Origin of the sequence: Bradyrhizobium sp. SEMIA (assembly GCF_014844175.1) — a bacterium.
Lineage (GTDB): Bacteria > Pseudomonadota > Alphaproteobacteria > Rhizobiales > Xanthobacteraceae > Bradyrhizobium > Bradyrhizobium arachidis.
The window spans coordinates 2719366-2829743 of the sequence record NZ_CP046601.1 but is presented as its reverse complement, the minus strand read 5'-3'; the positions used below and the strand labels follow the sequence as shown (position 1 = coordinate 2829743).

Annotated in this window: 118 protein-coding genes, 2 tRNA genes, 6 pseudogenes and 1 riboswitch (1 of these 127 running past the window's edge); of the genes and pseudogenes, 65 read left to right on the top strand and 61 right to left on the bottom strand. The window is 63.2% G+C overall.

The window, feature by feature from the left end; all coding sequences use genetic code 11:
- Positions 1-151: 151 nt before the first annotated feature.
- Both FOM02_RS13790 and FOM02_RS13785 read right to left on the bottom strand, forming a co-directional pair.
- Entirely contained in the window at positions 152-715 is a 564-nt protein-coding gene (locus FOM02_RS13790) for an MOSC domain-containing protein (RefSeq protein ID WP_027564645.1), read from the bottom strand.
- Entirely contained in the window at positions 715-879 is a 165-nt protein-coding gene (locus FOM02_RS13785) for a hypothetical protein (protein ID WP_167336475.1), read from the bottom strand. Before FOM02_RS13785 ends, FOM02_RS13790 begins: the two co-directional genes overlap by 1 nt.
- A 144-nt stretch (positions 880-1023) precedes the next feature.
- Between FOM02_RS13785 and FOM02_RS13780 the strand changes: the two genes are divergently transcribed.
- The 8 genes and pseudogenes from FOM02_RS13780 to FOM02_RS13745 form a co-directional block, all read left to right on the top strand.
- The gene (locus FOM02_RS13780) at positions 1024-1464 is read left to right on the top strand and encodes an organic hydroperoxide resistance protein (RefSeq protein WP_027564644.1); all 441 of its coding nucleotides are present in this window, start codon (positions 1024-1026) and stop codon (positions 1462-1464) included.
- Positions 1465-1786: 322 nt separating this feature from the next.
- Positions 1787-1898, top strand: a riboswitch (guanidine-I (ykkC/yxkD leader).
- 76 nt (positions 1899-1974) lie between these two features.
- Positions 1975-3048, top strand: a complete 1074-nt coding sequence (locus FOM02_RS13775) for a putative urea ABC transporter substrate-binding protein (protein ID WP_027564643.1) — start codon at positions 1975-1977, stop codon at positions 3046-3048.
- Positions 3049-3088: 40 nt separating this feature from the next.
- Positions 3089-3901 (top strand): ABC transporter permease, encoded by an 813-nt coding sequence (locus tag FOM02_RS13770; RefSeq protein WP_027564642.1) that lies wholly within the window; start codon positions 3089-3091, stop codon positions 3899-3901.
- Positions 3898-4731, top strand: a complete 834-nt coding sequence (locus tag FOM02_RS13765) for an ATP-binding cassette domain-containing protein (protein ID WP_027564641.1) — start codon at positions 3898-3900, stop codon at positions 4729-4731. Before FOM02_RS13770 ends, FOM02_RS13765 begins: the two co-directional genes overlap by 4 nt.
- Positions 4728-5573, top strand: coding sequence for an urea amidolyase associated protein UAAP1 (locus FOM02_RS13760; protein WP_027564640.1), 846 nt, complete (start codon positions 4728-4730; stop codon positions 5571-5573). Before FOM02_RS13765 ends, FOM02_RS13760 begins: the two co-directional genes overlap by 4 nt.
- The gene (locus FOM02_RS13755) at positions 5570-6208 is read left to right on the top strand and encodes an urea amidolyase associated protein UAAP2 (protein WP_027564639.1); all 639 of its coding nucleotides are present in this window, start codon (positions 5570-5572) and stop codon (positions 6206-6208) included. Before FOM02_RS13760 ends, FOM02_RS13755 begins: the two co-directional genes overlap by 4 nt.
- Positions 6209-6211: 3 nt before the next feature.
- The gene (gene uca, locus FOM02_RS13750; RefSeq protein ID WP_265441835.1) at positions 6212-9751 is read left to right on the top strand and encodes an urea carboxylase; all 3540 of its coding nucleotides are present in this window, start codon (positions 6212-6214) and stop codon (positions 9749-9751) included.
- 352 nt (positions 9752-10103) lie between these two features.
- A pseudogene (locus FOM02_RS13745) lies at positions 10104-10290 on the top strand (IS3 family transposase); the annotation flags it as partial.
- A gap of 96 nt (positions 10291-10386) precedes the next feature.
- On the opposite strand, the gene FOM02_RS13740 reads toward FOM02_RS13745, so the two are convergent.
- Positions 10387-11679, bottom strand: a complete 1293-nt coding sequence (locus tag FOM02_RS13740; protein ID WP_084335040.1) for a tyrosine-type recombinase/integrase — start codon at positions 11677-11679, stop codon at positions 10387-10389.
- Between the two features lie 928 nt (positions 11680-12607).
- Between FOM02_RS13740 and FOM02_RS13735 the strand changes: the two genes are divergently transcribed.
- Positions 12608-12886 carry a ribbon-helix-helix domain-containing protein gene (locus tag FOM02_RS13735; protein ID WP_051378361.1) on the top strand — a complete coding sequence of 93 codons (279 nt, stop codon included), beginning with the start codon at positions 12608-12610 and terminating at the stop codon, positions 12884-12886.
- Positions 12887-13425: 539 nt separating this feature from the next.
- Here the strand turns inward: FOM02_RS13735 and FOM02_RS13730 are convergent.
- The 4 genes from FOM02_RS13730 to FOM02_RS13715 form a co-directional block, all read right to left on the bottom strand.
- The gene (locus tag FOM02_RS13730; RefSeq protein ID WP_265441834.1) at positions 13426-14841 is read right to left on the bottom strand and encodes a heparin lyase I family protein; all 1416 of its coding nucleotides are present in this window, start codon (positions 14839-14841) and stop codon (positions 13426-13428) included.
- The gene (locus tag FOM02_RS13725; protein ID WP_265441833.1) at positions 14828-15217 is read right to left on the bottom strand and encodes a hypothetical protein; all 390 of its coding nucleotides are present in this window, start codon (positions 15215-15217) and stop codon (positions 14828-14830) included. Before FOM02_RS13725 ends, FOM02_RS13730 begins: the two co-directional genes overlap by 14 nt.
- 1582 nt (positions 15218-16799) lie before the next feature.
- Complete coding sequence (locus FOM02_RS13720; protein ID WP_265441832.1) at positions 16800-17168, bottom strand: hypothetical protein; 369 nt, start codon at positions 17166-17168, stop codon at positions 16800-16802.
- Positions 17169-17600: 432 nt separating this feature from the next.
- Positions 17601-17894, bottom strand: coding sequence for an AEC family transporter (locus FOM02_RS13715; protein ID WP_231164131.1), 294 nt, complete (start codon positions 17892-17894; stop codon positions 17601-17603).
- Between the two features lie 150 nt (positions 17895-18044).
- Between FOM02_RS13715 and tenA the strand changes: the two genes are divergently transcribed.
- Entirely contained in the window at positions 18045-18719 is a 675-nt protein-coding gene (tenA, locus tag FOM02_RS13710; protein ID WP_027563732.1) for a thiaminase II, read from the top strand.
- A gap of 114 nt (positions 18720-18833) precedes the next feature.
- On the opposite strand, the gene FOM02_RS13705 is transcribed toward tenA, so the two are convergent.
- Positions 18834-19688 carry an AEC family transporter gene (locus FOM02_RS13705; RefSeq protein WP_265441831.1) on the bottom strand — a complete coding sequence of 285 codons (855 nt, stop codon included), beginning with the start codon at positions 19686-19688 and terminating at the stop codon, positions 18834-18836.
- 457 nt (positions 19689-20145) lie between these two features.
- On the opposite strand from FOM02_RS13705, the gene FOM02_RS13700 reads away from it, so the two are divergent.
- Both FOM02_RS13700 and FOM02_RS13695 read left to right on the top strand, forming a co-directional pair.
- Positions 20146-20514 (top strand): hypothetical protein, encoded by a 369-nt coding sequence (locus FOM02_RS13700; RefSeq protein ID WP_027563734.1) that lies wholly within the window; start codon positions 20146-20148, stop codon positions 20512-20514.
- A gap of 480 nt (positions 20515-20994) precedes the next feature.
- Entirely contained in the window at positions 20995-21672 is a 678-nt protein-coding gene (locus FOM02_RS13695; protein ID WP_027563735.1) for a ParA family protein, read from the top strand.
- 120 nt (positions 21673-21792) lie between these two features.
- Here the strand turns inward: FOM02_RS13695 and FOM02_RS13690 are convergent, their stop codons facing one another.
- The 5 genes from FOM02_RS13690 to trxB all read right to left on the bottom strand — a co-directional run bounded on the left by FOM02_RS13690 (position 21793) and on the right by trxB (position 25665).
- Positions 21793-21939, bottom strand: a complete 147-nt coding sequence (locus FOM02_RS13690; protein ID WP_167336554.1) for a hypothetical protein — start codon at positions 21937-21939, stop codon at positions 21793-21795.
- Between the two features lie 135 nt (positions 21940-22074).
- Positions 22075-22221, bottom strand: coding sequence for a hypothetical protein (locus tag FOM02_RS13685; RefSeq protein WP_167336555.1), 147 nt, complete (start codon positions 22219-22221; stop codon positions 22075-22077).
- A gap of 195 nt (positions 22222-22416) precedes the next feature.
- Positions 22417-23325 (bottom strand): 4-hydroxy-tetrahydrodipicolinate synthase family protein, encoded by a 909-nt coding sequence (locus FOM02_RS13680; RefSeq protein WP_027563736.1) that lies wholly within the window; start codon positions 23323-23325, stop codon positions 22417-22419.
- Positions 23326-23770: 445 nt separating this feature from the next.
- Positions 23771-24694, bottom strand: coding sequence for a LysR family transcriptional regulator (locus FOM02_RS13675; protein WP_027563737.1), 924 nt, complete (start codon positions 24692-24694; stop codon positions 23771-23773).
- 5 nt (positions 24695-24699) lie between these two features.
- On the bottom strand, positions 24700-25665 hold the full coding sequence (trxB, locus tag FOM02_RS13670) for a thioredoxin-disulfide reductase (RefSeq protein WP_027563738.1): 966 nt from the start codon (positions 25663-25665) through the stop codon (positions 24700-24702).
- A gap of 265 nt (positions 25666-25930) precedes the next feature.
- Here trxB and FOM02_RS13665 point away from each other — a divergent pair, with 265 nt between their 5' ends.
- A complete protein-coding gene (locus FOM02_RS13665; RefSeq protein WP_027563739.1) occupies positions 25931-26410 on the top strand; it encodes an Lrp/AsnC family transcriptional regulator in 480 nt (159 codons plus the stop codon).
- 378 nt (positions 26411-26788) lie between these two features.
- On the opposite strand, the gene greA is transcribed toward FOM02_RS13665, so the two are convergent.
- The 3 genes from greA to FOM02_RS13650 all read right to left on the bottom strand — a co-directional run bounded on the left by greA (position 26789) and on the right by FOM02_RS13650 (position 32253).
- Positions 26789-27262 carry a transcription elongation factor GreA gene (greA, locus tag FOM02_RS13660; protein ID WP_027563740.1) on the bottom strand — a complete coding sequence of 158 codons (474 nt, stop codon included), beginning with the start codon at positions 27260-27262 and terminating at the stop codon, positions 26789-26791.
- 213 nt (positions 27263-27475) lie between these two features.
- A complete protein-coding gene (gene carB, locus FOM02_RS13655) occupies positions 27476-30940 on the bottom strand; it encodes a carbamoyl-phosphate synthase large subunit (protein WP_027563741.1) in 3465 nt (1154 codons plus the stop codon).
- A 143-nt stretch (positions 30941-31083) separates the two neighbouring features.
- Positions 31084-32253, bottom strand: a complete 1170-nt coding sequence (locus tag FOM02_RS13650) for an MFS transporter (protein WP_265441830.1) — start codon at positions 32251-32253, stop codon at positions 31084-31086.
- Between the two features lie 113 nt (positions 32254-32366).
- On the opposite strand from FOM02_RS13650, the gene FOM02_RS13645 reads away from it, so the two are divergent.
- A complete protein-coding gene (locus FOM02_RS13645; RefSeq protein WP_027563743.1) occupies positions 32367-32738 on the top strand; it encodes an ArsR/SmtB family transcription factor in 372 nt (123 codons plus the stop codon).
- 132 nt (positions 32739-32870) lie between these two features.
- Here FOM02_RS13645 and FOM02_RS13640 read toward each other — a convergent pair.
- Both FOM02_RS13640 and FOM02_RS13635 read right to left on the bottom strand, forming a co-directional pair.
- Positions 32871-32946 (bottom strand) — tRNA-OTHER (locus FOM02_RS13640).
- Positions 32947-33000: 54 nt separating this feature from the next.
- Positions 33001-33702 carry a class I SAM-dependent methyltransferase gene (locus tag FOM02_RS13635; protein ID WP_027563744.1) on the bottom strand — a complete coding sequence of 234 codons (702 nt, stop codon included), beginning with the start codon at positions 33700-33702 and terminating at the stop codon, positions 33001-33003.
- 114 nt (positions 33703-33816) lie between these two features.
- On the opposite strand from FOM02_RS13635, the gene FOM02_RS13630 reads away from it, so the two are divergent.
- Positions 33817-34341: a Dps family protein gene (locus FOM02_RS13630; protein ID WP_027563745.1), complete on the top strand. Its 525-nt coding sequence runs from the start codon at positions 33817-33819 to the stop codon at positions 34339-34341.
- 130 nt (positions 34342-34471) lie between these two features.
- Here FOM02_RS13630 and FOM02_RS13625 read toward each other — a convergent pair whose 3' ends face one another.
- Positions 34472-34993, bottom strand: a complete 522-nt coding sequence (locus tag FOM02_RS13625) for a cupin domain-containing protein (protein WP_027563746.1) — start codon at positions 34991-34993, stop codon at positions 34472-34474.
- 120 nt (positions 34994-35113) lie between these two features.
- On the bottom strand, positions 35114-36304 hold the full coding sequence (carA, locus tag FOM02_RS13620) for a glutamine-hydrolyzing carbamoyl-phosphate synthase small subunit (RefSeq protein ID WP_027563747.1): 1191 nt from the start codon (positions 36302-36304) through the stop codon (positions 35114-35116).
- Positions 36305-36531: 227 nt separating this feature from the next.
- Here carA and FOM02_RS13615 point away from each other — a divergent pair, with 227 nt between their 5' ends.
- The 6 genes from FOM02_RS13615 (at position 36532) to FOM02_RS13590 (ending at position 41476) form a co-directional block, all read left to right on the top strand.
- Positions 36532-36987, top strand: coding sequence for a GatB/YqeY domain-containing protein (locus tag FOM02_RS13615; protein WP_027563748.1), 456 nt, complete (start codon positions 36532-36534; stop codon positions 36985-36987).
- Positions 36988-37111: 124 nt separating this feature from the next.
- Positions 37112-38251 carry an epoxide hydrolase family protein gene (locus FOM02_RS13610; RefSeq protein ID WP_027563749.1) on the top strand — a complete coding sequence of 380 codons (1140 nt, stop codon included), beginning with the start codon at positions 37112-37114 and terminating at the stop codon, positions 38249-38251.
- A 246-nt stretch (positions 38252-38497) separates the two neighbouring features.
- Positions 38498-40108: an acyl-CoA synthetase gene (locus FOM02_RS13605; RefSeq protein WP_027563750.1), complete on the top strand. Its 1611-nt coding sequence runs from the start codon at positions 38498-38500 to the stop codon at positions 40106-40108.
- Between the two features lie 9 nt (positions 40109-40117).
- The gene (locus tag FOM02_RS13600) at positions 40118-40585 is read left to right on the top strand and encodes a MarR family transcriptional regulator (protein WP_027563751.1); all 468 of its coding nucleotides are present in this window, start codon (positions 40118-40120) and stop codon (positions 40583-40585) included.
- Positions 40586-40664: 79 nt separating this feature from the next.
- Positions 40665-41033, top strand: coding sequence for a YybH family protein (locus FOM02_RS13595; protein WP_027563752.1), 369 nt, complete (start codon positions 40665-40667; stop codon positions 41031-41033).
- A gap of 2 nt (positions 41034-41035) precedes the next feature.
- The gene (locus tag FOM02_RS13590) at positions 41036-41476 is read left to right on the top strand and encodes a hypothetical protein (RefSeq protein ID WP_027563753.1); all 441 of its coding nucleotides are present in this window, start codon (positions 41036-41038) and stop codon (positions 41474-41476) included.
- Between the two features lie 71 nt (positions 41477-41547).
- On the opposite strand, the gene FOM02_RS13585 is transcribed toward FOM02_RS13590, so the two are convergent.
- Positions 41548-43767 (bottom strand): ATP-binding protein, encoded by a 2220-nt coding sequence (locus FOM02_RS13585; RefSeq protein ID WP_265441829.1) that lies wholly within the window; start codon positions 43765-43767, stop codon positions 41548-41550.
- A 245-nt stretch (positions 43768-44012) separates the two neighbouring features.
- Here FOM02_RS13585 and FOM02_RS13580 point away from each other — a divergent pair, with 245 nt between their 5' ends.
- Positions 44013-44789 (top strand): DUF2189 domain-containing protein, encoded by a 777-nt coding sequence (locus FOM02_RS13580; RefSeq protein ID WP_027563755.1) that lies wholly within the window; start codon positions 44013-44015, stop codon positions 44787-44789.
- 134 nt (positions 44790-44923) lie between these two features.
- Here FOM02_RS13580 and FOM02_RS13575 read toward each other — a convergent pair whose 3' ends face one another.
- The 4 genes from FOM02_RS13575 to FOM02_RS13560 are packed head-to-tail and all read right to left on the bottom strand — an operon-like array spanning position 44924 to position 46673.
- On the bottom strand, positions 44924-45436 hold the full coding sequence (locus tag FOM02_RS13575; protein ID WP_027563756.1) for an SRPBCC family protein: 513 nt from the start codon (positions 45434-45436) through the stop codon (positions 44924-44926).
- Positions 45436-45849 carry an SRPBCC family protein gene (locus FOM02_RS13570; protein WP_322596986.1) on the bottom strand — a complete coding sequence of 138 codons (414 nt, stop codon included), beginning with the start codon at positions 45847-45849 and terminating at the stop codon, positions 45436-45438. The genes FOM02_RS13575 and FOM02_RS13570 overlap by 1 nt, the downstream gene beginning before the upstream one ends.
- A complete protein-coding gene (locus FOM02_RS13565) occupies positions 45782-46366 on the bottom strand; it encodes an SRPBCC family protein (RefSeq protein ID WP_322596964.1) in 585 nt (194 codons plus the stop codon). Before FOM02_RS13565 ends, FOM02_RS13570 begins: the two co-directional genes overlap by 68 nt.
- A complete protein-coding gene (locus FOM02_RS13560) occupies positions 46359-46673 on the bottom strand; it encodes an ArsR/SmtB family transcription factor (protein ID WP_027563759.1) in 315 nt (104 codons plus the stop codon). Before FOM02_RS13560 ends, FOM02_RS13565 begins: the two co-directional genes overlap by 8 nt.
- A gap of 227 nt (positions 46674-46900) precedes the next feature.
- Here FOM02_RS13560 and FOM02_RS13555 point away from each other — a divergent pair, with 227 nt between their 5' ends.
- From FOM02_RS13555 to FOM02_RS13540, 4 genes are all read left to right on the top strand, one after another.
- Entirely contained in the window at positions 46901-48346 is a 1446-nt protein-coding gene (locus FOM02_RS13555; RefSeq protein ID WP_027563760.1) for an LVIVD repeat-containing protein, read from the top strand.
- Between the two features lie 20 nt (positions 48347-48366).
- A complete protein-coding gene (locus FOM02_RS13550) occupies positions 48367-48882 on the top strand; it encodes a hypothetical protein (protein WP_231164130.1) in 516 nt (171 codons plus the stop codon).
- A 218-nt stretch (positions 48883-49100) separates the two neighbouring features.
- Positions 49101-49721, top strand: coding sequence for a LysE family translocator (locus FOM02_RS13545; RefSeq protein WP_084334917.1), 621 nt, complete (start codon positions 49101-49103; stop codon positions 49719-49721).
- Positions 49722-49789: 68 nt separating this feature from the next.
- Complete coding sequence (locus FOM02_RS13540) at positions 49790-50773, top strand: DUF3592 domain-containing protein (RefSeq protein ID WP_027563763.1); 984 nt, start codon at positions 49790-49792, stop codon at positions 50771-50773.
- 92 nt (positions 50774-50865) lie between these two features.
- On the opposite strand, the gene FOM02_RS13535 is transcribed toward FOM02_RS13540, so the two are convergent.
- Positions 50866-51669, bottom strand: coding sequence for an N-formylglutamate amidohydrolase (locus tag FOM02_RS13535; RefSeq protein WP_027563764.1), 804 nt, complete (start codon positions 51667-51669; stop codon positions 50866-50868).
- A 201-nt stretch (positions 51670-51870) separates the two neighbouring features.
- Here FOM02_RS13535 and FOM02_RS13530 point away from each other — a divergent pair, with 201 nt between their 5' ends.
- Complete coding sequence (locus FOM02_RS13530) at positions 51871-52269, top strand: gamma-glutamylcyclotransferase family protein (RefSeq protein ID WP_027563765.1); 399 nt, start codon at positions 51871-51873, stop codon at positions 52267-52269.
- A 177-nt stretch (positions 52270-52446) separates the two neighbouring features.
- On the opposite strand, the gene FOM02_RS13525 is transcribed toward FOM02_RS13530, so the two are convergent.
- On the bottom strand, positions 52447-53010 hold the full coding sequence (locus FOM02_RS13525; protein ID WP_027563766.1) for a chlorite dismutase family protein: 564 nt from the start codon (positions 53008-53010) through the stop codon (positions 52447-52449).
- Between the two features lie 248 nt (positions 53011-53258).
- Between FOM02_RS13525 and dnaG the strand changes: the two genes are divergently transcribed.
- On the top strand, positions 53259-55253 hold the full coding sequence (gene dnaG / locus FOM02_RS13520) for a DNA primase (protein WP_265441828.1): 1995 nt from the start codon (positions 53259-53261) through the stop codon (positions 55251-55253).
- A 376-nt stretch (positions 55254-55629) separates the two neighbouring features.
- Positions 55630-57769 (top strand): annotated as a pseudogene (gene rpoD / locus FOM02_RS13515) (RNA polymerase sigma factor RpoD).
- Positions 57770-57875: 106 nt separating this feature from the next.
- Here rpoD and FOM02_RS13510 read toward each other — a convergent pair.
- The 3 genes and pseudogenes from FOM02_RS13510 to FOM02_RS13500 form a co-directional block, all read right to left on the bottom strand.
- On the bottom strand, positions 57876-58112 hold the full coding sequence (locus FOM02_RS13510; RefSeq protein ID WP_027563769.1) for a hypothetical protein: 237 nt from the start codon (positions 58110-58112) through the stop codon (positions 57876-57878).
- Positions 58113-58625: 513 nt separating this feature from the next.
- Positions 58626-58951 (bottom strand): annotated as a pseudogene (locus FOM02_RS13505) (hypothetical protein).
- Positions 58952-59122: 171 nt separating this feature from the next.
- A complete protein-coding gene (locus tag FOM02_RS13500; RefSeq protein ID WP_027563770.1) occupies positions 59123-60052 on the bottom strand; it encodes an OmpA family protein in 930 nt (309 codons plus the stop codon).
- 151 nt (positions 60053-60203) lie between these two features.
- On the opposite strand from FOM02_RS13500, the gene FOM02_RS13495 reads away from it, so the two are divergent.
- Positions 60204-61010 carry a lytic murein transglycosylase gene (locus tag FOM02_RS13495; RefSeq protein ID WP_027563771.1) on the top strand — a complete coding sequence of 269 codons (807 nt, stop codon included), beginning with the start codon at positions 60204-60206 and terminating at the stop codon, positions 61008-61010.
- Between the two features lie 102 nt (positions 61011-61112).
- On the opposite strand, the gene FOM02_RS13490 is transcribed toward FOM02_RS13495, so the two are convergent.
- The gene (locus FOM02_RS13490) at positions 61113-61943 is read right to left on the bottom strand and encodes an SDR family NAD(P)-dependent oxidoreductase (protein WP_027563772.1); all 831 of its coding nucleotides are present in this window, start codon (positions 61941-61943) and stop codon (positions 61113-61115) included.
- A 121-nt stretch (positions 61944-62064) separates the two neighbouring features.
- Here FOM02_RS13490 and FOM02_RS13485 point away from each other — a divergent pair, with 121 nt between their 5' ends.
- From FOM02_RS13485 to FOM02_RS13470, 4 genes are all read left to right on the top strand, one after another.
- Positions 62065-62439 carry a response regulator gene (locus FOM02_RS13485; protein ID WP_027563773.1) on the top strand — a complete coding sequence of 125 codons (375 nt, stop codon included), beginning with the start codon at positions 62065-62067 and terminating at the stop codon, positions 62437-62439.
- 66 nt (positions 62440-62505) lie between these two features.
- The gene (locus FOM02_RS13480; protein ID WP_027563774.1) at positions 62506-63117 is read left to right on the top strand and encodes a LysE family translocator; all 612 of its coding nucleotides are present in this window, start codon (positions 62506-62508) and stop codon (positions 63115-63117) included.
- Between the two features lie 750 nt (positions 63118-63867).
- Entirely contained in the window at positions 63868-65070 is a 1203-nt protein-coding gene (locus FOM02_RS13475) for a GGDEF domain-containing protein (RefSeq protein ID WP_027563775.1), read from the top strand.
- A gap of 34 nt (positions 65071-65104) precedes the next feature.
- Positions 65105-65731, top strand: coding sequence for an N-acetylmuramoyl-L-alanine amidase (locus FOM02_RS13470; protein ID WP_027563776.1), 627 nt, complete (start codon positions 65105-65107; stop codon positions 65729-65731).
- Between the two features lie 117 nt (positions 65732-65848).
- On the opposite strand, the gene FOM02_RS13465 is transcribed toward FOM02_RS13470, so the two are convergent.
- On the bottom strand, positions 65849-66190 hold the full coding sequence (locus FOM02_RS13465; protein ID WP_027563777.1) for a hypothetical protein: 342 nt from the start codon (positions 66188-66190) through the stop codon (positions 65849-65851).
- A 103-nt stretch (positions 66191-66293) separates the two neighbouring features.
- Here FOM02_RS13465 and FOM02_RS13460 point away from each other — a divergent pair, with 103 nt between their 5' ends.
- Positions 66294-66803: a hypothetical protein gene (locus FOM02_RS13460; RefSeq protein WP_051378363.1), complete on the top strand. Its 510-nt coding sequence runs from the start codon at positions 66294-66296 to the stop codon at positions 66801-66803.
- 139 nt (positions 66804-66942) lie between these two features.
- Here FOM02_RS13460 and rpoH read toward each other — a convergent pair whose 3' ends face one another.
- Both rpoH and FOM02_RS13450 read right to left on the bottom strand, forming a co-directional pair.
- Positions 66943-67842 (bottom strand): RNA polymerase sigma factor RpoH, encoded by a 900-nt coding sequence (gene rpoH / locus FOM02_RS13455; protein ID WP_265441827.1) that lies wholly within the window; start codon positions 67840-67842, stop codon positions 66943-66945.
- 217 nt (positions 67843-68059) lie between these two features.
- Complete coding sequence (locus tag FOM02_RS13450) at positions 68060-69067, bottom strand: RluA family pseudouridine synthase (RefSeq protein WP_027563780.1); 1008 nt, start codon at positions 69065-69067, stop codon at positions 68060-68062.
- On the opposite strand from FOM02_RS13450, the gene FOM02_RS13445 reads away from it, so the two are divergent.
- Positions 69066-69410, top strand: a complete 345-nt coding sequence (locus FOM02_RS13445; RefSeq protein ID WP_027563781.1) for a hypothetical protein — start codon at positions 69066-69068, stop codon at positions 69408-69410. The two genes, FOM02_RS13450 and FOM02_RS13445, sit on opposite strands and share 2 nt — an antisense overlap.
- Positions 69411-69467: 57 nt before the next feature.
- Positions 69468-69542, top strand: a tRNA-Glu gene (locus tag FOM02_RS13440).
- Between the two features lie 281 nt (positions 69543-69823).
- Here FOM02_RS13440 and FOM02_RS13435 read toward each other — a convergent pair.
- From FOM02_RS13435 to FOM02_RS13425, 3 genes are all read right to left on the bottom strand, one after another.
- Complete coding sequence (locus tag FOM02_RS13435) at positions 69824-70243, bottom strand: CBS domain-containing protein (protein ID WP_027563782.1); 420 nt, start codon at positions 70241-70243, stop codon at positions 69824-69826.
- Positions 70244-70425: 182 nt separating this feature from the next.
- A complete protein-coding gene (locus tag FOM02_RS13430; RefSeq protein ID WP_027563783.1) occupies positions 70426-70896 on the bottom strand; it encodes an aminoacyl-tRNA deacylase in 471 nt (156 codons plus the stop codon).
- 196 nt (positions 70897-71092) lie between these two features.
- Positions 71093-72118, bottom strand: coding sequence for an alpha/beta hydrolase (locus FOM02_RS13425; RefSeq protein ID WP_027563784.1), 1026 nt, complete (start codon positions 72116-72118; stop codon positions 71093-71095).
- Between the two features lie 237 nt (positions 72119-72355).
- Between FOM02_RS13425 and FOM02_RS13420 the strand changes: the two genes are divergently transcribed.
- The 4 genes from FOM02_RS13420 to FOM02_RS13405 all read left to right on the top strand — a co-directional run bounded on the left by FOM02_RS13420 (position 72356) and on the right by FOM02_RS13405 (position 76530).
- Complete coding sequence (locus tag FOM02_RS13420; protein ID WP_416207767.1) at positions 72356-72571, top strand: hypothetical protein; 216 nt, start codon at positions 72356-72358, stop codon at positions 72569-72571.
- A 1015-nt stretch (positions 72572-73586) separates the two neighbouring features.
- Complete coding sequence (locus tag FOM02_RS13415) at positions 73587-73871, top strand: hypothetical protein (RefSeq protein WP_027563786.1); 285 nt, start codon at positions 73587-73589, stop codon at positions 73869-73871.
- Between the two features lie 238 nt (positions 73872-74109).
- Positions 74110-75600 (top strand): amidohydrolase family protein, encoded by a 1491-nt coding sequence (locus tag FOM02_RS13410; RefSeq protein WP_027563787.1) that lies wholly within the window; start codon positions 74110-74112, stop codon positions 75598-75600.
- A 3-nt stretch (positions 75601-75603) separates the two neighbouring features.
- On the top strand, positions 75604-76530 hold the full coding sequence (locus tag FOM02_RS13405) for a CobW family GTP-binding protein (protein WP_027563788.1): 927 nt from the start codon (positions 75604-75606) through the stop codon (positions 76528-76530).
- 13 nt (positions 76531-76543) lie between these two features.
- Here the strand turns inward: FOM02_RS13405 and FOM02_RS13400 are convergent, their stop codons facing one another.
- Positions 76544-76921, bottom strand: coding sequence for a tautomerase family protein (locus FOM02_RS13400; RefSeq protein WP_027563789.1), 378 nt, complete (start codon positions 76919-76921; stop codon positions 76544-76546).
- A 169-nt stretch (positions 76922-77090) separates the two neighbouring features.
- On the opposite strand from FOM02_RS13400, the gene FOM02_RS13395 reads away from it, so the two are divergent.
- Positions 77091-77690 (top strand): TetR/AcrR family transcriptional regulator, encoded by a 600-nt coding sequence (locus tag FOM02_RS13395; RefSeq protein ID WP_027563790.1) that lies wholly within the window; start codon positions 77091-77093, stop codon positions 77688-77690.
- Positions 77691-77928: 238 nt separating this feature from the next.
- Here the strand turns inward: FOM02_RS13395 and FOM02_RS13390 are convergent, their stop codons facing one another.
- Together FOM02_RS13390 and FOM02_RS13385 are read right to left on the bottom strand one after the other, a co-directional pair.
- The gene (locus FOM02_RS13390) at positions 77929-78399 is read right to left on the bottom strand and encodes a hypothetical protein (protein WP_027563791.1); all 471 of its coding nucleotides are present in this window, start codon (positions 78397-78399) and stop codon (positions 77929-77931) included.
- 10 nt (positions 78400-78409) lie between these two features.
- A complete protein-coding gene (locus tag FOM02_RS13385) occupies positions 78410-78937 on the bottom strand; it encodes a hypothetical protein (RefSeq protein WP_231164129.1) in 528 nt (175 codons plus the stop codon).
- Positions 78938-79143: 206 nt separating this feature from the next.
- Here FOM02_RS13385 and FOM02_RS13380 point away from each other — a divergent pair.
- Positions 79144-79605: pseudogene (locus tag FOM02_RS13380) on the top strand (cache domain-containing protein); the annotation flags it as partial.
- Positions 79606-80284: 679 nt separating this feature from the next.
- Here FOM02_RS13380 and FOM02_RS13375 read toward each other — a convergent pair.
- The 3 genes from FOM02_RS13375 to FOM02_RS13365 all read right to left on the bottom strand — a co-directional run bounded on the left by FOM02_RS13375 (position 80285) and on the right by FOM02_RS13365 (position 81457).
- Positions 80285-80593, bottom strand: a complete 309-nt coding sequence (locus FOM02_RS13375) for a hypothetical protein (RefSeq protein WP_027564675.1) — start codon at positions 80591-80593, stop codon at positions 80285-80287.
- Between the two features lie 103 nt (positions 80594-80696).
- Positions 80697-81155 (bottom strand): hypothetical protein, encoded by a 459-nt coding sequence (locus FOM02_RS13370; RefSeq protein WP_027564676.1) that lies wholly within the window; start codon positions 81153-81155, stop codon positions 80697-80699.
- Positions 81152-81457, bottom strand: coding sequence for a hypothetical protein (locus FOM02_RS13365; RefSeq protein ID WP_141263400.1), 306 nt, complete (start codon positions 81455-81457; stop codon positions 81152-81154). The genes FOM02_RS13370 and FOM02_RS13365 overlap by 4 nt, the downstream gene beginning before the upstream one ends.
- 376 nt (positions 81458-81833) lie before the next feature.
- Here FOM02_RS13365 and FOM02_RS13360 point away from each other — a divergent pair, with 376 nt between their 5' ends.
- From FOM02_RS13360 to FOM02_RS13335, 6 genes are all read left to right on the top strand, one after another.
- Positions 81834-82175, top strand: coding sequence for a hypothetical protein (locus FOM02_RS13360; RefSeq protein ID WP_141263398.1), 342 nt, complete (start codon positions 81834-81836; stop codon positions 82173-82175).
- On the top strand, positions 82147-82377 hold the full coding sequence (locus FOM02_RS13355; RefSeq protein ID WP_141263396.1) for a hypothetical protein: 231 nt from the start codon (positions 82147-82149) through the stop codon (positions 82375-82377). The genes FOM02_RS13360 and FOM02_RS13355 overlap by 29 nt, the downstream gene beginning before the upstream one ends.
- A 154-nt stretch (positions 82378-82531) precedes the next feature.
- Positions 82532-82741 (top strand): hypothetical protein, encoded by a 210-nt coding sequence (locus FOM02_RS13350; RefSeq protein ID WP_035730746.1) that lies wholly within the window; start codon positions 82532-82534, stop codon positions 82739-82741.
- A gap of 2 nt (positions 82742-82743) precedes the next feature.
- On the top strand, positions 82744-83073 hold the full coding sequence (locus tag FOM02_RS13345; RefSeq protein WP_027564679.1) for a hypothetical protein: 330 nt from the start codon (positions 82744-82746) through the stop codon (positions 83071-83073).
- A gap of 1 nt (position 83074) precedes the next feature.
- Positions 83075-83263, top strand: a complete 189-nt coding sequence (locus FOM02_RS13340) for a hypothetical protein (protein WP_027564680.1) — start codon at positions 83075-83077, stop codon at positions 83261-83263.
- A gap of 274 nt (positions 83264-83537) precedes the next feature.
- Entirely contained in the window at positions 83538-83972 is a 435-nt protein-coding gene (locus FOM02_RS13335) for a hypothetical protein (protein ID WP_035732111.1), read from the top strand.
- Between the two features lie 11 nt (positions 83973-83983).
- On the opposite strand, the gene FOM02_RS47115 is transcribed toward FOM02_RS13335, so the two are convergent.
- Positions 83984-84271, bottom strand: coding sequence for a LuxR C-terminal-related transcriptional regulator (locus tag FOM02_RS47115; RefSeq protein WP_084335058.1), 288 nt, complete (start codon positions 84269-84271; stop codon positions 83984-83986).
- 142 nt (positions 84272-84413) lie between these two features.
- On the opposite strand from FOM02_RS47115, the gene FOM02_RS13330 reads away from it, so the two are divergent.
- Positions 84414-84605, top strand: coding sequence for a CsbD family protein (locus FOM02_RS13330; protein WP_027564681.1), 192 nt, complete (start codon positions 84414-84416; stop codon positions 84603-84605).
- Between the two features lie 126 nt (positions 84606-84731).
- Here FOM02_RS13330 and FOM02_RS13325 read toward each other — a convergent pair whose 3' ends face one another.
- From FOM02_RS13325 to FOM02_RS13310, 4 genes are all read right to left on the bottom strand, one after another.
- Positions 84732-85220, bottom strand: a complete 489-nt coding sequence (locus FOM02_RS13325) for a hypothetical protein (RefSeq protein ID WP_027564682.1) — start codon at positions 85218-85220, stop codon at positions 84732-84734.
- 286 nt (positions 85221-85506) lie between these two features.
- The gene (locus tag FOM02_RS13320; RefSeq protein WP_231164139.1) at positions 85507-85839 is read right to left on the bottom strand and encodes a hypothetical protein; all 333 of its coding nucleotides are present in this window, start codon (positions 85837-85839) and stop codon (positions 85507-85509) included.
- A gap of 274 nt (positions 85840-86113) precedes the next feature.
- Positions 86114-86320, bottom strand: a complete 207-nt coding sequence (locus FOM02_RS13315) for a hypothetical protein (RefSeq protein WP_027564683.1) — start codon at positions 86318-86320, stop codon at positions 86114-86116.
- 33 nt (positions 86321-86353) lie between these two features.
- On the bottom strand, positions 86354-86563 hold the full coding sequence (locus tag FOM02_RS13310; RefSeq protein ID WP_141263394.1) for a hypothetical protein: 210 nt from the start codon (positions 86561-86563) through the stop codon (positions 86354-86356).
- A gap of 38 nt (positions 86564-86601) precedes the next feature.
- Here FOM02_RS13310 and FOM02_RS13305 point away from each other — a divergent pair, with 38 nt between their 5' ends.
- The 3 genes from FOM02_RS13305 (at position 86602) to FOM02_RS46815 (ending at position 88204) form a co-directional block, all read left to right on the top strand.
- Positions 86602-86802 carry a hypothetical protein gene (locus FOM02_RS13305; protein WP_051378349.1) on the top strand — a complete coding sequence of 67 codons (201 nt, stop codon included), beginning with the start codon at positions 86602-86604 and terminating at the stop codon, positions 86800-86802.
- Positions 86803-87373: 571 nt separating this feature from the next.
- The gene (locus FOM02_RS13300; RefSeq protein WP_141263392.1) at positions 87374-87586 is read left to right on the top strand and encodes a hypothetical protein; all 213 of its coding nucleotides are present in this window, start codon (positions 87374-87376) and stop codon (positions 87584-87586) included.
- 474 nt (positions 87587-88060) lie between these two features.
- Complete coding sequence (locus FOM02_RS46815) at positions 88061-88204, top strand: ABC transporter substrate binding protein (RefSeq protein WP_084335068.1); 144 nt, start codon at positions 88061-88063, stop codon at positions 88202-88204.
- 260 nt (positions 88205-88464) lie between these two features.
- On the opposite strand, the gene FOM02_RS13290 is transcribed toward FOM02_RS46815, so the two are convergent.
- Entirely contained in the window at positions 88465-89634 is a 1170-nt protein-coding gene (locus FOM02_RS13290; RefSeq protein WP_035730744.1) for a lactonase family protein, read from the bottom strand.
- 240 nt (positions 89635-89874) lie between these two features.
- Between FOM02_RS13290 and FOM02_RS13285 the strand changes: the two genes are divergently transcribed.
- Both FOM02_RS13285 and FOM02_RS13280 read left to right on the top strand, forming a co-directional pair.
- Entirely contained in the window at positions 89875-90219 is a 345-nt protein-coding gene (locus FOM02_RS13285; RefSeq protein WP_027564685.1) for an autoinducer binding domain-containing protein, read from the top strand.
- On the top strand, positions 90204-90572 hold the full coding sequence (locus tag FOM02_RS13280; protein WP_027564686.1) for a helix-turn-helix domain-containing protein: 369 nt from the start codon (positions 90204-90206) through the stop codon (positions 90570-90572). The genes FOM02_RS13285 and FOM02_RS13280 overlap by 16 nt, the downstream gene beginning before the upstream one ends.
- A gap of 430 nt (positions 90573-91002) precedes the next feature.
- Here the strand turns inward: FOM02_RS13280 and FOM02_RS13275 are convergent, their stop codons facing one another.
- The gene (locus tag FOM02_RS13275) at positions 91003-91440 is read right to left on the bottom strand and encodes a YybH family protein (protein WP_027564687.1); all 438 of its coding nucleotides are present in this window, start codon (positions 91438-91440) and stop codon (positions 91003-91005) included.
- Positions 91441-92120: 680 nt separating this feature from the next.
- Between FOM02_RS13275 and FOM02_RS13270 the strand changes: the two genes are divergently transcribed.
- Positions 92121-92321, top strand: coding sequence for a hypothetical protein (locus FOM02_RS13270; RefSeq protein ID WP_084335062.1), 201 nt, complete (start codon positions 92121-92123; stop codon positions 92319-92321).
- A gap of 1295 nt (positions 92322-93616) precedes the next feature.
- Here FOM02_RS13270 and FOM02_RS47110 read toward each other — a convergent pair.
- A complete protein-coding gene (locus FOM02_RS47110) occupies positions 93617-93835 on the bottom strand; it encodes a DUF6894 family protein (RefSeq protein WP_416207766.1) in 219 nt (72 codons plus the stop codon).
- Positions 93745-94425 (bottom strand): annotated as a pseudogene (locus tag FOM02_RS13265) (transglutaminase-like domain-containing protein); the annotation flags it as partial. The pseudogene FOM02_RS13265 and the gene FOM02_RS47110, both read right to left, overlap by 91 nt.
- A gap of 122 nt (positions 94426-94547) precedes the next feature.
- Between FOM02_RS13265 and FOM02_RS13260 the strand changes: the two are divergent.
- Positions 94548-95411: pseudogene (locus tag FOM02_RS13260) on the top strand (transglutaminase family protein); the annotation flags it as partial.
- A gap of 265 nt (positions 95412-95676) precedes the next feature.
- Here the strand turns inward: FOM02_RS13260 and FOM02_RS13255 are convergent.
- Both FOM02_RS13255 and FOM02_RS13250 read right to left on the bottom strand, forming a co-directional pair.
- A complete protein-coding gene (locus tag FOM02_RS13255; RefSeq protein WP_167336582.1) occupies positions 95677-96219 on the bottom strand; it encodes a hypothetical protein in 543 nt (180 codons plus the stop codon).
- Positions 96220-96242: 23 nt separating this feature from the next.
- Entirely contained in the window at positions 96243-97418 is a 1176-nt protein-coding gene (locus FOM02_RS13250) for a zinc-dependent alcohol dehydrogenase (RefSeq protein WP_027564689.1), read from the bottom strand.
- Positions 97419-97649: 231 nt separating this feature from the next.
- Here FOM02_RS13250 and FOM02_RS13245 point away from each other — a divergent pair, with 231 nt between their 5' ends.
- The 4 genes from FOM02_RS13245 to FOM02_RS13230 all read left to right on the top strand — a co-directional run bounded on the left by FOM02_RS13245 (position 97650) and on the right by FOM02_RS13230 (position 99977).
- Positions 97650-98600, top strand: coding sequence for an L-dopachrome tautomerase-related protein (locus FOM02_RS13245; protein ID WP_265441825.1), 951 nt, complete (start codon positions 97650-97652; stop codon positions 98598-98600).
- Between the two features lie 49 nt (positions 98601-98649).
- On the top strand, positions 98650-98844 hold the full coding sequence (locus tag FOM02_RS13240; protein WP_265441824.1) for a hypothetical protein: 195 nt from the start codon (positions 98650-98652) through the stop codon (positions 98842-98844).
- A gap of 62 nt (positions 98845-98906) precedes the next feature.
- Entirely contained in the window at positions 98907-99299 is a 393-nt protein-coding gene (locus FOM02_RS13235; protein WP_231164140.1) for a hypothetical protein, read from the top strand.
- Positions 99300-99341: 42 nt separating this feature from the next.
- Entirely contained in the window at positions 99342-99977 is a 636-nt protein-coding gene (locus tag FOM02_RS13230; RefSeq protein ID WP_231164141.1) for a hypothetical protein, read from the top strand.
- A gap of 178 nt (positions 99978-100155) precedes the next feature.
- Here FOM02_RS13230 and FOM02_RS13225 read toward each other — a convergent pair whose 3' ends face one another.
- Both FOM02_RS13225 and FOM02_RS13220 read right to left on the bottom strand, forming a co-directional pair.
- On the bottom strand, positions 100156-100788 hold the full coding sequence (locus FOM02_RS13225) for a tyrosine-type recombinase/integrase (RefSeq protein WP_035730738.1): 633 nt from the start codon (positions 100786-100788) through the stop codon (positions 100156-100158).
- Between the two features lie 67 nt (positions 100789-100855).
- The gene (locus FOM02_RS13220; protein WP_265441823.1) at positions 100856-101350 is read right to left on the bottom strand and encodes a hypothetical protein; all 495 of its coding nucleotides are present in this window, start codon (positions 101348-101350) and stop codon (positions 100856-100858) included.
- Here FOM02_RS13220 and FOM02_RS13215 point away from each other — a divergent pair.
- Together FOM02_RS13215 and FOM02_RS13210 are read left to right on the top strand one after the other, a co-directional pair.
- Entirely contained in the window at positions 101349-102884 is a 1536-nt protein-coding gene (locus FOM02_RS13215) for a hypothetical protein (RefSeq protein WP_027563824.1), read from the top strand. The two genes, FOM02_RS13220 and FOM02_RS13215, sit on opposite strands and share 2 nt — an antisense overlap.
- 17 nt (positions 102885-102901) lie before the next feature.
- Complete coding sequence (locus FOM02_RS13210) at positions 102902-103066, top strand: hypothetical protein (protein WP_167336556.1); 165 nt, start codon at positions 102902-102904, stop codon at positions 103064-103066.
- Between the two features lie 343 nt (positions 103067-103409).
- Here the strand turns inward: FOM02_RS13210 and FOM02_RS13205 are convergent, their stop codons facing one another.
- Positions 103410-104627: an NAD(P)/FAD-dependent oxidoreductase gene (locus tag FOM02_RS13205; protein ID WP_027558527.1), complete on the bottom strand. Its 1218-nt coding sequence runs from the start codon at positions 104625-104627 to the stop codon at positions 103410-103412.
- A gap of 228 nt (positions 104628-104855) precedes the next feature.
- Here FOM02_RS13205 and FOM02_RS13200 point away from each other — a divergent pair, with 228 nt between their 5' ends.
- Positions 104856-105650, top strand: a complete 795-nt coding sequence (locus FOM02_RS13200; protein WP_027558526.1) for an enoyl-CoA hydratase/isomerase family protein — start codon at positions 104856-104858, stop codon at positions 105648-105650.
- Positions 105647-106252, top strand: a complete 606-nt coding sequence (locus tag FOM02_RS13195) for a histidine phosphatase family protein (protein WP_027558525.1) — start codon at positions 105647-105649, stop codon at positions 106250-106252. The genes FOM02_RS13200 and FOM02_RS13195 overlap by 4 nt, the downstream gene beginning before the upstream one ends.
- Here FOM02_RS13195 and FOM02_RS13190 read toward each other — a convergent pair.
- From FOM02_RS13190 to FOM02_RS13175, 4 genes are all read right to left on the bottom strand, one after another.
- Positions 106212-107552: a TRAP transporter large permease gene (locus tag FOM02_RS13190; protein WP_027558524.1), complete on the bottom strand. Its 1341-nt coding sequence runs from the start codon at positions 107550-107552 to the stop codon at positions 106212-106214. The two genes, FOM02_RS13195 and FOM02_RS13190, sit on opposite strands and share 41 nt — an antisense overlap.
- Positions 107549-108127 carry a TRAP transporter small permease gene (locus FOM02_RS13185; protein ID WP_027558523.1) on the bottom strand — a complete coding sequence of 193 codons (579 nt, stop codon included), beginning with the start codon at positions 108125-108127 and terminating at the stop codon, positions 107549-107551. The genes FOM02_RS13190 and FOM02_RS13185 overlap by 4 nt, the downstream gene beginning before the upstream one ends.
- Before the next feature lie 207 nt (positions 108128-108334).
- Positions 108335-109330, bottom strand: coding sequence for a TRAP transporter substrate-binding protein (locus FOM02_RS13180; RefSeq protein ID WP_027558522.1), 996 nt, complete (start codon positions 109328-109330; stop codon positions 108335-108337).
- Positions 109331-109386: 56 nt separating this feature from the next.
- A protein-coding gene (locus FOM02_RS13175; protein ID WP_265442180.1) for an IlvD/Edd family dehydratase crosses the window boundary here: on the bottom strand, positions 109387-110378 show its 3' portion. 721 nt of this gene lie beyond the right edge of the window; 992 of the gene's 1713 nt are visible here — the last part of the coding sequence; the start codon falls outside the window, past its right edge; its stop codon occupies positions 109387-109389.

Genomic DNA, 110378 nt, shown 5'->3' with positions numbered 1-110378 from the left:
TCTCGCGGAAAGCTGGGCAGCTTGATAGTCCCGGACCGTCGATTGACCCAGCCCCAAGCGTACCGCCGTTATCTTGTTTGCGGCCGTGCCAGCTCCATCTATTGACCACTTTTCGAACGGCCATCAGGCGGCCGAGTTGTACACCGGGCTCTTAAAGTGCCGGCAAAGCCTCAAACGACGAGGACGGGAGCCGCACCCGCGCGGTGTCGCCGGCCGCTACCGCTCCACCGGCCCGACCCACGCCTAGCACGCCGCATATGAATGGAGGACCCGTTTCCGCCGACGAGAGCACGTGCCGCTTCAGGCCGGCTCGGAAGCGGTCGATCAGGACACAGGCCGTCCGGAGGCCAGTCAATTCGATGATTGCGGTGGGCCCGAACTCGATCAGCGTCCCGAGCGGCATCAGTTCGAGGTCCAGTCCAGCCGTGGTGATGTTCTCGCCGAGGTCTCCCGCTGCGACCGCAAAGCCGGCTTCTCGGAGCTGCGCAAATCGCTCTGATGGGATCAGGTGAACCTGCCGCAGATTGGGAAGTCGGGGCTTGCGACGGGCGAGGTATCGGTGCCGGACAAACGGGCCGGCGTGGGCATCGCCTTCGACGCCGTGGCCTTCCATCAGAACGATCTGATCCCTTAGGGGCTTGCTGAAGTGGTGGGCGCAATCGGCGGCTACAGCGATCACCCTTCCCTCGAGCGAGAGGTCGTGCGCGTGCGACATCAGGAAGCGCGGGCGAGCGAGCGCCGCTTCTGGCGCAGGTAGCGCGTGATTTCCGGCAATGCCATTGCATTCAGGACCCGGTCGGCAGGGACGCCGCCTTGCGGGCCATCTCGACGCCCCAGCCTCGCGTTCAGGCCGCTGCGCTGACCATCGATCGCGGTCATGGTGAAGCTCGCATCCGCCCCGCGAGCGCGCAGCAACTGGCGGCCATGATCGGAGGCTCGGTCAGGTCCTCGCTGTTCCCTGAAACAAATCAGACAGTTCGGCGCAAACGGGCTTCGTCAACGGACGTCGCGGTCAGCGACACAATAGAGGAGCGTTCCAGGACCAGCATCGATCATAAGACTCTCTACACAGGGAAGACGTATACGCGAGGCGGACGTGACGGGTCATCCCGAAGCAGCGACGGGCGGTTGGAAATCATGCTGTCACCCCCTGGCAGCGACCGCGCCGGCACCAACCCCGAGCAGCTTTTCGCGGCCGGCTGGTCGGCCTGCTTTATCGGCGCGATGGGGCTCGCCGCTGGTAGGCGTAAGATTAAGCTCCCTGCAGATACGGCGGTCTATGCAGAGGTCGATCTGGCGAATGCCGATGAAGCCTATTTCCTTCAGGCTCGCCTGAAAGTCAGCCTACCAAGTCTGGAGCAAGAGTTGGCACAGGCGATCGTCCAGGAGGCGCATCAGACCTGTCCGTATTCGAAGGCGACGCGCGGGAACATTAATGTCGAGCTGACTATAAGACGAATTTGAATAAAGCTGCATGCGCGCGTTTAGTCGGACCGTCGTGCGCCGGTCGGCCGCCGATCGCAGCTCGGCACCAGGCCATAACGGCCGTGCAGTCCGCGCCAGAGCCCGCCAAACAGGACACTCAGAAGCTTGCGCATCGAACTTCCCACGTTGGTGTCAGTGCTTGAGTGATTCTGCGGGTCGAAGCGATGAAAGGACAGAGCCAATTCTGAGCAGGCCTGCGTAGTTTTTCAGCAGATCGTTCGTGGGCCTGAACGGCCGGCGCTGAGAAATCCTATGAGATTCAAATACTGGTGCTGTGGCACGGCTCGTGCATTGAAGGGGCCGAGTTGGCCGCTAGGGTTCCGACCTTGCACAGGCAAGGTGCTGGTCCGAGAGCAGCCGCTTGCGGGAGAGACATCCCCGCAGGTGCACGGCGGGACAAAAACCCGGGAGACCTCGTTAGCCAAGGGATTGGCGGAGCGATGGTCTTTTCGCCAATCCCTTTTGTGAATTTTTCAAGAGGGATCGGCAATGAACAAACTCGTTTTCTTCCTTCGCTCTGTTGTCATCGGCTGCGTGGTTGTCCTCGCAGCGGTTTCGGCCGCCGACGCCGCGACGAAGAAAAACTTCAAGGTCGCCTGGTCGATCTATGTCGGGTGGATGCCGTGGGGCTATGCGGCCGACACCGGCATCGTCAAGAAGTGGGCGGACAAATACGGTATCACGATCGAGGTCAAGCAGTTCAACGACTACGTCGAGTCGATCAATCAGTACACCGCCGGCGGCTTCGATGCCGTGACCATCACCAACATGGATGCGCTGTCGATCCCGGCAGCTGGCAGCGTCGACACCACCGCTATCGTGATGGGCGATTTCTCCAATGGCAATGACGCCGTGATCCTGAAGAACAAGGCCGATCTCGCCGCCATCAAGGGGCAGAGCGTCAATTTGGTCGAATTCTCGGTTTCGCATTACCTCTTGGCGCGCGCGCTCGAGAGCAGCAAGCTCAGCGAGAAGGACGTCAAGGTCGTCAACACCTCGGATGCCGACCTGGCGGCCGCCTATAAGACGGCCGATGTCAGCGCGGTCGTGACCTGGAATCCGATCGTGACGGAGATTCTCGGCTCGCCGGACGCCAAAAAGGTTTTCGACTCCTCGCAGATTCCCGGCGAGATCATGGACCTGATGGTCGTGAACACCGAGGTAGCGAAGGACAACCCTGCCTTCGCCAAGGCGCTGGCCGGCATCTGGTACGAGACCATATCGAAGATGACGGGGAACGATCCCGCGGCGAAAGCTGCCAAGGAGGCGATGGCCAAGGCCTCGGGCACCGATCTCGCCGGTTTCGACAGCCAACTCGCCTCCACAAAGCTGTTCGACAAAGCGGCGGATGCCGAAGCTTTTACGCGCAGCAAAACGGTTGGGGCGACGATGGATCGCGTGCGCAAGTTCCTGTTTGAGAAGGATCTCTTAGGCAAGGGCGCGAAATCGGCCGACGCCGTCGGCATCGAACTCGCCGACAAGTCGGTGCTGGGTGACAAGTCGAACGTCAAGCTGCGCTTCGACCCGACCTACATGGACGAAGCCGCCAAGGGCAAGCTCTAGGGCCAGATTCTGACGCATCGCCTCACGCAGGAGCTGCTTTATGCGACTTGTGAACATACGGCCCGGCCGGCAGACGCGATTCTATCTCCTCGCGCTGCCGTTTCTGCTGGTTGCAATCGCGTATTTCGCCGGCTCCAGCGCGAGGCTCGCGCAGAACCCGAACGACAAGCTGCTGCCGGCGCTGCCCAGCATGGTGCAGGCCGTCAAGCAGATGGCGTTCGAGGTCGATCCGCGCTCCGGAAGCTACCTGATGGCCTCCGATACGGTCGCCAGCCTCGAGCGGCTGGGCTCGGCGCTGGCGATCTCGACAGTGGCGGCGCTGATCCTCGGCATCGTGATCGGCCTGCTGCCAGGCGCCAATGCCCTGCTCGGGCCGTTCGTGTCTGTCACCTCGATGGTGCCGCCGTTGGCGCTGCTGCCGATCCTGTTCATCGTGATGGGGCTGGGGGAGAACTCGAGGATCGCGCTGATCGTGATCGGGACGCTGCCCTGCATGATCCGCGACCTCGCCATGAAGGTGCTGGAGTTGCCGCGCGAGCAGATCGTCAAGGCGCAGACCATGGGCGCCTCGACTTGGCAGATCGCGCTGCGCGTCGCGATGCCGCAAACGCTGCCGCGGCTGATCGATGTGCTGCGGCTGCAACTTGGGCCGGCCTGGCTGTTCCTGATCGCAGCCGAGGCGATCGCGTCCGACTCCGGGCTCGGCTATCGGATCTTCCTGGTGCGGCGCTATCTCGCGATCATCATTCCCTACGTCGTCTGGATCACGATGCTGGCGTTCCTAATCGACGTCGGCCTGCGCATCCTGCAACGGAAGGCGTTCCCCTGGTTCGCGTCGGTGAGGGCGGAATGAGCGCGATCCGCTTCGACGACGTCTGGAAGGAATACGGCGATCACATCGTGCTCGAGCGCGTCACGATGGAAGTCGAGCCGCGTGCGTTCATCGCGCTAGTCGGCCCGTCCGGCTGCGGAAAGACCACGCTGCTGCGGATGCTGCTCGGCGAGGAGCAACCGACGCGCGGGAAGATCCTGGTCGACGGCAAAGTGCTGCCGGCGGAGCCCGATGCCGGCCGCGGCGTCGTGTTCCAGCGCTACTCGGTGTTTCCGCATCTGACGGTGCTGCAGAACGTCATGCTCGGCCGCGAACTGCGCGACGCCAAACTGCTCGGCCGCCTGTTCGGCGCGGCGCGGCGTGCCGCTGCGGACGATGCCATGAAGCTGCTCGCCGAGGTCGGGCTCGCCGGCCAGGAGAACAAATATCCGTCCGCCCTGTCGGGGGGCATGCAGCAGCGCCTCGCGCTCGCCCAGGCGATCATGCGCGACCCGAAGATCCTGCTGCTAGACGAGCCGTTCGGCGCACTCGATCCGGGCATCCGCGCCGACATCCATGTCCTGATGAAGCGGCTTTGGAACGAGACCCATCTGACCGTCGTGATGGTCACGCACGATCTCAGCGAGGCGTTCGGGCTGGCGACACGCGTGATCGCGTTGGAGCGGCAGCGCAATCGGCTGGAAGAGCGCGAGCGCTACGGCGCTACCGTGTCGCGCGATCTCGAAATCTTTCCGCGTCGCACCGCCGAGGTGCGGAACATCATCGATCCAGCTCCGGCCGGGACGACCCGGTCAAGCAAGGAGCATCAGCCGGGACGGCCCGGCGCTCTCGTCTTGAAGGAGCACTCATGATCCTCACAGAGGAACAGAAGGCCGAGATCGCGGCGCATACCCGGCAATACAATGAGCTGAAGGCGGCGGGGCAGGAGCATGCCCCGCGTGCGCTGCCGGCACCGACATCCCGCGATGCCGCGCCGATCGATGCTGCGATGGTTATTAATCGGGAGGTCATTCCGCCCGGCTGGTACTGGACGACGCGGCTGAACCGCGGCGAGACGCTGCGCATTGTCAACAGTTCAGGCCTGTCCACTGTCAGCCTGCTGGCGTGGAACAGCGCCGATCCCACCGAGCGGCTCAACCACGCCGACACGATCAAGGTGCAATGGGCGGCACGGCTGCAGAAGGGCCGCGTCCTGCTCTCCGACATGGGGCGGGCGCTGCTCGCCATTACCGAGGACACCAGCGCCGCGCATGACACGCTGGCCGGCGGCTCGACGGCAGCGACCAACCAGGCGAAATACGGCGAAGGCAATTTCCGCAACACACGCGACAATTTCATCCTCGCCGCGGCCAAGCTCGGACTCGACCGCCGCGACGTGCATCCCTGCGTCAGCTTCTTCGCGCCGGTCGCGGTCGATGCCGAAGGAATATTCCTCTGGTCGGAAGAGCGGCGGCGCAAGGGCGACTTCGTCGATCTGCGCGCCGAGATGGATCTCGTGATCGCGCTGTCGACCTGTCCGCATCCGCTCGATCCCGCGGCATCGTATCCGCAAGCGAGCGTCGAGGTCGTGCGCTACCGCGCTGCCGCGCCGTCCGCCGACGATCTCTGCTGCACTGCGACCGCTGAGGCGGTCCGAGCCTTCGACAACAATGCTCTGTATTTCGGCAAGACCAGCGAAGGAGCCGCGCAATGAACACGCAAGCCCGTCGCCCCGGCTCACGCATCGTGCTCGACGCCGAACTTCCCGCGCGCAAATCCTGGTCGGCCATCATCCGCAAGGGGCAGACATTGCGGATCACAGATAGCCACGGCCAGCAGGCGGTCGATACGCTGTTCTATTGCGCCGACGATATCGGCGAGCGCTACAGCGGCCAGGATACGCTGCGCGCGCAGGGCTCGGCCTATGTCGGGCTCGGCACCAGGATCATGTCGAGCGAAGGCCGCGTGATGCTGCGCGTCACCGCCGACAGCTGTGGCCTGCACGACACCTCGGCCGGTGCCTGCTCCTGCGAGAACAACACGGTGCGTTTCGGGCACCAGACGCGCTACCAGCACGCCTGCCGCGAGAATTTCGTGATGGAGGGGGCGAAGCACGGCCTGTCGAAGCGCGACATCGTGCCGAACCTCAACTTCTTCATGAACGTGCCGCTCGATCCCGACGGCAATTTCACCGTGGTTGACGGCGTCTCCAAGCCCGGCGACGCCATCGAGCTGGTCGCCGAGATGGACGTGCTGTGCCTGATCTCGAACTGCCCGCAGATCAACAATCCTTGCAACGGCTTCTTCCCGACGCCGGTGCAGGTCACGGTCTTCGAGCCGGAGGCTTGAAGCATGTTCAGCAAGGTCCTGACTGCCAACCGCGGCGAGATCGCCGGGCGGATCGGCAGAACATTGCGGCGCATGGGCATCGCCTCGGTCGCGGTCTATTCCGACGCGGACCGTTTCTCCCGGCCGGTGCTCGAAGCCGATGAGGCGGTGCGGATCGGCCCGGCGCCGGCCGCCGAGAGCTATCTCAACGTCGATGCGATCATGGAAGCCTGTCTTCGGACAGGCGCCGAGGCGGTGCACCCTGGCTATGGCTTCCTGTCGGAGAACCGCCGCTTTGCGGAGCGGCTGGCGGAGCATGGCATCAAGTTCATCGGCCCGCGGCCCGAGCATCTCGACGCCTTCGGGCTGAAGCACAAGGCCCGCGCCATCGCCGAGAAAAGCGGCGTGCCGTTGCCGCCGGGCTCGGGTCTGCTGGAGACTATCGACGAAGCGATCGCGCAGGCAGCAGCGATCGGCTACCCCGTAATGCTGAAGAGCACCGCGGGCGGCGGCGGCATCGGCATGCAGCTCTGCCACGATGCGGCGACGCTGCGCGAGCGCTTCGAGTCCGTGCAGCGCACGGCGCGCGCCAGCTTCGGCGATGCGCGGGTCTATCTCGAGCGGTTCGTTGCCCGGGCGCGTCACATCGAGGTGCAGATCTTCGGCAACGGCAAGGGCGGCGTGGTAGCGCTCGGCGAGCGCGACTGCTCGCTGCAGCGGCGCAACCAGAAGGTCTTTGAGGAGACGCCGGCGCCGGGGCTGTCAGCCGACATCAGGCGCCGCCTGCACGCCGCCGCGGTGTCGCTCGGCAAGGCGGTGTCTTACGAATCCGCGGGGACGGTGGAGTTCATCTACGATGTCGCACGCGAGGACTTCTACTTCCTCGAGGTCAATACCCGCCTGCAGGTCGAGCATCCCGTCACCGAGCAGGTTTACGGCGTCGATCTCGTCGAATGGATGATCCGGCAGGCGGCAGGCGAGGAGGTGCCGGGCATGACCGGCGCGCTCGCGCCGAAGGGCGCGGCGATCGAGGTGCGGCTGTACGCCGAGAACCCGGCTGCCGCGTTTCGCCCGAGTGCGGGCCGCCTGACTTCGGTTGCGTTCTCGCCGGATGCGCGGATCGACGGCTGGATCGAGACCGGAACCGAGGTGACGCCGTTCTACGATCCGATGCTGGCCAAGATCATCGTCTCGGCCGAGACCCGCGAGGCCGCGATCGCAAAGCTGAGCAGGGCACTCGATGAGACGGTCGTTGCCGGCATCGAGACCAATCTCGGTTATCTCAGCGCCATCGCGGCCTCCGACGTGTTCCGCAGCGGCGAGGTCGCTACCAGCGTGCTCGGTGGCTTCGCCTATTGTCCGCGCACCATCGACGTCGTCGCGCCAGGCGCGCAGAGCGGCATCCAGGAATTGCCGGGCCGGCTGCACCTCTGGCACGTCGGCGTGCCGCCGAGCGGACCGATGGACGAGCGCTCGTTCCGTCTCGCCAACCGCGTTGTGGGAAATCCGGAGACGACCACCGCGCTGGAGCTGACCGTCAATGGGCCGACGCTGCGTTTCAACACCGACGCGACTGTGGCGCTCTCCGGCGCGAGGATGAAGGCGTCGCTCGATGGTACTGAATTCGCGTATCACGAACCGGTCACGGTGCGCGCGGGGCAGACGCTCGCGATCGGCAGCATTCAGGGCGCAGGCCAGCGCGCATACCTCGCCGTGCGCGGCGGCTTCGATGTGCCCGAGATGCTTGGCTCGCGCGCCGTGTTCGCGCTCGGTGCCTTCGGCGGTCACGCGACGGGATTGCTCAAGGCCGGCGATGTGCTGCATATCGGCGCCGAGCCGCCCGATCTCGCGGCGCGGCGCGCGCCGGAAAGCGAGCGGCCCGAGCTGACATCGGCGTGGGAGATCGGCGTGATCTACGGCCCGCACGGCGCGCCGGATTTCTTCACCGATGAGGATATCGACACGCTGTTCGCAGCGAGCTATGAGGTGCATTTCAACAGCGCACGCACCGGCGTGCGGCTGGTCGGCCCGAAACCGCGCTGGGCCCGCCCCGATGGCGGCGAGGCCGGGCTGCATCCGTCGAACATCCACGACAACGCCTATGCGGTCGGCTCGATCGATTTCACTGGCGACATGCCGATCATCCTCGGCCCGGACGGACCGAGCCTCGGCGGCTTCGTCTGCCCGGCCGTTGTGGCGCGCGACGAGCTCTGGAAGGTCGGGCAGCTGAAGCCTGGCGACACCGTGCGCTTCGTCCCAGCGAGGCGCGACGATCCGGTTGCCGGTCCTACGATCCTGAAGGCAACCGAACTCGGCGCGGCCATCGTGGGCCGCAACGATGACGGCCCGATCCCGGTCGTCTATCGCCGCGCCGGCGACGACAATCTCCTGGTCGAATATGGGCCGATGGAGCTCGACATCGCGTTGCGGCTGCGCGTGCATGTGCTGGCGCAGGCGCTGGAAGAGGCGAAGCTTGCGGGCCTGATCGATCTCACGCCCGGCATCCGCTCGCTGCAGATCCACTACGATGGCACCGCGCTGTCGCGGCAGAAGCTGCTCGACGGGCTTGCCCAGATCGAACGCGACTTGCCGCCGGTCGATGCGATGCGGGTGCCGAGCCGCACCGTGCATCTGCCGCTGTCGTGGCGCGATCCGCAGGCCGAGCTTGCGATGCAGAAGTATCAGGAACTGGTGCGGCCGGATGCGCCGTGGTGTCCGTCGAATGTCGAGTTCATCCGGCGCATCAACGGGCTCGCCGGCGAAGACGATGTCCGCCGCATCGTGTTCGACGCTGAATATCTCGTGCTCGGCCTCGGCGACGTCTATCTCGGCGCACCGGTGGCGACGCCGCTCGACCCGCGCCATCGGCTGGTGACGACCAAGTACAATCCGGCGCGCACTTGGACGCCGGAGAATGCGGTCGGCATCGGCGGCGCCTATATGTGCATCTACGGCATGGAAGGGCCGGGCGGCTACCAGCTTTTCGGCCGCACCATTCAAATGTGGAACAGCTGGCGCACGACCAGCGTGTTCAAGCCAGGTCATCCCTGGCTGCTGCGCTTCTTCGACAAGATCCGGTTCTTCCCGGTCGATGCCGATGAGCTCACGGAGGCCCGCGCCGCATTCCCATACGGGCTGTACGACATCCCGATCGAGGAGGACACATTCTCCTTCGCCAATTACGCGGAAGGATTGGCCGAAGCACAGCCGTCGATCGCCGCCTTCAAGGCGACGCAGCAGGCAGCGTTCGATGCCGAGCGTCAGCGCTGGCGCGAGATGAAGCTCGACGATGCGCCCGCGGAGACGACCGATGCGTCGGCCGTGGTCACCGGCATTCCCGATGGCCATGTCGGCGCCTTCTCGGAAGTGCCCGGCAGCATCTGGAAGATCCTGGTCGAGGACGGCGCCGAGGTTGCTGCAGGCGATGTGATCGCCATCATCGAATCCATGAAGATGGAGATCAACGTGCACGCCCCCGTCGCGGGCCGCGTGTCGTCGGTGCCAGCCCGGCCAGGCCAGACCCTGCGCGCGGGCGATCTGGTTGCGTTGATCGAACCAGCCTAGTCCGCACAGCACTATGCCCTACACCTCAAACCATTCCTCGCGAGGGGCGGCGTTGGCCTTCATGTGGTCAAGAGCACCTTTGAACACGACGTTGCCGTGACCCATGATGTAAGGCGGTCGGAGATCTTCATCTTAATCGACAGCCGCTGCTCTACCAGCAGGGTGGCGACCCCACCTTGGCATCGCGTTACGAGGTTGCCACCCTGCGCACGATCAGCGGTGCCAGACCTTTGCTTGGCTCGTCGACCATCGTCATCCCGGAACCCCAATACGGGAACAAGCTGCATGCTGGTCAAAAGGTTACGCGAACGCCCCCTTCCTCCGCGCGGTCTGGTTCAATCGCGAGTTCAAGATCGAGGCGTCAAGCTGATTAGGGGGCGTGGAGTGTCGGTGGCGCAGGTCGGGCGAGACCAGTGTTCTGCGCAAATGGGCGAAAGAGCTCGGCGCCGATCCGGTTACAGGCCTTTCCCGGCCAGGGGCAGATGAAGCCGGAGCAGGAAATCGAGCGGCTCCGCGGTGAGGTCACCAAGTTGAAGGCCGCTCATGCAACAGAAAAGGTCGCCGACGCGATCAATTGCGTCGCACAGGATTGAATTCAGTCGGCGTGTCGCCCTAAACACCTTGCTCTGTTAAACCTACGGCGTGCTGGTGTGCAGAAGGGATGTGCTCTTTTGAACTTGATGCCCGCTCGCGGGCGGCGCCGCTATCACTGTGTTAACATGCGCCGGCTTTGGGGCTGGCACGGCTGTAACGTGCTCTGCCCAGCGTTCGAGAGCTTCGCGCATTTCGGCTGCGTACCGTGCTCGGTTATATACGCCTGCAACGCCGGCGCGGTGGCCGCTGACGTGGTTTAGGATGGCTTCCACGATGTGCGGCAAAACGCCAAGCCGGTCGGCCATCACCGTGGATGCCGATCTCCGTAGGTCGTGAATCGTCCAATGGGCCAGGGGCTCGCCTAGGGCCTCCGCGATGCGTGCATCAAGCGCCACTTTCGACTTTGACCAGCCGGAGAACCCACGATGCAGGTCACCGCCGCGTCGGGGTCCCTCACCAAAGAGAAAGTCTCGGCCTTCTCGGCGCGAAGGTAGCAGGGCCAAGGCGGCGGGAGCCAACGGGACTAAGTGTTCGCGATGATTCTTGGTCCGGGCACCCGGCAGCGTCCACTGCCCCGAATTCTTATCAAGTTCGGTCCATTGCATACTGCCTACCTCATCGCGGCGTTGGGCTGTGAGCAGCAACAAACGTACGATGCGTCCGTAATCGTCATCACCGCAAGCCCGCCAGATGGCTGACAACTCTGTCTCGGTGAGGACCCGTTCGCGGCTTCCCGGCTGCGCGGGTCGATTAGTGCCGAGAACCGGGTTCGCGGGAATGTCGAGGCCTTCCCGTATTGCCCAGTTGAACATTGAGGACAGGGCTGTACGGGCGCGGGCTGCCGAGACGGTGCCATGACCCGAAGCGATGTCAGCAATACGAGCCGAGATATGGCGTCGGTTGATCTGGAAGACCGAGACCGGATGCAGGGGTTTCCAACTGACTAATAAGTAGCGTTCAATTTCAGAAAACGTCCGGGGCTTTAGCCTTTTTTCGGCGTTCTGGAGATACTGATCCGCGATCACCCGGAGGGTGTCGGCCGCCTGCAGGCGCGCCTTGGCTTTCTCGTCTGCCGGATCCTTGCCGTCGGCAACCAGGCCCAACAGCCGCTTGGCCTCTCTGCGCGCAAGTTCGGGTGTCCAGGGGGCGCCATGAGGACCGATGGTGACGAAGCGCTGCCGGCCGAACACGCGGTACTTGAGGACGTAGGTCGCTTGGTCACGTTGACGCCGAACGCCAAAGCCCCGCACCGCTTCGCGGTGGTCTGCGTCCCAGATAGTCTCGCCCGGCTTGAGCGCTTGTACTGCGCGAATCGTTATACTCGAGACCGCCATCGATCGCCTCTGTAGCTACCACGTAGCTACCACCATAGTGCCAATTGCAGCGCACGTAAGGCGACGGAGGGCGGTCTTATTATTTGATAATGCTCGATTTTTCGTAAGAAGGGCGGGGGGAGCGTACTATCGGCGGAGGCTTCGTTTTGTCTGTGGAACAGGAGGTCGGTGGTTCGAGCCCACCCAACTGTACCAGCGAGGGCAGGGATTTTGGCTGTAAAGCAGCAATCCCCGATCACCAGGCTTGGTTCGGTCGCAGCCCCAGCCGGAGGATGTGAGTGCCGCTCCAGCTCATCGTCGTCGCTTGCGGCTCGGGACTGTGTGCGCGACACGGCACCCAGGTTGCCGGGAGCCGCCGCTGCTTTCGTTCGAGGCTATGCTAGATTGCTGTGCGCGCCGGTCCTTGGACCCATTATTTACTGGCGGTCTATCTCCGAACGGCGAACGCGCGGTGAGCACGTTGGTGCAGTTTCAATCGGCTTTACGTTTCTATACGCCGCGTTAGCCGACTTCCATTTCGACCGGCATCCAGCCTGAACGCGGGGACAACACGCAAAGCTGAACGCGCGGCGAGAACTCCGCAAACTTCGGCCGTTTGATCACTGAGTCATTGTTTGCGAGTTGCCCTGGTCGCGATGTCGACGGAGAGTGGCTCGTGCGAACAACGACGGCAACTCGCCGAGAGCTTTGTTCATCCGATCAACCCAGCGATGCTCGATACACAGCACTTGCGATCAACACTGGCATCATGAAGGCGAGCCAACTTAGAAACAGACCCGCAACAAGAGTCCATAGCCGATCAGACTCCGGCGACGCCTCTTCCGTCAAGTACCGACGGCGCTTCTGGGCTACTCCGAGAGCACCGCTCGCTTGGCTGCCCATTGCCGGTACGCTGGTGCGTGCTTGCCATCGAGCGCCAGGAATAGCCATGAAATCGTCCGTCGTGAAACGATCCATCATGGTCGGCGACCACAAGACCAGCGTCAGCCTGGAAGAGGCATTCTGGACGGCCACGAAAGAGATTTCCGGCGAGCGCAACATGTCGCTTTCGGATCTGGTTAGTGAGATCGACCACAACCGGCAGCAGGCCAATCTGTCTTCTGCGATTCGACTCTACGTCCTCGCCTACTTCAAGAACTACGCGGCTGGTGTGATCACACAGAAGGACCATGGGACATCGGTAGTCCGCAAAGTCAGCCCCGACTGATGCGGCTGTGGTCAAACTACCAAGGAAACGTGAGGTCGCGGAGCGACCGCAGAAGCTTGGCAATCAGGCCGGGCTCTCGTGCCGGATATTCCGCGATCTTCCGATCTCCCTTCCAGAGCTCGACTGCGCATTCTCCTGCTAGTGACTGGGCGCGTTCTTTTGCCCTCTCTTCATTTGGGCATACGAGGTTCACACGCCGCACAATCCGACCCGTCGATGGTCCGCGCAGGTAGATCGAATATTCTTCGTTCGAAGGCTTGTTGCCGTCGCTCAGCTTACACCAACCTTACGGCCGATTTTGAGCGGCCCTGTCAGGTATAAGCGACCGGGAAAATTATGCAATGCCGGCTGCCCACAAACGAGCAGGCCTGCGTGCACTGCCTTGAGACGCCGGCCGCGCGACACCGGAGCCGCCCCGGCGGGGCGGCCCGATGCGCGTGACCTTGGTTGGGGGCTAGTGCAAAGGCCTCGTGAGGAAGTTGGCCTGTTGCTGAGATGATGCTGACGATGCCACCCCTGCCTGCGCGAAATGCGAGTCGCTACCGAAATCGCCCGCCATCATCTGATTGAGGAGGGCGTATGCCTTCGCGCCGGCGCCCGCGGCGGTATCGGTCGTCGTCGTGGCGGGAGTGGATGGGACGCTCGATGCTCCGGTGTCGCTGAGCGTTGTCGCCGCCCGTGCGAAGTCGGGATGATTGTTGAACGACTGAGCAGCGTTGAGGTGCGATTGCGCCCAAGACCTGCCATCCCCTGAGGTCGTTGTCGTGGACGTGCCCGAACTCGTCACCGACGTCGTCGTCGATGTGCTCGAGCTCGTGGTGGTCGCCGGAGGATCCTTCACCGTGATGGTCTGGGCCGCGCTCGTGATCGGGGGTGGTCGCCGGAGGATCCTTCACCGTGATGGTCTGGGCCGCGCTCGTGATCGGGGTGCCGGTCGAGTCGGTCGCGGTGACCGTCAGCGTCGCGGTCGGATGACCGTGACCTCCGTAGGACGAACTCAGCGATAGACCGCTGTTGACCTGGGCCGCAGTCAGCGTGATCGAACTTCCACTGAAGGTCTTGCCGTCGAGTTTGTCCGTGATGGTTTCGTATGTCGGCAATCCGGAGATTTTAACCGTCACGTCATCGCCCACATGCGGCACGCTCACGCCGAGTCCCAGCGAGACGCTGCCGCCCGGGCTGACCGACAGTGTGTTATCGGCGACAGTGAGGGTCGGCGCAACCGGGGTCGTCGGCTTCGCCGGCGTCGTCGTGTGCGTTCCGCCCGTGCTACCCGAGGACGTGCTGCCGGAGGAAGTGTTGCCGGTCGGATCGGTCACGGTGGTGTTGCCCGACGAGTGGGTGCCGCTTGAAGAGGTCCCGGTGTTGCCGCCCGTGCCGGACGAGGAGGTGTCGGACGAGGAGGAATTACCGGTCGTGCTACCCGAGGACGTGCTGCCGGAGGAAGTGTTGCCAGCCGGAGTGGTCACGGTGGTACCGCCCGACGTCGTGCCAGACGAGGAATCGCCGGTCGTGCCACCCGAGGTGCTGCCCGATGACGACGTGCCGCCCACGCCCTGCCAGCCGCTTGCGGCCGAGCCGGTGACGAGCGTCATGTTGCGATAATCGACAGCCGCCGATTCGGATGCTGGCGACCGGTAGATCCCATATTCCCAATAGGTCGGATCGCCAAAACCCAAGGGACCCTTATAGTTCACGACCTCCTGGCCATTGACCGACACCTTCAGATAGCCCGCGCTGGTGTTGGAGAAATTGGCCTGGACGTTGATGTCGTAATACTGTCCCGGCACGATAGTGGGACCGTCCCAGGTAAGGTGCTTCAGATCAGAGGATCCGTTGCTGGGATTGCCGCCGGGCAGGGCATACAGCGCATCAAACTCCATCTTATCGCCGACCATGTTGACGTAAAATGGAGGCGAGGTGGACACGCCGCTCGCGCTGTCATCGTTGTGCATTTGGCCCAGGATGAAATACGACGACGTCGTATTGACGAACGTGTTGTTGGGGCCGTTGGGCTCGGATGAAATACGACGACGTCGTATTGACGAACGTGTTGTTGGGGCCGTTGGGCTCGAGCTTGACCTGATAGTCGATGGCGATCGGGGTGCCGGCCGCAATACGCGCTTCGCCTTCGATTTCGGAACGATCAGGATAAGAGCCGTCGTACCAGGCGCGATCGCCCGAGTGGACTTCGAAGCGCAGCGTGTCTGAGTCAGGATTGCTCAGGCTATAGCTGTTGCCAGCCGTCTGGACTTCGTAGCCGTCGCCACCGATATCAAAGCGATTTTTTGGTGCAGAAGAAAACGACGTAATCGTGCCGTTAGTCGCCATTCCAGGCCTCCTTACGAGTTACATTGCAAGAGTTCGGGAATTCCACTGCCGTGCGCGCGATGGCACACGACATACCGCATGCTCGCAGTGCTGAGCACCGCGAACACCTTTACGTGCCGCGCCCCGTGATGACGGGAGACACAGCACATGCTCGCAGCGCTAAGGGCCGCGAACACATTTCAAGGCAGTGGGAAATTTCGAGGTACCCCCCCAACTGCTCGGCCAGTGGGTTAATTAGGAAGTGTGGCGAAAAAAATTTCAAAATGTGATTAATACCTAGGTATGTCGGCCCAATACGTGCCCATATCGGGTCAGTTCAAGGCGCCCGCGCGATTTCGCCATCAGATTTGCGTTGGCGTCGCGACCGATCGAAGGGAAGAACGCACGTAGGTACTATTTGACGCGCGCGATGCGAGGGCACTTCACGTTTAGGCCGGAGCCGTGAATCCTCACAATCCAAACTGCGCGATCGGTCACCAAAGCATCGTCTCATAATCGTCCCGCCGCTCACTTGCGGAAAATGTCGTCTGCGAGAGGCGCCTAGGCGCGCCCATTGGTGGTGGTCGCGTTGGAGACAAACAAAACAAGAAGCCTCGCGGCTTCATCGCTCATGAGACGCCCGAGTCACTGCGGCTAAGAGCCAGTTTTGTAGCGGCAAGAGAGCTCGTCTCGAATCCCCGATGGCAGCTCAACCTGGTCTGGTCGAGGTGCGTTTCACTTCAGGTGCGCAAACACCATTACGAACTTCCGTTCGCGCTTTGACGTCACATCGGCGCTCCATTGCGGCATTGCGCGCGAGCTTCGTGCACCTGGTAGCTTCATCCGAGACAGACTCGCCGATAGCTGCTTTTCGATAGTAGTCCGCTCCCGCCACGCCGACTGCGATCGCTTCATCGAAGATGGAGGGAGGTAAAGCGCATGGGGCGTGATTGTCTTCCTGGTGTTTGAAGTGACTCCGATGAACACTCGATCATGACGTTGGGACATGGATACTGTGCCGGGCAGAGCGCCTTTGCTGGCGTGGCGAAATAGCGCAACGACATCGCGGGACATTACCGCTATCGTCGGTTTTCCAGAAGCCTCAGGCGATCCGTCTCTATCGCGTCGCGAACGGAGTCGGTTCGGCAGTCTTCGTAGTCACAATTGGGTAGCCACTATGCCCCCGAGTGCACTTTCGATTCAGGTACGTCAGTTCTCAAGCTCTTGCTACATTTGCGTCGAAGTTGCGCGCACAGCTCGATTGCATCAGGGCGGGCGGGTGGCCGGATTTGGTGGCCCAGCAGCCATCATCGGCGCCGGCCCGTTCGGCGTATCGACCGTCGCGCGTATGCGGGCGAGTATCCTCCATCCTGAGCGTTTTGTTTCCAGTTTCGCCGATTCCGACCGCGCACCACACTGTGCAACAGTCCTGTAAAGAGGCAGCGCAGCGGAAGATTGTATGACGGATGAAGATTGTTAATCGAATGTACTGCAGGTCTGGTGCGCGTTCTGAACCATGTTAGACCGCCCTGACCGAACGGATTTCCTCCGTGGAGGTGGCCTCAAGTGAAGCAGCTGTTGAAACATAGCCTGTTTTATGGAGCTAAGGGTCTCGGACTTCTCCCGGTTTGTCGCAGATTTTTCGCTGGCAGAGCGGTCGGATGAAATACGACGACGTCGTATTGACGAACGTGTTGTTGGGGCCGTTGGGCTCAAGCTTGACCTGATAGTCGATGGCGATTGGGGTGCCGGCCGCAATACGCGCGTCGCCTTCAATTTCGGAGCGATCAGGATAAGAGCTGTCGTACCAGGCACGATCGCCCGAGTGGACTTCGAAGCGCAGTGTGTTGGAGTCAGGATTGCTCAGGCTATAGCTGTTGCCAGCCGTCTGGACTTCGTAGCCGTCGCCACCGATGTCAAAGCGATTTTTCGGTGTAGACGAAAACGACGTAATCGTGCCGGTAGTATCCAAAATTCAGGCTCCATCGCGTTGCAGAGATGATTCTCTTTGACGTTGACAAGGGAATTCGCTGCCGCACGCCGTGATGGCCCGCGACCTATTGCATGCTCGCAGTGCTGCGCACCGCGAACACCTTCACGTGCCGCGCCTCGCGAAGGCGCGAGACACAGCGCACGCCCGCAGCGCGAAGCGCCGCGAACTGATTTCAAAGCAGTGGGAATTTCGAGGTGCCCCCCCAACTGCTGGGCCAGTCGGTTAATTAGGAAGTGTGGCGAAAAAAATAGGCGAGCATGGCGATAATTTGCATTATCGTAGTCCTATAGACGTCACGCCGTAGGTGGAATGATGCTCCGTGGTCGGAGCGGTATGGCCGCGAATGTGCGTTATCCATCCACGCCGCCGCCGCCAGCAGCGTGCCCAGCGCCACCGCGCCTGACACCGGGTTCACCAACCGCTAATACTCTGCGCCGCGAAGATGTAGGCGTTGGCGCCGGTCGGCATCGCCGCGAACAGCACGATGACGCCGGCAGCATTCGGCGGCAGGCCCAGCAGTTTTGCCAGCACGAATGCGGCCGCCGGCATCGCCACCAGCTTGAGCGCGCACATCACCAAAATGCTGAGCTTCTCGCCCTTCACCTCGAAGCGGAACAGGTGATGCCGAGCGCGATCAAGGCGGCCGGCGATCCCGCCTGCGCGAGCAGCTCGATCGTCCTGTCGACGACGGAATTGCGGTGACACTGGACCAAACTTTCGACGCGGGGAGGGCCCTATCCGCAATGCTGCTCAAGGCCAATTTTGTGCGCTGTCACCGTAGCTCCCTAGGTCGCAATGCGATATCGGTAGCGAGCCAAGGGCGTTCATGGAAAAGCAAGCCAGGCGGAAAAGATCGTGAGTTTCTTCGAGCGTCTCAAGACAGAAGCATCCGTTGAGTGGCGGGCCTACACCGAACATCCCTTCACGAACGGATTGGCAGACGGCTCGCTCCCCGAAGCGGCGTTTCGTCACTACCTCGTTCAGGACTACCTGTTCCTCATCGAGTTTGCTCGCGCGTACGCGCTCGCGGTCTACAAATCGCCCAGGCTTGCCGACATGCGCGAGGCCGCGGCCGGCCTTTCGGCCATCCTCGATGTCGAGATGAACCTGCACGTGAAGCTCTGTGCCGGCTGGGGTCTATCCCCGTCCGATCTTGAACAGGCTCCTCCGGCCGCAGAGATGCTGGCCTATACACGCTACGTGCTCGACGCTGGAATGCGCGGCGACCTGCTGGCACTCAAGGTGGCGCTTGCCCCCTGCGTGATCGGGTACGCGGAGATCGCAACGCGGCTCGCCTCGCGACCCCAAGCGGACGCTGCGACGAACCCCTATCGCGCCTGGATCGCCGAATACGCCGGCGTGCCGTACCAGGAGGTCGCTGCCAGAGCGCGGGCGCACATGGAGCAACTCGCCGAACTCTATGCCACGCCGGCCCGCGAGGCAGAGCTGATCGCGATCTTCAAGGAGGCCACCAGGCTCGAGGCAGATTTTTGGGAGATGGCCTGGCGCGCGGGCTCGCGGGTCGAATAGCGGTTTCGGCAATCGTCGGGGGTCCCTATCTCACCCCCGCCACCACGATCACCACCACCGGCAACGTCATCGCCGCCAGCAGCGTCCCCAGCGCCACCGCGCCGGACACCGGATTCACCAGCCGCTGATACTGAACCGCGAAGATATACGCGTTCGCGCCGGTCGCATCGCCGCGAACAACACGACGACGCCTGTCACGACCGGTGGCAGGCCGAGCAGTGTCGCCAGCGCGTACGCGACCGCCGGCATCGCCAGCAGTTTGAGCGCGCTCATCACGACGACGCTTGTCATCTCGCCTTTCACCTCGAACCGAAACAGGTTGATGCCGAGCGCGATCAAGGCGGCCGGCGATCCCGCCTGCGCGAGCAGCTCGATCGTCCTGTCGACGACGGGATTGAGGCCGAGGCCGGTGAAGCGCCACACCACGCCGAAGCCGATCGCCAGCATCAAGGGGTTGCGGGAGAGATCGGTGAGCACGGGGCGGATCACCGAGAGGGCAGAGCCGGTGCGCTTGCGGCTGACGAGCTCCATCTGCAGGATGCCGCAGAGCCAGAGCAGCGGCGTGTTCACCGACAGGATCAGCGCCATCGGCCCCGCCGCCTCGTTGCCGAGCGCCGAGAGCACCAGCGGAATGCCGAGCATCACGATGTTGCCGTAGACCGAGCCGATCGCGAACACGACACCGTCCTCGCGGTCCTCGCGCCGCGCGCGCAGCAGGGCCGAGAGGATCAGCGCCGCGATCCAGGTCAGCGCGAGCGCGCCGTAATAGGCGCCCCACATGCGCCACGGGCTGACGTCGGGGAATTCCGACACGACGATGGTGCGGAACAGCAGGGCGGGAATCGCGATGCTGAAGGCGAATTCGCTAATGCCCTTGTGCGCGGTCTCCGAGACGAAGCGGAACAGCACCGAGGCATAGCCCGCAGCGATCAGGGCGAACACCGGCGCGACGATCAATACGGTGGCCATGCGCCCCTCAACCTCACGGGGATATGGCCTCACCACCCCACGCACCCTCAATGGTGCCATCATGCCCCTGTTTTGCCCGACGAGTCAAATGGATTTCGTAAAATCCGCAGACGTGCGGAGATTCGCAAGCCGGCCCGGGGCCACGGCTACTGTGCATGGGGTTGTTTTCGAATCTTTTTAACGGACCCCACCCACCGCCGTCATCCCCCGCGAAAGCGGGGGATCCAGTACGCCGCGGCTTCTCGATTGAACCATCGCCGTCTCGGAGTACTGGGTCGCCCGGTCAGGCCGGGCGACGACAGCGTAAGAGATGGTGGGCTCCGTCAACCACGGCGCCTTCGCCACGGCCGCCGCTGTTGCCGAGACCGCACAGCGGCGCGTTTTCGCATCTGCCCTCGGTTGCCAACCAACCGCCGTTCACCCACTATTCCCTCCTGTTCGACATTTGGGGGGATCCATGCCGGTGTTTCGCTTCAGACAATCCGTGGCCGCCGCAGGCCTCGCGCTTGCGCTGGCCGTCCTGGTGCAGCCGGGCTCTGGCTTTGCCTACACGCCGGAGCAGCAGCAGGCCTGCACGCCGGATGCGATGCGGCTCTGCGGCGAGTTCGTTCCCAACGTCGACGCCATCACCGCCTGCATGATCCAGAGGAAGTCGCAGCTCTCGCCGCAATGCGCGGTGTTCTTCCGTCGCGGGCCGGAGCCAGGTGAGGCGGCCTCCCGGCGCGCCAGCAGGCCGACCAACATCGCGCCGAGAAGTGCTTCGACTACCTCGAAGAAGAAGCCGGCGGCGAAGGCGAGCAAGAAGAAGAAAACCGACGAGGGCTGAGCGCGGCCAGCGTTCCCGTTTTGAAACCTCGCGATGCCCGGGCGCCTGCCCGGGCATTTGCATTCCGTGCTCCGCTTGTGACCGATGTCACGCAAGCTTGTGTCACGCAAGCTTGCCGTTCCCGGGTCGGAACGACTCCGGCCCTCAGCCTCGCGACAGCTTCCGGACTCCTTTTGTTCGCGCGGGCCCCGCGCGGACTTGCGGGTATTACGGACGGGCGCGATGGAAAAGAGTCGGGAGAAGGTTTACGCGGGCAGGTTGCATTCGGTTTTTCCCGCCGCGCTGCTCAAAAAGCGCACAGACGCTTGGATGACAGGCGTTTCATTGCAGTGCGTGTCTCGTCGCTCGCAGCAGTGTGACTCAAAAGCCAACACCCACTGTTATTTCGTGGCGGCGACGCAACTCCTGATAAATTTTTCTTTCACGAATCAGCGTCGTGATTCATTTTCATAGCCTGGGGTCAATCTGGAGGCCGAAGGTATGAACGTTATTGTTTTTGCATCGCGTAAAGGCGGCTCGGGGAAGAGCACCCTGGCTGCACATCTCGCCGCGCAGATCAAGGCGACCAAGCCCATCCTGCTCGTCGATGCGGATCCGCAAGGCTCGCTCACGCTGTGGCACAAGCTGCGTGGCACCAACGAGCCGCCGATCAAGGCAGCGGTGAACTCCGTTAGCGGCATCGTCTCCGCTGCCAAGCGCGACGGCTATGAATGGGTGTTGATCGACACGCCGCCGAACCTCTCGGCCGTCGTCGATGACGCGATCAAGAATGCCACCATGGTCGTCATTCCCGCCCGTCCCGGCGTGTTCGACGTCAACGCGGTGCAGGAAACCATCCAGATGTGCCGAGCGGCGCGCAAGCCCTATGCGGTCGTGCTCAACGGTGCGCCGGCCAAGCGCGACGAGTCCGAAAGCCCGATCGTCACCATCGCCCGCGAGGCGCTGGCGAAATTCCGCGCTCCGGTGTGGGGCGGCCAGATCACCAACCGTTCGGATTTGCTGATGGCGCTGAGCCACGGCGAAGGCGCGCGCGAGTATCAGGCCGAGAGCCGCGCGGCGCAGGAGATCGCAAGGCTGTGGGCGGCGATCGAGCGTTCAGTGAAGGCTATTCGCGGCACGGCGTCGGCGTCCGGCGCAATGCACAAGCAGGCAGCATAATTTCACAATTCATTCCCCGGACGACAAACGCGCGGATGCCCGCGCGTTTTGCGTTTCCGGGCTTCACTCCTCATTCCGGGATGGCGCATCAGCGCCAGACCCGGAATCTCGAACTGAAGCTCACGCCACCATCAGCATGTAGAACACGATGACCGGTGACAGGGTCAGGATCACCGACCAGATGCCGACGGCCCAGAGAATGTCGCCGGTGGTAAAGTTCTGCTCTGCTGCGTCGTAATGCGACGCCGCCTCGTTATGACTATTCACAAACGCCCCCGCGATTTCTTCGCTTATGGGCGTGGACGATAGGCGGGATGCTTTAAGATTCCGTCCCGCAGGCTCCTGCGCTTTTCCAGCGCATTTGCCAGCACGGATTAACTATGCGAGTGCGGCGCGCCGCCGTCAGGCGAGCCAGATCCGGAACAGCAGCACCGGCATCAGGCCGAGCACGACAGCCCAGAACCCGAACGACGACACCACGAGAATTCCCTGCAAGAGATCGGCGGGCGCGAACTGGCTCGCGGCCGTAGGCCGGGTGCGATTCCCCATTGGATATTCCCCCTTTGGTAGACTTTGAGGGAAACGATAGGCGCCATTGCGTAAACGAGACGTGGATGCGCCTTGCGGCAGTAGCGAGGGGAGTTCGCGCACGGTTAACCACGGCAGCGCTCTCTCACTCCCTCTCCCCGCTCTTGCGGGGAGAGGGTGGGGTGAGGGGCTGGCTCGGCAAACACGAAAGAAGCGCTACGCCGCGACCTTCATCCGCCGCGCGATCTCGCGATCGATCGTGGCGGCGAGCTCGCTGCTCACCTCCACCATCGGCAGGCGCACTTCGGGGCTGTCGATCAGGCCGCTGCGCCACAGCCAGTACTTTGCCGGCGCAGGGCTCGGCTCGGCGAACAGCAGCCGCGTTAGCTCGGCGACCTCATTCCAGCGCGCCAGCGCAGCATCGTGGTTGCCGCGCTTGAGCTCGCTATAGATCGCAGCGAACGTCGCGGTTTCGACATGTGCCGACAACACGATGCCGCCGTCGGCACCGTCGGTGAGTGCCTCGAGATAGTTCGCGTCCTCGCCGGTCAGCACGCGAAAATCCTTGGGACGGTCGCGCAGCAGCGCAATCGATTGCTCGCGGCTCGCGCCGCAATCCTTGAGGCCGACGATGTTCTGATGCTCGGCGAGCCGTAGCATGGTCTGGTTGGTGATGTTGACCGCGCAGCGATAGGGAATGTTGTAGAGCGCGAGCGGCCAGGCGGCGTGATCGGCCAGCGCCTCGAAATGGGCGAGCAACCCGCGCTGCGAGGGCCGCACGTAATAGGGGCTCGCGATCAAATAGCCGTCGATCGGCCAGTCCGCGGTCTCGTCGAGGCGATCCTTCATTCGCGCCGTGTCTGCGCCCGACAGGCCGAGGCAGATCGGGATGTTGCGGCGGCCCGCCGCCATCTCCTCGCGCACGACGGCGACGAGGCGCTCGAGCTCGGCCTCGCGCAAGGTCATGCCTTCACCGGAGGTCGCCCCCAGGATGAAGCCGTCGATAGCCTGTCCGCAATAGTGCCGGGTCAGTCGCCGCAGCGAGGTCTCGTCGAGCTTGCCGCCCTGAAACGGCGTCACCAGCGGCAGCCACAGCCCGTGCAATTGATCGCGTAGTCCGGTCATGTTCCATCTCCTTCTCGGGAAAAAACCTGAGACGGAGGGCACATGAAAAAACCCCGTCCAGGTGGCGGGGTTTTCGGGATTTGTCGCGATGACGAAGTCAGCCTAGCGCGCGCAAGATTCCGAGGTCCCCGGATGGGGGCCTTTTTTCGAAACGATGGCGCACGACTTCGTGATCATGGGCAAATGATGCGGGGTACACCTGGAACTGTCAATACACGCGGAAGGCGAAAACGGAATCGCAAGAAAAAAAGCCGGACCCGAAGGGCCCGGCTTAGGTATTGGCCACGTGAGGCCGACACAATCACCTTCCAAGAGGGATTACTGAACTCCCGCGCCACTGGAGGAGGGGGACAAATGCGCAACGCGAAGGCTCAGCGTGCAAGCAGTATGGGCTTCTCCAGCGCCATGCAGCAACAGCCGAGGCCGCATGTCAGACATGCGGAAATCAGGACGGCCAACGCTGCGCCTTGCTCACCACGAAGTCGCGGAACACCTGCACGCGCGCGACCGTCTTCAACTCCTCGGGATAGACGAAATAGGTGTCGAGCTGGATCGAATCGGACTCGCCGAACAGTTGCACGAGGCGGCTCTGCTCCTCGACGAGATAATCCGGCAGCGCGGCGATGCCGAGGCCCTGCTGGCAGGCGCGCACCAGGCCAAGGATGTTGTTGACCTTGAAATAGGCCTCGCGCGGACCCGAGCCGTTGCGCGCAGCTTCGACCAGCCAGTTGCGGTTCTGAAGATGCGGCGCGAAGTTGCCGTCGGAGAGCGTGATGATGCGGTGGGAGTCGAGCTCCTCGAGCGTGCGCGGCGTGCCGAAGCGCTTGATGTATTCCGGCGAGCAATAGGCGTGGAAGCCCATCGCGAACAGCTTGCGCTGGATGAGATCGGGCTGCGTCGGCTTGCGGGTGCGGATCGCGACGTCCGCCTCGCGCATGGAAAGATCCAGCTCCTCGTCGGTGACGATCAGCGAGATCCGGATCTCCGGATAGAGTGCAGTGAACTCGCCGAGCCGCGGGATCAGCCAGTTGATGCCGACGCCGGGCGTGGTGGTGATCTTGAGGTCGCCGCTCGGCCGCTCCCGGCTGTCGGTCAGCTTGGCGCGCGCCGCCTGGAGCTGCATGAACACGTCATGCGCGGTGCGGAACAAGAGGTCGCCCTGCTCGGTGAGGATCAGGCCGCGGGCGTGGCGGTGGAACAGCGAGACCGAGAGCTCCTGCTCCAGCGCCGAGACCTGGCGTGACACCGCCGATTGCGACAGGCCGAGCTGCTCGCCTGCATGCGTGAAGCTGCCTGCTTCCGCCGCTGCGTGAAACACCTTCAGCTTGTCCCAGTCCATGTCTGTAAATCCGTCGCGTGTTCGAGGCATGATCGTTATTCCGCTGCAGCGCGCTCGCTGGCGCGCAGGGACAGGAATCGTTCGGCTTCGAGAGCTGCCATGCAGCCGAGGCCTGCGGCCGTGACCGCCTGGCGGTAGGTCTCGTCGGCGACGTCGCCGGCGGCGAACAGGCCGGGCACCGAGGTCGCGGTCGAGTTCGGGGCGACCTCGACATAGCCCGACGGTTTCAGCTTGACCTGGTCTTTCACGAGCTCGGTCGCCGGCGCATGGCCGATGGCGATGAAGATGCCGTCGGTCTTCACGTCCGTGAGCGCGCCGGTCTTGACGTTCTTGAGGCGCACATGGGTGACCTTGTTGGGGTTCTCGGTGCCGCAGATCTCGTCGACGGCGGAGTCCCAGATCACCTTGATCTTCGGGTGCTTGAACAGGCGCTCCTGCAGGATGCGCTCGGCGCGGAAGTGATCGCGGCGATGCACGATGGTGACCTGCGAGGCGTGGTTGGTGAGGTACAGGGCTTCCTCGACCGCGGTATTGCCGCCGCCGACCACCATGACGTCCTTGTTGCGGTAGAAAAAGCCGTCGCAGGTGGCGCAGGCCGAGACGCCGCCGCCCTGGAACTTTACCTCGGACGGCAGCCCGAGCCAGCGCGCCTGCGCGCCGGTGGCGAGAATCACGGTGTCGGCGAGATAGACATCGCCACTGTCGCAGGTGAGCCGGAACGGCCGCTGGTGGGTGTCGAGCTTGGTCACCAAGTCGGAGACGATCTTGGTGCCGACATGGACCGCCTGCTTCTCCATCTGTTCCATCAGCCAGGGGCCCTGGATCACGTCGGCGAAGCCCGGATAGTTCTCGACGTCGGTGGTGATGGTGAGCTGGCCGCCCGGCTGGATGCCCTGGATCAGGATCGGCTCGAGCATCGCCCGCGCGGCGTAGATCGCCGCGGTGTAGCCGGCGGGGCCGGAGCCAATGATGACGACCTTTGCATGAACAGGAGCGGACATTTCGATGGACGCCTTTCACGGGGGATTTGCAGCGCGGGCGCGGAACGTGCCGGGAGGCCTCGCGGAGGCGCTGAAATATCAGAGCTAATCTAAGCCTTCTGGTGAGCCATGCAAGAATTGCATTCCCTGTCAGCGGATTTTTCCAACACGGAACAAAAGTCGATTGCGCTGCACGCGCAATAAAATTGCGCTGGCCGCGCGGACTGGGTATGAGGATTGCGACAAACCACCCAATACCGCCGCAAAGGCCAGGAGTTCCAATCACGTGTCGCGGAACCTAGACGAGATCGACCTGAAAATTCTGACCGAGATCCAGGCCGACGGTCGAATCACGAATGTCGAGCTGGCCAAGCGGGTCGGCATCTCGCCGCCGCCGTGCCTGCGCCGGGTCCGGACGCTGGAGGAGGAGGGCTATATCCACGGCTATCGCGGCCTCCTCGACGCCCGCAAGCTCGGCTTCGACGTCACCGTGTTCGCCGCCGTGCACCTCTCCAGCCAGGCCGAGGCTGATTTGCGCGCCTTCGAGGACTTCGTCCGCGCCGAGCCCCTGGTGCGTGAATGCTGGATGCTGTCGGGCGAGGTCGATTTCATCCTGAAATGCGTCGCCCCTGACATGGCGACGTTCCAGGATTTCGTGACGCACCTGACGGCGGCCCCGCACGTGCGCAATGTGCGCACGTCCCTGGTGCTGCACAATTCGAAATACGAGGCGGCGGTGCCGCTGGACGTGAAAGGACGGAGGTAGGGCGCGAGCCTGTTCGATCCGTCATCCTGAGGTGCGAGTGATGGGGCGCAGGGCGCCCCATCGGGAGCCTCGAAGGATGCACGGCCCGCATGCAGCAGCGCGCGGCAACAGTTGGGCCGTCGCCCTTCGAGGCTCGCCGAAGAGGCGAGCACCTCAGGGTGACGGTGAAAGAGTTGGGCGCGCGGCTCTCCACACCGTCGTTACGAGCGCAGCGAAGCAATCCAGAATCGTTTCGCGGAGGCAGTCTGGATTGCTTCGTCGCTTCGCTCTTCGCAATGACGCGTGGAGAGAGCGCGGGCTCTCTCACGCAAGCACCGCGTCGAAACAAAAAGGCCGCGCAACGCGCGGCCTTTCGAACATCAGCGCAGCGGCAAATCCCTACCGCCACTCCACCTTGGTGATCTCATAGGCCTTGGCGCCGCCGGGCGTATTCACCTCCACGGAGGCGCCCTTCTTCTTGCCGATCAGCGCGCGGGCGAGCGGGGAGGTGATGGAGATGCGGCCCTTCTTGGCGTCGGCCTCGACCTCGCCGACGATCTGCCACACCGTCTTCTTTTCGGTGTCCTCATCGACCAGCGTCACGGTGGCGCCGAACTTGATGGTGTCGCCGGAGAGCTTCGAGATGTCGATGATGTCGGCGCGCGCGAGCTTGTCCTCGAGCTCGGCGATGCGGCCCTCGTTGTGCGACTGCTCTTCCTTCGCGGCATGATATTCCGCGTTCTCCGACAGGTCTCCGTGCGAGCGCGCCTCGGCGATATGCTCGATGATCCGCGGACGGTCCACGGACTGGCGCTGCTTCAATTCTTCCCCGAGCGCGACAAAGCCGGCCTGGGTCATCGGAACCTTTTCCATCTCTTCTCTCGTCCTTCGGCCCCGCGCCCCCGCAACAACAGAAGGCGCGGCAACCTTGATTCGTCACTATGTCCGGGGCTGAGCACGCGGCCACCGGTGGGTTATGTGGGTCTGGCGCCGGAACAGAACAACCATATGGCCGGACAGTTCCTCCGGCCATTGTGGCTTCATTGCCAATCACTTAGCGGAAAGGCCAGCTTTCCGCGCCCGCGATCAGGTTTCCGAAAAGTAGCTCTGCAGGGTACGAACCTCAAGGTCCCCGCCCAGATAGGCGCGGATGCCCTGCGCGGCCGCCACGGCCCCGGAAAGAGTGGTGTAATACGGCACTTTATGCAAGAGGGCCGCGCGCCGCAGCGAACGGCTGTCGGCCAGCGCCTGCGGGCCTTCGGTGGTGTTGAAGACGAGCTGGACATCGCCATTGGTGATGGCGTCGACGATGTGCGGCCGCCCCTCCAGCACCTTGTTCACCTTCTCGGCCGGGATGCCCTCGTCGGTGAGGAAGCGCGCCGTGCCCGACGTCGCCAGCACCTTGAAGCCGAGCGAATGCAGTTCGCGCACGGCCTCCGCGATGCGCGTCTTGTCGCTCTCGCGCACCGAGACGAACACCGTGCCCTTGCGCGGCACCCGCGTGCCGCCGCCGAGCTGGCTCTTGGCAAAGGCGACCTCGAAATTGCGGTCGATGCCCATGACCTCGCCGGTCGAGCGCATCTCCGGGCCCAGCACGGTGTCGACGCCGGGGAAGCGCGCGAACGGAAACACCGATTCCTTGACGCCGACGTGCTTGAACTCGCCCTTCTTCAATTTGAAGTCGGCCAGCTTCTCGCCGGCCATGATGCGCGCGGCGATCTTCGCGACCGGCGTGCCGACCACCTTGGCGACGAAGGGCACCGTGCGTGAGGCGCGCGGGTTGACCTCGAGCACGTAAATCTCGCCGTCCTTGATGGCGTATTGCACGTTCATCAGGCCGACGACGTCGAGGCCGAGCGCAAGCTCGCGGGTCTGCCGCTCCAGCTCGTCGATCATCTCCTCGTCGAGCGAGTGCGGCGGCAGCGAGCAGGCGCTGTCGCCGGAATGGATGCCGGCCTCCTCGATGTGCTCCATGATGCCGACGATGAAGACGTCCTTGCCGTCGCAGAGGCAGTCGACGTCGACCTCGGTGGCGTCGGACAAGTAACGGTCAAACAGCAGCGGGTTCTTGCCGAGCACGGTGTTGATCTGCCCGGTCTTGTCGTTCGGATAGCGCGCCTTGACGTCGGCCGGCACCAGTTCCGGCAGCGTGCCGAGCAGATAGTCGTTGAGCTGGTTCTCCTCGCGGATGATCTGCATGGCGCGGCCGCCGAGCACGTAGGACGGGCGCACCACCAGCGGCAGGCCGAGATCGGCGGAGACGAGGCGGGCCTGCTCGACCGAATAGGCGATGCCGTTCTTCGGCTGCTTCAGCCGCAGCTTGTCGAGCACGCGCTTGAAGCGGTCGCGGTCTTCGGCGAGATCGATCGCGTCGGGCGAGGTGCCGAGGATCGGCACTTCGGCGGCTTCCAGCGCGCGCGCAAGCTTCAGCGGCGTCTGGCCGCCGAACTGCACGATCACGCCGTGCAGCGTGCCGTTGCTGCGCTCCTTCGCGATGATCTCCAGCACGTCCTCGGCGGTGAGCGGCTCGAAATAAAGACGGTCGGCGGTGTCGTAGTCCGTCGATACCGTCTCCGGGTTGCAGTTGACCATGATGGATTCGTAGCCGGCGTCATGCAGCGCGAAGCAGGCGTGACAGCAGCAATAGTCGAACTCGATGCCCTGGCCGATGCGGTTGGGGCCGCCGCCGAGGATGATGACCTTCTTCTTGTCGGACGGGGTGCTCTCGTCCGCTGGCGCGCCGGCAAACAGCGCCTCATAGGTCGAGTACATGTAGGCGGTGGGCGAAGCGAATTCGGCGGCGCAGGTGTCGATGCGCTTGTAGACGGGGCGGACGCCAAGCGCGTGGCGCTTCGCCGTCACCTCGGCTTCCGTCATCTGGGCGAGCACCGCGAGCCGCGCGTCGGAGAAACCCATGGCCTTGAGCGTGCGCATGCCGAAGGCGTTGCCTGGCAGGCCGCTCTTCCGGACCTTCTCCTCCATGTCGACGATGCCGCGCATCTCGCCGAGGAACCACGGGTCGATCTTGCAGGACTTGAAGATCTCCTCATTTGTCCAGCCGAGCCGCATCGCCTGGGCGACCTGAAGCAGCCGGTTCGGCGTCGGCGTGCCGAGCGCGGCGCGGATCGCGTTCTTGTCGTCGTCGCGGCCCAAACCTTCGATCTCGATCTCGTCGAGGCCGGTCAATCCGGTCTCGAGCCCGCGCAAGGCCTTCTGCAGGCTTTCCTGGAAGGTGCGGCCGATCGCCATGACTTCGCCGACCGACTTCATCGACGTGGTCAGCGTGGTAGAGGCGCCGGGGAATTTCTCGAAGGCGAAACGCGGCACCTTGGTGACGACGTAGTCGATGGTCGGCTCGAACGAGGCGGGCGTCGCGCCGCCGGTGATGTCGTTGGCGATCTCGTCGAGCGTGTAGCCGATCGCGAGTTTTGCTGCGACCTTGGCAATCGGAAAGCCGGTGGCCTTCGAGGCCAGCGCCGACGAGCGCGACACGCGCGGGTTCATCTCGATGACGACCATGCGGCCGTCCTCGGGGTTGACGCCGAACTGCACGTTGGAGCCGCCAGTCTCGACGCCGATTTCGCGCAGCACCGCCAGCGAGGCGTCGCGCATGATCTGGTATTCCTTGTCGGTCAGCGTCAGTGCCGGCGCGACCGTGATGGAATCGCCGGTGTGCACGCCCATCGGATCGAGGTTCTCGATCGAGCAGACGATGATGCAATTGTCTTTCTTGTCGCGCACCACCTCCATCTCGTACTCTTTCCAGCCGAGCACGGATTCTTCGATCAGCACTTCGTTGGTCGGAGACGCGTCGAGGCCGCGCTCGATGATGTCGAGGAATTCTTCCTTGTTGTAGGCAATGCCGCCGCCGGTGCCGCCCATGGTGAAGGAGGGGCGGATGATCGCGGGCAGGCCGATCTCGGACAGCGCCATCATCGCCTGTCCCAGCGCATATTCCTGATAGCGCTTGCGGCGGTCGCTTTCGCCGAGGGTCCATTGCCGGTCGAGCTCTTCGAGCGCTGCCCCCGACAGCTTCTCGCGTTCGGCGTGGTACTTGTCGCGGAACGACTTCTTCAGCTCGGAGGCGTTGGCGAGACGCGACTTCGGCGTCTCGAGCCCGATCTTGGTCATGGCCTCGCGGAAAAGCTGGCGGTCCTCGGCCTTGTCGATCGCATCCGCGGTGGCGCCAATCATCTCGACGTCGAACTTCTCCAGCGTGCCCTGCCGGCGCAGCGATAGCGCGCAGTTCAGCGCGGTCTGGCCGCCCATGGTCGGCAGCAGCGCGAAGCCGCCGGGAATGACGTGGCGTTCCTTCTCGATGATCTTGGCGACGATCTCGGGCGTGATCGGCTCGATATAGGTCGCATCGGCCAATTCCGGGTCGGTCATGATGGTGGCCGGGTTGGAATTGACGAGGACGATGCGATAGCCCTCTTCCTTCAGCGTCTTCACCGCCTGCGTGCCCGAATAGTCGAACTCGCAGGCCTGGCCGATCACGATGGGACCGGCGCCGATGATCAGGATGGTGGTGATGTCTGTACGTTTGGGCATCAACTCTCGCCGGACTGGAATTTAGGCACAAAAAAAGGGCGCGCTTGCCGCGCGTCCCCTTGTGCGAGAGCGCGGGGTCTTCCCTCGCGCGCGGGTGGGTCTTAGACCAGTTTTCGGGGCGGCGAAACCCCGAAAAACGCCCATCAACCGGCAATTTTGACGGGTTTTGGTCGTGCCTGCCAGCCACGAGCGAGGTGCACCAGAAGCGAGGCCGCAACGCTCGATCCGCCGATCCAACCGAGGTCGGTTGCCGACAGGGTGGCCAGCACCGCGCCGCCGAGCACTCCGCCGATGGCGAAGCCGAGATACATCGCGGAGGCATTGAGCGAGAGCGCGATCATCGAGGCCTGCGGCTCGATCCGGATGATGCTGGCGATCTGGGCCGGATAGAACGCCCACCCCGAGAGGCCCCAGAGGAAGATCGCGCCCAGCACCGCGTAATGCGCCTGGCCGGGCATCAGCTTCAGGACCAGCGAATGCAGGATCAGCGCGCCCGCCATGCCGGCGAGGCCAAGGGCTGCGGTCGCGAGCGTGCCGAGCCGGTCGGCGAGGATGCCGCCGAGCATGTTCCCGATCGCGGCGGCGCCGCCGAACACCAGTAGCGCGAGGCTGATCTGCGAGGCATCGAAGCCGAGGCCATGCAGCGGGACCGCGAAATAGGTGAACACGGTGAAGCCGCCGAGCGCCCAGAGAATGGTGATCAGCAGCGCGATCACGACATTGCTGTGACGCGCGACCGCGAGCCGTTCGCCGAGCGAAGCCGTGTTGCGCGGCAGGCCGCGGGGCAGGCCGAGCAGGAGGCCTGCAAGCGCAACAGCGCCGATCAGGGCAACCATCGCAAAGGTCGCGCGCCAGCCGAGCAGGCTGCCGACGAGGTTGCCGAGAGGAACGCCGATCACGGTCGCGACCGTGAGGCCCGAGGTGACCAGCGCTACCGCGCGGCCGCGCCTTTCGGGGGAGGCGACGGCCACCGACACCGCGAGCGCCGTCGGCATGCATAGGCCCGAACCCAGCGCCATCAGCATCCGCGAGGCCAGCAGCAGGGCATAGTTGCTCGCCACCATGGCCGCGAGATTGCCAGCGATGAAGGTCGTCAGCGCCAGCGCCAGCACCGTGCGGCGGTCGATATTGTTCAGTGCCACGGCCAGGATGGGCGATCCCACGGCATAGGTGAGGGCATAGGCGGTCACCAGTTGGCCGGCCGCTGAGACGGATATTGAGAGATCATTGGCGATCGCTGGCAAAAGACCAGCAATCACAAAGCCTTCGGTGCCGATCGCGAAGGCCCCGAGGGCCAGCCAGAATACGCTCATGTGAAGACAATCCCTATGTTCAATGTTTATTGAACTATCGAACGCAACGGTTTCAGTGTCAATTGGTTCAAGAACTATTGAACATCGCGGCCGCTTTGCTATGATTCGGGACCATGAGCCGCACGCCCCTCCATCCCACCCGCGAGCAGATCGAGCTGCCGATGGTTCTGGATTGCCTGAGCGATCCGATCCGACTGGCGATCGTCTACCAGCTCGCCCAGCAGGAACGTGTCAGCAACGAGCTCTGCTGCGGCGACTTCTCCGGGCTCGCCGGCAAATCCAACCTCGCCTATCACTTCGCCAAGCTGCGCGAATGCGGCCTGATGCTGACGCGCGTCGCCGGCACCAACCGCTTCATGCGGCTGCGCCGTGAGGATCTGGATGCGCGTTTTCCGGGATTGCTCGATGCCGTGATCAGCTCGGCGGCCAAGGACGCGGACCGGCTTCAGCTGCTGCCGGAGTGCGAGGTGGTCGAGGCGGATTGAAGTTGAGACGATTGCGTGCGGTTTGGCCGGCAGTCCGTCTTCGCTTGCGCTTCGCTCCAGCTACGCCGGACACGCTGCGCCCCTTCGGGGCTTGCGTGGCTGCGCCACGCGTAGCCCCGAAGGGGCGAAGCGTGGAGACCCGGCCTGGATTTGAACCAGGATGAAGGGCGTTGCACCGCCCTCGCGTAGACGCTTCCGCCACCGGGCCGTCGCGATCATGCCTGATCAGGATACCGCAGGCCACCTCAGCTAATTATTATGCTTAACGAACTAGCGGCGGCCGCGCGATGAAGCTCATACGCCAGCGATTGTGGCCGATATTGGTGTGAGCGCGCTGGACCGCGAAGCCCGCGGCCCTCAGCTTGGCGGTGATCTCGTCCTCGCTGTAGCGCTGGAGCCCGATGCGCGAGCGTAAGTGACGGTAATCTGACAGCGCGGTGCTGATCAGCCCGATCAGTGCGTCCTTCAGAAAACCGTGCCGCAGGCCGAAGCTGAGCAACGCCATCACGTCGCGGCCCATGCCCACATTAGGCTGCAAGATATCGCCGAGCACCAGCTTGCCGGAGGGCTTCAGGATGCGGCGGATGTTGAGCAACGCACCGTCGAGCTCCTCCGATGTCATGTATTGCGCGACCGAGTTCATCACCGCGAGATCGATCGACTGGTCCTGCATCTTGCGGACGTCGTCGAGCGAGCGGACGCGGATTTTCGTGTTCGGGGCAAAGCGCGCGATCAGCCGACCGCGCACGCCGGGCGCCGGCTCGGCCAGGATCAGCTTGCCGCAGGCCGATGCCACCTGGCTCGCCGACAGCGCCTCGCCGCAGGCATAGTCCAGCACGCTCGCGTCGGGCGAGGGGATGTAACCAATGATGTCCCGCGCGATGATCTGGAAGTGCAAATCGCGATGCAGCTTGCTGACATAGATCGTATGCGTCGAGTCGTAATAATCGATCCAATCGTCCATGATATCCGAGGGTCCCGGCCGAGTGGTTCCTGGGAAGGAACCGGCGCTGCCCGCCTTGCGTTAGGGGTGCGACGGCGCGCCGTCAATGTCCGCGTCCTAACAGGAAGGTTCATCGTGAGCAAAGCCCCCAGCAAGGTCTCGCCCGACCTCGACACCCCCACCGATCTGTCGTCCCAGGCGGTCAACAAGGTTTCGGAGGCGCTCAACGTGCTTCTGGCCGATGCTTTCGCGCTGTATCTGAAGACCAAGAATTTCCACTGGCACATCAGCGGCCGGCATTTCCGCGACTATCATCTGCTGCTCGACGAGCAGTCCGATCAGATCTTCGCCACCACCGACCAGCTCGCCGAGCGCGTCCGCAAGATCGGCGGCACCACGCTCAAATCGATCGGCCAGGTCGCAAAACTCCAGACCATCAAGGACAACAACGAGGATTACGTCCCGCCGCGCGAGATGCTGCGCGAATTGATGCAGGACAACAAGCATGTCGCGGCTGCCATGCGGAAGGCGCATGAGGTCTGTGACGAGGCCGGCGATGTCGCCAGCGCCAGCATCCTCGAAGTCTTCATCGACGAGACCGAGCGGCGAACGTGGTTTTTGTTCGAGGCCACGCGGCAGGAAGGCGGCAACGAGGCGTGAGGCTCGGATGCCGTAGCTCCCGTAGGGTGGGCAAAGCGCGCTCTTCGCGCGCCGTGCCCACCTTCTATCCATGCGGCTAATATTGGTGGGCACGCTTCGCTTTGCCCACCCTACGGGACCGCGCCTGTAGCTATCTCCACAGCCGCATCAACGCGCCATCCTTGCCCGTGACCGGATCGGCTGGCGGCAACGCCACTTTCGGAATCGTCTTCAACGCCCTGGCGTGGTTCTCCGGCGAGGGTCGCGTGATCTCCATCTTGCTGCCGGGCGGATAGGCGCCGATCACGCAGAAATCGTCGCTCGCCTTGATGCATTGATGCCCGGTGCCGGCGGGCAGGATCGCGACGTCGCCAGCCTTGATCTCCAGCTCCTGGCCGTGATCGCCGCCGAAGCGGACCCGCGCATGGCCGCGCGCGATGCCGAGCACCTCATGCACGGTCGAATGATAGTGGAGATAATCGTAGACGCCATTGCGCCACGTGCCGCCCCAGTCATTCGCCTCGAACAGGTTTTCGATAGTCTCTTCCGGATGCTTGGGATCGAGCTTCACCGCGCCCTGGTAGACCAGGAAGGGAAGGATGTTGTTCGGCACGAGCCCGTCATCCTCGAACACGATGGCGAGCGGCTCGGCATGGTCGCGGACGATGGACATGGTGGGGCTCCTGCGTGAGCGTAGCAGGGATCAACGGGGGGCGGGAGACGACGTTCCTCTGACGAAGAAGCCCGGGACCAGGCCCGGGCTCGATACGTGACACAGCTTTGCGAGCGCGCCTTACGCGCTCTTCTTCTGCCGCATCAGATCGGCAAAGCGCTGGAACAGATAGTGCGAGTCGCGCGGACCGGGTGAGGCCTCGGGGTGGTACTGCACCGAGAACACCGGCTTGCCGTCGAGCTGGATACCGCAATTGGATCCGTCGAACAGCGAGATGTGGGTCTGCGTCGCGCCCTTCGGCAGCGTCGTCTCGTCCACGGCAAAGCCATGGTTCATCGAGGTGATCTCGACCTTGCCGGTGGTCTCGTCCTTCACGGGATGATTGGCGCCGTGATGGCCCTGATGCATTTTCTTCGTCTTCGCGCCGACGGCGAGGCCGAGCATTTGGTGGCCGAGGCAGATGCCGAAGGTCGGGGTGCCCGACTTGATGACGTCCTGGATCACAGGCACGGCATATTTGCCTGTGGCTGCCGGATCGCCCGGGCCATTCGACAGGAACACGCCGTCCGGCTTCATCGCCAGGATGTCCTCGGACGAGGTCGTCGCCGGCACCACCGTCACCTTGCAGCCGACGCCGGCGAGCAGGCGCAGGATGTTGCGCTTGATGCCATAGTCGATGGCGACGACGTTGAACTCCGGCTTGTCCTGCCGGCCAAAGCCCTTGTCCCAGGCCCACGGCGTCTCGTCCCAGGTGAAGCGCTGGCCGCTGGTGACCATCGGCACGAGGTCCATGCCCTCGAGGCCCGGCCATTCGCGCGCTTCCTCCTTGAGGCCATGCAAATCGAATTCGCCGGTCCTGGAATGCGCGATCACGGCGTTTGGCATGCCCTTGCTGCGGATCAGCGCGGTCAGCGCCCGGGTGTCGATGCCGGAGAGGCCGATGATGCCGCGCGCCCTGAGCCAGGCGTCGAGATGCTTGGTGGCGCGGTAGTTCGAGGGATCGGTGATCGCGGTGCGCAGGATGACGCCGCGCGCGCCTGGCGTCGCGGCCATGTTCACCGTCTCGATGTCTTCCTCGTTGGTACCGACATTGCCGATATGCGGGAAGGTGAAGGTGATGAGCTGGCCGGCATAGGAGGGATCGGTGAGGATCTCCTCATAGCCGGTCATCGCGGTGTTGAAGCAGACTTCACCGACGGCGTGGCCTTCGGCGCCGAGACCGAAGCCTTCGAGCACCGTGCCATCGGCGAGCACGAGGAGCGCGGTCGGTTTGTGGTCCGGCCAAGCGGTATCGTTTTCATGTTGGGTCATGAGCGCGTTTCATAGTCTGGGCCGGCGCTGGCGTCAAAGCGGGAGAGGGCCGATTCACATGCGTTTTTGCATAATTGACGGGCGGCCTCGGCCACTTAAGCTGGAACTGGCAATTTTGAGCCATTTCCGCGGCCGGTGGGGAAACAAAGCACCGGCAAGCGGTCCAGTCTGGCCTCTTGGCCGCGAACGGCTTAGATCAGGCGCGACAGATTGAGAGGACCCCGGCCATGCTGCGCGACGACATCAACAATGCGGTCAAGGAGGCCATGAAGGCCAAGGACGAGCGCAAGCTGTCCACGCTGCGCATGGTCAACTCGACCATCAAGAACGCCGACATCGACGCGCGCGGGCAGGGCAAGCCGCCGCTGACCGACGCCGACCTGCTCGCCGTGCTCCAGAAGATGATCAAGCAGCGCCAGGAATCGGTCGAGCTCTACGACAAGGGCGGCCGCGCCGAGCTCGCCGCGCAGGAGCGCGAGGAGATCGCAGTGATCTCGGCCTATTTGCCGAAGCAGATGTCGGACGACGAGGTCAAGAAGGCGATCGCGGACGCCATCGGCGAGACCGGTGCTGCCGGTATGAAGGACATGGGCAAAGTGATCGCGGTATTGCGCGCGAAATATGCTGGACAGATGGATTTTGGTAAGGCGTCCGGCCTCGTGAAGGCCGCGCTGACGGGCTAGCCGTCATTCCGGGGCGACGCGAAGCGTCGAGCCCGCAATCCATCGGGCCGCCGACTCTGTTGCGCAATGGATTCCGGGCTCGCGCTCCGCGCGCCCCGGAATGACAAGAAGAGAGAGCCAACCGATGACCGGCGCGATCAGACCGTTCCGCATCGCCATCAGCGACGACATCCTCGCCGACCTCAAATCGCGCCTCGCCCGCACGCGCTGGCCGGAGGCGGAGCTGGTGGACGACTGGAGCCAGGGCGCGCCGCTGAAATGGATTCAGGAGATCTGTGGCTATTGGGCGAGCGGTTACGACTGGCGCGCGCGTGAGGCAAAGCTCAATCGCTTCGATCAGTTCACCACCGAGATCGACGGGCTCGACATCCACTTCATCCATGCGCGCTCGAAAGAACCGTCCGCTCTGCCGCTGATCATCACCCATGGCTGGCCGGGCTCGATCGTGGAATTCCAGAAGGTGATCGCGCCGCTCACCGATCCCGCCGCGCATGGCGGCAATCCCGCCGACGCGTTTCATGTGGTGTGTCCGTCGCTGCCGGGCTTCGGCTTCTCGGCCAAGCCGAAGAGCACCGGCTGGGGTGTCGACCGCATCGCCGCGACCTGGGCCAAGCTGATGGACCGGCTCGGCTATATCAGTTACGGCGCGCAAGGCGGCGACTGGGGCTCGGCGGTGACGACCTCGCTCGGCGCGCAGGACGCCGAGCACTGCGCCGGCATCCACATCACGCTCGCTTTCAATGCAGCGCCGAAGGTCGAGGGTGACCCGACGGCGGAGGAGAAGCGCGCGCTCGCCGGCCTCAAGCATTACGTCGATCTCGACTCCGGCTATTCCAAGCAACAGTCGACGCGGCCGCAGACGCTCGGCTATGGCCTGACGGATTCGCCGAGCGGGCAGGCGGCCTGGATCCTCGAAAAGTTCTGGGCCTGGACCGATTGCGACGGCCATCCCGAGAACATCTTTGACAAGGACGAGCTGCTCGACAACGTCATGCTCTATTGGGCGACCGAGACGGCGACCTCGTCGGCGCGGCTCTACTGGGAGAGCTTTGGCAAGCGCCGCACCATGCCGGTGGTCAAGGTGCCGACCGGCGTCGCAGTGTTCCCGAAGGAGATCATCACGCCGGTGCGGCGCTGGATGGAGCCGAACTTCCACAACATCACCCATTGGAGTGAGATGGAAAAGGGCGGCCATTTCGCTGCGTTCGAGCAGCCGGACCTGTTCGTGCGCGATGTCAGGACGTTTTTCGCGACGGTGCGGTAAGACCCCGCTGTCATTCCGGGGCGCCCGCAGGGCGAACCCGGAATCCATCGGGCCGCAGCAAATGCCGCGCAATGGATTCCGGGCTCGACGCTGGCGCGTCGCCCCGGAATGACGCCTGAGAAGCACCGTCATGCCGGGCTTGTCCCGGGCATCCACGGCCTTAAACTGGCGCCAAAACAAGTGGCCTCGTGGATGGCCGGAACAAGCCCGGCCATGACGCCGAGAGTACGGAAGCGACCCAAGCCCATGCTGACCGAAGCCGCAACCTACGACGAGCTCTATCGCAACTTCCGCTGGGACATCCCGGCCCGCTTCAACATGGCGGAGGCGTGCTGCGACCGGCATGCCGACGGCACCGGCCGCCTCGCGCTGGTCTATGTCGACGAGAACGGCGCGACCACGCGTACCTCGTTCGACGAGGTCGCGGAGATGTCGCGGCGTTTCGCCAATGTACTGAAGGCCGACGGCCTTGTGCGCGGCGACCGCGTCGCGGTGTTCCTGTCGCAGTCGCTGGAATTGCCGATCGCGCATGTGGCGGCATTCCGCGCCGGCCTGATCTCGATTCCGCTGTTCGCTCTGTTCGGCGAGGACGCGCTGGAGTTCCGCCTGTCGAATTCGCAAGCGAGAGCCATCATCACCGACGAAGCGGGCTGGGAGAAGCTGACGAAGATCCGCGAACGGCTGCCCTATTTGCAGGACATCTATATCACGAGCGGCGCGGTTCACGCCGGCGCAAAACCGTTCTGGTCAGCGATCGAAACCGCGTCCGAGGACTTTGCGACCGTCGATACTTCCGCCGACGATCCCGCGCTGATCATCTACACCTCAGGCACCACGGGCAACCCGAAGGGCGCGCTGCATGCGCATCGCGTCGTGCTCGGCCATCTGCCCAATGTCGAGATGTGCCACAACTTCTTGCCGAGGCCCGGCGATCTGATGTGGACGCCGGCGGACTGGGCCTGGATCGGCGGTCTCATCAACGGACTGTTCGCATTCTGGTACCACGGCATCCCGTTGGTGGGACATCGTGCGCGAAAGTTCGAGCCGCAGGCGGCGATGCAGATGATGGCCGACCTCGGCGTGCGCAACGTCTTCCTGCCGCCGACGGCGCTCAAGCTGATGCGGCAGGCGGGCGTGAAGCATCCCGGCGTCAAGCTGCGCAGCATCTTCACCGGCGGTGAATCGCTCGGCGGCGAGCTGCTCGGCTGGGTGCGCGAGACCTTTGGCATCGACGCCCATGAAGTATTCGGCCAGACCGAGTGCAATCTCGTGATCGGCAGCAACTCCAACCTGTTTCCGATCCGCCCCGGTTCGATGGGCAAGGCGACGCCGGGCTTCGACGTCCGCATCGTCAACGACCAGGGCGAGGAGCAGCCGCGCGGCCAGCGCGGCATCATCGGCGTGCGCCAGCCGTGCCCGTGCACGATGCTCGAATACTGGCGCAATCCGGAGGCGACGGCGAAGAAATATGCCGGTGAGTTTCTCTTGACCGGCGATCTCGGCGTGCAGGATGAGGACGGCTATTTCTGGTATGTCAGCCGCGAGGACGACGTCATCACCACCGCCGGCTATCGCGTCGGCCCTTCCGAGATCGAGCACACCTTGATGAAGCATCCGTCGGTGGCTATGGCCGCCGTGGTCGGCATTCCCGATCCGATCCGCACCGAGTCGATCAAGGCATGGATCGTGCTGCGTCCGGGCTTTACCGGCAGCGATGCGCTCGCGCGCGAGATCCAGGAATTCGTGAAGGTGCAGCTTGCCGCCCATGAATATCCGCGCTTCGTGGAATTCGCCGAGACCTTGCCGATGACGGCGACGGGCAAGGTGCTGCGGCGCGAGCTGCGGGCGAGGGGTTAGCTTCCGACAATGGCAAAGTCCGCCCAAGTCGCGGGGCTTCATCGCGCATCGCTCGACAAGCTGCACGATCTCGATGCGGCGCTGGAGCTGATGTATTACGGCTGGCGCGGCATGACGCTGGAGGCCGACGAATATCTTGCGAAGCAGGGCCTGTCGCGTCCGCATCATCGTATCCTTTACGTAGTGGCGCGCCGGCCCGACATCGCGATCGGCGCGCTGATCGAGATTCTCGGCATTTCCAAGCAGGCGCTGAACCGGCCGCTCAATCTCCTGCTGGAGCGCAAGCTCCTGACGTCGAAGCGGGCGCCCGAGCAGCATCGATCAAAACTGCTGCGCCTGACCGCCGCGGGCCAGCGCATCGAGCAGAAAGCGTCGGACCACGAGCGCAAGGTCCTGCGCGAGGCGTTCGACCGCGTCGGGGCGGCGGGGGCGGCGGCATGGATGGCCGTGATGGGATCGATCGCCGACAACAATTGACCAATCCTGAAGTCAACATAGTTGACATGAGACGCGCGCTTTGCCACCTTCCCGGCAACGGGCCGGGGAGGGCTGCGTCATGAGCGCAGGGGATATGGATCGCGCGGCTGCCGAACGCTTCGTCGCGGCTTGGTGCGCGAGCTGGTGCAGGGTCGACATCGACGCGGTCGTCGCGCATTTTGCCGACGATGCGCAGATGCGCAGCCCCCTGGCGCTGTCGCTGACCGGTTCTGCTGTCGTCAGGGGCGCCGAGAACATCCGCGCCTATTGGCGAGAGGCCTATGGCCACATCGAAAGCGCCGACCTGAAGATCCTGAGCTGGAGCTGGGACGAGGTCATCGCGCGCCTGACGGTGTGGTGGCAGCTCGGTGACACCCGCGCCAGCGAGTTCATGGATTTCGATGATGCGGGCCGGGTGGTGCGCAGCGAAGCCTTTTACGGAAAATGACCATGCACCTTTCGGATTTCGTCCTGCTGCTCAACGCGCTCTGGTTCGGCGGCGCCTTCGTTCAGTTCAGCATCGCGCAAGCCAACACGCTGAAGATCTTGCTGCCGCGCGAAGAGCGCAGCAATCCGATTGCGCCGACGCTCGCGGCGAGCGTGGCGTTTCTCGGCGGGATGAACCTGCCGATCGGGCTGTTGTCGCTCTATCTTCTGGCGGCGCGCCCCTCGTTCTTCCAGCCGGTCGAGGCGCAGCTCGCGCTGTTCCTGTTCTTCGCCGCCTGCCACTTCAGCCAGTTCGCCTACAATCTGCCGGTCCTGATGCGCGGAGGGCGCGTCGGGGTGGCATACTGGCCGGTGCTCAAAGGTCCGATGCTGAGGATCTTCGTCATCGACGCGGCGCTGTTCGCGGCCAATCTCGGCGTGGCGCTGCTGCTCGTATCTCGCTGACTTGAGCATGATCTTTCGGAAAACCGCTAGGCACTTTGCGCTAACGCGGCCCTCCGGGTCCGGATCATGCTTTAGCGCGACAGCGCCGATCGCAGCGTCGCGGCGAGATCCTGCCGTCGGAATGGCTTTGTCAGAATGCGCGCGTCGACCCCGTCGGGCGTCTTGACCGGATTTTGGCTGTAGCCGGAGGTGAAGAGCACCTTGAGCCCCGGCCGCAACTGGGTTGCCTGCCTCGCAAGCTCCGGCCCGAACATGCCGCCGGGCATCACGACGTCGGTGAACAGCAGATGGACGTCCCCGGGCTGGCGTAGCAGCTCCAGTGCTGCGGGCCCGTTCGACGTGGCGACGACGCGGTAGCCGAGGGCTCTCAGCTCGCTCTCGACATAGGCTCGCACCATGTCGTCGTCCTCGACGACGAGAATAGTCTCGTGTCCGTCGGGGGCAACGATCGGCTCCGGCGGTGGCGGCTCCTCGTTCAGCGCCGTCGCGATGCGGGGAAAGAACAGCCTGACGACGCTGCCCTGTCCCGGCTCTGACTGCAATTGCACGAGACCGCCGGATTGCTGCGCAAATCCGTAGACCATGCTGAGGCCGAGGCCAGTCCCCTTGCCGACCTCCTTGGTGGTGAAGAACGGCTCGAACGCGCGGCTCGCGGTGTCCGCCTCCATGCCGCAGCCAGTATCGGTCACGGCCACCATGACATAGTCGCCCGGCCGCGGCTCGCCGTTGACGTCGAGATCGGATTCGCTGAGCGAGTTGTTGCGCACCTCGACGGTCAGCTTGCCGCCGTCAGGCATCGCGTCGCGCGCGTTGAGGACGAGGTTGAGCAGGGCGGTTGCCAGTTGGCCGGGGTCGACGCTGGTCAGCCACAAACCCGGTCCGAACGCGAAGCTGCACTCGATGTGCTCGCCCAGTGTCCGACGCAGCAACTGCTCCATGCCGAGGATTCGTTCGGCTATGTCGATCTCGCGCGGCCGTAAGGGCTGCTTGCGCGCGAAGGCGAGCAGGCTGCGTGTCAGGTCGGCGCCGCGCTCGGCCGCGGTCGCGATGTCGCTGGCGATCCCTTGTAATTCCTTGTTGCCCGCCAGCCTGTCGGCCAGATGCTCGGAGTTGCCGAGAATGACGGTCAGGAGGTTGTTGAAATCGTGCGCCACGCCGCCGGTGAGCTGTCCCATGGCTTCCATCTTCTGGGACTGGCTGAGCTTGTGGCTGAGGTCGGCGATGGCGGCGCGTTGCTGCTCGAGCGACTCGGCCGTGCCGTTGAGCAGCATCATCAGTCCGCCGAGCTCGCCGCCCGGATAAGGCGGCGGAATGCGCGCGCTGAGATCGCCGAGCCCGAGCCGTTTCGCCATCGCGGCAAGCCGCCCCACCTGGCGCCCGAGGCTGACGGTCGCGAGGATCCAGACGCCGGCCAGCAGCAGCAGCGAGGCCACCGCGAGAATCGCCATGTCCTCGTAGAGCCGGCGGTTCGCCGCCGCGACCAGCCCGTCCTTGGATCGTCCGACGATGATATAGAGGCCAGCCTTGCGCATCGACGGTGAGCGGGCGACGGCCCAGACCTGCGCGCGGCCTTCGCGATCGGTCAACTCGCGCGACGCCTCGCCATCGGGTGAGGCCGCGAAGCGGAACAGGTCTGATCCCGCGATCGACGCGCCGACGGGCTCGCGCCAGCCACCTAATTTGGGCGCGACCAGCACCGTGCCCTTGCTGTCGACGAGCAGGATCTCCTTCTCGGCGAGCAGACGCTTGTCGTGAAACTCCGCGAATTTGTTCAAATTGAACGAAGCGAGCAGGACGAATTTCAGCGCGCCGGCGTCCGAGCGCACGGGATAGGCGATCTGGAGCACCGATATTCCGGTGAGGCGGCCGAAAACCGGCTCCACCGCGACGATACCTTGCGAGACCTTCGCCTGCCTGAAATAGGCGCGATCGTTCAGATCGAGCGTGCGGTTGGTCCGCAGCGAGTCGCAGAACAGGCTGCCGTCGGGATCGATGGTCAATATTCCCGTGAACTGCGGATATTCTTCGCGCACATCGGAGAGAAACGCCGAGCATGCCGCCTTGTCGCGCGTGTCGACGTCTCGGGCGCGGGCGAGGCCATAGTGAAGCTGGGCGGTGCCCTGGATCTTCTCGTCCAGATCGCTCGCGATGTCGTCGGCGGATGCGGCGAGATTAGCCAGGGCCGCGTTGATCTCGCTGGTCCGGTTCTGCACGAAGCGCAGGCCGACGAGGATCGCCGGCACGAGCATGGCCGCGATGACGAGGATCAGTAACCGGGTACGCAGGCTCATCGGTGGGGCGGATCCGCTCTTCGCGCGTGTTTGTTCGGAGGTACAATTTGCGGCACGATCGTCCGCTCAGTCCATAGGGATAAGGCTCGAAAATCGCACGGAAGAGACGAGCATCTCGCGCTGCGGGTATTGCGGTGAAATTGCAATCTTCGCGTCATCCGCCATCAAGTTGCGCGTGCGCGCGGCAGCGCTAATATTACTATCCGCGCGACGAAAGATCGCGCCCGCAGACGGGGAGGAAGCCGATGTCCATCTCGGGCAAGGTCGATCCGGTGGTGCGTGCCGTCGCGGCGACCGACATCGCCGAGGCGCTGGTCGAGGGCCTGCGCGACTTCCAGGCGCTGCCGCTTTACGGCCTTGCCTTCGGCGCGCTCTATGCCGCCGGCGGCATCGTCATCATGCTCTGCCTCACCGCCTTCGGCATGGTCTATCTCGTCTATCCCCTTGCCGCCGGCTTCGCGCTGATCGGGCCATTCGTGGCGATCGGCCTTTACGAGGTCAGCCGGCGCCGCGAGCACGGCGAGCCGGTGTCGTTCGGCGCGATCTGGTCGGCGATACGTTCGCGCAGCGAGATCGGCTGGATGGCCTTCGTCACGCTGTTCGTGTTCGTGATCTGGATGTACCAGGTGCGACTCCTGATCGCGCTGCTGCTCGGACTGCACGCCTCGTTCTCCAGCCTGCAGGAATTCATGACGGTGGTGCTGACGACGAACGAGGGCCTGCTCTTCCTCGCAATCGGCAATGCGGTCGGCGCCGCGCTGTCGCTGATTCTGTTTTCGCTGACCGTGGTGTCGTTTCCGCTGCTGCTCGACCGCGAGGTCGATTTCGTCACGGCGATGGTGACGAGCGTGCGCGCGGTGGTGACGAGCCCGCTGCCGATGATCGGATGGGCCGCCGTGATCGTGATGCTGCTGATCGTCTCGGCGCTGCCTTACTTTCTCGGGCTGGTGGTGACGCTGCCGGTGCTTGGGCACGCGACATGGCATCTGTATCGGCGGCTGGTGGTGCCGGTGTCTGCCTAGTCGTCATTCCGGGGCGCCCGAAGGGCGAACCCGGAATCCATACAGCCACCAACTCCGCCGCTTGATGGATTCCGGGTTCGCGCGGAGCCTGTCATCGGGCCGCGCCTTGCGCGGACCCGGAATGACCAATGCGCCTACGGCGTCTTGATCCCCATCGCCTTCAGCGCATCGAGCATGCGCTGCGGCGGGCCCATTTTCACCACCAGCGGCTTGCCGGTCTCGAGCACGCTCTTGAGACTGGAGAGAATCGCGGGCCAGCCGGAGCGGCCGCCGGCGAGGATGTCGTCGCTGAGCGGCCGGTCGTGGCCTTCGCTCATAGTGAGACGCACCGCATCGCCGACCTGTTCGATGTCGTAGGTGACGAGCGTCGGCCCAAGCTTCTCCATCAGCTCGGGCCAGTTCACGTTGAACGTGACCGAGAGCTTTCGCGGCGGGTCGTAGGCGAGAACCTCGCCGCTGATGTGCAGGGCTCCATCAGGCGTGCGCACGATGAACGCGCCGCCAAGTCGCGGCTCGACCTCCACGCTATTGCCGAAGAAATAGAGCTTGCTGAACTCGGCTGAGGTCAGCGCCTCCCAGACTTTCTCCGGCGTCGAGGCGATGTAGATGGTGTAGGTCGTCAGGGGCTTGAACTGATCGAGGTTCATCATTCAAATCCTTCGATGCCGAGTGCGGCTGGCGGGATCGCTGGCACCTTCCCGGTTTCCAGTAGGCTCTTGAGCCCAGACAGGATCGCCGGCCAGCCCCTCGAGATGCCGTCGAGCAGCTTGCTGCCGTCGGCGAAGCCTTCGTGGGTCACGGTCAGCTTCACGAGCGCGCCCCAGGGCTCGAGCGTGAAAACGACCTTGGTCGGCCCTTCGTTCCGCATGTCCTCGTCCACTTCGTGCTTGAAGGTGTAGGACAGGCGCCGCGGCGGAACGACCTCCAGGATCTCGCCGGTGTCGGTGGTCCTGCCGCTCATCACAAGCGCAATGGACGAGCCCACCTTCCAGTCAGACCTGACTTCGGTGTCGAACCAGTATCGCCGCGTGAACGCGCTGTCGGTCAGCGCCTCCCACAGCTTTTCCGGCGTGGTCTCGATATAGGTGACGTAGACGAATTCGGGGCGGGACATCAGGCGGCATCCTTGGTCGGATAGTCGGCGGAACGATCCCGATCGTGTGGCCGGTCTCGAGCAGGCTCTTCAGGTTCGACAGGACCATCGGCCAGCCGCCGGAGATGTCGCGCAGGGTCTTGCCGTCCTCGCCGAGCTCGTCATGCGTGACCGTCAGCTTGACGACCTTGCCGCGCGGCTCGAGATCGAAGGTGACGCGCGAGGTTCCTTCGCCGGCCCCTTCGGGTTTGCGATTGTACCAGCTATAGGCGAGCCGTCGCGTTGGATCGAAGGTGATGATCTCGCCCTCGACCGTCGGGTTGCCGTTGTTGGTGAAGCGATAAGGCGCGCCTTGCTTCCAGTCGGACGTGATGCGATGGCCGAACCAGTAGCGCTCGGTGAAATCGCCGTCGGTCAACGCCTGCCACAGCGCCTCGGGTGTCGTCTCGATGTAGGTCACGTAGACGTAATTCGGATTACTCATCGCGTTTCTCCAACTGGCGTTTCAACTCGCTGAGCGCGGCGAGCTTGCCGCGCTCGAACTTCTTGATCCAGCGTTCGCCGATCTGATGGATCGGCACCGGATTGAGGTAGTGCAGCTTCTCGCGGCCATGTCTGAGGGGCGTGACCAGGTTGGCCTCTTCGAGAATGACAAGGTGTTTTGTGACGGCCTGGCGCGTCATCGCGAGGCCTTCGCAAAGTTCGTTCAGCGTCTGGCCGTTTTTGGCGTGAAGCCTGTCCAGGAGCGAGCGTCGTGACGCGTCGGCGAGCGCTTTGAAGACCTCATCCATGGCGGTGATAATAGGCAACCAAATGGTTGCATGTCAAGCACCTCATTCCGGGGCGCGCGGAGCGCGAACTCCGGTGCGCAATTGCGCACCGGAGAATCTCGAGATTCCGGATAACCGCTGCGTGGTTTCCGGAAAATGACGTGCAAAAGAACGTGTCTTTGGCGCGTGTAAATTGCCGTGCTAGCGTTGAAGCTCAGCCAACACAGATTGGTTCCGGGAGGACTTTGATGTTCCGTTGCGTCCTGACTGCTGCCTGCCTCGTCCTTTTTGCCGGCAGCACTGTTGTCCATGCGCAAAAACAGGCCATCGGCGCGCCGCCGGAAGCTTCCAACATGAAGCTGGTCGGTACCAACGACCTCCAGGCGCGTAGCGCCTATCAGCCCACCATCCATCACCAGGGCGATCGCTGGATCGCCTATATCGGCCATCATGGCGGCACCGACGATGTGCCGGCGCCCGTCAATCCGATGACGGGGCAGGCGGAGCCGAACGGGACCTCGATCGTCGACGTCACCGATCCCGCGCATCCCAAATATTTGCGGCATCTGCCGGGGCAGGAAGGCAAGTACGAATCCGGCGGCGCGCAAATGGTGCGGGTCTGCGACGGCAAATCGTTGCCGAAAGCCGATCCCAACGCGGTCTACATGCTGCGCACCTTCGGCAGCGAGGCGCATGAGATCTGGAATGTCGCCGATCCCGCCAATCCCGTGCTCCTCACGCGCATCGGGGGATTGAAGGACACTCACAAGAGCTGGTGGGAATGCGACACCGGCGTCGCCTTTCTCGTCTCGGGCGCGCCGGACTGGCGCACGCGGCGCATGACACAGGTCTATGATCTGAGCGATCCCGCGCATCCGCAGAAGATCCGCGACTTCGGCCTGCCCGGCCAGGAGCCTGGTTCGACCGGCGCGGTGCCGACCGAACTGCACGGGCCGATCTCGACCGGGCCGAACGGCAACCGCGTCTATTTCGGCTACGGCACCAACAAGGGCGGCATCTTGCAGATCGTCGATCGCGAGAAGCTGTTGAACGGTCCGAAGGAGCCGACGGCGGACAATCTGCGCTATCCCGAGATCGCGCGGATGCCGATGTCCGCCTTCAACGGCGCGCACACGACGTTCCCGATGCTCGACATGCCCGTCGCCGAGTTCGCCGAGGACAAGGATGGCAAGACGCGGGACATCGTCATGATCGTCGACGAGGCGATCCTCAACGAATGCGGCGAGGCGCGGCAGATGGTGTGGTTCGCCGACGTCACCACCGAGACGCGGCCGATGATGATCTCGAGCTACACCGTGCCGGAGGAGAGCGGGCGGTTCTGCCAGCGCGGCGGCCGGTTCGGCTCGCATTCGTCGAACGAGAGCATGGCGCCGGTCTATTACAAGAAGATGGCCTTCATCGCCTTCTTCAATGCCGGCGTGCGCGCGCTCGACATCCGCGATCCCTATCATCCGAAGGAAGTCGGCTACTTCATTCCCGCGATCACCGCGGCGACCGACAAGCGCTGCATTCCGGTCGAGGGCGGCGAGCGCTGCAAGGTCGCGATCCAGACCAACAATGTCGAGACCGACGAGCGCGGCTACATCTACATCGTCGACCGCGCCAATACCGGCCTGCATATCCTCGAGCTGACGGGACCTGCCCGCACTGTGGCCGGCTTGCCGAAGAACTGACGATGCGGCGCGGGGCAATCATGCTGATGGTCATGATCGCTCTCGGCGCGCCGTCGCGCTTGTGCGCAGATGAGACGGAACGCGTCATACAATGGCGGGAGATCAACTGGCCGTTTCCCCGCGATGGCTGGCCCACGGGCCGCGCGTTCCGCTGCACCGCGGGCGAATGCAATGGAGCCGAGCTCTACGTCCGCGCCAAGCGCGGCTTCTGCAATTGCGACACCGGCGTTGCCGATGACGACGAGGTCGACCGCGTCACCGACATCGATTTGGTCAGCCCGCGCTTTGCGCCTGTCGCGACGGGAGAGGAGGTGGCGCTTGGCGAGCTGCGTGGCCGCGCGAGGCGGTATGATCTCGACATGCCCGATGGTGTTCGTCACGCCGCGATCGGCGTCGCCGTCTCGCGTCGGTGCGATCTGTTCGTCGCGGTGGTGCAGGGGCGTGGAGAGGCCGGTGCGATGCAGCGCGCGGCGCTCACGTTTCTGGAGACGCAGGAGATGAGGGGATGGATGACGGCGGCGCTGGATGGCCGGTGAGGTCTCCACCACCTCCGCTGTCATACCCCGCGAAGGCGGGGTATCCAGTACTCCGCGGCTTCTCCGTATCCCACGAGCGCCGCGGAGTACTGGATCACCCGCCTTCGCGGGTGATGACACCTGTGATTGGGAGGCCTCGGTACCACGCAGTCACGCCTTCCCTCCCCGCCCGTCCCATGCATTAATATCCCCAAACCCTCCTCAGCCGAGTCCCGCCCATGATGTCCATGCAAGCCTATCTCGCCTTCGTCGCCGCCTGCATCGCGCTGGCGCTGCTACCGGGGCCGATCGTCACCCTCGTCATCGCCAACGGCCTGCGCCATGGCACGCGCGCGGCGCTGACGAATGTCGCCGGCGCGCAAGCCGGCCTCGCCATCGTGATCGGCATCGTCGCGATCGGCCTGACCTCGCTGATGTCGACGATGGGCTACTGGTTCGACTGGGTGCGCTTTGCCGGCGCGGCCTATCTGGTCTGGCTCGGCATCAAGTTGATCTGGGCGCCGGTCGAGGGCGTCAATGTCGACGAGCCGCCGGCGCCGCCCCGCGGCGGCTTCTTCCTGCAGGGCTTCCTGGTGCTGCTGTCGAACCCGAAAGTGCTGGTGTTCTTCGGCGCCTTCATCCCGCAGTTCATGGACATGAGCCAGCCGCACTTTCCGCAAGTCGCATTGCTGGGCGCCACCTTCATGGTCACCGCCGTGATGACCGATGCGCTCTACGCCATCGCCGCCGGGCGCGCCCGGAAATTCTTCTCGGCCCGCCGCACGCGGATGATGTCGCGCGTCTCCGGCGGCTTCATGATCGGCGGCGGTATCTGGCTGGCGCTGACCCGGGCCAAATGAGCCGCGTTGAACCTTCGTAGGCGGCGGTGCGTCCAAGGGAGCATTGCCGCTGACGAAGGATTATTGCCGTGCCGAATTTACCGCCGCTGGTCTACGCGATGCTGCTCGCGCCGCTCGCGCTGATCCTGATTGCCGCTATCGTGAAGACCTGGCAGGCGCGCGAGGCGCGGAGCTGGCCGCAAGTCGCCGGCAAGGTGATCACATCCGTTGCCGAAGTTCGCGAGGTCAAGGTCTCCGACGACGAGCGCGAAGACGGCTTTCGCACCGAGAGCCGCAATTTTGCGAATGTGACTTACGAGTATGCGGTCGGCGGGCGCAAGCTGAGCTGCAACCGCATCTCGATCGGCGAGGACCTCGGCAATTTCCAGGTCGCCGAGAAGCTGGCGAAATATCCCGCCGGCAGCATCGTCACCGTCTACTACAATCCGAAGCATCCCGATCAGGCGGTGCTGGAGCGCGACCTGCCCAAGGGTCTGTGGGGCTGCCTTGGCATCGGTTCAGCGATCGTGATCGCCATCATCTTCGGCTCGGCCTTCGGCCTCAACCAGAGCTACCAATATCTCGCGCACCACATCGGGCGGCCCGATCTTGCCGGCCTCGTCATCGGCTTCGGCGCGTTCGGCCTCGTCATCGCGCTGATGGCGTGGGTGGTGCAGCGGCAGGCGTCGATGGCGACGCGCTGGCCGGTCGTGCCGGGCACCATCAAGCTGTCGGAGATGGAAGAGTATCACGAGGCGAGCGAGCCGGGCGAGGCGCGCGGCGTCGAGATGTTCGCGCGGCGCGTGTCCTACACCTACAGCTATCAGAATGTCCGCTACACCAATGAATGCGCGCGGGTCGCTGCGGAAACGCCGGCGGCATCGGGCAAGATGCTGGAGAGGCTGATGGCGCGCTACCAGGACGGCGCCACCGTCGAGGTGCGCGTCAATCCCGACAACCCTGCCGAGGCTACGCTGGATGCCCGCGGCGACGGCCGCTTCGCCTACGTGCTGTGGGGCATCGCCGCGATCTTTGCCGCACTGGCAGTGTTCGTCGCGACGCGGGGTGGTTGATTGGAAGCTTGCAGAATCGTCTTGCTCCGCTGCTCTCCCTCCCCCCGCAAGGGGGGAAGGGAACGCACTGCGTGTCGTGGCGGCACTTCGCTTTACACCAACAGCTCCGCCCGCAATTCCACCTCGATCGCCGCAAAAATCCTTCCCAGCCGCTCGGCCCATTGCTGCTGGCCGGATTGATCGGCGATGAGGTCCTGGCGGATCTCGATGCCGGTGTTGACGAGGCCGCGGGCTTCGCCGTGGACGGGGATGGTGTAGTCGCTGAGATCGCTCACAGCATAGGGCTCGTTGTCGCCGACGACGAGATCGCCTTCGCTGCGCAGATGTTTCAGCAAGAGCTGCGGCAGCACGGTGTCGCGGTTGTACAGCGCGCCGATGTGCCAGGGCCGCGCGACGCCGGCATAAACCGGCGTGAAGCTGTGCAACGACACCAGCACGGTCGGCCGCTTGTCACGCAAGCGGCGGTCGATCGCGGCATCGATGCGATGATGATAGGGCTCAAAAATCTCGCGCCGCCGTGCCGCCCGCTCGCTCTCGGAGATGCCTTCGTTGCGCGGGATTCTGGTGGCTTCGGAGATCACGGGGATCGAGCTCGCAACGCCGGGCGAGCGGTTGCAGTCGATCACGAGCCGCGAATAGCGCTGCGCGATCAGATGCGCGTCGAGCATTTTTGCCAGCCGCTCGGCGACGCCGGCAATGCCGATGTCCCAGGCGATGTGCCTCGTCAGCTCGCTCTCGGCGACGCCGAGATCGCCCAGCGCGCGCGGCAGCACCCGTCCGTAATGATCGGAGGTGAGCAGGAACGGCGATGCGCCTCCCGCATTCACCTCATGCACTGGTGGAATGTCCCCCTCGCCAAGAAGTTGATCGGCCGTGTCGACTGCGTCCAGCGTCATTCCTGATTGCCTACGGAAAATGCAATTGCCCCTCGAAATCAGGCAGGAATCGCCTGTCCGAAATTGATCCGGCTTGCCGGACGATGCCGTCACCCGCGATTCATCTCAAGACCGAATATCGCGCACTCCCGCTCTTGACCACGGCGACATTTACGAGGCGCGACGCTGTCGCTTCGCGTGATTGGCGGTTATAGACACCCGATGACCTCCGATCGTCTCTTCGTCTACGGCACCCTGATGCGCGGCTTCGACCATCCGATGGCGCGGCTGCTCGCGGGCCATGCGGATTTCCTGGGTGAAGCAACCTGCCGCGGCCGGCTCGTCCTGGTGAAGCATTATCCTGGCCTGCTGCTGTCGGATGCGGCCTCCGACATCGTTCATGGCGAGCTGTTTCACCTGCGCGTGCCCGACGAGCTGCTGGCCGAGCTCGACATGTACGAGGCCTGCGGTGAGGGCTTTCCGGAGCCGACGGAATATCTGCGCCAGCTGATCGACGTGACAGGCGCGGATGGCAGCACAGGCAAGGCCTGGACCTACATCTACAACTGGCCCGTCACTGATCTGCCGCGCATCGAGTCCGGGCGGTTTCTCGAACACTGACAGCGGATGCTTGCTTCACCTCTCCCCGCCTGCGCGTCGGATCGCTCTTGCGATCCGGGTGAGGGGGTACAGGTCCATCGCCGATCTCGCGTGTGGAGAGAAGCCCCTCACCCCAACCCTCTCCCCGTAAGAACGGGGCGAGGGGGCGCGCCGCCGTCGGGGCGGCCAGTTCGATCATCAGGCAGACAGCACTTCCTTCACCACGCGCACGTCGACCTCGTGCTCGACGTAAGTCCATTCCTCGGTCTGCCTGAGCATTCCCACCAGCTCCTCGAACAGCGCGGCGTCCGCCGGCGCGAATTCGAACCAGGTCAGGAAATCGAAGGGGCCGCCGAGGTCGCGGCAATGATAGAGCTGGCGAGCGATCGCGGGCAGGAAGCGAAGGCTACTCGCGATGTGGTGCGACTTGTCCTCAAAAATCTTGCGGCGCTCTTCCTGCGTCAGCTCCCACCAGGCGTCCGATTTGCGGATCGGGATCAGCGCCGCGCTGGTTGCCTCGGGACGGCCGAGCCCGGCCTGCACGGCCACGAGCTGATCCTTTTCGGCCCGCTCGGTGTAGCGCAAGCTGGAGGGCACCCCGGCCAGTCGCCAGGCATTGCGCGAGGGCACCAGCGGCAACGAGACGGCCTCGCTGTCGGTGACCGACAGCGCCGGCATGAAGGGCAGGGGCTCGCCCGTCACCGGTGAAATCGAGGTGACGCGCCAGCCCCCGCTGTGACCGCCTCGAAAGGTCCTGAACATGGGCGTATGGAAGCGTGGAACCGGGCGGGGTTCAAGCCTTGGTACCGTCATTGGTCCCATCATCCTGAGGTACTCACGTTGCATAACGGTGTGAGCCTCAAGGCGGAGGGCGCCCAGGGAATGACGGAAACGCCCTGTGAATAGGTCGAATAAGCCGGATAACCCGCCTAAACCTGACTTCTGGCCGGCCCGCACCTATATCCCTGATCCTTCGCCCGACTCACCCCGGTTTGCGCTACACCCACGCCATGCGCTTCACGCCCCAGTTCCTCGACGAGCTTCGTGCCCGGCTTTCGGTCTCCGAGGTCGTGGGCAAGCGCGTCAAGCTGAAGAAGGCCGGGCGGGAGTGGAAGGGGCTGTCGCCGTTCCAGCAGGAGAAGACGCCGTCCTTCTACGTCAACGACCAGAAGGGATTTTACCACGACTTCTCCTCCGGCAAGCACGGCGACATCATCACCTTCGTGATGGAGACCGACGGGCTGCCGTTCGCGGAAGCCGTCGAGCGGCTCGCGGGCATGGCGGGCCTGCCGCTGCCGGCGGTGACGCCGGATGCGGCGCGGTTCGAGCAGCGGCGCAAGTCGCTGCATGACGTCATGGATCTCGCCGCAAAATTCTTTGCGGAGACGCTGGCTTCGCGGGTCGGTGCCAAGGCGCGCGGCTATCTCGCCGACCGCGCGATCTCGCCGGCGACGCAGTTGCAGTTTCGCCTCGGCTATGCGCCGCCTGATCGCTTCGCGCTGAAGGAGCATCTCGGCAAGCTCGGAATCTCCGTCGACGACATGGTCGAGACCGGTCTGCTCGTGGCAGGCAACGACATTCCCGTGCCTTACGACCGCTTCCGCGATCGCGTGATGTTTCCGATCACGGATTTGCGCGGACGCGTCATCGCCTTCGGCGGGCGCGCGCTGGAGAAGGACGTTCCGGCAAAATACCTGAATTCGCCGGAGACGCCGCTCTTTCACAAGGGCGACAATCTCTACAATCACCAGACCGCGCGCAAGGCCACGCATGATGGTAGCGCGCTGATCGTGGTCGAAGGCTATGTCGACGTCATCGCCATGGTCACCGCGGGCTTTGCCGGCAGCGTCGCGCCGCTCGGCACCGCACTGACCGAGAGCCAGCTCGCGCTGCTCTGGAAGATGGCGGACGAGCCGATCCTCTGCTTCGACGGCGACCGCGCCGGGCAGAAGGCGGCTTATCGTGCTGCCGATCTCGCGCTGCCGTTTCTCGCGCCGGGAAAAAGCCTGCGCTTTGCGCTGCTGCCGGAAGGGCAGGACCCCGACGATCTCGTGCGCTCGGGTGGGCGCGGCGCGATCGAGGAGGTGATCTCAGCGGCCCGTCCGCTCGCCGACATGATCTGGTCGCGCGAGCTCGAAGGCGGCAATTTTGCCACCCCCGAGCGCCGTGCCGCGCTGGAGGCCCGCATCAAGGAGCTCACGAACGGCATCCGCGACGAGGTGGTGCGGCGCTATTATCGCGACGATTTCGTCGAGCGGCTTCAGCGCACCTTCGCCCCCGAGGGCGGGCGCGGCTTTGGCGGCCGGGGCAATTTCCGGCCCGGTCAGGGCGGCCGGCCGTTCCAGCCTAGGGGCGGGGGCGGTGCGAATCGAGTTCGGCGGCCAGGGATTCGGCGGCCAAGGCCGACCCTGCTGCCCTCCGGCCCCTACCAGGCGGCGAGCCCGCAGCTGGCGGCCAGCCCGATCATGAAGGGCCAGCGCAGCGCCATCTCCCGCCGGGAGGCCCTGATCCTGCAATGCCTGATCAACCATCCCTGGCTGCTGCATGAGCATCTCGAGGAGGTCGCCGCCCTGGAGCTGGCCCACCCCGAGGCCCACAAGCTGAGGGCCGGCATCATCGCCGCTTTCGCCAACGACCATCACCACTCCCCGGACCCCGAGGAGCAGGCCGAGAAGATGCGCGGCGACCTCGAAAAGAGCGGTTTTTCGCAGGTCCTTCAAAGGGTTGAGAACGCCATCACCACCGCGGCGGTGTTTGGCGCCCGCGAGGGCGCGGCGCGTGACGACGTTCTTGCCACCTGGCACCAGCTCGTTGCCTTGCATCGGCAATACCATTCACTACTTAGAGAGCTGAAAGATGCCGAGCTGGCCTTGGGGGAAGACCCCAGCGAGGCCAATTTGGCGTGGCTGCGTGACGTGAAGGCTCGGCTGGCCGAGGTCGACGGTACCGAGGCCCTGATCGAGGGTTTTGGCGAGCTGTCGGGCCGGTTCCAGAAGAGCGTGTGATGAAAGAATCATGCGGACGGCTGGGGCCGGAACCGCTAAAAGACTCGCCAAATCCAAGGTTTGGCGGCAAAAACAGGGTTAATCGAGGCTTAACGGTCTTGTAGCACTTTGGCCACCAGGCGGCCGCAGGCAGAACAGACGCGTCAGGAATGAATCCGCGCAATCGCTGTTGGCACTACACCTGCATCCGCTGCGACAAAGAGGCTCACGAAGCGTTAGGCAAATCCGGCGAGAGAGAGTTGGGGGTGGCGAGAGACACGTGCGCCGCCTTTTCCGTGTCGAGAGCTGCCGAAGCGAGAGCGTCGAGCAACAGGTTCAAGTGGATTCACGCGGGGCGCGGCGATCGTCTCGCATGAAGCGCGTTTAGGAGCAATGGATGGCCACCAAGGCAAAGACGCTGCAGGCGAAGGACAAGGAAAAAGACGACAAGGCAGCGGATGCTCCCGAGAAGGATTCCCAGGACGCGCCCTCGCCGTTGCTCGATCTGTCCGACGCGGCAGTGAAAAAGATGATCAAGCAGGCCAAGAAGCGCGGCTTCGTGACCTTCGATCAGCTCAATGAAGTTTTGCCGTCCGACCAGACCTCGCCCGAGCAGATCGAGGACATCATGTCCATGCTCTCGGACATGGGCATCAACGTCACCGAAGCCGACGACAGCGAGGGCGAAGAAGAGAAGGACGAGGGTGACGACGAGACCGATAACGAGCTCGTCGAGGTCACCCAGAAGGCCGTCACCGAGGTCAAGAAGAGCGAGCCGGGCGAGCGCACCGACGATCCGGTGCGCATGTATCTGCGCGAGATGGGCACGGTCGAGCTGCTCTCCCGCGAAGGCGAAATCGCGATCGCCAAGCGCATCGAGGCCGGCCGCGAGGCGATGATCGCGGGTCTGTGCGAAAGCCCGCTGACCTTCCAGGCCATCATCATTTGGCGCGACGAGCTCAACGAGGGCAAGATCTTCCTCCGCGACATCATCGATCTCGAAGCGACCTATGCCGGCCCCGACGCCAAGGGCGGCATGAACACCGCGATGATCGGCGCCCCCATCCTGGGAGATAGTCAGGCAAAGCTCTTGGTTCACGCGAATACCACGGAGCCCGCTGCGCCCGCGCATTGTCGCCCCGCCCGCGGCGCCCCCGTCGCCGACCCCGTTCCGCGCCGCGCCCGCCGCCGGTGAAGAAGGCGGCGAGGAGAAGGATCCGGGCGAGGCCGCGGCCGAAGCCGACATGGACGACGACGAGTTCGAGAACCAGATGTCGCTTGCCGCCATCGAGGCCGAGCTCAAGCCGAAGGTCGTCGAGATCTTCGACAAGATCGCCGACAGCTACAAGAAGCTGCGCAAGCTTCAGGAGCAGGACATCCAGAACCAGCTCCAGAACGAGTCGCTCTCGCCGCACCAGGAGCGCAAGTACAAGAAGCTGAAGGACGAGATCATCGTCGAGGTGAAGTCGCTGCGCCTCAACCAGGCCCGCATCGACAGTCTCGTCGAGCAGCTCTACGACATCAACAAGCGCCTCGTCTCGCATGAGGGCCGCCTGATGCGCCTCGCCGACAGCCATGGCGTCGCGCGCGACGACTTCCTGCGCAACTACACCGGCTCGGAGCTCGATCCGCGCTGGCTCAACCGTGTCTCGAAGCTTTCGGCCAAGGGCTGGAAGAACTTCGTTCACCACGAGAAGGACCGCATCAAGGATCTCCGTCACGAGGTGCATCAGCTCGCCGCGCTGACCGGCCTCGAGATCGTCGAGTTCCGCAAGATCGTGCACTCCGTGCAGAAGGGCGAGCGCGAAGCACGCCAGGCCAAGAAGGAGATGGTGGAAGCCAACCTCCGTCTCGTGATCTCGATCGCCAAGAAGTACACCAACCGCGGCCTGCAATTCCTCGACCTGATCCAGGAAGGCAACATCGGCCTGATGAAGGCCGTTGATAAGTTCGAGTACCGCCGCGGCTACAAGTTCTCGACCTACGCCACGTGGTGGATTCGGCAGGCGATCACTCGCTCGATCGCCGACCAGGCGCGCACCATCCGCATCCCCGTGCACATGATCGAGACGATCAACAAGATCGTGCGCACGTCGCGCCAGATGCTCAACGAGATCGGCCGCGAGCCGACCCCGGAAGAGCTCGCCGAGAAGCTCGGCATGCCCTTGGAGAAGGTCCGCAAGGTCCTCAAGATCGCCAAGGAGCCGCTCTCGCTGGAGACGCCCGTCGGTGACGAAGAGGATTCACATCTCGGCGATTTCATCGAGGACAAGAACGCGATCCTGCCGATCGACGCCGCGATCCAGTCCAACCTGCGCGAGACCACCACGCGCGTGCTGGCTTCGCTGACCCCGCGCGAAGAGCGCGTCCTGCGCATGCGCTTCGGCATCGGCATGAACACCGACCACACGCTGGAAGAAGTCGGCCAGCAGTTCTCGGTGACGCGCGAACGTATTCGTCAGATCGAAGCGAAGGCGCTGCGCAAGCTGAAGCATCCGTCGCGGTCGCGGAAGCTGCGATCGTTCCTCGACAACTAATCCGGATCGTCATGCCCGGGGTTGCCCCGGGCATTCATTCAAACGAAAACGGCGGGCCAAAAGCCCGCCGTTTTTCTTTTGCGCTGTCGCCTCGCGCGGGCTGCGCCTATTTCTTCTTCGCCCCCACCCGCTCGATCCGCTTGATCTCGAGCGCCGGCCTGCCGCTCTTTTCCGCGATCTCGCGGTCCTGCTCCATGATGAAGCCGCGCGCGGGTTCGTCGCCGTCGAGGCCGCCGAGCAGCTCGGCGGGGACGCGGCGGTTGGAGCGTTGGGAATCGTCCTCATAGACGACGTTGAAGAAGGCGAATTCGCCTTTGGGATTGGTTCCGGGTTTCTTGGCCATGGCGGCTTGTCGTCGATCAGCGCGCCGCAGTCAAATGACTTCGCGACTTGTCAAACGCGAAAGTGAGCGGGTGCCGCTCTCGCCGCCGACCGACAACATCCGTTCGTGAGATTGAAGCGCCCGGCGCTTCGCGAGGTTCGATGCGCGCCCTCAATAAACGGCGGGCCGCGAAAGCCCGCCGTTTATTTTTGGTCTTCAGCGTCGCCCGGGGCTGGCAGGGCGACAACCTAAAATAGAAGACTATAGCTTGCGTCAGGCGGTGGCAAGACAAATCGTGGGAACGCCGATGTCAACGAGCGAAGCAGATATGCGCTGGTCGTGGCGTCGAGTTCCAATGCAGCATCGAAGCAATTGTTTGAATCATCAACGCAGTTTGTTCAGGTTCGCGGCTCTTGCAATGCAACGAGAGCGATGCGCCTTTGCAGGAATGCGCAATGATTTGCACGTCCTTCCGTCTGCGTGCGGATCGCGTACTAACATATGTTAATGGCAGCGGCGCCACGCGGCGTGCGTTCACCTTGTCCGGGCGCGCTGCGCCGGCTCCTGAAGTAGGAGTTGCGATCTGCGACCGCCGCCACGTCTTCCATCATCGTCCTTGCGTCCCTGCGCCATGATCGCGCTGCCCATCGCCGCAGAACCGAAGGTGATGAGGAAGGACGCTAGCGCAGCCCGAGCGCGATGCCGCCGGCGCGGTCGGCGAAGATCAGCTCGCGCAGATGTCCGGGGTTGAGCCAGAGCAGTCCGCCCACGAGCAGCACTGCGGCGCAGGCGCCGATCGCGAGGTTGATGGCGAGCAGGCGGAAGAGCGGGATGCGGAGCAGGGAGGGGCGAGTCGGCATGACTGATTGCCTCATGCTGGATCGACGCATCGGCTGACAGCGCCGCACAAGCATCGACATCATAGCGAAGGCTCTCACCGCCGTCATTCCAGGGCGCGCGTAGCGCGAGCCCGGATCAACGTGCCCACCAACCGGGCACGCCCTTCGGGCGCCCCGGAATGACGAGAGGAGTTACGGCGCCACCAGCTCGACCCGCCGGTTCAGCGCGCGGCCGGCGTCCGTTGCGTTCGAGCCGACCGGCGCCAGAAGGCCGACGCCGGCGGTGCGCAGCCGCGTCTGCGCGATGCGAAAGCTCTTCACCAGCTCCGCCGCGACCGCCTCCGCGCGGCGCTTCGACAGGTCGAGATTGTATTCGTACGCGCCCTGGCTGTCGGTGTGGCCGACGATGAAGACGCTCAGCTGCGGCTGGCTCGTCAGCAGCTTTGCGATCTGCTCCAGCGTTGGGCGGCTTTCGGGTTTAAGCACCGCCTTGTCGGTGTCGAAGTAGATGCCATAGAGCGCGATGTGGCCGGTCTCGCCAAGACCTTTGGCCATCGCGGCGGCATCCACCATCTTGTTCGCGATCGCACCCAACTCCGCGACGGTGACCTGCGCATAGATGTCCTGGTTGTTCTGGCTGACGAGGACGCTCGCAAAAGTCTCGCGGCCGCCTTCGCTCTTGCGGCCGGCGAAGTAGCGGTAGTTGAAGCCGTCGACCCACATCTGCGGCACCGGGAGCGTGTCGACGCTTTCGGTGAAGGGGATGGCACCGCAGGCGTCGGTGTCGCAGGCAAGCAAATTCTCGAAGCCGGCTTTGGCCAGCTGCGTCTCGAAATTGCGTGACACTTCCAGGATCGAGGGACCGGGATTGGTGCGATAGGCGATGCGGACAATGCGGCCCTCGAGCCGCCGCGCATCGGTCGGCTGGCCGTCTTTGAAGGGCGCCGCCTGCATCCGCGCCGCGTCAAAATCCTTCACGACATAGCCGGTGATGACGCTGCCGGCGAAGCGGCCGATGCCAGGATAGTCGCGCCCTCCTGCGATATCGCGCGTCTGCGCGGAGGCGGCGGTGTGGAGCGAGAGCAGAGCGAGGACGGCGAGCATCCGGCAGGGAATGGGCATGGTCATTTCGATCGGTTGGGGCAGGTGGAGCGCTGCTCCTTAGTCGCGCCCGCGGCGGGATCGGTTCTGGCGGGTTTGCCGCTTTGACGCGAATCCGGTTCCCGGGCATGATCGCGCCGCTTCCACGCATTGTCCCTAAGGATTTTCCCATATGTTGAGACCGCTTCTTGCCGCCGCCTCCATCCTCTTGCTGGCCGGCGGGTCGGCGCAGGCTGCGCGCTGCGGCGGCGACTTCAACAGCTTCGTCGCCAGCATGGCTGCGGAGGCGCAAGGAGCCGGCGTCTCGGCGAGCGTGACCAGCGCGGCCTTCAGCGGCATCACCCAGGACGGCGCGGTGCTCGCCTTCGACCGGCGCCAGCGCTACACGTTCAACAAGAGCTTCGAGCAGTATGTCTCGACCCGCGTCGGCGCCGGCCGCATCAATGGCGGCCGCGCGCTGCTCCAGCGTCATGCCGCGCTGCTCTCGCGCATCGAGCAGCAGTTCGGCGTGCCCCGGCAGATCCTGGTCGCGATCTGGGGGCTGGAGAGCGATTTCGGCAAGGGCGACATCGGCAAGCTGCCGGTGATCCGCACGCTGGCGACGCTCGCGCATGATTGCCGCCGCACCGATCTGTTCCAGGGCGAGCTGCTCGCTGCGCTCAAGATCGTACAGCGCGGCGACCTGCCGCTGCGCGACCTCATCGGCGCCTATGCCGGCGAGATCGGCCAGACCCAGTTCCTGCCGTCGTCCTACATTAAATACGGCGTCGACTTCGACGGCGACGGCCATGTCGATCTTCGCCATAGCGTCCCCGACGTGCTCGCCTCGACCGCGAACCTCTTGCACACCAACGGCTTCAAGATGGGCCAGCCCTATGGGGAGGGCACCGCCAATTTCGAGGCGATGCGCGAGTGGAACAGGGCGGTGGTGTACCGGAAGACGATCGGCTATTTCGCGGACCGGCTGATGGGGCAGTAGGGGCGCATTGCTTGTAGGATGGGTAGAGCGAAGCGAAACCCACCGCGCACCCTCCTCGCGGAAGCAGGATGGGTTTCGCTGCGCTCTACCCATCCTACGAATTCAATTCCCCTTCGCCATCTTCTCCAACCGCCGCTGCAACGGCGCCCAATAGGTCCCCGGGCGGAAGCGCTGGAGCAGGTCCATGAAGCGGGCGTCGTTGCCGATCAGGATGCGCGGCTCGTTCCTTTCGATGCCCCTGATGATGCGCAGCGCCGCGTCCTTCGGCGTGGTCTTCGCCGCGGTCTCGAACCGCTCGATCATCTGCGAGCGGCGGGCATTGTCGGTCAGGCCGACGCCTGTGCGTGAAGAGCGCGCAATCGCGGTGGCGACCCCGCCGGGATGGACGACCGACAGCTTGACGGGACTGCCTGCCACCGCCAGCTCGTGCCGCACGCTCTCGGAAAAGCCGCGCACCGCGAATTTCGCGGCCGCATAGGCCGATTGCCCGGGCGGGGCGATGATGCCGAAGATCGAGGAGAGGTTGACGATATGCGCCTCTGCCTGCGTCTTCAGATGCGGCAGGAAGGCGCGCGTGCCGTGCACCACGCCCCAGAAATTGATGTCGAACAGCCACTTCATCTGCGCCTGGTCGATCTCTTCGAACGTTCCCAGCAGCGCCACGCCGGCGTTGTTGACGACGATGCTGAGCACAGGATGCGCCGCGATCGCATCGGTCGCGAACTGCGCGATGTCGCTCGCTTCGCCGACATCGACGCGGTGCACGCTCACCTTGCGCTCTCCTCCGATCTCCGCAGCGAGCGACTTCAGCCCGGCCTCGTCGCGATCGGCGAGCGCAAGATCGCAGCCGCGCCCGGCGAGTTCGATTGCGAGCGCGCGGCCGATGCCGCTGGCGGCTCCCGTGATGGCGGCAGCGCCGCGAATCGCAGTCATGATGTTCCCCCGTCAAGCCCCTGCTGATGGAACCATGATTTACATTTTTTTGAAACGAAACCGAACCGTAGCCTCCCCCGGTTTTTAACATACGTTACGAGACCAAGCATTGGAGACGCTGATGGGACAAGCAAAACCATTTCGCGCGACAGCGCTGATCGTTGAAGACGACGTCATGCAGCGGGAGATGCTGTGTGTCCTATTGGAAGAGAGCGGCTACCGGGTGATCCAGTGCGAAAGCGCCGAGGCCGCCGAGCGCATCCTCGACAAGAGCGCGGGCGCGCTTTGCCTGATGATGACCGACGTGCAGCTCGCCGGCCGCATGAACGGGGTCGAGCTCGCGCACGTCGCCAAGGATCGCAACCCCCGGCTCGACGTGGTCGTCACCTCCGGCCGTCCCCTGAAACAGCCCCTGCCTGATGGCGCGAAATTCTGGGCCAAGCCCTGGGCGCCGCTCGATGTGTTACGCGAGGCCGAGCTCGCGCAGCTGTCCTGAGGGGCCAATGTTCTGGGAGCGAGGGTCCGGCTTTCGTGCCGCGAGGCGGACTGATAAGGTCCGCCCATGACCTGGTCCTTCCTGCTCACCTCGCTGATCGTCGTCGCCTCGCCCGGCACCGGCGTGCTCTACACATTGGCGGCGGCGTTGACGCGTGGCTCGCGCGCCAGCGTCGCGGCCGCCTTCGGCTGCACGCTCGGGATCGTGCCGCACATGATGGCGGCGATGCTCGGGCTTGCCGCCGTGCTGCACACCAGCGCGCTCGCTTTCGCCGCGCTGAAATGGTGCGGCGTGCTCTATCTGCTCTACATGTCCTGGCAGGCGCTGCGTGAGACGGGAGCGCTCGCGGTCGAGGGCAGGATCAAGGAGCGGTCAGCCGGCCGCGTCATCGTCACCGGCTTTCTGATCAACATCCTCAATCCAAAACTGTCGATCTTCTTCCTCGCCTTCCTGCCGCAGTTCATCGCCGCGGACGAGGCGCATGTGCTGGCGCGGATGCTGGAATTGAGCGGCGCCTTCATGGCGATGACCTTTGCCGTGTTCGTCATCTACGGCCTCTGCGCCGCCTCCGTGCGCGAGCGCGTGATCTCCCGCCCCGCCGTGATGACCTGGCTGCGCCGCAGCTTTGCGGCCGGCTTTGCCGCGCTCGGTGCCAAGCTGGCATTTGCGGAGCGGTAGGCTCTTCACCTCTCCCCACTGCCTTCTTCACCTCTCCCCGCCTGCGGGGAGAGGTCGCATCCGATCGCAGATGGGATGCGGGTGAGGGGGACAGGTCCATCGACGATCTCGCGTGTTGAGAGAAGCCCCTCAGCCCAACCCTCTCCCCGTAAGAACGGGGAGAGGGAGAAACAGCAGCGGAACGCGCCAAATAAAAAAGCGGGCCTGTTGCCCGCCACCTTCAAACCAGCCTGACCCGATACCCGGGCGGAGCGAGGCTCCACCCGGGCAAAGAAAAAGAAGCCTCGTTACTTCTTCTTCGCCTTCTTGGCCTTCTTCGCCTTCTTCTTCGCCGCCTTCTTCGCTTTCTTAGCCATAGTATCCTCTCAAAGGGTTCATGGTTAAACGCGACACGAGGGATGCTCGGCGGAGGGCCAGCCTCGCAACATCCTCGATGACAAACTCAGCAGATTCGCAGCTTTCTGCCCCGCGCTGTCACATCGGTGTCATCGCGTTATCCACAGCTCAGATGCATTTTGGGGTGATTTTGGCCCGCGAATCCGCATCGAAGCGGCGCCGGCGGCATGGCTAACGATCCGGCAACGGGCGCGCGCCGTTCATGAATCCAAAACCAAAGGCGCGCTTTGACGGATCGCGGTGAGACTCCGTTAAGTGCAGGCGCGCATTCTTCTCCGCAAGAAAACGGGGATGGGTCATGGACGGACGGCTGCCACGGACGGGGGGCGGGACGCTGCACGCGCCGCACGCGCCATGCTGAACGTTCCGACACTCTGGACCGTCTTCGTCGTCAACTTCCTGGCGCTCGGCCTGATCTGGGCCTATGTGGCGCGCTCCTATCCGAAATTCGCCGCCGCACGGTTCTGGATGGCATCAGCCTTCGTCGGCGCCGCCGGCGCCACGACGGCCCTGGCCCGCCTGTTCGTCGCCTCGCCCTTGCCGCTTCTGCTCGGCGCTGCCGGGGTCATCGCAGCGAGCTGCCTCGCTGCGATGGGCATCCAGCGCTTCTACGACCGGCCGGTCTCCTGGCGCGCCATGGGTGGGGTGGGCGCGTTGAGCCTCACCGGCGTCGTGGTCTTCATGGTCGGCTTCGAGCACATGCAGCTGCGGATGCTCAGCTACACGCTGGGCCAGGCCCTGCCGCTTGTGCTCGCCCTGCATCTGCTGTTGTCGCCGCCGGAGGGCCGCGTCAGTCCGGGCGCGCGTCTGTCCGCCATCGTCATTTTCGCCATCATCGCGATCTTCCTCGTCCGCGCCGGCGGCAATCTGCTCGGCTACGATTTCTCGGCGAGGGCTGGCGGCCAGGCCCATGCCGTCATGGTGCTGGTGCTGCTGTTCCTGTCGATGACGCTCAATTTCGGCTTCCTCCTGATGGCGATGGACCGCCTGCGGGGCGAGGTCGCCGACCTCGCGCTGCTCGACGATCTCACCGGCGTCGCCAACCGGCGGCATTTGTTGCAGCGCCTGTCCGAGGAATGCGCCCGCTCGGAGCGCAGCGGCGAGCCGTTCTCGCTGCTGGTGATCGACCTCGACGGCTTCAAGACCATCAACGATACCCATGGCCATGCCGCCGGCGATGCCTGCCTGCGGCACTTCACCCTGATGGCGCAGACGCGCCTGCGGCGCGGCGACATGCTCGCCCGCACCGGCGGCGACGAGTTCTGCGTCGTGCTGCCGTCCTCCTCCTTGCGCGAAGGAGCGATGATCGCCCGCCGCGTGCTCGAGGTGTGCCGGCAGGATGCCGCGAGCTGCACCGGCGCCGACATCCCGATCGCGATCTCGATCGGCGTTGCCGAGTGGGACCGCAGCGTCGGCCAATTCCCGGATAGGCTGATCGCGTATGCCGACCACGCGCTCTATGCCGCCAAGAAGAACGGCAAGAACGATTTTGCGGTTTACGATCCGGCCCCGCCGCTCGCACCCGAGCCCGTCGAGAGCAAGCGCACATTCGCGTAAAGCCTGCTACGATCGGGTTCGTTACTGGACCCGCATGATGATGTCTCGGCTGTTCGTGGCGATTTTCGCCGCACTCCTCCTGACCGCACCAGCTGCCGCAACCGACGCCGAGCTCGCAAAGCTCGCGCGCGCCTCCGGCACGCCCGACATTCCCGGCCTGAAGATCGTCTGGCTGGCGCCGTGGGGCGATGCCCAGAGTGCCCATGCCTGGCGCAACATCATCGTGCACCAGACCGAGGGGCCATCAGGCTCGGCGCGCGGCGGCGCGGCGGAGCAGGCGAAGAATCCGACCCGCCGCGGCGTCACGGTGTGGGTCGAGACCGACGGCACGGTGTATTGGGCGGTGGCGGAAAACCTGGTGCCGACCCATGGCGACGGCGCCAACCGCAACGACAACAAGTACATCGACAACAGGTCGACCTATCGCCAGGTGGTCCGCGACAATTCGATCGGCGTCGAGTTCGCCGGCAACTATCCGGATGTCACCACAGGTCCGACCGAAGCGCAGGTCGCGGCCTGGAAGATCCTCGTCAAGGTCCTGCGCGCGCGCTACGACATCCCGCTCGACCACGTCTACGCCCACAACTGGATCGACTACAAGGACGCGCGCTATTGCGAAGGCTGCTGGCTCGCGACGCTGGCGCGGGTGTGGGGCGAGTAGCCGTCGCCGTCATTCCGGGGCGCGACGAAGTCGCGAGCCCGGAATCTATTCATCCACTGATGCTGCGGTTCGATGGATTCCGGGCTCGCGCTGCGCGCGCCCCGGAATGACGAGCAGCTAAACCGCCTCCGCCATCCAGCCGAACAGCCGCCGGATCAATCCCGGCCGCCGCGGCACCTCGGGCGGGCCGTCCGCCGCCAGCACGCGTTTGAAGAAGTAGTCCAGGAAGACCATGTCGTTCGGCTCGGTGACGGTGAACTTCTCGTCGCCGAAGAATACGCTGTAGTCGTAGAAGAACGGGCCGACGAACGGCACCGTCGCAGTCGAAGCATAATCCTTGGAGATCACGAACTCGGACGGCTCGAGCCCGTGCTCGCGCATGGCTTGCTCGACCAGCGGCAGCTTGCGCATGAACTGGGCAGAGAAGCCGCCGACGGTGGATTGCAGGATGATCGACACAGTGTCCGTCCATGGATGCTGTCGGTCATTTTGGGTCGGTTGACCGGTCGCGCGGGTTCAAGGCAAGCTCGGTTCTGCGCTAGGCGTTGCAAGGGGGTGTGTGATGGCGGTTTCGCTGGACAGTGCGGTACGTGCCGATTTTCGCGTGGCGACGCCGTCTCGCCGGGCCTTGCGTGCGGTCGGCGTGATGCCGGCGATCGTGCTGTCACTGTGCGCCTCGCTGTTGGTGGCGCTGGAGACGCCGAGCAAGCCGTTCCTCGACAAGAACAGCTTTTATCTCGCCTCTGCCGGTTTTCGTGTGCAGGTCGCCAACGACGCAGCGGGCCAGAAGGCGCTGCGCGCGCTGCCGCCGCACCGCTTCGTGACGCACCGGAACGGCGGGAACATTCGCTATCTCTACGCCGAGCCGCTTCATTGCGTCTGCATCTTCATCGGCACGCAGGCAGCTTACGAGGCCTATCGCGGCATGCTCAGCCGCGGCGCTGATCAGCCGGACGTGGTCTCCGCCGACTACAAGACGCAGGCGAGCGCGCTGCTCGACGAGACGCCGGCGCAGTTGGAAGATCAGGTCGAGCCGGAATCGCTCGCGGATTATTTTCGCGCGTTTTATTGAGCGGCGGGCGCTCTCCCACAAGGGGAGAAGGAAGGACGAGCGCGGAAACACTCATGGTTGCCCCAAACAAAAAAGCCGGCGTTGCCGCCGGCTTTTTCGTGTTCTCGATCCGCCAATTCGTAGGCGCTAAAACCTCGCTTTACAGCGCGGCTTCCAGCGCAGCCTGTTCCTGCCTTGCGATCGTGCCCTTGACCGCGGACTGCACCTTCTCGAAGGCGCGGACCTCGATCTGGCGGACGCGCTCGCGCGACACGCCGAACTCGGCGGCAAGATCTTCCAGCGTCATCGGCTCATCGGCGAGGCGGCGGGCCTCGAAGATGCGGCGTTCGCGCGGGTTGAGCACGCCCATGGCGCCGTTCAGGGCGTCACGGCGGTGATCATACTCCTCGTGCTCCGCCATCATGGCTTCCTGGTTGGGCGTATTGTCGACCAGCCAGTCCTGCCATTCGCCGGCTTCGCCGTCGTCGCGGATCGGGGCGTTGAGCGAGGCGTCGCCACCGAGGCGGCGGTTCATGTCGATCACGTCCTGGTCCGTCACGCCGAGGCGCTTGGCAATGGTCGCGACCTGGTCGGGGCGGAGATCGCCTTCGTCCAGCGCGTTGATCTTGCTCTTCGCCTTGCGCAGGTTGAAGAACAGCTTCTTCTGGTTCGCGGTGGTGCCCATCTTCACGAGCGACCAGGAACGCAGGATGTACTCTTGAATCGACGCCTTGATCCACCACATCGCGTAGGTGGCGAGACGGAACCCCTTCTCGGGTTCGAAACGCTTCACCGCCTGCATCAGGCCGACATTGCCTTCCGAGACGACCTCGGAGATCGGCAGGCCGTAGCCGCGATAGCCCATGGCGATCTTGGCGACGAGCCGGAGGTGGCTGGTGACGAGTTGGTGCGCCGCGTCGCGATCGTCATGCTCACGCCAACGCTTGGCGAGCATGTATTCCTGCTGGGGCTCCAGCATCGGGAACTTGCGGATCTCGGCGAGGTAGCGAGAAAGGCCGGATTCTCCATTGAGAATCGGCAAAGCAGCGGCACGGGCCATAGTGCGCCCTCCAAAGGTTCAGGCCCCCGATAGCGGCGGGCCAGGCAGACGACCGCTGTGTCAAAGCCGGCCGGGCTGCGATGTTCCGCGTTGGTGAATTTCAACGCAGGGGCAATATACCCCATGGGGGGTCGAAAAGGGAAGGATTGCTGACGTCACGTCCCCGTGTGGCAGCTATAACTTTTTGTAAGGTAACGCTTTTCTGAAACCGCCTGCGTCATAGCGCCGCTTTCAGCACGCTCTGAAGGAGAAGCAAATCCTCCGGCAGAGGCGCCTCCCAGTGGAGTAATTCTCCCGTCCTGGGGTGCTCCAATACCAGCAGATAGGCATGCAGGGCCTGCCGTCCAAGGGCAGCCAAAGCTGCCTGCGACTCGGGGCCGAGCTGGTTCGCCTTAGTCTTGAAATGCGGGCCATAGACGGCATCGCCCATCAGGGGATGGCCCATATGGGCGAGGTGGACGCGGATCTGGTGGGTGCGGCCGGTCTCGAGCTCGCAGGCGAGCAGGGCGGCGACGCCCTTGCCGTCGCGCCCGGCAAAGCTCTCGATGATCTCCCAATGCGTCACGGCCTCGCGGCCGCCCTGGCGCACCGCCATCTTCTCGCGCGCATGCGGATGGCGGTCGATCGGCGCGTCCACCGTGCCGCGATGCCGGCCGGGAAGCCCCCAGGCGAAGGCCATATAGCCGCGCCGCATCTCGCCGGTGCGGCCGTGATCAGCGAACTGCGCCGACAGCGAGGCATGCGCCATGTCGTTCTTGGCGACCACCATCAGCCCCGTCGTGTCCTTGTCGAGCCGATGGACGATGCCGGGCCGGCGCACCCCGCCGATGCCCGACAGCGAAGCGCCGCAATGGGCGATCAGCGCGTTCACCAGCGTGCCGGTCTCATGGCCGGCTGCGGGGTGCACGACGAGGCCCTTGGGCTTGTTGATGACGATGATGTCGTCGTCCTCGAACACGATATCGAGGGCGATCTCCTCGCCCTTGGGCTCTGCGGGCGCCGCTTCCGGCACGTCGATTATGATCGTATCGCCGGATGTGACGTGATAAGCGGGGTCCCGGATGGCGGCGGCCTTCAGGCTCACCGCGCCCGCCAGGATCAGGGTTTTGAGCCTCGATCGCGACAGCTCCGGCAGACGCGCCGCCAGCACGCGGTCGAGCCGGGGCGAGCCCTCGGAGCCTTCGACCACGACCTCCAACCTTTGCGCTGACCCCGAGCTTTCCATGACGACGTCTGATACCGCTGTTCCCGAACCGACCCCCGAGCAGGCCGCGCTGTTCGCGCGGGTGCGGCGGATGATGCTGATCGCGGGGTTGACCACGGCGCTGGCGATCTGCGCCGTCCTGATCGCGGTGGGCTACCGCCTTTTCAAGTCGGAGGGAAGGGCGGTTGAGACCGCCGGCGACGTCATTGCCACCCTGCCCAAGGGCGCCAAAATCGTCGCAACCGGCGTCGCCGGCGACCGGCTGGTGGTCACGCTCGATATCGGCGGAGTGACCGAGATCCGCACCTTCGACGCCCACACCCTGAAGCCCGCCGGAAAGCTGAAATTTGCCAATGAGCCGTAAAAGGGCGGTTCGGGTCCTTGCGGCGAACAAATTTCGAGGCTATTGGCTAGCCCTCACGCTCCCTTCGTCTAGCGGTTAGGACGCGGCCCTCTCAAGGCTGAAACAGGGGTTCGATTCCCCTAGGGAGCGCCAAGCCTGCGATATTCCTCGACTTTCTGCGATACCATTCGACGGCGTTCCTTCCCGGCCGCGCGACGGCGCTCGGTCGTAGGTTGCGCGCCGAAGCGTCGCCGCAGCTGGAGTGATCGAGCGAACCCGCTTTGCATTCACTCCGGCGCAAAATAAGCCACATCGCGCCGTCGCTTCTGAGCCGCGCGATGGTTGCATGATGAGCGCATGGCTCGGGCTCCCCTCAACGCCCGTTCGAACGGCGATCGCGAGAGGAGCCTTGGCCGTAAGTCCTGGCCGCAAGTTCAGTGATGGGCCGAAACGCTCCTGACGGTCTCGGTGAGCATGTCACCCGAGGTGGAATGGCCGACGTCGCCCAGGCTGATGATGCCGACCATCCGCTTGCTCTTGTTGATCACCGGCAGTCTGCGGACCTGCAGCTTCTCCATATGATGCATCGCCTTGGCGAGGTCATCGTCCTCGCGGCAGCAATGGATGCCCTCGGTCATCACGTCACGCGCCGTCGCGCGGCCGGCATCGAAGCTGTGGCTCGCGAGCCCTTTGCAGACGATATCGCGATCGGTCACCATTCCGACCAGCTTGTCGTCCTCGCCGATCGGAATGCAGCCGATGTCATGCGCCCGCATCAGTTTGGCAAGCTCGGTGATTGGGGTGTCGGGGCTGACCCAGTCGACACCCTTGTGCATCACGTCTTTGACTTTCATGGCGAGCCTCCGTTCGTGGGTTTCGAGTGCGTTAATGAAATGCAGCGGCACCCCCATCTTCCGAACTCCGACCAGACAGGCGCAGACGCTCTCGCCGCCACCCTGTTGAACAGTATGACGGCGAGCTCGCGGCCAGAGTTCCCGCCCAAGATCGCAAGGGCAATGGGCGGTGTACAAAATCCTCAGTCATGCGCGCTGAAGCGCCCGTGCGGTGCGTTGGCCGTCAGGCGCGCAAACTGCGCGTGACCCATATGAAGCAGCGTCTCATGATCGCCGGCTTCCATATAGATGTCCGGCTGCGCCCCGATGCTGTCGTCGACGATGATATCCAGTCCGTAGCATTTGCCGACGGCAGGAACTGCACCGCGAGTACAGTCGCTGAACAGCCGATTGATCTCGGTTTCATCGGCCATATGGACATTGTCGCCGAGGCTTGTCCTCAGGTCCGACAGGCGGAGATGATGCGATGCGGGCAAGATGGCCAGCATGAATCCGCCGTCGCGCCGCAACACGATGCCCTTGGCGAGGCGGTCGCCCGAGATATGGCATGCCTCGGCCGTTCGAGCGGACGTCATGCTGAGTTCGTGCGGAATCACCTCGTACTGGATGTTCTCAGCGGCTAGGTATTTCTGGAGCGTGGGAGCAATGGCCATGGCATCACCTCCGATGCTGAATGGAAACCATCCACCGTGAGGTCGACCCTGCAGATTCTCGCCATACGATGAGCGGCTGCCTGACTAGAGACCCAACATAGGTCTTCCATCCGCAAGCTGCAATTCATTTCCCCTTGGAGCCGCAGCGAGCGTGCGCGGGAGCAAGCTTTGCGCATGGCTCGGCGCGGGCGCTCTCCTATGCGGTCGTTCCGTCGATCGAGCGGCGGATCACCCGCTGCACTTCCGCATTCGACAGAAACAGATCGTGGTTGATGATGCCCCAGCCTTCCTGGGACGCATCGACCACGCGCACGCCGAGCCGCTGAATCACATCCTTCTCGGCGGCGCCGACCCTGGTCATTCCACCTGCGATCTGTCCCGACAGCGCGAGTGCGCGATCGTTCGTCGCGGCGATCACGGTGATCTTGCCGGCGAGCGGACCGATGCGGTGGATCGCCGATGAGAACACGTCCATGTCGATATCGGGCGCGGCAAACACGACCGCGCCGATCTTGCCCGTCACAGTGTCGCCGTACCGCGCATAGAGCTGACGCAGGCTCTCGAGAGTCAGCATGGTTCCCATGCTGTGCGCAACGATATGCACGCGGCCGCTGCCTGGAGCCGACACGAGCGCAGAGAGCACGCGCTCGAAATCGTCGCGAGACCACATCGCGCTGTCGCGATCATAGGCATAGTCGAACAGTCCTGCCTTGGAGGGCCAGGAGAATGCCATGGTCCGTCCGCGGAACTTGATCCCATCGGAGAGATGGGCGGCATCCAGCACCGCCGTCTCGAATGTCTGCTTGAAGCCGTGCACATAGATCAGCACGTCCCCTCCGCCGGTCTGCGCAGCGAGATCGCCCGCGGCGGCCGACACTGGTTCGATCCGATCAAGGCGCCAATCGCCAAGTCCGACCGAGGCAAGCGACAGACGGCTCTCGTCCGGGGCCACAAGCTTCGCCCGCGCGACCGTCATGCTCGTCGCACGCTCCGGCCCAAACCAGGGTTTGGTGCGGCCGCCGTTGACGGGCTTGCGCGTGGTGGTGACAAGCAGAGTTGGGTCAACGGAGAGGGACGACGCGTCGAAGCGCGCGCCGGTCGCACCGAGACCGGCGCATCCGCCGAGGGCGAGCGCACTGCCGGCAGACACAAGCCCGCCGAGCAGAGCGCGGCGCGAAACAGAAATATGAGAGTCGCGTTGCAGAAGGCGTCGGACGATCACACGGAACCCCAGGGAACTTTGCCCACCGTAAGCCGCCCCGCCTGTCTCCCTGAATGACAATGGGGGCGAGAAGACGGCGGAGCGGCTTCGCGGTCGGTTGCATGGTGATGGCCTCCGCGCGAGCGCAAGATCAGTCTGACATCGGACCAAGTTGCCTGTCGGGCAAAACAGCCAGATCCGCCGTCAAGTCGCCACGCCAAAAATATTCCATTTTACCGAAATTCGGATTTGTCGTATGTGTCAGCCATCCCAGCCCACCAAAGGATTCCGCCGGTCCAAGACGGCCGCATCCACATCGAGAAAATCAACGCGCCGTTCCTCTTCACGCTCAAGGCCAGCGGCCCGGAGTTCGGCGCGGGCATCAAGTACGCCATCGAGCAGGGCTGGCTCGAAATGCACGAGAGCGGAACCTATGTCCGGCTGCTGTCTCCGGGCCAAGACCTGCTCGAATAGCGAGTTCTCACCAACACACGTTCACTGGCCTGAGCCTCCAACCCCAGCCAGTCCAGACGCGACGCCATCGCGTGCAACCGCCATACGCTGCGTAACTCCAACCCGGCGCTCCCCAGCCGGGTCCCCAAGCAGGTCCTCCCCACCCCCAGCCGGGTCCCCAAGCTCGCCCGCGCTGGCCGAGCCCAAGGCCGACGACCTATGCCCACAGCTGGTGCTCCCCAACCGCCGCCGCGCCAACCGCCTCCCCAACCGCCGCCATGCCAACCGCCGCCGTGCCATCCTCCATGAAAGCCGCGTTGGGCGGACGCTGCACTAGGCACCAGAGCAAGCACCGCTGCGACACTGAGAGCGAAAAACGCCTTCTTGATCATGACAACCTCCGGTTTGCGTTGCGCGACATAAACGCTTCGCGATCACTTTTGTTCTGATCGCGCCCAACGGCGGGACTTCAAATAATCAGGTCGGCCGACCTTGAAGCCCACGACTGGTCACGGAACGGCTGGCGGCGCAGACGTTGATCCATATCACCCCAAAGTTTTATTTCCGGCGATGGAGCAGCCTTGGAGGCGCGAGACCTAGCGGCCTTCAGGCGAACTTTAATCAAAAAGGAGCCAGCGAATGCCGGGATCATCCCAATGCGTTTCTCTGGCTGCTGTCGCGCTGACATCGTTGGTCACGTTCGGCGCCCACGCCGCGCCGGTCACTGCAACATGCCCGGCCGGATACACTATGCATCCACGGCTCAATCTCTGCGTCACTGCGCCGACCTGCGCTGAAGGAGCGACACTGCACCCGCGTCTTCATCTCTGCGTCGCGACGCCAACATTTGATCTGGATCGACTTGGCACCCGCGTTTGCATCGCTGCGTCGGAACTTAGAACGGGCGTTTCGAACATGACGCACCGCCTCGTCTCAAAAGACGGCCCCAACTCAGCGCGGTCTGGGTTGAGGCCGAGGCACAAAGGCGACAATCGATCAATCCGGGCATCTCGACCTAACCAGGGCATCACATCATATGTCCCAGGCATCCTACAAAGTGTTTGCTGCGACTTGGGGCAATGGCGAGGTGATGGTCGAGCTAGAAGTTAGCAAGGACCAGTGGGATCGCATTGCTCGCGGAGATCGTGTCGAATTCAAAGGGCGCGGATACTGGTATGACGGCGACTGGTTTCAAGATATTTGGGATTTCAATTGTCCGCACGGCGAACTGACCATCCGGTACGGTCAGCCAAACGACGGCGACTTTTCAGGTGAAGGATGCACCGGGCCGATAAGCAGCGTCGTGGTCGAGGGGCGCTGAACGGACCCTTTGGTCTGCTGCTTGCGGACCCACAGCCGGTAGGCTTCGTACTTGTAGGGGGTATCACCGGTTCGCGACGGGATCAGCTTCGCCCGCCGCCCTCAGGACGAGGGCGATGTCGAGACCCCACCTGCCTGCCAAATGATCTCCCATCCGAGCATGATGCATCGGCATCAGCGAGGGTGGTCGTTGTTCCCGGAATCTGCCTTGATGCGATTTCAGCGCAGAGGAGTTTTGAATGAGTGGTTTGGTGATCTCTGGCGGCCGGGTGGTGGATCCCGCGAGCGGGATGGATGCCATTGGCGATGTAGCGGTGGTGGACGGCAAGATAGCCGCGGTCGGTACTGACTTCGGCGGTGCCGAGCGGGTGATCGACGCGACCGGCCTCGTGGTCGCGCCCGGCTTCATCGATCTGCACGCCCATGGCCAGTCGATCCCGGCAGATCGTATGCAGGCGTTCGACGGCGTGACGACGACGCTTGATCTGGAGGCCGGCGTGCTGCCGGTCGGGTCCTGGTACGAGCGCCAGGCGCGGAAGGGCCGTGTGCTGAACTATGGCGCCGCCACCAACTGGGCCTTTGCCCGCATCGGCGCGATGACGGGCTCCAATGCCGAGAGCTCGCTGGAGGCGTTCGGCAACGCGATGCGCGACCGCCGCTGGATGGACAATGTTGCAACCGATGCCGAGGTCGCCGGCATCATCGAGCGCCTTTCGCGCGGCCTCAACGAAGGCGGCATCGGCATCGGCATTTTGAACGCCTATGCGCCGGGCGCCGGCGTGCAGGAGCTGACCGCGGTCTGCCAGCTCGCCGCCAAGCAGGACGTGCCGACCTTCACCCACGTCGCCTACATGTCGCGCATCGACCCCGAAAGCGCGGCGGAGGCCTATATCCGCCTGATCGGCTATGCCGGCGCCACCGGCGCGCACATGCACATCTGCCATTTCAACTCGTCCAGCAAGACCGACATCGAGCGCTGCCGCGTGCTGGTCGAGAAGGCGCAGGCGCAGGGCCTGCCGATCACGGTCGAGGCCTATCCTTACGGCACCGGCTCGACCGTGCTAGCCGCAGCGTTCTTCAGCGATCCGCAATTCGTCGAGCGCAACGGCACCGGCTATGACTCGGTGCAGCGCGTGACCGATGGCTATCGCTTCCATGATCGCGAAGAGCTCCTGAGGGCGCAGGCCGAGGAGCCGTCCTCGCTGGTGCTCTGGCACATCCTCGACACCGAGAACAATGCGCATCACCGCGACCTGCTCGACATGTCGGTGCTGTATCCCGGTGGCGCGATCGCGTCGGATGCGATGCCGTGGACGACGTCGGATGGCAAGACCTATACCGGCGATGCCTGGCCGCTGCCCGACGATGCCACCTCGCATCCGCGCTCGGCCGGCTGCTTCACGAAATTCATCCGCGAATGGGTGCGCGAGCGCAAGACCGTGTCGCTGCTCGAAGGTGTGCGCAAATGCGCGCTGATCCCGGCGGAGATCCTGTCGCAAAGCACGCCCGCAATGCGCGCCAAGGGCAGGCTTGCGACGGACGCCGATGCCGACATCGTGGTGTTCGATTACGAGAAGCTCTCGGACCGCGCGACCTTCACGGCAATGAACCGTCCGTCGGAAGGCGTGCGGCATCTGATCGTCAGCGGCCAGGTGCTGATCAGCGACGGCGTGCTCGATGTCGCGGCGCGGCCCGGAAAGCCCGTGCGCCGCCCCATCGCCGAGGGCTGACGCATGCCGGTCCCCATTCTCCTGGTGACGGGCTTTCTGGGGGCGGGCAAGACCACTGTCGTCAACCATCTGCTGGCGAATGCGGAGGGGCGGCGGATTGCCGCCGTGGTCAACGATTTCGGTGCGATCAACATCGATGCGGAGCTGATCGCGGGCGCCAGCGACGGCGTGGTGAGCCTTGCCAATGGCTGCATCTGCTGCTCGCTCGAAGGCGATCTGCTCCGTACGCTCTCGACGCTGCTGCGGCGCGATCCAAAGCCGGACTACATCGTGATCGAGACCAGCGGCGTCGCCGACCCCGCCGACATCGTCCGCAATCTGATGGACCCCGTGATCCTGCGCGAGGCGCCGCTGGAAACCGTGCTTTGTGTGATGGACGCCGCGACGCCGCCGGCCGCGCTGGATGATGCCCTTCAGCGCTCGCAGTTGCGGGTCGCCGATATCGTGGCGCTGAGCAAGCTCGATCTGGCGGACGAAGGCGCGGGCGCGCGCATGCGTGAGGCCATCCGCGCGCAGCGCGTCCCCGCCGTGGTGGTCGATGCCAGGCACGGCGAGATCCCGTCCGCGCTGCTATTCCCCGCGACCCAGGATCGCGCGTCCGCGCCGCGCGATCCTGGGCCGAAACGCCCGGCAGAAGAGCGCTTCGAGACGCTGAGCTGGACCTCCGAGCAGCCGCTCTCGCTGCCGCGCTTGCAGCAGGCGATCGGCCGGCTCGCGCCAAAGCTTGCGCGCGCAAAGGGCCTGTTCGAGACGATCGAGCAGCCCGGCCGCATGATGGTGTTTCAGTTCGCCGGCGGCCGCGCCACGCTCGCGCCGGGCGAAGCTCCGGCGGAAGCCGTGCCGCGCGCGCGGATCGTCTTCATCGCCGAGCTCGGCGTGCTCTCGAAGGCTGAGCTCGACGGGATCATGGAGACGTGCGTTGCGAGCTGAAGCTGTCGCAGCCTCACGCAAATTGCGCGATGCCGTTCCCGACCGACCAATTCTCCGCGGGGGCATCCAGCACGTTGACGAACACGTCCTCGGGGCGGATGCCGGGGTTTTCGCCGAGCAGCTCCGCGATGCGCCGGTACAGCGCCTTCTTTTGCTCCGCCGTGCGCGAGGCGAATACGGTAATCTGGATCAGCACGGCATCGTCGCCGCGCTTGACGCCGTAGGCGTTGCCGCAGCGGAAGTTTGCGGGCGAGAGCTCGCTGATGGTCATGAACTCGTCGCCCTCGGGCACGTTCAGCGCCTCGCGCATGGCGCGATAGAGGCCGTCGAGGATCGCCTGCCGGTAGGCGTCCGGCTTTCCGGCGCGCATCGAGATGTGGAGGAGAGGCATCAGCTGGTCCTTTTGCATGCGGGGCCGATCGGCCGGGACGCATGCAAGCGCCGGCCGTCCGGCCCGTTGACGAAACGGGCTATCAATCGCAATTGGTTTTTGACACGATGTCGAGAAACCATGTTGTTGACACCCTGTCAAATATTATTGCGGGCAAGAGGAGCAGGATTTGAGGCCGCGCGAGTTCGACCACGACGACGTCCTGCGCATCGCGTTCGACCAGTTCTGGCGCAAGGGCGTGCGCGGCACCTCGCTGTCGGACATCGCGCGCGATGCCGGCGTTCAGCGCGGCAGCCTCTACAACGCTTTCGGCAGCAAGGAGGCGCTGTTCCTGCAAGTCTATGAACGTTACGCGGGCGATTACCTCCTCGCCCTGCAAAAGGCGCTCGGCACCGGTACTCTAAGAAAGCGCCTCACCGCGTTCTTCGACCTGACCATCACCAACTTCCGTTCGGGCTCGCCGCCGCGCGGATGTCCGACCACGCGCGGCTTGATGGAGCTCGGCGCGGTTGAGGGCGAAGGACTGGATGAAGAGGCGCGCCAGGCTTTTGCGAGCCTCGTGTCGCGTATCACCGCTCTGGTTCAGGACATTTTGGCGGCGGGTGCGGAGCGCGGCGAGTTCAGCGGCAACCCCACGGCCGCAGCGCTGCACATCGTCACGGTGACGCGGGGCCTTGCCGTGCTCGAACGCGCCTTCGATGACGAGCCGCAGCTGCGCAAGATTGCGGCCCACACGATCGATCTCGTGCTCGGCAAGAAGGGCGGCTAGAGCATGATCCGGAAAAGTGCGCAGCGGTTTTCCGAAAAGATCATGCTCAAACAACGACCAAAGCGCGATGACGATTCATCTCATCGCGCTTTAGCCGCAGGCACGAGAGCGACGACCCCAGCGGTGGTGATCCCCTGGGGCCGTCTGGAGGTTTCATGGAGGGCATCGAACTCTGCGTCTCCATGACAATGTTGATAGCGCAAGACGGCTCGCCTGGCGAATAGAACCCGTCAAAGCATCAGCACAAGGCAAGCGCATTGACGGCACGCGTCGCGGCAGCCTCTGTCCCTGATGGCACGAACTGGCACATGATGGCCCCGAGCTCGCCAGGCTGCTTGCGTCGCGCAACCGCGAGCAGCCGCATCAACTCCGCCTCGTCTTTCGACAGACGCCGGCAGGACGGCGGCATGAAGCACAATTCGCAGGGCCGGCCGTTGCGCAGGATCCTGACCAGCGCGGCAGCGCGCGCCACCAGCAGCGGACTGTCGGCGATGTCAGGCGCCTCGTCGGCATAGCGATACGCCGCTTCCCAGCAATCGGACGCGCCGGTCGCATAGGCCGCGCCGATGAACCGGAATAGCGACAGGGCGACGCGGGAAAACTGATCGTAGCTTTCGACGCTTCGCGGCGTCGAAAGCACAGCCTGAAGCGGACAGCGCGGCGACTGTGCATCCGGGGCCGGTAAAGAACGACACGCATCCTGCATCATGAACATCCCGTCAATGCAGCGTGTGGCTTCCAACCAGCCAGCTCTTCATCGCCATCGTCCGGTCGTGGTCGAAGGACTGAACATGTCGGTTGGGCAGGATCAGGCCAGCCATGCGGAAGATCGTCGCAAGCCCCCGCACGGGCGCGAGCGCCCAATCCGCACCCACCGGCGGCAGCCAGGATTCGAACTGCTCGCGCGCGACGTCGATGCGTTCCTGCTGCGCGGCGGCGATGGCGTGCAAAATTCCGTGCTCGCTTTCGCTCATGCGTGGACAAGTCGGGCAGTGCACCTCGATCGCCGTATGCGCGGTGCAGGCAAAGATCTCGATGATGGCCTCCAGAGAGGGCACGGCATCGCCGACGCGGAAATGGTCGTACCCACTTGCTGGATGTCGGCCGCGGTCGGCACGGCGCTGCCGCTGCGCGCCTTTGCCCGAAAGCCCCAGATGAAGAGCCGCTCTGCCGCGCACAGCGCGGGCAGGTCGAGCGGCCTGCGATATGTCGATTGATGCATTGAGCCTCCGGCCCTTGGCATGCACGCATGCCATAATATGCGCTGACGATCTGTGCCGATGGTTCGGCCAGGGCGGTCTGCAAGTCAACGCGCGGAGGGGCGATATCGAAATGTTCTAGATTGGAAGAGCTTGCATCTCGGATGCCGCCGGCGGGAACCGGAATGCTTAAAGCTTTGCTAAGGGAGGCAGGATAAAATGGCATATCAGCCCTTTCATTCACGCGAGCACCGATGATTTTCTCCCGCATCAGTTTCAAGCTGGTCCTGATTGTCGGCATCAGCCTCCTCGGCATGATCGCGCTGGCGCCGATCGCGCTGTCGACCCTGCGCAGCCAGATGATCGCCGACCGCCAGGCCAAGACGCAGCACATGGTGGATGTCGGCTACGGGATCCTCGCGCATTACCAGAAGCTCGAGAGCGACGGAAAGCTCTCGCGCGAGCAGGCTCAGGCCGGCGCAATGGCCGAGATCAAGAGCCTGCGCTACGACAAGGTCGAGTATTTCTGGATCAACGACATGACCCCCAGGATGGTCATGCACCCGATCAAGCCCGAGCTCGACGGCAAGGATCTCTCCGCAATGAAGGACCCCGCCGGCAACGCGCTGTTCGTCGGCTTCGTTGATGTTGTCAAGAAACAGGGCGCCGGCTTCTATGGCTATCTCTGGCCCAAGCCCGGCTTCGACCAGCCGGTCGATGACACAGAAGCTTCCGTTGCTGCTCGATTAAGCGGGGTACAGTTGGCAGTGCAAGCGCTTCTCGCGAAACGACCACATCGTCATTCGTCGAAAGAAGCTTCGCACCTGACTCGGCCGACAGCGGGTTGACACCGCCGCAATCTTCGGAGGGCCCCTCGCTTCTGTTGAGGCGCTTACCATACCACCATCGCTGTTCGTGACCGCAGACGAAGCGACGGAATAGCGTCAGATGTCCGCGTCTGGCCCGAAGCGGACTTGGGCCGCCCTGATTTGAGCCTCAACTCTAGCTCCAACCTCTCTGCGTCAAGAGCCGGCCCAATCCTAACCAGTTTGCAATCAGAAACAGGAGGATCACCGCCATGACAACGAAGAACACGCATCCGCCCGCAAATGAAGGACGATCAGAAGGCTCGGGTGGGGGCGGAACATTAGTCATGCTAAATCCCAATCTAAAAAACGCCTTGAATCAAATCGCATTTAACACGCTCTGGTTGCAGTTCTTCTCACGGCGCAGCCCCCTTTTTGTTGACTGTTATCAGATCGTGAATTCTAGCGTCGCAAGGACCGCTCATGGCCCATCGCGACATATTGCGTGGCCGCACGAACTCGGTCGCTTTTGGGGGCAAAGCAGACACTGCGTTCGTCGCATCACGCCGCCGGGTTTACGGGGCACGGCCTAGGTCACGACCGAGATGCTTGCCCGACGGCGCCGGAGCCTGTCCTGGGCCTTGCGCGCTCGCTCCTCGTTCCAGGCCGCGATCATCATCTCGTTCGCACGACGTTTCTCCGCTTGCTCTGCGTAGTAGAGCGCGAGCCTGTCGGTCTTATGCCCGGTCTGCGACTTGATCCCCTTCACCCCGACGCCGGGGAGAAGCGAGATCTCGCTTGCGCCGGTATGCCGCAAGCCATGCATGGTGAAGCCCTTCTTCTGTCGCTTCTTTCGGACCCCGATCCGCACCAGATGTGCCTTGATCGCAATGCTCAATTACCGAGCCCTAGTCCAAGAACACCTCCATTTGTTGATGAGGATGTACTCCGATTTGAAATCGCCGCGGCTGAGATCTTCTTCGCCGCCTCAAGCTCCTGGATCAATTCGTCCGGCAGCAGGTGATAATTGGGCTCCGCGAGACGCCCTTCTTCGTGGTCTTCTCGGGCCAGACGTAGATGCCCTTCCCGTCGTAATGCGACCACTTGATCCGAATCGCATCGCCGCCACGCTGCGTCGTGAAGTGAAGCAGTCGGCGCGCGAGCCGCAGATTGTCTGTCGCCGTCGCGTCGAATTTATCTTGAACGTCCTCTGGCCAGATCAGGTGAGGCACGCTGTCAGATGCGCTGTGCTTCCGTTCGATCTCGATGGTCGGGTTCGGCAGGTCGCTGATCCCGTACGCTTCATCCTCCCGCACCGCGATCCAAATGTTTGAGATCATGGTGAGGTACAGATCAGACATCGAGGCCCTGCCGTCCTCCTCAAAGATGCCATTGACGAAACGCTGCGCGGCTTTTCTGGTCATCTCGCGCAGCGGCTCATTGCCGATCTTGGCCTTCACATCTCTTCGAGCAGCGGGATGTAAACCTCGTGCGTCGCTTTCTTCTTTCTCTTGAAGGCTTGCGAGTTGCGGTAGATCCCAATCGCCTGACCGATGGTGCCGGTCTTTGCCTTAGCAAACTTCTCAGGCGTGGGCTTGGGCGGCTCGGGAAGACCGGCATCGATCTGCATCCTGCGCAACTTGTGAGTGCAGGCGTCATATTGCCGCTTGAACTCTGCCGACGCCTCATCGATGGGCAGCGGCAACAATTTGCCGCCGAACTCCTTCGGCATCCGGAAATACAGATAAGGCCGCCCCTTCACGACCTTCCTGTAAAGGTAGTCAGTCCTTTTACTCCGACCTTTTGCACTGGCCTCTTCCTCAAGCTCACGCAGGCGTCGCAGCAGCGAACTCTCACTTCCCGGTTCGTCCTTCAGATTGTCGAAGGCCGCGTCGAGTTCGAGCCGATCCCAAAGCGAGGCGTTATAGGTGCTCCACTGCCGACACGTTCAGCGGCGCGCAGGATTGCGCAAAACACGCCAGCGACAACCGGCGAGACGATGAAGGCGATCACGAACCAGCCGAAGCTCGACCGATTACGCCTCACGCTGGTGAATGTGCCAATGGCGACCGAGAATGCAGTCCAAGTTAGAAAGTAACTCATCCTATTAGACCGTTTGTGCTGCTATGATGGCGATCATGAAGCTGATCGCCGTCACTGGGATTGACCGTCGGCCGATTACCCATGTCGTTGCCGACGGGGCGCAGTACAACGTCGTCACCATCCCCGGCTACACGGGCGGGACGTGGCCCAAGGACAACACGACCGGCACCGTCATCATGTGGACGATGGCGTGCGGACCGACCTACACCGTGCCGTCGCTCAACAATTGGGTCAATGGCAACTACGTCGCGGGTCCGGGACAGGTGAACGCCACCGCCGCGACGGATGACTACTTCCGCCTTGGCGGCGTGCTCGCACTGCCGAGGAGCTACGCGCCAGCAGCCGCCTATGCGGCAAACATCCTGCCCGTTCGATGAGGAGCTGGCGATCTGTCAGCGGTACTACGAAAAGAGCTTCGCCTATGTGACCGCGCCAGCTTCCAAACTTGGTACGTACAATCGGTTGCTTCGGGTTCTTTCAGGCGACGGCTGGCGCTGGCTCGCAAATGTGCGGCTCCATCGATTGGAAACGCTCGAAGCGCGTGCAGCCGACCCCGAGTTTTTTTCAACCCGGCTGTAGCGAACTCTCAGATCAGGAACGGGAGCCAGGGTCTCGACTGGTCAGGCACCGCCGCAACAGCAAGCGAAAGCGGCGCTATCGTTTTCGGGAACGGCGCCGTTGGGTCAGGTGCAGGCTCATCGAACTATGTGCATTGGGTCGCAGACGCGAGGCTATGATCGCTGAATATCAGCTCACCGAGACCGATGTCGTGATCCGCACCGCTGACGGGGCCAGCATCCCGAACGATCAGGCCAACCGCGACCGCATCGAATACGAGGCTTGGCTTGCGGCGGGCGGCGTGCCCGATCCGGCCAAGCCACCGATCAATCCCGCCCTCGACACCAAGCCCGCACGAACGGCGGCGCAAATTCTCGGAGCCTAGCCATGTCCGCGCTTGATCTAATCGCCACCGCGTCCGATCCGACCTTCGCGGGTCGCGTCATGATGATCATGTTCAAGGTGGCGCAGAATGTCGCCGGTGAAGACCCAGCGACGGCAAACCACGCAGAGCGCATCGCCTACGCCAATCTGGTGATCCGGGGCGAGGAGAAGCCGCAGCTCGTCTCCGCGCACGTCATCTCATCGAACCCGACCATCGCGGCGGCCATCGAAAGCGACCCGGACGCGCTCGGCTCCAACGTGCCCGATGGCGACATCGAATTTGCGCTGGCCTCGATCTGGGATGGGCGCTCGCTGGCATTTGCGGCGGCGTGACATGGACGCGCTGCGGGCGGCAGCTACGAGCGCGGTCGAGGCCTTAAAGGGTCAGCCATTGCTGCTCGCGCTCGTGATGATCAATCTGCTGTTTCTGATGGGCTTCGCGTTCATGCACCGCGAGATAGCGCAAGCCGTTGCACGAAAGGATGCTCTGCTCGCCGAAATCGCGAGCCATTGCCTGAGATAAGCGCGCGCCGAAACAGACGGCTCTCCTTGAGCTTGGCCCCGCTTCGGCGGGGCTTTTTTGTTGGCTATGCACGTTGGCTTGAGAACTGGGGCAGGCGTGTACTCTTAATTCCCACGCTGCTCTGTTCCGCTCCTAGAAGCAGACATCACAGGGTCGAAGATCGAGGACCGGTAAGGGCTATTACCGAAGTGATTGCCTGCGCGTTGACCTACATCAACATCGCAACTAGGGGAGCCGACCAATTTTGCTCGCTCTCGAACTTCGGAGGAGCATGATGTTCAAATACATTCTCGCAGCTCTAGCAGCTTTTGTTCTGCTCACCGCAACTCTGATCCCTGACGATGCGTATGCGCGCCGTGGCGGCGGTGGCGGCTTCCGTGGTGGAGGGGGCTTTCACGGCGGCGGCATGCGGGCCGGAGGCTTCCGAGGCGGGGGCATGCACGCCGGACGTATCGCACGGCCAGCGCATCCGATAGCAGGTCGACCGATAGCGGGGCGGCCTGGCCGCCCGATCGCAGGTCGCCCCGGCCGTCCCATCGCGGGTTACCCCGGCTATGGCCGTGGCTACTATCGGCCAGGTTTGGGATATGGCGCTGCGGCGGTCGGCGCAGCCGCTGCGGCGGGTGCCTACGGCTACTACAACTCTGGTTGCTACTATGACAGCTACGGACAATACATTTGTCCGGGGCGTTATCCGTACCAGTATTGATCAGCCAATGTTTAGGACGGCGGTTCGCAGCCGCCGTCCTCGTGCTTCGGCCAGAGCGACGCTTCGTCAGCTCCTTCGAGACTGTAAGATGGCCAAGATGCCCATCGCGCGGCGGCATCTACAATCTGAGACCGGGACGTGAGTTGCAGTTTTTGCAACAGCCGCTCCCGCTGTTCGCCAACTTGATCAACTCTTCCGCCGATCTGAGCTGCAATGGTTTGGTCAGAGCAGCCCCTAGCTAAGCGCCGCAACAGGCGCTTCTCCCGCGGGCTCAAGATGGGAGCACCACCCTCGATCACTGCGTGAGCCCTGCATTGCTACAGAACCCGCATAGCACAGACCGGTCGAAAGAGACTGTTCACTTTTGGCCACAATGATCTCTAGGAACCTCTCTGATACGCTTTCGTTGTGCCGTCTTAAGGACGGCAAAGGAGCAGGATCATGGACCGTGAACATGTAAAAGGCGCTGCCGACAAGGCAAAAGGCGCGATCAAAGAGGGTGCTGGCAAGCTTACGGGCGACAAGGATATGGAAGCCGAAGGCAAGATGGATAAGGCTAAGGGGTCGGCCCACAACGCTGCGGGAGATGTGAAGGACGCAGCGCGGGATGCTGCGGACGCCCTCAAGAAATAAGTAGAAGAAGGAAGATCGATCTGGAACTAGCCGCCGCGAGGCGGCCTTTTCTTTCCAAACACGTCCCAGATCAGAACTGGTCCTGCACCCGGCGGAAGGCCGAATACCCTGCACCTCGGCGATTTCTCAAGCCTGTCGACCCGCGAGCTTTCGGGACGCCTCGGTGCGCCAGAACGGGTATCCAGCCAAATCTTTCGCGTGCTTGCCGAACATGTCGATCCGTCTGGTCGCAAATTCCGACATAACTGCGAAAAACTCGATTGGCGACTTGATCGTCGCAAGCGACAGGCAGAGGTCGCAACTAAGTTGCAGATTGTCCTGCGCCATTTGAATGAGCTTAGCGGAATACTCCGGCCCGTTAGCCGTGGCTAAAACAAACCATTGCTTTGGGTCGTCATCCTTCTTCTGACTGAGATCGGTTAGCGCCCCCGCAGGAGGCACAACGGCGGTAGTCTCGGGTTTAGGATCGTGTTGAAGAGGCGTCTCCATCGAGAGTGCGGCAACGGAGCGCAGAAAATTGTCTTTCGGACTTTTAACGATGTCCTGCTTGTTCCGTTGGGCCCGCATTGATTTCGGGACGCGCTTTGACGCTTTTGCCAGTTTATGTTTGCTCATCTGACGCTCCGAGAAAAAAGTCATTTTTGCAAAGACAACTGACGGCGCGGAGCGTTCCAAGGACTGAGCATTAACTTGCGTACGGTCCACTTTTACACACAACTTATCCTCCTTTTTCGTGCTCGCTCAGAATTGGTCCTGCACGCGACGATAGGCCGGGTGCTTCGGGTTCTTTACTTTGATCCAGTGCGTGCAACGGCCAGCGCCATAAGCGCGCTCGCGGTGCTTCGAGATGAGCCCTTCGAGACCCATGATGCAGGCGTGACGGAATAGATCGGCCCCGATCTCACCTTGCTCGAACGGGGCGGCTTGGATGCCTTCGGCTCGGCCCCGCAAGGTTCGTCTTGCGGAGCGAGAGCGGCAAGCGGCAAAGGTCGTCGCCGTCGGCGCACAGAATGTCGAAGGCGTAGAACTGGACCTCGTGATCGTGCTTGCGGGAGTACAAGGCATCGAAATCGGATCTTCCATCGACGTTCAGGACCACAGCCTCGCCATCGAGGATGAACTGCGTGGTCCTGATCTTCAGCGCTGTCTCGACGATCCACGGATAGCGCTTGGTCCAGTCGTGGCCGCCTTTGGTGATCAGACGCACCCGGTCGTTCTCCCGCACCAATTTCATGCGGTAGCCGTCATTGCTTGATCTCGTGGAGCCATTCGGGGCCGGATGGAACCTTCGTGCCCTTAACCGGGATGGCGAACTCAGTACGCGATGCCATACGCCGCATCTATGCACGGTGCGGTAAATCGCAAGGAACGGCCCCGGCCAGCGGGCGATTGGAGGGGATTGCGAGGCCGGGGCCGCCGACTTGGCGCATTGCCAGTGCCAAGCACCAACGAGGCTACTCGACCGGCAGGCCGGGCTTCTGTCCGCTTCAGCACCTTGGCGGAGAAAATTACGACGCCGCCGCAACGAAGCTGCTCGTCGACTTCTTCCCGTGCTCGTCGCGGCCCTGCTCGCTGCCCGGCACCATCCAATGGCACTCTGACGGCGAATGCACCCTGTAGTCGCCCTTGCGCATTGGGAGATAGACCACGAAGTCAGCGTAGTCGCCAATGCAGTCCATTTCCACGTAGGTGATGGCGAAGAAGTTCTTCCGCATTGCTCTGCCCTCAAATACGGGGGAGAGGCCGCGCTAGAGGAGCGTCAACTGAATATCCGCCTGCCGCCCATGGGTTTGAAGAACTTCCTCAAGAGATGGCGGAACGTCGGTGCGGTCGGCGCAGCGCTGTTGCAGTTCCTCGGCGATGTCCTCGGAGGCGTCCCTCGACCATCCCTCGCCAGTGTTGAAACAGACGATGCGAACCGGGCTGCTGTATTGCCCCTCCATCAGATGGCGGAGCAATGTTTCCCGGTCGGTGTGCTCCTCGTCGGTCTCCGCCGATGACCGCGCTGTTGACCCTGCTGCTCGGCGAGATTGGGGACGCCGCCGAAGGCGATGCGTGCGCAAGGATCAGCGCCTTCGCGAACAGGATCGGCAACGGCTTCTATCGAGGCTTCAGCCCTGAACCGTTGGACAGCTCGGGGCCCCTGCCAAAGGTAATAGGAACGACACGGGGCATCGAAACCTTTTCTGCCTGTTAGCCTTTCACTAGGGCTGGAGGAAGGGTTGGCGGGACGGCTCTCGTGCGCTCCACTGGAGCCGTCTCCCTATTCCATCGGGGTAGCCTCAAATTTAATCCGCGATCAGGGTCATTTCGTACATACGAAGAGAAAGCGAAGGCCGAGATTGCTGCCAGTGCATGCGTTGGTTAGCGTGCGCTGGCGGCCCCGGCTCGTCCCCCACCAGCCCCGGAGATGGGCTGGGGGCCGTTCTGACCCAATGCCCAGCATCGAAGGGGGTCCGACATGACTTGCGTGCGCTGCGACGGCACGCATTGGGTTTGCGAGAACCACCCCGACCGTCCGTGGGAAGGGCCGAAGGCCTGCGGATGCGGCGGCGCGGGTGCGCCCTGCCCGGTCTGCAATAGGGTCGGCCCTGACGAGATGCCATTGCTGCCAAAGCGGTTCGAGACCAGCTTTACGACCATCGACATCATGCGTCCAATTCTTCGCAAGCCAAAGAAACAATAGCGAGCCACCGGACCCTGCATAGATCGCGGGTCATCGACTGACCTTGACGCCCCCGGCCCGACCCGTTTGGATTACGGGTCTGTTGGAGCAAGCGTCATGCGTATCTCGCCGCCAATTCGAGGCTGCGGCGCCGAAGCTGGCGGTCACATTGCAACTCGTGCCCGCCAGAACGGCCGAGGAGTTTGATACCGCGTTCGTTAGCGCTGCCGTTCCCGCTCTATCTGGTATCTTTGCCCTTGCCGTTGAATACGCTGCTGCTCTTGATGCCGCAGGTATTCAAGGTATTGATTCCTGATCAGTCCCTTCTGTGAGTCTGATACGAAAGGATTGGAAGGGTCTAAGGAACGTTCAACTTGCTCACGGTAGGCGTTCTCGTCGCGGTAAGCGATTCCGGACCAGGATTGCCGGCGGATAGACCTGTTCCAATCCGAAGATTGGGCATGAACAGGCGATAGTGTGATCAGGACAAAGACTAGGGCTATCGTAACACGGTTCATTACTATTCCTCTGCTCTGCTTTCACTACCAGTGCCCCACCCGCAACCACAGGCAATAGTGACGTATCTGCCATTCCGCGATGGATAGGGCGCACGCCGAAGCCGTAGTGGCGCTTGGCTCGTCGCTTACTTACAGCCATCGGGCGCGTTTGGGCGACCTTGCGCGCGAGCACCGTCTGCCGAGCGTGCTTCTTAGCGATGCAGGCGGTCTCTTGAGTTACATGCCTAACATCAAAGCCATGTTCGGCCAATGCGCCGGTTACGTCGACAAGAATCCTCAAGGGCGCCAAGGCTTCCGATCTGCCCGTCCAGGAGCCGACCAAAATTGATCTGATTGTCAATCTAAAGATCGCCAAGGCGCTGGGTATCACAATCCCGCCTTCGATCCTCGCCCGCGCCGACGAGGTGATCGAGTGAACCTTGTATTTCCGGTTATGCCCATCTGCGAAGTTGTGCGGCGTCTGTCGCTAGTCCGATCATCGCGACAGAGTGGACCAGATTTGCTCAACCTGAGTTCTTCGCAGTGTGACCCATAGCGGTCCTGGTGCAAGCATATGGCGCCGTTCGCGGTCTCGGCCCGGCCACTGAAAGAGAATTACCAATCTTCTGATTACAGAATGAAGGCCCGATTTGAAGCGGGCCTTCGACTTCTCAGCGCTCGACAATTGGTATAAGCGCTACGGCCCCATCCTGGCCGAGGCGGGATGCCCCGGCACCTGGAAGCGCTTGCCCGTATCCGTTACGTTCGTGCCGTCTACCTTCAGTATCGAGAAGTCCTGTGTCAGATAGTTGCCGACAAGAAGGTATTTGCCGTCAGGAGTGAATACCGCGGCCTCCGGCAACCCACCGACTTCGATATCTTGGATCTTGCTCACTTTCTTTCCGTCAATCTTCAGCACCGTGATGCTGCCGTTCTTTTCGTAGAAGTATGCGTTCTTCATGTTGGAGCCGCGCAGAATCACGGCAACCGCGACGTCGCCCTTGGGACTGATTGCAAGACCCTCGGGACCGTCGCCCACCACTACGCGATCAATGATGCGCGGCGGATTGGTCTCCAGGTCGATGACGCTAGTGGTATCCACGCTTCCATCGGAGGCACCTGCGTTGCCGTTGTCCGAGGTCAGGGCGATTTTCCCGCCGGGTGCGGCCGCAACATTGTAGGGCCACTGGCCGGCCGGCAAGTCAATCTTGTTGTACGTCACCTTGTCACCTGCGATGTCCAGCATTGAGATCTTGTGAGCAGGGAAGCGGGCGACCAGGGCTCTCTTGCCATCCGGGGTGAACGTCGCGTGCGACGGACTGTCGGGCATCGCAACGTTGTCCGTGATCTTCACGTCAGTGCCGTTCACGGACAGGACGCTGATCGAATTGTCTCCGCGATTGGCGACGAGCGCCATCTTGCCGTCTGGACTGAAGCTGAGCCCGGATGGCTGCTTCCCGCCAGTGAGCGTCGCGGCCAGCTTGGGCGGATCGGCCTGCAAATCCACGACGTAGATTTTATTGTCGAGCACCTGTTTCAGCACCTCTCCGTCCTTGACGACATCGACGGAGTCGGCGACCAGCGCCATCGTTCCGCTGGGATCGATCGCGACGTTCACGGGCGGTCCGACCACCGAGTTCTTCAGCAGCAGGGCAGCAACGATCTTGGGGGTTTCAGGAGAGGCTAGATCGACGATGAGAACCTGGTCCTTGCCGGGTGCAGAGAGAACGGGCTTGCCGCTTACGTCCCACAGAAGCTTCTCATCAAGCCCCACGATCATCAATGGCTTCGCGTGCCCAGTGCTAAAGCTCGTGCTGAGCAGCATGGCGGCCGCAAAAGATAATCCTATCGCATTGTTACGGGACATCTTCGCGTTCTCCCTTAATTTTTTGTCCAGCCTCCGGAGGACTGGTGTTGGCAGCTTACGCTGCGGAACATTCGTTCGCTAGTGGTCTCTCGTCTGCTCGTGGCCGCTTTCTCGCCTAGTTTTATGGGGGCTGCGTCTGACCCAGAGTAGGCACGTTCGTTGCTTCCACGATGCGATCTGATCGATTACGATACTGCTTAAGAGGACCTATGAACCTGATCCCCAGCCGCGCCTTCGAGTTTGTCGAAAAAGTCGGGGCGCTGCACCACCGCGCGCGTTCTCGATGCGATGGACCACGCGGTCCGGCAGTATGGGTTCGACTGTTTCTGCTGCTCCTATATCGCCCCGCTGGCGACCGAGAAGCCTGCGCGCAAGGCCGTGCTCGCGGAACGGCTGCCGCGCGGCTTTCTCGACATGTATTCCGAAGCGAAGTTCGTCTGGGACGATCCGGCGCTGCGCTATCGCCGGATGACGGTCCGGCCGTTCCGCTGGCTCAAGGAAGCGCCTTACGATCCGGTGCGCGAGCCGCGCGCCGTCGAGCTGGTGCAGCGCGCCCGCGACTTCGGAATATGGACGGCGTTGTGATCCCGGTGAACGATGTCACCGGCCGCATCGGCCAGGTCTATTTCGGTGGGGCGGAGATCGACCTGCCGAGCGGGGCCCTGCTCGCGCTGCATCTCATGGCGCTTTATGCGTTCGATCGGGCGCTGCAGTTGCGCGGCCGGTCTGATGCGCCGCAGCTCGCACTGACATTGCGCGAGCGCGAGGTGCTGACGCTGGTGGCCGTTGGCTGGTCCTACGAGGAGATCGCCGGCTCCCTGATCAACACGGCGCGCACGGTGAAGGCGCATATCAAGAGCTGCTGCGAAAAGCCCAACGCCGCGACCCGCACGCAGGCCGTGATGATCGCCCTGCGCGACCGCCTCATCTCGCCATAAATACTGCTTCGGTCTGGGGACATCATGAGGCGGCGGGATTTCAATCGCAGGCACAGCATTATCGGTCGGCGTGGCTAAGGCGCGCGCTCAATCTTCGGCCTCGCTAAACGACGGAAGCCCTGAAGATCCTCACCACTCTACGGGACACACAGCGGCTTCACGAACAGGATGTCGAGCGGCTGCTACTGGAGCTCTCCAAGCCGCCTCCCTGAGAGGAGTGAAGGCGAGTGGACGTCGGCTACTGGCCCGTCGCGGCCAAGCAGAATGCCCGTTGAGGCGTCGGCTGTCGGGCGTAGAGCGGAAGCTGATCGCAGCAGTCTGGACCGCCGATTTTGACCCAATCCGGACATATCCTTCACCAGTGGCAAGTAGCCGTTTTGGGTGTCCGGTAAGGCCGCCGCCCCACCGGACAGATTGAGCCTCAATCGCTTTAGTTGAATGTTTGCAGCCTTAATTTGAGTGATCCGTCGGCTTGCCGTTCGAAGACGTGCGTCGCCAAACCACTGAAGGGAGACGGCTTGCCCTCCTTGTCCTTACCCGTGGCGCTCCACTTGGCTGTGCCGAAGACAACCTTGTCGTCTCCGCCGGCGTCGATCATCTCCAACTTGTGATCAGTCACACCGCTCGCGAAGAGTCCGGCAAAGAACTTCTCGATCTCGGCCGGACCCGAAGCGACCTGATGTGTCGGCGGCATCAATTTTGCCGTCGCGACATAGGAGGCGCCGATGGCCTTCTCGTCGTGCTTGTTGAATGCGGCATCCCACGCTGCGTAAGCCTTCTCCACGTCCCCCTTGACGTCTGCGGCCAACGAAATTCCCGGCGCGCAGAGCAGACAAATGACTAGTGCTGATGTTTGAGCCAACTTCATAGGATACTCCTCTACTGGATAACGCCTTTCCCGATTCATCATCAGTCGCCGGCCGCTACGCTCCGCCAGCAGACGACACCGTCGCCGGTCGCGCTGTGGCCGGCCATTGGTTCATTAGGGAAGAGGTGCAGGCGATGCTAACTTCAAGGCGCCGGTCACCTCGGGAGTCCATATCGCCGTCATGACACCGCCATTGCAGCCGGTGACATATGCGCCGAACTTCAACCACCACGACCAATTCTACAAGGCAACATGATCATGCTGGACTCCATCCAATAGTTCGCGGAACAGCAATTCCGGGCGATTACCGTCAACCACGTTGACAAATGGGAGCGACGGCACACGGATTGCCTAGGCCGGAATTCTCGGCGCTGCGCACGGTAATTCGCTTTTTTGCCCTGTGCTGACTGTCAACCGAGAAGGGGCAATGGTTCGCTTCAAACCAGGTGACCGAGACCGCGGTGAACCCCGACTTCCGATTTTGCCCCCGAATGGACGGCCTCTTCTGATTTCAGGGCGCACGAAATGAAGGATGAGAGCAGCGGCAATGACCGAGTGGCGATTAGCCCCGTGACCACTCGTTCCAATAGACGGAACCATCGGATCCTTCAAAAAAACGCGAAACAATTTCCAACCCTGTTGCTTGAGATAAATCGTGGGGCTAATCGGGATGTCGCGAAATGGCCACCCCCAACCGAATATCCGACCACATCGACCATAAGATTGCCCGGTCGATCTGTGACAAGGTGGGTGACAGGTTGCAACAAGACTTAGCTCTCGAAGTCTCGCCGCTGCCACCCTACCTCGCACGTCTAGTTGATGAATTGCGTAACCAAGAGCGTCATCTAATTGATGACGTCGAAAACTGGCGCTACCGCTGACTGTTTCTTCCCCATGCGGCGATAGTCGCGGCCATGTGAGTGCGTAAAAGAAAAGCCGCCGCTCTCAGCCCGGCGCCGGCTTGTTTCTACTAACATCGTCGCTGAGTACGGTTCTTGGTTGCGCGGGCAAATCTGTTCGTAAGACCGATTGATTGCCTGGCCCTGAGCCGAACAATGCTCCAACCGATGTCGGTGGTCCGCAGTAGAGCCGACCTCGGCCCGCGTGCACGCCCGCCGCCGCTTTTGACCCACAGCGGACTCGCGAGACGTTCTCAAGTTGGGCTGTCTGTGGCGAACGGAGATCGGTGTGGCCTGTTTCCGGCCACTAGCATCGGGTCTATAAACGGATCACCCATCATTCACACTTGGTACCTTTTTGGAACCCTCGGTCATAACACTCGCGCTGGTTATCGGCATTTGCATCGGATCGGCGCTACTTGCCCTTGTTATTTGGAGCAACGGGCGCCGGAAGCCGAAGGGCTAAGCAAAGCCCGGCGCTCAGTTAGCGAGCGCTGTCCGTTTGAGGTGTCCTAATTAGGACAGCACCCTGCGACGGTGCTGTTATTTCACCCTGGGTTCTGCGCGGTGTCCTAATTCGCTGTACGGTGTGGGATGGACCGCGCCATGCTGCATAGGCATCTAGCGATAGCCGAACGCCACATATCGGAGGGTCTAGGCTTGCTCGCGAAGCAAGAGGCGTTGATCGCTGAACTGGATCGGCACAACCACGACACTAAGGTGCAAGAGCCGTGCTGGCGACGATGAGGGAAACCCAAGCCCTGCATATCGACGGCCGCGACCGCATCTTGACGGAGCTGGAACCCCCCGGTCCAAGCCTCAGGCATGGACGAGCCCGCTTCAGAGAAACGCCCGGAGCCCAAACCGACGCGCTTGGAGGAGGCGCGGCGCCTGATCGAAGAGTACGCCGCCGAGCTGAGGGAGATCATCCATAGACTCCGCCGCAAGATGAACTACAGTTCGCGGGCCTCTTTCAATCCCGCCAACGCTGACTTCCGTTTTGGCCCATTGCTGCCACGTCCCACGGCCGAGGATATGTCGGCTGTCAGGGGCAGACCGGACTTAACCTAAACCGAGCCAAACCGTCGATTGACCCAGAGCCGAACTACCATTTGATCGCCACACGTCAGCTGTCGAGTTAGTTAGATCGGGCTACCTTCGGCGTTTGCAAGCGGGCTTTCTCGCCGCGACGGAGGACAGGCTTTGCGCTTGCTTATGACCTAGGGCGCGGCTCGATCGGACTGTTTCAGTATTGAAGCTGTCCGCGAGATAGTCGGCTACATTGCGTCATCGATGGGAATCCTGCAGACTGGCTCGCCCGTGCAGGTTGTGACGGACACTGAGCAGTTTCTGCCGGCCAGCTCGGGTCTGGCCTCACGGATCGAGCGGGCCAGCCTGATTGCTTCTATCCGGGCGGCTGTCGCACCGGCGAGCTCGTGGGTGCCATGATCCGCGACAATGCGGGTATCGCAGAGTTTGAAGTGAAATCTCGGCATCGCTGATTGCTCTCCGGGATCTCCTCGGTGACGACCGTGAAGCGCACCAGTTGCGCGGGGCCGAATGTCGTGGAGATCGCGACGTCGGCGGCGTCTCTGCCGCGTGCGATCAAGATGCGACCAATCCTGGGATGATTATGTCGCGCGTCGAACGTGTACCAGCGTCCACCAAGATAGACCTCCAACCAAGCACTGAAGTCGATAGGCGCCAGATCGGGCGGCACCCCGATGTCGCCGAGATAACCCGTACAATATCTGGCCGGGATATTCACGCATCGGCACAGAGTCACCGCCAGATGGGCGAAGTCGCGGCAGACCCCAATGCGTTCCTCATGAGCTTCCAGGGCCGTCCGGTCGTTGCGCGCGAAGTGATAACCGAATTGGATGCGGTTGTGGACGTAATCGCAGATCGCCTCAACACGCGCGCAGCCGCCTTCGATGGCACCGAACATCGTCCAGGCAAGATCGGTGAGCTTTTGGGTATCGCAATAGCGGCTGCCCAGCAGATAGACCAGCGTCTCGTCGGGAAGCTCCTGAAGCGCCACCTGTGGCGCGTCGAGGGCCGCGGCGTCCGGCCGCCCACTATCCTTCCGTCGGGTTCCTCAGAGAACCCCTCGGAAAGTGCTGAAATAGCAGGCAGTTGGGGGTTCACTTGCGGAAGTGGAACTATCGGTGAAAAGAGGCCATATTGGGTGGGGCCCGAGCGCGCGCGATGACCATCTACGCCGTCCACCACAGCACCGTCTATCGCTACCACCGGCCGGTCAAACTGGGGCGCCACCACCTCCTCTTCCGTCCGCGTGACAGCTTCGATCAGCGCTTGCTCGACTGCCAACTTACAGTGCGGCCGGAGCCAGCAGAGATCCGGTGGATCCACGACGTGTTCGGCAACTGCCAGACCTTGGTCGATTTCAATGCGTCGAGTGACCTCCTGGAATCGACACGATAATTCGCCTCGAACACACGCCGGAGAACGCGCCGGACTTTCGGATCGAGGAATACGCCCGCCAGCATCCGTTCTCGTATGGTGACGACGAGTTGCCGGATCTCCTGCCCTACATGCGGCGCCATCATCCGAACGACCACGCGGTCGATGATTGGTTGTCGAAGTTCGTTGTGCGTGACGCGAGCCGGCCGACGGGCCACTTGTTGATGACGCTCAACGAGGCGATCGCCCAAGGCTTCTCCTATCTGCGCAGGACATCGCCGGGCACGCAGCCCTGCCGAGACGCTCGCGCTGCAGCAGGGAACGTGTCGCGATTTCGCCTTGCTGATGATGGAGGGGGCGCGCTCGCTTGGTTTCGCTGCGCGTTTCGTTACAGGCTACGTATATGTGTCCGACCGAGACGGACCGGAGCGACTTGGCGGCGGATCGACGCACGCGTGGTGCTCGATCTACATTCCCGGCTCAGGCTGGGTCGAGTTCGACCCGACCAACGGTATCGTTGGAAATCGTGATCTGATCAGGGTCGGCGTTGCCCGGACGCCGCAGCAGGCCATTCCACTGTGGGGGACATATTGGGGCGAACCCGATGACGAAGTCGGAATGGAAGTTGCCGTGAATGTGAAGTCAGAAACAGGTGTGGCTAACCACGGCGCCGAGGACACCTATACGGATCCGCCACAAAGACTTGAGGAGAGATGGCTGCTTGTGGACCATCTGCGAAGTTGCGCCGCGTCTGACGGAGGTCCGCTCATCGCGGCAGAGCGGACCAGATTTGCTCAAGCTGAGTTCTTCGCATTTTGACCCACAGCGGACCATCTCCTCGTCCAACTCTTGAACTCCACGTGGGGCAGCATCCCGGCAACGGCAGCATGCCACCGCGCGGGACGCGCCTAAGCTAGGTCGCAGCGAGTTGCTTCCTGAGCTTCTTGGGACCGCTAATCCCGCGCGAGGCGGCCATTCCTTTCGGATAGCCGGTGCGGTCGTAGTAGTTCCGGCGAGAGCCGGACCCCGGTGCGTGGCGCGCGCCGACCTCCTTCGCGGTTGCGAAGTCGAGCAGAGTGATGCCCCCAACCATCAGCAAGGCAAGCGCCACGTTTCCTCTCTTGGGATTATCGGCGTGCAAGCCTCCCATCAATGTTACGATGTCGAGCCCGTCGCCGGCAACGCGGCTCCACAGTCCTGCATTCTTGTCGGCCGAGAGCGATAGCACGCCAGAGGCTATTTCCCTGGCGCCGTAGGCGCGAACGAGCCTTTCCTGGCCTTGCATGCCGAGCGCACGTGTGACGCGCTCGGGAGCCAGCATCTCCAGTGCGCCTAGACCTAGGCTGAACCAGCCGAGATTGCGCGCCATCCGGTCGGAAGCGCCGAACGAACTCGGGCCCGTGCTGACGACTTTCGGATCACCCTTCGAGCGTACAAAGTTTGCGATTTGTCCAATAGCCACGACTATGTCCTTTCTTGTCAGTTCTTGAGCACGACCTTCACACAGCTGTCCTGCTTGTTTCGAAACACCTTGTACATTTCCGGCCCCTGTTCGAGGCTCACCTTGTGCGTGACGACAAAGGAAGGATCGATGTGACCTTCCTGGATGTAGCGGAGCAACTCGTCGGTCCAGCGGTTGACGTGCGTTTGTCCGGTGCGAACACTCAGCCCCTTGTTCATGAGCTGGCCCATCGGAAACTTGTCGACCAAGCCCCCATAAACCCCCGGAATCGAGAGAATGCCGCCTGGGCGGCAGACGTAGATCATTTCACGCAGCACGTGGGGACGGTCGCTCTCCACCAGCATCAGCTGCTTCGCGCGATCGACGATCGTATCGGGCTGGCCAAACGAAACGTGAGACTCCATGCCTATGGCATCGATGCACTTTTCAGGCCCCTTGCCGTCGGTCAGCTCGTTGAGCCGCTCGACAACACTTTCCTTCTCGAAATTGATCGTGGTCGCGCCGCCTGCTTCCGCCATGCTTAGCCGTTCCGGAATGCGATCGATTGCGATGATCTGGTTCGCCCCGAGCAGCATGGCGCTACGGATCGCCATCTGTCCGACTGGCCCGCAGCCCCAGATCGCGACGGTGTCGGTCGGCTCGATGTCGCATTGGACCGCCGCCTGCCATCCCGTGGGCAATATATCTCCAAGGAAGAGCACCTGCTCGTCGGTCAGTCCGTCAGGTACCTTGATATGGGTGGCGTCGGCAAACGGCACGCGAAGATACTCTGCCTGGCCGCCGGGATAGCCACCGGTCAAATGCGTGTAGCCAAATAGGCCTGCAGTCGTATGGCCAAATACCTTGTCCGCAATGTGCTTGTTGCGGTTGGTGCGCTCGCAAACGGAGAAGTTGCCGCGCTTGCACTGATCGCATTCACCGCAGATGATCGTGAAAGGCACAACGATCCGGTCGCCCTTCTTCAATTTCCCATTGACGCCTGAGCCGACCTCGACGACCTCGCCCATCATTTCATGGCCCATGATATCGCCGGGCAGCATGGCCGGAATGAAATTGTGAAAGAGATGCAGGTCCGAGCCGCAGATCGCGCAGCTCGTCACTTTGATGATTGCGTCTCTGGCGTCCTGGATCTCCGGATCTGTGACAGTGTCACACCTGATATCTTCTTTGCCGTGCCAAACGAGTGCCTTCATGCCGACCGCTCCAGGTTTACGCCCCACCTGAGCGCGAACTCGTGGATTGGTGAGCGGTTTCTATTCCAAATAAATAGATTGCGGCTTCGTTTGCAATTGAGAACCGGCAGATGCGCGATCCTTAACCTGGGTTTACTCCTGACGACTTGCAGCTCGGTTTCACTCGGCAGCGGGAACGATGTCGACAAGCGAGGATTGTGTCCTGAATTTCCCCAAGCGAGAGGCCACGCAATGCGTCCAAACCTGTTCGGCTACGGCGCGGCAGTGCTCCTGTCGATATCATCCGCGGTTCACGCGCAAACCACGACACAAGACATCAAGGCCAGGGCGGAACGACTTCTGTCTCCTTTGGTGGACACGCGCGACGGCCGCTTGCAAGTGGTCGCTACGTTTGACCACCAGGTAACCGGTGTTACGGTTGCGCCGGACGGCCGCATCTTCGTGAACTTTCCGCGCTGGACAGAGGACACGCCCGTCTCGGTCGCTGAACTCATGCCGGACGGGTCGATCAAGCCTTATCCCGATCAGGAGTGGAACAGCTGGCGCAACGCTCGGATGTCCGAGGTCTCGCCCAGCGATCACTTCGTTTGCGTTCAAAGCGTTGTCGCAGACCAGCGCGGGTCTCTCTGGGTCGTCGATCCGGCAGCTCCAAATGCCGAGAAGACGATCAAGGGCGGCCCCACGGTGGTCGAGATAGATCTGAAGTCAAACAACGTGAAACGATCCTTCCCGATCCCTTCGGAGGTCGCTGGTCCGGGTAGCTATCTGAACGATATTCGCATCGCGCCCGATAGAAAATTCGCCTACCTGACGGACTCCGGCTCACCTGGCGGTCTGGTCGTTCTCAAGATCGAGTCAGGAGAGGCGTGGCGTGTGCTGAGCGACGATCCTTCAACCCAATTCGATCCCAGCGTCAATGTGATGAGCGATGGCCGCCCGGTGCGGCGGCCTGATGGACGGCAACCGCTGTTCAATGCCGATAGCCTGGCGCTATCTAAAGACGGCAATACGCTGTATCTGGCAAGCTCTGACAGGGAAGACCCTCTACAAGATCCGCACACCCGATATCCAGAACCCCGACGCGGCAAGTCGTGCCCGTCCGGAGACGGTGGCGACAACGGAGCCGGTAGATGGACTTTGGACAGGCGAGAACGACGAGATCTACCTGAGCTCGATCGCTGACAACGCAGTTAAGGCCCTCAACCCGCAGGACGGCAGCATACGGCAGCTGTTGACAGATTCGCGCCTGCGCTGGCCGGATACGTTTTCCCAAGGTCCCGATGGCGCCGTCTATGTGACGGCATCGCATATTCAGGATTCGCCCTGGTTCCACATGACATGGACGGACAAGAACTTTACCTTGTTCAAGTTCATGCCGCGCGAGGCCAATGCGGCCGCGTCAGACGGCGCTTTCAAACAGAAATAATCGACGAAGCAGGGCCGGCGACACAGCCACGGAGGTCGATGGTGCGTTGGGTGGAGCCTGCATTGGGCACGTTGTTGATGGGCATCGTCCTTGCCGACGTCTTCCTGACGGTGCTCTACGCCCGCGCTGGCACCGGGATCATGAGCGACCGCCTGGCAAGACTGGTGTGGCGAGCAATGCGCGGGGTTGCTTCGAGCCGCAACAATCATCTGCTTTCGTTCTGCGGGCCTATCATTGTAGTCGCATTGCTACTGACCTGGTCGGTCCTGCTCGCGCTGGGGGCCGCACTGATCGTCCACCCTCTGCTCGGGACGAGCATCACGAGCAGTAGCCAAGAGACGCCAACGGATTTCGTGACGGCGCTTTACGTGGCTGGAAGCAGCCTCTCGATCGTTGGCGGCAGCAATTTCGGCCCGCAAAGCGCTGGAGCAAAGCTGTTGTTTCTTCTTAACTAGGTGATTGGAACGTCCGTCATATCGCTCACCATCACTTACCTGATGCAGATCTATGGCGCGCTCAGGAGCAGAAACTCGCTCTGTCTCAAAATCCACGCGCTCTCCGGCGAGAACGGCGATGCGGCCGAGTTGCTCGCGCACCTATTTGCAAAGAACCAGCTCAGCGCGGGTTACAACAACCTCTCATCGCTGGCGGCAGAGCTCACGGAAGCAAAGGAAGCCCACCATTTCTATCCTATCCTGTTCTACTTCCGCTTCCCTGAGCCGATCTACGCCGTGTCGAGGTCGTGGCTCGTCGCGCTTGATGCTGTTTCGCTGATCCGAAGTGCCTTGCCGGACGATGCGGATTGGCTGAAACAATCGGGCGCGGTCACACAAATGTGGTCCTCCGCGCTACTACTCCTCTCCACTCTCAGCGACGTCTTCCTGCAAGAGAACCCGCGGCATGAAGCGGACGATGCCGATCAGCTACTCTGGCGAGCCCGGTTCGATAATGCGCGACAGCGACTACAGAGCGCCGGTATTTGCGCAACGGACGATTTTCGCAATGCGGCCAACTTTTACGTGGATTGTAGAAGAAGGTGGGACGGTCTTGTTCACCTAGTCGGCAATTCCATTGCTTACCAAGCGTTTGACATCGATCCAGCAATACGGAAGGCTCAAACTCCATCAACCTGATGCGGCCCGTGTACAGAAACCGCGTTGCAGAGTCCAAAAAGGGTGGCAGCTTGGATACCTAAGCATTGCAGACGTCGGGACAATGTGAAGAGCTTCAAGACAATTCGGGCGTTCTTCCGCTTTTGGCCCGGAGGCGTCCGTAAGGGCAGAGCAGAGCACGTCTGATCTGCCCCCGAAGTCAGACGTCGACTTGTTCTGCTATCGCGAGGGCGTCGTCGACCTCGATGCCGAGATATCGCACGGTGCTCTCAATCTTAGTATGCCCCAGAAGGACCTGTACGGCTCGCAGGTTGCCGGTTCGGCGATAGATCAAGGTCGCCTTGGTCCGGCGAAGGGAATGCGTCCCGAAAAAGTGCGGCTCCAGTCCAATGTCGGCAAGCCAGCGGGATAAGAGACGGGCATACTGGCGGGTCGTCATATGCCCGCTCGGCCGCCGGCCCGTGAACAGGTATTCTCCTGACTTCTTGCCCGTGAGCCGCAGGTAATCGTCGATAGCTTGCCGCGCCGATTCCGTCAGCTCAAATTTAACTGGCCGGCCAGTCTTCTTCTGTCGGACGGTCGCGCGGTCGGCCGCATACCCGCCGGGCGCAAGGTCTTCAACTTTCAAGGCGACGACGTCGCAGCCGCGCAGCTTGCTATCGATGGCGACGTTGAACATTGCCAAATCGCGCGTTCGCCCCTCGACTTGGAGCTTGGTTCGGATTGACCAGACGTGCTTCGGACGGAGCGGCGGCTTTGCGCCGACGATCTTCCCCTTATTCCAAGGAGCGTGCTTCGGGGAAGCGGGGACGGTGCTTTCCGTAATGGTCATGTTGACCTCCTCAGCTAGTGAAGCTGGTCATGTTCCACTGGGAGCCCTTCCAATCCGGCGTCCGCTTCTAGACGATTGGAGACGTACTTGCGTCCAATTCGAACGATCGCAAGGCTAATTTTGACCTTAGCGGACCTGCTCTCCCCCTCGCGTAGCCAGAACCGAGCTCGGATATCCTTTGATCTATATCAACCGGCGCGGGAATCGCTTGGCTTTGATCGCCGGAGCCTAAAGATCCGATCCAAAAAAATGCGCGAGGTGCTTTACGGCGGCCGACATCCTTGCGCTCGCGACTCTTGCCGCCCGCGACGTCGCCAATGGCGGCGCACTGATCGAGGGCCGCGACGGCCTCTATGAGGTCTATGCCGGCGACCCCATTCCCGGCGTGGGCCGGGTCGATGCGATCCGTCGCCAGGACGGCCGCTGGGTGGTCGTCACCAGCAAGGGCCTGATCGTCGCGCGCTGAGCACGCCGATATCTTGTTTTCAAAGAGGCGCTTCACCACCGTGTGAAGCGCCTTTTTGCTTGAATAGGCGTCCCCGCGCGGTGTTACCTCAGGCATGAGCCGTGCATTGCGAATTCTGGTTGTTGTTGCCGCATTGGTCGGCGGCGCCGTTCCGCTTTTCGCGGCGGGAACTACATCGCTGACGCATGGCACGGCGATCACCGATCCTGATCTGCTGAAAAAGCTCGACCAGAGCGACGTGCTGACGATCTCGCGGCTGCTCTGGCCGGAGCGGAACGCGAACTTTCCGCTGACGACCGAGCAGATGTTTTCGCAGCTGTCGCAGCTCGAGCAAATTCCACCCGCGATCGACGCGGAGCTCGAGCGCTACGTCGCGCAGCAGAAGGCGGCCTTTCCGAGCGAGACCATCGGCGTCGGCGAAGGCTTTGACGTCCAGCTGTTCGACCGGGCCAATCTGAAGTCGCCCGACACGCGTTTCGTGCTGGCCGGCATCGTCAACCGCATGGACCGCGCCTATGTCTCGGAACAATCCTGCGGCGAGATCCGGCTGATCTATCGTCTTGCGCGGTTCGACAACAAGCCGGACGGCGGCAAGACCGCAACGCGTCTGCCGATGACGTTCAATCTGGTGCTGAAGGCGAGGGACCCGCGCCAGGCGGATGCGAGCGGCAACCCGGTGACCTGTGCCGAGGTCGCGCTGCGCTGGCTCGACAATGGCGACTGGCAGGGGCTGATCGGCGGCGGCGTTCATCCTTCCGACGCGATGCTCGACCGCATCGAGACCAACATCCAGGTCTCCGTCGCGCCGAAATCGGCACTGCACGATTTCCGCTCCGACTATCTGCTCAAGGTGTTCAAGTACGATGCCGCGACGAAGACGTTCGAGGAATCGACGCTGGAGAACCAGATCGACCGCGACCGCATCCTTGCAGACGATGATCTGCGGCGCGACTTTAAAGACTGGCTGCTCGCGCCGGAGAATTTGCGCGAGTTCGATCGCGGCACGGTGCTGATCCCCGAGAAGTTTTTGGCCAAGGTCGCGGTGGTGCCGACACCGGCCGGGCTCGATGCCTCCGCGTTGCAGCCGGAATTCGGCATGATGGAAGGTGAGGGCAAGGACAATCCGGTCTTCACCAACAACGACGTGGTCGGCGCGCTGAAGCAGGCGGCCGCGCGCGGGGACCTGCAGAACATCCGCTCGGTCGCGGGCTTCCAGCGCCGTCTCAACGACGTCACCTGCGCCGGCTGCCATCAGACCCGAGGCATCGGCGGCTTCCATTTCCCGGGCGTCGACTGGCTCGCGGACAAGCCGTCCAATTCCACCATTGTGCCGGCCTCGCCGCATTTTGTCGGTGACCAGCTCCGCCGTCGCGACATCCTGACCGCGTTCGCCGCCGGCAAACGTCCTGATTTCTCACGCGGATTTGCCAGCCGGCCGCAGACCCGCGGCAGCGGCGAGCTGGCCGGCACCGAATATCAGGACGGCTGGGGCGCGCATTGTTCCCTGCAAAATGCGGGATCGGGAGCGCGGGATGAGAGTTTTACGTCATGGAGCTGTGCTAAAGGTTTGACCTGTCAGGCTGCCGCGGCCTCGCGCCGCATCGGCATGTGCTTCATCAAGACGCGCTAAACCGATTTGGATCACCCATGACTGATACCAGCGAAGCCGACAAGGAGCGCAATCGCGAGATCGCGCGCAATGAGGAAGCCAAGCAGGTCACCGGCAGCGTCCGCGTCAGCACCTGGGCAGTTGCGGTGGTGGTGATCGTCGGCGGCATCCTGTTCACGCTCGGCTGGCTGGCGCTGAGGTAGCTGCGATAACTCTGTCGATTGGAAGCGCACGGAGCGAGCTGCGGGTCCACCTCTCCCCGCTTGCGGGGAGAGGTCGGATCGCTCTTGCGATCCGGGTGAGGGAGCGCATGGGCGCCGGGCCGTCGATGCCGACGGCCGCGGAGGTTAGGGCAATCTTGTAGCGCGAGCGCTTTCTTCACCTCTCCCCGCCTGCGGGGAGAGGTCGGATTGCATCGCAGATGCAATTCGGGTGAGGGGGTACAGGTCTCACGATCATCTCATCTGCGGATAGAGCCCCTCACCCCTGCCCTCTCAGCGCGAGCGAAGCTCGTCGCGGCCCCGCAAGCGGGGAGAGGGAGAAAACTCACGCCAGCGCGCTCTTCAGGTCGAAGCTTTCATCCGCGGCCTGCTCCGGCGTGATCGAGCGGTCCATGCTCTGCAATCTTCGGCCGAACATGTGATCGCCGGCGCGGTTGATCGATTCGATGCCGAGCAGTCTGTCGCCGTGATAGCAGAACGCGGAAAACGCCTTCCTGGCGGGATCGCCGCGCAGCACGACGCGGTCGTAACCGGTGGTGAGGCCGGCGATCTGGAGCTTGTCATCGCCCTGGTCGCTCCAGAACCAGGGATGGCTGTCGTACGGCTTCTTGTCGCCGGTCAGGCGTGCGGCGAGGCAGCGGGCGTGGTCGGTGGCGTTCTGCACCGATTCCAGCCGCAGCGAGCCGCCGAAGCGCGGGCTTGCGAACAGCGCGCAATCGCCGATCGCGGAGATGTCAGGGTCGGCCGTCGACAGATATTCGTCGACGATGATGCCGGCCGCGACCGGCAGCCCCGCCTCGGCCGCGAGCTCGATGTTCGGCAGCACGCCGACGCCGACCACGACGAGATCGGCGGGCAGATGCCGGCCGTCGCTCAAGGACACGCCGGTGACCTTGCCGTTCTCGGCTTCGATGGAGGTTGCCTGCACGCCGAGATGGATGCGTATGCCGACCTCGCGGTGGCGGTCCTGAAAATATTCCGAGACCTCCGCCGTCACCGCGCGCGCCATCACGCGCGGGGCGAGCTCGAGCACGTCGACCTCGAGGCCCTTGATCCGCGCGGTGGAGGCGAATTCGAGGCCAATGAAGCCGGCGCCGATGATCACGGCGCGCGTCTTCGACGGCATGATCTGTCGCAGCGCCTCGCTGTCGTCGAGGATGCGCAAGTATTTCACGTCGGGCAGATTGGCGTTGGGCAGGTCAAGCAGCCGGTTGCGCGCGCCGGTGGCCAGCACGAGATGGCCGTAAGGCAACGTTTCGCCGGATGCGAGGAGGACTTTGTGCGCGGCGCGGTCGATCGACACGGCGCGGCCGGCGATCAGCTCGATCTTCTGGTCCTGGTAAAACTTCTCGGGGCGGAACATCAGGCTCTCCGGCCCGGCCGAGCCCTTGATGTAGCCCTTGGACAGCGGCGGCCGCTGATAGGGCAGATGCGCCTCGTCATTGATCAGGCTGATAGGCTCGGCAAAACCCGCCTGGCGCAGCGATGCCGCGACCTGATAGCCGCCATGGCCGGCCCCGACGATGATCACCGGACCAGTCATTGCAGCAGTCCACTTCCGGAGACACGAGCGTCACCCATGTCGTCTCCTCTCTCGCTGATTTTGGTTTGCTGGCCTTACGAGGATCCGGCGCTCGTGTCCGTCCCTTGGCGAAGGCGGGGCCATTTGAGCCTATCGTTTCGCGTTACGCAAGGGCGGCGACCGGGGATTGTCTCCCCCAGCCATCTGCGATTTAGTTGCGACAACGACCTCCTGCCGGAGATATTCCAGATGCCAGCTCCCCTCTCAAAGCCCGACGATCCCGCCTTGCTGCGGATCGACGGCCCGATCGCAACCATCACGCTCAACCGCCCCACAGCGTTCAACTCGATCAACCTTCCGATCGCGCAGAAGCTCGAGCAGCTCGCGGCCTATATCGAGGGTGATAGCGCAATCAGGGTTCTGGTGATCGAGGGCGAGGGCCGCGCCTTCTCGGCCGGCGGGGATCTCCAGACGATCGGCGCTGCGGCCGAAGCGGGCACGGTGACGCCGGTCGTCGGCGAGCTCTTGAAGCACTACCACGCCTTCATCGAGATCATCAGGCGCATGCCGAAGATCTCGCTGTCGAGCGTGCACGGCTCGGCCGCCGGCGCCGGCATGGGCCTCGCCTTCGTCACCGACCTCTGCATCGCCGCCGAAGACGCCAAATTCACGCCGGCCTATGCCAAGATCGGCGTGTCGCCGGACGGCGGCTCCACCGTCGGCATCGTCGGCACGGTCGGCTCCCGCCGCGCCCTGCAGATCTTCCTCGCCGAGGACAATTTTACCGCGCAGCAGGCCCATGAATGGGGTCTCGTCGCCAAGACCGTTCCCGCCGCGGAGCTGAAGGCGGCGACGCGACAACTCGCCGAGCGCCTGGCGCAGAATCCGCCGGCGGCGATCGCGGGCACCAAGCAGCTGGTCTACCAGGCCGCCGCCACGCCGGTGAAGCAGCAGCTGGATGCCGAGGAGCACAAGATCGTCATGGCGATGAACACTGAGGAGTTCCGCACCGCTGTGAAGAAATTCACGAGCAAGTCGAAGTGAAACCCGCGCGCAGTTTCTACGGCCTTCGTCACGGCGCGACCGACTGGAATCGCAAGGGGCTGTTCCAGGGCCGGACCGATAATCCGCTGAACGAGGATGGCCTGCGGCAGGCGCACGAGGCCGCGCACATGTTGCGCGATATCGGCATCAACCGCATCGTTGCAAGCCCCCTGGTGCGCGCGTCGCGGACGGCCGAGATCATCGCGGACGCAATCTCGGTTCCGCTCGCGATCGACGACGGCATCATCGAGTTCGATTTCGGCAGCTTCGAGGGCCTGCCCGTCCGCGACCTCATGATCAAGCACGGCGTCACCTCGGCGACGGGCCTCGTCTCGATCCTGCCGGCCGACGGCGAGAGCTGGGATTCCATGGCCGAACGTTCGCTGGCCTGTGTCTCCAAATGGCTCGACCGCTATCCCGGCGACGACCTCCTGTTCGTTTGCCATGACGCGGTGATGCAGGCCATGGCGAACGCGCTGTGCGGCAGCTACTTCAAGAACAGCCACGGCACGCCGTTCCGCTACGTGCGCGAGGGAGCCGACTGGCGCATCGAGCAAGTCGCTATTGCGGACAGATATAGCCCGTCCCCGCCGGCGACTTGAAGCAGCCGACCGACTCGGGGAGCACGTGCCGCGGCAGCCACAGCACGACGCTCGGGAAGTAGATCGCGAACGCGATGGTGGCGAAGAACACAAGGTAGATTGGTAGCGCCGCGCGCAGCGCTTTCGCAAAGCTGATGCCGACGAATTTCGAGGCCATCAGCAGCACCAGCCCATAAGGCGGCGTGATCAGGCCGAAGGCGAGCGTCGCGATCAGCACCACGCCCATGTGGACGCCGTTGATCTCGCCGGCCTCGGTGAGCGCATTCACCAGCGGCATGAAGATGATGATGGTCGGCACCGGCTCGATGAAATCGCCGACCACGGTGAACAGCAGCACCATCAGCAGCATGATCAGATGCGGGTCGTTACCCGCGATCGAGGTGATCATGTCCGCAATGTAACTGGCACCGCGCAAATAGGCGAGCATCCAGCCGAAGGCGTTGGCCGCGCCGATGGTGATCAGCGGCAGCGAGAAGATCAGGCCGGCGAGGCAGAAATCGTACGGGATCTTCCTGATGTGGCCACGGTTGAGCGCGGGGATCACGACCAGGATGATCCAGACCACGGCGACGACGCCGGCTTCCGTCGGCGTGAACCAGCCGGTGAGGATGCCGCCCAGCAGAATCACCGGGATCATCAGCGGCAGAGCGGCGTCGCCCGCCGCGAACACCACCTGGCGCAGCGGCGCGCGCGGTTTGCGCAAGCCCGACGGACCGAAGAAATAGCAGTAGATCATCAGCCCGAAGCCGATCATCAGGCCGGGCACGACGCCGGCCATGAACAGGCCGGCAATGGAGACGTTGCCGACCGCGCCGTAAACCACGGCCGTAATGCTCGGCGGCACCAGCGCGGCGATGGTCGAGGCGGAGGCGATGATGGCGGCGATGAAGGCGGGCTCATAGCCCTCGCGCTTCATCGGGCCGCCCAGCGCGCGGCTCATTACCGCGACGTCGGCCGTGGTCGAGCCGGACATTTCCGAGAAGAACATGCTGAAGACGACCACGACCTGCGACAGCCCGCCCCTGATGTGCCCGACCAGCGACACCGAGAGATTGGCTATTCGCACCACCACATTGGCCGAGCTCATGAGCTCACCGACCAGAAGGAAGAACGGGATCGCCAGCAGCGCCTCGGAATCGACGCCGTCAAAGATCTTCTGGATGATCGCGGCGAGCGAGACGTCCGACAGGATCGCGCCAATGAACACGCCGGCCATCAGAGAGAACGGTACGGGCACGCCGAGATAGCCGAACGACAGGAAGCAGATCGACATCAAGGCGAGGACAACAGGTGCGCTCACGGCTGCGCCCTCATCTGCGCGTCGGTGACGACAGGCGCCCCATCCTCCTCGGGCGGCTCGGGGCGGTCAAAGCCGTTGCGCAGGCCGTTGACGAGCTGCTCGATGGTGAACAGGCCGATCAGCACGCCCGACAGCGGGATGATCGCGTAGAGCGAAGCGATCGGCGTACCCGACGGCAAGCGGAAGCTGCCGAAGCCGCGCAGATAATTCTGATAGCCGTACCAGATCAGGCAGAAGGCGACGCCGAGCACGACGAGACGGATGAGGACCTCGACGATGAGCCGCGACGTGCCGTGCATCGCCTCGGAGATCGCGGTGAGATAGAGGTGGTCGTTGCGCCTTGTCGCCGCCGCGGTGCCGATGAAGATCGCGTAGATGAACAGTGTCGACGTCACCTCCTGCAGCCACAGCCAGGGATGGCCGATGGTGCGGGTGACAATGTCGGCGGTGACCGACAGCGAGAAGCCGAAACAGAGCAGGCCGCAGAGGATCATCAGGGTAAGCTCGAGCCAGTCGAGCGCGCGCCATTTCAGGTGGCGTTGACGGCGAACGAGCAGTTTGTCGGCGATGGGCATTTACGTCCTCGTCGTCGTGGTCTCGTGCGGAATGATATCAATTTGGATCGGCTACTGCGGATCGGTTTAACCTCTCCCGCTTGCGGGAGAGGTCGGCGCGAAGCGCCGGGTGAGGGCTCTCTCCTCATTGGGAATCCCACTGCGGAGGCACCCTCTCCCCTACCCTCTCCCGCAAGCGGGAGAGGGAGCGCACCGTCTGCCGTCGTCTTAATTGATCGACCGGATCAAATTCTTGATCTTCTCGGCGTGCGGGCCGAGCTCCTTGGCGAGCTTGTCGAGATAGGGATCGGCGATCGCCGTAAAACTCTTCTTGTCGACGTTATCGACGACCTTGACGCCCATCTTCTTCAGCTTCTCGGCCGCGGTGCGTTCGAGCTCGAACGCCTTGGCCGGCTCCTTGGAGCTGATCTCGTTGGCCGCGGTCTGCACCCATCCCTTCTGCTCGGGCGTGAGGCTCTGCCAGAGCTTGTCGGAGATGAACACCAGCGCGTTGTTGGCTTCATGCTCGGTGATGTTGAGGACGGGCGCGACCTCGTAATGCTTGTTGACGAGGTAGACGTTGATGCTGTTCTCGGCGACGTCGACGACGCCGGTCTGCAAGCTGGTGTAGACGCTGCCAAACGGCATGTGCACGGTTTGGGCGCCGTAGGCCGGGAACATGGTGTCCTCGGTCGCGGTCGCCTGCACGCGGACCTTCAGCCCCTTGATATCAGCCACATTGTGGATCTCCCGCTTCGAATACATGTGGCGCACGCCTTGCGAGCCGGTCGCGATCACGTGCAGGCCCTGCGTGGTCTCGTCGATCATGGTCTTGAGCGCTTCGAACACGCGGGGATCGGCGAGGCCCTTGATGACGTGGTTCTCGTCGCGGAACAGGAAGTGCAGCGACATCACGCCGGCCTGCGGCGAGATCGTCGCGGTGTTGGCGGAGGAGATGATGGCGAATTCGACGTCGCCGGCCTTCACCAGCTGGAGCACCTGCGGCTCCTGCCCGAGCTGCGCGCCGGGATACTGGTCGATGATCATGGTGCCCTTGCTCAATTCCTTGAGCTTGTCGGCAAACAGGTCGCCCGCGATCGAATAGCCGGTGTTGCGTGGCTGGTCGTAGGCGAAGCGATAATGCTTCACCTCCTGCGCCCCGGCCCCCGTGACGAAAAGCATGGCGGCGACGGCCGCGAGCCCACGCATGGATCGTGCAATCATCGTTTCCCCCTGTTTTATCGCCCGCCGCTTGTGCGGTCTGAGCGTTCGTTCGAGTGTTAATCCGTCTTTGGTCCAGTCCTCTGCATGAAGTCGAAGTCGCAGCCCTCGTCGGCCTGCAAGATGGTCTTGTCGAATAGCCAGGCGTAACCTCGCTTGGGCTCGTCCGGCGCAGCCGCCGGCTTCAACGCCGCGCGTCGCCGCTCCAGCTCGGCGGCATCGACCAGCAGCTCGATGCTGCGCCTGGCCACGTCGAGGCTGATCATGTCGCCGTTCTGCACCAGCGCCAGCGGTCCGCCGACGGCGGATTCCGGCGTGATGTGGAGCACGATGGTGCCGAACGCGGTGCCGCTCATGCGCGCGTCGGAAATACGCACCATGTCCTTCGTGCCGCCGCGCGCGAGTTTTTTCGGGATCGGCAAGTAGCCCGCCTCCGGCATGCCCGGCGCGCCCTTCGGGCCGGCATTGCGCAGCACCAGCACGTCATCGGAGTTCACGTCGAGATCGGGATCGTCGACCCGCAGGGTCATGTCCTCGACGGATTCGAACACCACCGCGCGCCCGGTATGCTGCAGCAGCTTCGGGCTCGCGGCCGACTGCTTGATGACCGCGCCGCGAGGCGCGAGATTGCCGTGCAGGATGGCGAGGCCGCCCTCCTTCTTGATCGGATTGTCGCGCGAGCGGATCGCGTCCTGGCCGGGCACGTCCTCGGCATTGGCGACGACATCGCGCAGCGTCTGGCCGCTGATGGTCCTGGCGTCGAGATCGACGAGATCGCCGAGCTGCGCCAGCAGCTTCGGGACGCCGCCGGCGTGGTGGAAATGCTCCATGTAGTGCTCGCCGGACGGCTTGAGATCGACCAGCACCGGCACCTCGCGGCCGATCTGGTCAGACACTTCGAGGTCGAGCCGATGCGGCGAGCGATGCGCCATCGCGGTGAGATGGATCAGGCCGTTGGTCGAGCCGCCAATCGCCTGGAGCACGACCTGTGCGTTCTTGAAGGAGGCCGGCGTCAGCAGCTCGCTCGGCTTCGGCCCCTTGGTCTTGGCCA

Excerpts from the sequence above, each read along its gene's own strand:
- FOM02_RS13790 (WP_027564645.1), bottom strand. The coding sequence starts at position 715 with ATGTCGCACGCGCACGACCTCTCGCTCGAGGGAAGGGTGATCGCTGTA.
- FOM02_RS13785 (WP_167336475.1), bottom strand. The coding sequence starts at position 879 with ATGACCGCGATCGATGGTCAGCGCAGCGGCCTGAACGCGAGGCTGGGG.
- FOM02_RS13775 (WP_027564643.1), top strand. The coding sequence starts at position 1,975 with ATGAACAAACTCGTTTTCTTCCTTCGCTCTGTTGTCATCGGCTGCGTG.
- FOM02_RS13770 (WP_027564642.1), top strand. The coding sequence starts at position 3,089 with ATGCGACTTGTGAACATACGGCCCGGCCGGCAGACGCGATTCTATCTC.
- FOM02_RS13765 (WP_027564641.1), top strand. The coding sequence starts at position 3,898 with ATGAGCGCGATCCGCTTCGACGACGTCTGGAAGGAATACGGCGATCAC.
- FOM02_RS13760 (WP_027564640.1), top strand. The coding sequence starts at position 4,728 with ATGATCCTCACAGAGGAACAGAAGGCCGAGATCGCGGCGCATACCCGG.
- FOM02_RS13755 (WP_027564639.1), top strand. The coding sequence starts at position 5,570 with ATGAACACGCAAGCCCGTCGCCCCGGCTCACGCATCGTGCTCGACGCC.
- uca (WP_265441835.1), top strand. The coding sequence starts at position 6,212 with ATGTTCAGCAAGGTCCTGACTGCCAACCGCGGCGAGATCGCCGGGCGG.
- FOM02_RS13740 (WP_084335040.1), bottom strand. The coding sequence starts at position 11,679 with ATGGCGGTCTCGAGTATAACGATTCGCGCAGTACAAGCGCTCAAGCCG.
- FOM02_RS13735 (WP_051378361.1), top strand. The coding sequence starts at position 12,608 with ATGAAATCGTCCGTCGTGAAACGATCCATCATGGTCGGCGACCACAAG.
- FOM02_RS13730 (WP_265441834.1), bottom strand. The coding sequence starts at position 14,841 with ATGCACAACGATGACAGCGCGAGCGGCGTGTCCACCTCGCCTCCATTT.
- FOM02_RS13725 (WP_265441833.1), bottom strand. The coding sequence starts at position 15,217 with ATGGCGACTAACGGCACGATTACGTCGTTTTCTTCTGCACCAAAAAAT.
- FOM02_RS13705 (WP_265441831.1), bottom strand. The coding sequence starts at position 19,688 with ATGGCCACCGTATTGATCGTCGCGCCGGTGTTCGCCCTGATCGCTGCG.
- FOM02_RS13700 (WP_027563734.1), top strand. The coding sequence starts at position 20,146 with ATGCCGGTGTTTCGCTTCAGACAATCCGTGGCCGCCGCAGGCCTCGCG.
- FOM02_RS13695 (WP_027563735.1), top strand. The coding sequence starts at position 20,995 with ATGAACGTTATTGTTTTTGCATCGCGTAAAGGCGGCTCGGGGAAGAGC.
- FOM02_RS13685 (WP_167336555.1), bottom strand. The coding sequence starts at position 22,221 with ATGGGGAATCGCACCCGGCCTACGGCCGCGAGCCAGTTCGCGCCCGCC.
- FOM02_RS13680 (WP_027563736.1), bottom strand. The coding sequence starts at position 23,325 with ATGACCGGACTACGCGATCAATTGCACGGGCTGTGGCTGCCGCTGGTG.
- FOM02_RS13675 (WP_027563737.1), bottom strand. The coding sequence starts at position 24,694 with ATGCCTCGAACACGCGACGGATTTACAGACATGGACTGGGACAAGCTG.
- trxB (WP_027563738.1), bottom strand. The coding sequence starts at position 25,665 with ATGTCCGCTCCTGTTCATGCAAAGGTCGTCATCATTGGCTCCGGCCCC.
- greA (WP_027563740.1), bottom strand. The coding sequence starts at position 27,262 with ATGGAAAAGGTTCCGATGACCCAGGCCGGCTTTGTCGCGCTCGGGGAA.
- carB (WP_027563741.1), bottom strand. The coding sequence starts at position 30,940 with ATGCCCAAACGTACAGACATCACCACCATCCTGATCATCGGCGCCGGT.
- FOM02_RS13650 (WP_265441830.1), bottom strand. The coding sequence starts at position 32,253 with ATGAGCGTATTCTGGCTGGCCCTCGGGGCCTTCGCGATCGGCACCGAA.
- FOM02_RS13645 (WP_027563743.1), top strand. The coding sequence starts at position 32,367 with ATGAGCCGCACGCCCCTCCATCCCACCCGCGAGCAGATCGAGCTGCCG.
- FOM02_RS13635 (WP_027563744.1), bottom strand. The coding sequence starts at position 33,702 with ATGGACGATTGGATCGATTATTACGACTCGACGCATACGATCTATGTC.
- FOM02_RS13625 (WP_027563746.1), bottom strand. The coding sequence starts at position 34,993 with ATGTCCATCGTCCGCGACCATGCCGAGCCGCTCGCCATCGTGTTCGAG.
- carA (WP_027563747.1), bottom strand. The coding sequence starts at position 36,304 with ATGACCCAACATGAAAACGATACCGCTTGGCCGGACCACAAACCGACC.
- FOM02_RS13615 (WP_027563748.1), top strand. The coding sequence starts at position 36,532 with ATGCTGCGCGACGACATCAACAATGCGGTCAAGGAGGCCATGAAGGCC.
- FOM02_RS13610 (WP_027563749.1), top strand. The coding sequence starts at position 37,112 with ATGACCGGCGCGATCAGACCGTTCCGCATCGCCATCAGCGACGACATC.
- FOM02_RS13605 (WP_027563750.1), top strand. The coding sequence starts at position 38,498 with ATGCTGACCGAAGCCGCAACCTACGACGAGCTCTATCGCAACTTCCGC.
- FOM02_RS13600 (WP_027563751.1), top strand. The coding sequence starts at position 40,118 with ATGGCAAAGTCCGCCCAAGTCGCGGGGCTTCATCGCGCATCGCTCGAC.
- FOM02_RS13595 (WP_027563752.1), top strand. The coding sequence starts at position 40,665 with ATGAGCGCAGGGGATATGGATCGCGCGGCTGCCGAACGCTTCGTCGCG.
- FOM02_RS13590 (WP_027563753.1), top strand. The coding sequence starts at position 41,036 with ATGCACCTTTCGGATTTCGTCCTGCTGCTCAACGCGCTCTGGTTCGGC.
- FOM02_RS13585 (WP_265441829.1), bottom strand. The coding sequence starts at position 43,767 with ATGAGCCTGCGTACCCGGTTACTGATCCTCGTCATCGCGGCCATGCTC.
- FOM02_RS13580 (WP_027563755.1), top strand. The coding sequence starts at position 44,013 with ATGTCCATCTCGGGCAAGGTCGATCCGGTGGTGCGTGCCGTCGCGGCG.
- FOM02_RS13575 (WP_027563756.1), bottom strand. The coding sequence starts at position 45,436 with ATGAACCTCGATCAGTTCAAGCCCCTGACGACCTACACCATCTACATC.
- FOM02_RS13565 (WP_322596964.1), bottom strand. The coding sequence starts at position 46,366 with ATGAGTAATCCGAATTACGTCTACGTGACCTACATCGAGACGACACCC.
- FOM02_RS13560 (WP_027563759.1), bottom strand. The coding sequence starts at position 46,673 with ATGGATGAGGTCTTCAAAGCGCTCGCCGACGCGTCACGACGCTCGCTC.
- FOM02_RS13555 (WP_027563760.1), top strand. The coding sequence starts at position 46,901 with ATGTTCCGTTGCGTCCTGACTGCTGCCTGCCTCGTCCTTTTTGCCGGC.
- FOM02_RS13550 (WP_231164130.1), top strand. The coding sequence starts at position 48,367 with ATGCTGATGGTCATGATCGCTCTCGGCGCGCCGTCGCGCTTGTGCGCA.
- FOM02_RS13545 (WP_084334917.1), top strand. The coding sequence starts at position 49,101 with ATGATGTCCATGCAAGCCTATCTCGCCTTCGTCGCCGCCTGCATCGCG.
- FOM02_RS13535 (WP_027563764.1), bottom strand. The coding sequence starts at position 51,669 with ATGACGCTGGACGCAGTCGACACGGCCGATCAACTTCTTGGCGAGGGG.
- FOM02_RS13530 (WP_027563765.1), top strand. The coding sequence starts at position 51,871 with ATGACCTCCGATCGTCTCTTCGTCTACGGCACCCTGATGCGCGGCTTC.
- FOM02_RS13525 (WP_027563766.1), bottom strand. The coding sequence starts at position 53,010 with ATGTTCAGGACCTTTCGAGGCGGTCACAGCGGGGGCTGGCGCGTCACC.
- dnaG (WP_265441828.1), top strand. The coding sequence starts at position 53,259 with ATGCGCTTCACGCCCCAGTTCCTCGACGAGCTTCGTGCCCGGCTTTCG.
- FOM02_RS13510 (WP_027563769.1), bottom strand. The coding sequence starts at position 58,112 with ATGGCCAAGAAACCCGGAACCAATCCCAAAGGCGAATTCGCCTTCTTC.
- FOM02_RS13500 (WP_027563770.1), bottom strand. The coding sequence starts at position 60,052 with ATGCCCATTCCCTGCCGGATGCTCGCCGTCCTCGCTCTGCTCTCGCTC.
- FOM02_RS13495 (WP_027563771.1), top strand. The coding sequence starts at position 60,204 with ATGTTGAGACCGCTTCTTGCCGCCGCCTCCATCCTCTTGCTGGCCGGC.
- FOM02_RS13490 (WP_027563772.1), bottom strand. The coding sequence starts at position 61,943 with ATGACTGCGATTCGCGGCGCTGCCGCCATCACGGGAGCCGCCAGCGGC.
- FOM02_RS13485 (WP_027563773.1), top strand. The coding sequence starts at position 62,065 with ATGGGACAAGCAAAACCATTTCGCGCGACAGCGCTGATCGTTGAAGAC.
- FOM02_RS13480 (WP_027563774.1), top strand. The coding sequence starts at position 62,506 with ATGACCTGGTCCTTCCTGCTCACCTCGCTGATCGTCGTCGCCTCGCCC.
- FOM02_RS13475 (WP_027563775.1), top strand. The coding sequence starts at position 63,868 with ATGCTGAACGTTCCGACACTCTGGACCGTCTTCGTCGTCAACTTCCTG.
- FOM02_RS13470 (WP_027563776.1), top strand. The coding sequence starts at position 65,105 with ATGATGATGTCTCGGCTGTTCGTGGCGATTTTCGCCGCACTCCTCCTG.
- FOM02_RS13460 (WP_051378363.1), top strand. The coding sequence starts at position 66,294 with ATGGCGGTTTCGCTGGACAGTGCGGTACGTGCCGATTTTCGCGTGGCG.
- rpoH (WP_265441827.1), bottom strand. The coding sequence starts at position 67,842 with ATGGCCCGTGCCGCTGCTTTGCCGATTCTCAATGGAGAATCCGGCCTT.
- FOM02_RS13445 (WP_027563781.1), top strand. The coding sequence starts at position 69,066 with ATGACGACGTCTGATACCGCTGTTCCCGAACCGACCCCCGAGCAGGCC.
- FOM02_RS13450 (WP_027563780.1), bottom strand. The coding sequence starts at position 69,067 with ATGGAAAGCTCGGGGTCAGCGCAAAGGTTGGAGGTCGTGGTCGAAGGC.
- FOM02_RS13435 (WP_027563782.1), bottom strand. The coding sequence starts at position 70,243 with ATGAAAGTCAAAGACGTGATGCACAAGGGTGTCGACTGGGTCAGCCCC.
- FOM02_RS13430 (WP_027563783.1), bottom strand. The coding sequence starts at position 70,896 with ATGGCCATTGCTCCCACGCTCCAGAAATACCTAGCCGCTGAGAACATC.
- FOM02_RS13415 (WP_027563786.1), top strand. The coding sequence starts at position 73,587 with ATGTCCCAGGCATCCTACAAAGTGTTTGCTGCGACTTGGGGCAATGGC.
- FOM02_RS13410 (WP_027563787.1), top strand. The coding sequence starts at position 74,110 with ATGAGTGGTTTGGTGATCTCTGGCGGCCGGGTGGTGGATCCCGCGAGC.
- FOM02_RS13405 (WP_027563788.1), top strand. The coding sequence starts at position 75,604 with ATGCCGGTCCCCATTCTCCTGGTGACGGGCTTTCTGGGGGCGGGCAAG.
- FOM02_RS13400 (WP_027563789.1), bottom strand. The coding sequence starts at position 76,921 with ATGCCTCTCCTCCACATCTCGATGCGCGCCGGAAAGCCGGACGCCTAC.
- FOM02_RS13390 (WP_027563791.1), bottom strand. The coding sequence starts at position 78,399 with ATGATGCAGGATGCGTGTCGTTCTTTACCGGCCCCGGATGCACAGTCG.
- FOM02_RS13360 (WP_141263398.1), top strand. The coding sequence starts at position 81,834 with ATGAAGCTGATCGCCGTCACTGGGATTGACCGTCGGCCGATTACCCAT.
- FOM02_RS13355 (WP_141263396.1), top strand. The coding sequence starts at position 82,147 with ATGCGGCAAACATCCTGCCCGTTCGATGAGGAGCTGGCGATCTGTCAG.
- FOM02_RS13350 (WP_035730746.1), top strand. The coding sequence starts at position 82,532 with ATGATCGCTGAATATCAGCTCACCGAGACCGATGTCGTGATCCGCACC.
- FOM02_RS13345 (WP_027564679.1), top strand. The coding sequence starts at position 82,744 with ATGTCCGCGCTTGATCTAATCGCCACCGCGTCCGATCCGACCTTCGCG.
- FOM02_RS13340 (WP_027564680.1), top strand. The coding sequence starts at position 83,075 with ATGGACGCGCTGCGGGCGGCAGCTACGAGCGCGGTCGAGGCCTTAAAG.
- FOM02_RS13335 (WP_035732111.1), top strand. The coding sequence starts at position 83,538 with ATGTTCAAATACATTCTCGCAGCTCTAGCAGCTTTTGTTCTGCTCACC.
- FOM02_RS13330 (WP_027564681.1), top strand. The coding sequence starts at position 84,414 with ATGGACCGTGAACATGTAAAAGGCGCTGCCGACAAGGCAAAAGGCGCG.
- FOM02_RS13325 (WP_027564682.1), bottom strand. The coding sequence starts at position 85,220 with ATGAGCAAACATAAACTGGCAAAAGCGTCAAAGCGCGTCCCGAAATCA.
- FOM02_RS13320 (WP_231164139.1), bottom strand. The coding sequence starts at position 85,839 with ATGAAATTGGTGCGGGAGAACGACCGGGTGCGTCTGATCACCAAAGGC.
- FOM02_RS13315 (WP_027564683.1), bottom strand. The coding sequence starts at position 86,320 with ATGCGGAAGAACTTCTTCGCCATCACCTACGTGGAAATGGACTGCATT.
- FOM02_RS13305 (WP_051378349.1), top strand. The coding sequence starts at position 86,602 with ATGACCGCGCTGTTGACCCTGCTGCTCGGCGAGATTGGGGACGCCGCC.
- FOM02_RS13290 (WP_035730744.1), bottom strand. The coding sequence starts at position 89,634 with ATGTCCCGTAACAATGCGATAGGATTATCTTTTGCGGCCGCCATGCTG.
- FOM02_RS13280 (WP_027564686.1), top strand. The coding sequence starts at position 90,204 with ATGGACGGCGTTGTGATCCCGGTGAACGATGTCACCGGCCGCATCGGC.
- FOM02_RS13275 (WP_027564687.1), bottom strand. The coding sequence starts at position 91,440 with ATGAAGTTGGCTCAAACATCAGCACTAGTCATTTGTCTGCTCTGCGCG.
- FOM02_RS13270 (WP_084335062.1), top strand. The coding sequence starts at position 92,121 with ATGGCCACCCCCAACCGAATATCCGACCACATCGACCATAAGATTGCC.
- FOM02_RS47110 (WP_416207766.1), bottom strand. The coding sequence starts at position 93,835 with ATGCCGAGATTTCACTTCAAACTCTGCGATACCCGCATTGTCGCGGAT.
- FOM02_RS13250 (WP_027564689.1), bottom strand. The coding sequence starts at position 97,418 with ATGAAGGCACTCGTTTGGCACGGCAAAGAAGATATCAGGTGTGACACT.
- FOM02_RS13245 (WP_265441825.1), top strand. The coding sequence starts at position 97,650 with ATGCGTCCAAACCTGTTCGGCTACGGCGCGGCAGTGCTCCTGTCGATA.
- FOM02_RS13230 (WP_231164141.1), top strand. The coding sequence starts at position 99,342 with ATGCAGATCTATGGCGCGCTCAGGAGCAGAAACTCGCTCTGTCTCAAA.
- FOM02_RS13225 (WP_035730738.1), bottom strand. The coding sequence starts at position 100,788 with ATGACCATTACGGAAAGCACCGTCCCCGCTTCCCCGAAGCACGCTCCT.
- FOM02_RS13215 (WP_027563824.1), top strand. The coding sequence starts at position 101,349 with ATGAGCCGTGCATTGCGAATTCTGGTTGTTGTTGCCGCATTGGTCGGC.
- FOM02_RS13220 (WP_265441823.1), bottom strand. The coding sequence starts at position 101,350 with ATGCCTGAGGTAACACCGCGCGGGGACGCCTATTCAAGCAAAAAGGCG.
- FOM02_RS13210 (WP_167336556.1), top strand. The coding sequence starts at position 102,902 with ATGACTGATACCAGCGAAGCCGACAAGGAGCGCAATCGCGAGATCGCG.
- FOM02_RS13205 (WP_027558527.1), bottom strand. The coding sequence starts at position 104,627 with ATGACTGGTCCGGTGATCATCGTCGGGGCCGGCCATGGCGGCTATCAG.
- FOM02_RS13200 (WP_027558526.1), top strand. The coding sequence starts at position 104,856 with ATGCCAGCTCCCCTCTCAAAGCCCGACGATCCCGCCTTGCTGCGGATC.
- FOM02_RS13185 (WP_027558523.1), bottom strand. The coding sequence starts at position 108,127 with ATGCCCATCGCCGACAAACTGCTCGTTCGCCGTCAACGCCACCTGAAA.
- FOM02_RS13180 (WP_027558522.1), bottom strand. The coding sequence starts at position 109,330 with ATGATTGCACGATCCATGCGTGGGCTCGCGGCCGTCGCCGCCATGCTT.